We start from the raw sequence: 111565 nt of genomic DNA, 5'->3' as shown, positions 1-111565 counted from the left end.
GTGGCAGGACCTTGCCGACGGTACCGGGCTGAGCCTGGCCTTCGTCACCGCCGCCCTGCTGGGCCAGCATGCCCTGCCCGCTGCTGCTGCCGATCGGGTATGCGAAAAACTCGGCCTGGACCAGGACGCCAACCGCCTGCTGCAGAGCATTCCCCTGCGGGGCAGCATCGCCGGGGGCATCCCCACCGACCCGACCGTCTACCGCTTCTATGAAATGCTCCAGGTCTACGGCTCGACCCTCAAAGCCCTGGTGCATGAGCAGTTTGGCGACGGCATCATCAGCGCCATCAACTTCAAGCTGGACATCAAGAAGGTCGAAGACCCGGAAGGTGGTTCCCGCGCGGTGATCACCCTGGATGGCAAGTACCTGCCAACCAAACCGTTCTGATCCACCATGCCTAGTCGCCGCCGCTGCAGGCGGCGCCGGGTCGCAACGAGGCACCGGGCCTTACCGATAAACCGCGGCGCCCGGTTTGCCCCGTCCTGCGCACCGAATCGCAGCCTATGGCAGCGGTTACAGGTCCGCAGTGATATTTAGTTTTTAAATAACACTGCGGACTTTCTGATTTGCCCCGACTGTCCCCCTCGCCGCCTAATCAGCCCCTGTTCCTTGAAGGTCTGGTTATGGAAAACGTTCGTGCAAGTTCCCGTCCCGCGCTCTGGCTGATGGTCAGCGTGGTCCTGGTGGCCCTCAACCTGCGGCCGTCGATGGCCGCCGTCGGCCCTCTGCTGTCGGGCATCCGTGGCGATGTCCCGCTGAGTTTCAGCCTGGCGTCGCTGCTGACCATGTTGCCGGTCATGGCCATGGGCCTGGCGATGTTCTTCGGCATGGCCATCAGTCAGCGCCTGGGCGAACACCGCACGGTGGTCCTGTCCTTGCTGATCATCGGGCTGGCCACGGTCTCGCGGTTGTTCATGGGCTCGGCGGCGGAGCTGATTCTCAGCGCCGTGCTGGCCGGTGTCGGCATCGCCCTGATCCAGGCGCTGATGCCGGCCCTGATCAAGTCGCGTTTTGCCGATAACGTCTCGCTGTTCATGGGCCTGTATGTCACCTCGATCATGGGCGGCGCGGCCATCGCGGCATCCTTCGCCCCACTGGTGATGAACCACAGCGGCAGTTGGCGCCTGGCCCTGGCGATCTGGGCCGGCCTGGCCCTGCTGGCCCTGGTGTTCTGGTCCGCCCAGCGCCGTTCACTGCCTAGCCTGCCGGCCGCCGGCGGCGGGCGTGAGTCCTTCAGCGGCAATCGCCGGGCCTGGCTGCTGGCGGTGTTCTTCGGTCTTGGCACCGCGTCCTACACCTGCGTGCTGGCGTGGCTGGCGCCCTACTACGTGGAGAACGGCTGGAGCGAACAGAACGCCGGCCTGCTGCTGGGCTTTCTCACCGCCATGGAAGTGATTTCCGGGCTGGTCACCCCGGCCATCGCCAACCGCAGCCAGGATCGGCGCCGAGTGCTGGTGGCCCTGCTGGTGCTGATCATCGCCGGCTTTTGCGGCCTGATCCTCAGCCCGCAATACCTGAGCCTGCTCTGGCCGTGCCTGCTGGGCCTGGGCATTGGCGGACTGTTTCCCATGAGCCTGATCGTGTCCCTGGACCACTTGCCCGACCCGCGCCGGGCCGGCGGCCTGACCGCCTTCGTGCAGGGCATCGGCTACCTGATCGCCGGCCTGTCACCGCTGCTGGCGGGGATGATCCGCGACCAGTTGGGCAGTTTCGAATGGGCCTGGTGGTCACTGACGGCAGTGATGGGGGTGATGATCCTCATGGTGCTGCGCTTCGACCCTCGGCATTACGCCCGGCACATCCGCTGAGCATCGGCCCGGGAGGCCTGCATGAACCCTGTGAGTTTCACCCAAGCCAACCTCGGCATGCTGCTCTGGGCAGCGCTGATCGCCGCCTCGTTCTTCGCGGCCGCCCAGGTCAGCCAGGCCATCGATCCGGTGCTGCTGACCGCCCTGCGCCTGTTGTTCTCGGCACTGATGTTCGTGCCCCTGCTGTGGTTCCAGGGCGCTGCGGCGCCGACCCGGGCCGGATTGGGCGCCCACGCGGTATTGGGCCTGCTGCTGGCGCTGTACTTTGGCTCGCTGTTCGAAGCCCTGCGCTACACCTCGGCGGTCAACACCGGCACCCTGTTCACCCTGGTGCCGCTGCTGACCCTGGCGTTCGAAGGCTGGCTGTTGCCCGGCGGCAGCCAGCAACGCCGCCTGCTGCCGATGCTGGTGGCCGGCGCCGGGGCCTTGCTGTTGGTGCTCAAGGGGGGCGCGCCGGGGCAGTTGCCCTCCCTGCATGCCATGGCGGTCTATGCCCTGGGCTGCCTGGCCATGGCGGCCTATTCGCCCCTCAGCCAGCGCTTCAAGGCTCGCAGCCTGCAAGGCCGCAGCCCGGCCGCCATGACGTTCTGGAACATGCTCTTCGGGGCGCTGTTCCTGTTTGCCGCCAGCCTGGTCAGCGGCGGCTGGCGCAGCGCCGCCCTGCTCGGCAGCAACGACCTGCTGTGGCTGCTGTACCTGGCCCTGTTCGCAACCCTAGCGACCTTCTGGTTGTTGCACCGGGCCATAGGCGTCATCGCCCCTTCCACGGTGATTTCCTACATCTACCTGAGCACCCTGTTCCTCACCCTGTTCCACTGGTTGTGGCTGGGCCAGCGTCCGCTCCTGGGAGAAGGGCTCGGTGCTCTGCTGGTGGCCCTGGGCATGTTCGGTCTGGTGCGCGGCAGCCGTCCCGGGGCAGCCATGGCCTGAAATGACCCTGAGACAGGGGACATTATTCTGCGAGAAACTGCGCAGGTCGTGTTATCGGAATTTAATGTCCGGATGCTGTCCGCGAATCCCCACCCCGGGCATTTGATTAGGACGATCGTTCCGCTAGCATCGACCCGGTTTGTGCGCCACCGGCGCCAGGTGCTCAGCGGGATGGAACAGATGCTCATCAGCAACGTGCTCAGAAAACTCGACATGCAGGACCTGATGGTCTTTATCGCGGTGTACGAGCAAAGCAGTGTCACCGGGGTATCGGAAACCCTGTGCGTCAGTCAGTCGACTGTCAGCTACTGCCTGAAGAAACTGCGCAACGGCTTCGAGGACGAGCTGTTCATCAATACCCGCACCGGCATGCGCCCGACCTACAAGGCCACCAGCATGTACAGCCACGTGCTGAAGATCCTGGAAAGCATCAATCTGTGCCACAGCGGCGTACCGGCCTTCGATCCGACCCGCCAGGCCGTGACCTTCAACCTCTGCGCCCCGGAATACTTCGAGCTGCTGATCCTGCCGCGCCTGCTCAAGGGGTTCGACTACGCCGACCTGCCGGTGACGGTCAATGTGCAGAAGCTTGAGAGCGACATTCCTGCCGAGGAGCTGCGTGACGGCAGCATTGACTTGGTGATCTGCTTTGGTCCGAACTTCCATCGCAGCCATGCCGACTTCAAGTCGCAGATGCTGCTGGAGGACGATCTGGTGTGCGTCTTCGACAAGCGCGCCACACCGCCCAAGGAGCCGCGTTTCAGCCTGCAATCGTTCATCGAACGGCGCCACGTTTTTCCTACGCCCTGGACGTCGGACAGCAACATGGTGGATGGCTGGCTGGCCCGCCAGGCGCACAAGCGGCAGATCGTCGCCCGCTCCAACAGCTACAGCGCAGCGCTGAAAATGATCACCGGCACCGACTTCATCCTGACCCTGCCTCGACGCATCCAGGCCTTGCTGGCCAACGAAGCGGTATTCAACCATTGCGAGGCCCCCAGCGGCCTGCCGGGGTTCACCCTGGACATGCAATGGAACCAGAACACCGATCAGGACAGCGCGCAGACCTGGTTCCGCGAACAGGTGGTCAAGGTCTGCGCCGAACCGGGCCTGCTTTAGGCCCTGCCCCCATCAGAGACCGACAGTCGCCTTGCTGTAGGACGCGCGGTCGATGTCGATAATCTCCACGCACAACTGCACCGCCAGCTCAGCCGGCCAGGGCGCCAGGTCCTGCAGCAGGGCCAGCAGGCTGTCGGACAATTGCTTCTTGATCTCCGGCGAGCGGCCGCTGAGCAGGGCCAACTTGACGTGGACAAAGGCCCGCTCACCCAGGCCGGTACCCACCCGGAACGACTCGACCTTCACTGCCCGGCTCTTGATATCGAACTCATCGGCAAACTGCCCGGAGGCCACCAGCCCGTGATTGAGCCGCAGCAGCGCCTTGTCGACGTCCAGCTGGGGCAGGTTGGCGGTGTATTCCATATGCAGGTGCGGCATGGCAGAACTCCTGGTCTGTCAGGGGGAAAAGGCGCTCCATACTACACAAGGCACGACCTAGCGCTTGCATTATCCGCTGGCCTCATTGCCCCGCCGTCGCTGCCCGCTCGCGCAGGGCCAGGGTTTCCCAGGCGGCCACGAGCACCATCACCAAGGTGGTCAGGCTGCCCAGGGCCAGAGCAGAAAACAGCTGATTCCAGGCGGCCGGCAACAACAGCAACAGCACCGCGAGCCCGGCCAGGTGCGACAGCGGCGGCAACAGCCGATCGTTCATCACCCACTTGAACAGGGCGCAGCCCAAGAGGAACAGCCAGGGACCACCGACTATCACCAGTACCCCGGCCGGGCTGGCGTGCTCCGGGTGCATCAGCACCAGCTCATCGGCCACGGCACTGACAATGATCCCCGCCACGATCAGCAGGTGCAGATAGGTGTAGGCGATGCGCGCCTGACGCCCCGGGTCGTCGGAATGAGCGATACGGTGGTGGGCACGCTCGGCGCCACTGTCGAAATACACCCACCACATGGCGATGCTGCCCAGCACCGCCACCACGAACCCCAGCAGCCCCTGGGCGCTGGTGGCCAGCTCGGCGAAGGTGGCACCGGTCACCAGCAGCGATTCTCCCAGGGCGATGATCACGAACAGGCCGCAGCGCTCGGCCATGTGATTGCCTTCCACATTCCAGTCGGCCAGGGTCGAACGCCCCAGCCCCGGCACCCAGAAATACAGCGACGGCGACAGTACTTCGATGGTCAGGGCCAGCCCCCACAAGGCCAGCCGCTGCGGGCCCTCCAGCAGGCCGCCGGTGATCCAGAAAACCCCCGAGAACATCAGCCACAACAGGATGCGCTGGAAGTTGCGGGTCATGTTTACCGGCTCGCCGCGCACTGCCCACAGGGAATAGGCGGTGCGGCCCACCTGCATGAACACATAGGCGCCGGCAAACAGCAGGCCGCGCTCACCGAAGGCCTGGGGAATCGACGACGACAGCAGCAACCCCGCCACCATCAGCACGAACAGCCCGAGGCGGATCGGCAGGGTTTCCGGGTCCAGCCAGTTGGTGATCCACGACGTGAAGATCCACACCCACCACACCGCCACCATCAGCAACGCCACCTGCAGCGCCCCGCCCAGGGACAGATGGGCCAGCAGGGAATGGGACAACTGGGTCACGGCGAACACGAACACCAGGTCGAAGAACAGCTCGACCATGCCAACCTTGCCGCTGTCGTGGCTGCCACGCCCACGCAACAGGGAACGGGAACGACTCATGGGCACACTCCACCGATCAATGTTTCAACAGACGATCCACACAGCAAAGCAGCCGCCTGTGCCTATGCCAAGCTGGCGGCCTCCGTTCACTGCGCCGCTGTAGCCGCTGCCGCAGGCTACGACCCAGTCCGCAGGACGGGCAAGGCCGCCCACCCGATCCGCCAGGCAGACCGCATGGGCCGGTTTCGGGCCCGCTGCGCGGTCCATCGCAGCCTGCGGCAGCGGCTACAAAGCACGATTAGCTCGCGAGGGGCTCCCGCTCGCTCATGAAGGCTTCCAGCCGTGAGCGCAGCCAGCGCTCGGCGGGGTCGGTATCGACATGGCTGAGCCAGACCATGGACAGGTCCAGGGTTGGGGTCTTGAACGGAAACGGCTCGCAGTACAGCTGCCCCGAGGCGGCCATGGCCGCAGCGGCGTAGTCGGGCAGGCTGGCAATCAGCTTGGTCCCGGCCAGCAGGGCCGGCAAAGAACTGTACTGCGGCACCGACAGCACGACCTGACGGGTGCGGCCGATCTCCGCCAGCCACTCATCGGCGAAGCCGGCGACATTGGCGGTGTGGGATACCAGCACATGCGGCCGCGCACAGTACTCATCGAGGGTCAGCGGCGTGTCGCTGGCGTCGGCCCGCAGCAAGCAGGGCTGGATATGCCGCAACAGCTTGCGCTTGGCATTGGCCGGCAGGCCCCGGGTCTGGCTGATGCCGACGGTGATGTCGCCGGAGGCCAGCAAGTCGGGAATCCGCCAGTAGTCCACGTGCTGCACCACGACCACCACCTGCGGTGCTTCCTGGCGCAGGGCTCGCAGCAAAGGCGGCAGCAGGCCGAACTCGACGTCGTCGGACAGGCCGATACGGAAGGTCATGGTGCTGCTGGCGGGATCGAAATCGTGGGTCAGGCTCAGGGCCGAGGACAGCGCGTCAAGGGCCGGCGACAGGTGCTGGATAAGCTGCTCAGCACGCGCCGTGGGCTCCATGCGATGGCCGACACGGATGAACAGCGGATCGTTGAACATCGCCCGCAAACGGTTGAGGGCGGAGCTGATGGTGGGCTGGCCGAGAAACAGCTTCTCCGCTACCCGGGTGACATTGCGTTCCAGCATCAACGCCTCGAACACCACCATCAGGTTGATGTCGGCCTTGCGCAATTCATTGCGATTCATCGGTGCTCCCCCGGTCCCCAGACGGAGGTCAGTGTAGAAAGGCCTGTGGGCCGGCGTCCAGGTAAACACCCGAGGCCTGCGGCCGGTGCTTCAGTCGAAGGTGAAGTTGAACTGGGCGCTGCTGTTGGCTGCCCCCTCAGTGATCGGCCCCGTGCGAATGTACTGGGCGCGAAAGCTGAAGCTGGCGCTATCGCTGCCCAACAGGCGCTCCATGGCGTATTGAGTGCCATTGCAATGAATGCGCGGAATCTGCTCATTGAACATAACGATGCCGACGCCCTTGGCGACGGACCGCACCTGATCCTGAGCCGATTGAGTCAGCCCCAGGATCCCTGTCGGGTCGCAGCGCGAGGCGGGTTCGGCGCTGAACGCGACCTTCGGCAGGCTGTTGAACGAGCAGTCGTTGACCTCAAGCCTGGCCACGGCCGAGGGCGGCGAAGTCGAGCCCAGCGTGGGAAAGTCATTGGCCGAGGGACTGCCCAGACGCAGCGTAACGTTGCGGGTGACCACCTGGCACTTGGCGGCGAACTTGACGCCTTCGGCGCCCAGCAGATCCTGTTCGCTGAGCAACAGTTGTTTCGAACACCGATCCCGGTTGTCCTGCTGCGGCAGCTCCAGCAAGTGTTGCCCGACCTGGGCCACGCCCGCGTCCAGGTCCAGCGCGTACATCGCCACCTGGACACCGGCTAGGCTGTTGACCTGCAGCGATCCCTTGGGTAACTCATTGGCGGGTCGGGTCAGAATCAGCGAATACACGTAGTTTATGAAGTCTTTTTTCAGCTCGCCGTTTGAGCTCTCCACCCTGTATTTTTTTAGTACCAAGGGATAGAAACTACCCGTCAGTATCTGCGCGTCCGAGCCTGAAGGATAGGCCGTCACTTTAAAACTGATGCCATCGATATTGGTCGGAACGATGCCATCGAGAAACCTGATCCCCGGCAAATGCGCACCTAAAACCAATTCATGCGGCTCCTTGGTTACAGACTTCTCAGTGGTGGTGTATTCAATGATCGGGTTCACATGACGCTGTTTCAACACGGACCCCACCGGCGTGCTCCGGGTCAGTGGTGTGATCTCGACCCAATCCTGGGCAGAGCCGCCATAACTACTAAACACGCACCCTTTGGCATTGCCCTCATCGGTAACGGCGTACACCGGCGCGCTCGCCTGCACGCCCAACAGCATCAGGATGATCGCGCGTATCAACAGAACGCGCCGGCGCCCATCGGTGAGGAGCCTGGACCATGGATCACTCATCGGTCATTGCCTCTTTTTCCAAGCCGGCCCCTGGTGCACGCTGCGGTGCCCCGGGAGCCGGTCAATCGATAGTGAATAGGTGGCAAGTGCCCGGCATGCCAGGGGCAGCCGGGCCGAGGTCTTGCCGACGCTCCTTAGTCCATCAGGCCTTTGGAAACCCGGGCCGAAGAGTTGGTGCCGTGGTTGACGCCGATCTGGTTACCGTAAGTCTGGAAGTAGGCCCAGACGGTATCGACCTTGCCGGTGGATTTCGAGCCTTGGATCCGCCCCTCGTTAACACCCACCAGCCCACCCAGGGTGGCACGCCAGCCGCCACTGACGCGGCCACGGGATTCGGAGTTGACGATCCGCGACTGGTTGTCGCCGACCAGGCCCCCGACCTTGCTGTGCCAGGTTCCATGGACATTGCCGGTCGCCACGGCACGCTCGATCACGTGGTCGTAGTAATCGGCGTTGAAGCCCACCAACCCACCCACGGAGCTGTAGGTATCGCCAAAGACCTTGCCGTGAGCCGCAACCGAGACCAGGTCACCATCGTTGTAGCCGACCAGACCGCCGATATTGCTCTTGGCGTAGCCCTCCACCGCACCATGCGCCTTGGCATCGTAGATCAGGCCACCGATGTTGCTACCGACCAGACCGCCGACGTTGGCCTTCACACCTCCTTTGACATCGCCCTTGGCCTCGATGTAACCGCGGATGGTGCTGTCGTCACTTTTTCCGACCAGGCCACCCAGGTTCGTGCCGAAGCGGTCAATCACATCGCCAGTCGCCTTGACGTTGCTCACCACGCTCTGGTTCTGCTGCGAGCCGATCAACCCACCAGCGGACTCGCTGCCCACCCCGTAAACGTTACCGCTGGCACTGGAACCGCTGATGGTGCCAGAGCGGTTGAACCCGACCAGGCCGCCAATATGGCTCTCCAGCGCGCCGTACACGTTCATCGAGGAACTGGAGCCGGTAATGGTGCCGTTCTGGTTGTTGCCCACCAGCCCGCCCAGGTTCAGTCCCTTATAGAGTGGATTGTAAGTACCGATGGTGCCCTTGCTCGACGAGTTGGAAATCACTGCGCCATTGTTGATCCCAACCAGTCCTCCGGCGCCGCCCATGGCCTGTTTATACATCTTGGTGGTGATATCGACATCACTGGCACTGCCGCTGATGAGACCGACTCTGCCATTGCCGAAGCGGTTTTCCCCGGCCACGCCGCCGATGGCCGTGGTCAGGCTGCCGCCGTACAACGAACCGGCTACCGAAGAGTCGCTGATCGAGCCGCCGTAGTTGCCCCCCACCAAGCCGCCGACCTTGTTGCGCTGGTCGCTATTGGCAGAGACCTGCATATCGCGGGCACTGACCCGTTCGATGCTGCCACTGTTGCGCCCCACCAGACCGCCAATTTCACTGAAACCGTTCTTGCTGTTTCGCCCGTGGACGGTGATCGAGGCCAGCTTCAGATCGCTGATGGTGCCGGAGGACTGGCCGAACAATCCGGCGTACAGGCCCGAACTGTTGATGGTGAAGCCACTGATGGTATTGCCCAGGCCGTTCAAGGAGCCGGTGAACACCTGATCACCGCCAATCGAGTTGATGCTCCCCGAGCCCTTGATCTGATTGCCCAGGACATAGTGGTCATCGAGCTTGTTGCCGATGGCCTGCAACTGCTGGCTGTTCTGGATCACTTTGTGCTGCTTGCCATTGGCGTCAAACCCGGCGTTCTCTCCAGACAAGGTCACCAGGCCCTTGTTGCCCACGACCAGTTGCTCGCCATGCTTGACCACCAGGCTGTTGTTGACGCCGGTGAGGCTCACGTGACTGTCGAGACGGACCGACTTGGCGGCGTTCAATTCCAGGCGCGAGTTGTCACCCGTGGCGTTGATCCGTTGATTGACCTTGACGTCCTTGGCGGAGGTCAGGGTCAGTTGGTTGCCGCTTTTCCACTCCACCGCAGCGTCCACCGCCACATCGCCATTACGGCTGCGCAGATGAACGTTGGTGTTGTTCAAGTTCTGGGAGAGCGTGCTTTCGACCAGGGCCGGATTGCCGGGCTCACCCGTGGAACCCACCTTGACCTCGTTGGACTCAACGATCCAGGCGCCGGTACGACCGTTCCTGGAGCGGGTATCGACTTCGGCGTTGAGTTCGACCCGAGTGACCGCGCCCGAAGTTTGAACCGTACCGCCGTTACCGTCGGTGGCTGAGGCCTTGGCCGTCAATTTCCCACCCACATTGACCACGCCACGCTCACCACCGTCCAGAACAATGCGCCCATCCTTGTTGGACAGGGTATTGGCCTCGATCACGCCCTGGTTGTTGACCACTGCCTGAGTCAGCGCATTGGCGCTCTTGGCCAGCATCATCACCTGACCGCCATCGGCCTTGATCAGCGCGGTGTTCTGCACCAATGCATCGGCGGCGGCCCCCTTGACCTCTAGGTTGATCAGATTGTCGCTACCCAGGCTCAGGGTGAAATCGTTACCGGCGCCCAGGGCCACGGCGCCCTGATTGGCGACGATTTCGCCATTGTTGCGCACCCGCGCGCCCAGCAGCGCCACGTAGCCGCCGTCGGCCGCGGTGATCTTGCCGTCGTTGATCACTTCAACCGCCGATTTTCCGGTGAACTGATAGCGACCGTTATTGAAGTCATCGTCACTGATGCCACGGGTCGAGGCCACCAGGCCACCCACGTTGACCTGGGCGCCCTGACCGATCAGCACCCCGTTGGGGTTGATCAGAAACACCTGGCCGTTGGCATTCAGCATGCCCTGGATATTACTGCCCCTTAAGCCGGTCACCCGGTTCAGGGCGATGGACTCGCGCCCGGGTTGGTTGAAGGTCACCGACTTATCGGCACCGATGCTGAACTCGTTCCAGTTGGTCACCAACTTGTCACTGTGTTGCTGGATCACCATGTTGTTACCCGTGACGTTGTAGTCAGCACTACCGCTAACCGTAACGTTTCCCTGGGGCAACGCCATCGCCGGCGTCAGTCCTCCCAGGGCAAGCAAGCCGGCTGCCATCACCAGCAACCCCTTGCGCCCACCACTGCGACGCCGGCGCCGCGCGCCCTCGCACGTCACGCTCCAGCGACCTTGGGCCTGGTTCCATACCAACGCATAAATCTTATTCACAATGACTCCTTATTGACGTTTAAACGCTCTGCTGTTTTTCGCAGAACGGCACTACTTCCAAAGCACACGCAGGCCTTCAGAAAAACTGTGTCGCGCTGACCCAGATCCGTGGGGTGCGCTCGGGACCGTCCCCGGCCTTCTGGTTATCCAGGGGCCAGGCACTGGTCAGGTTAAGTTGCCGCTGATCGCCGCTCCAGCGTGCCCCCAGCCCCGCCGCTTGCAGGCGCTGGGTATTGATTTCGCTCGTCCAGGGCAGGCGGTTGACCTGCACATAGCCCTTGTCGGCAAACAGGCTGAGCTGCCAGCCGGGTGCCAGGGCGTAGCTCAGCTCCAGGCCGGCCTGCCAGCCCTGGTCGCCAATACCGGCGCTCAGGGGATAGGCGCGCACGCCGTAGGGGCCGCCCAGCCCCATCTTTTCCGAGCTGTCGAGGTTGGCCGAGGTCCACTGGGCATTGACTTGGGCATAGAGCTGGAAGCGGTTGCCCAGGCGCTGCAGCCGCGCGACCTGCAGGTTGGTCTTGGCGAAGCCGCCGCCGGTAGCGGCGCTATAGCGATCCAGGCGCTGCTCAAAGGCATCATCGAAGGTCAGGCGGCCCGAGCCGTAGGACAGGCTGAACTGGTTGTAGCCACCGCCGAGAAACCGGTCCTGACGGTTGCCGCCCAGGCTCAGGGTCCACAACTCGATGTGCTTGCGCTTGCTCAGCTCAAACAGGTCGATGTCGTCGCGCAGTTGCTTGTTCTCGTACTGCAGTTGCGCACTCAGGTCGAAGGTCCGCCCGCGCAGGATCGGCTGAGCGAGGAACAGGCTCTGGACACTGGCCTGGCCATTGATCTGCAGCTTCTTCAAACGCTTTCTGTTGAGCTCGTAGCTCATGTGCGAATAGGCCGCGCCGACCCGGGTCGACCAGGGCCCGAGGGGCAGCTGATAGGCGCTGCGCCAGTAGCGCTGGTCGCGGTCACTGCCCAACAGGCGCACATTGAGCTGGTCCCCCAGGCCCAGGGGGTTGTTGAGGTTGAAGCTGCCCCCCAGGCGGAACTCGCCGGTGTGGTAGCCGCCGAAGTTGTCCGCCTCCAGGCTGCCACTGGCCCAGGGACCGGGCTGTGCCTCCACCAGCAGATCGCTGGTGCCGGGGGCCTGTCCCGCACGCAACGTGCCCTTGACCCGGACCCCGGGCAGATCGTTAAGCAGCAGCAGGCTGCGCTCAAGGTCCGCGCTGTTGACCGCCGCGCCATCGTCCAGTGCGGCCAGCGGCCCACGGAGCACGCCATCCCGGGCACGGGACTGGTTGCTCAGCTCGACCCGGCCATAGCGACCTTCCATGACCTCGATGCGCACCACGCCGCCATCGATTTCCTGAGCCGGCAAGAAGGCCCGGGCCAGCAGGTAGCCCTGTTGCTGGTAATGGGCGGTGATGCGCTGCGCCGCGTCACGCAAACCGTCAAGGTCGAGTTCCCGCCCGCGCAGATCGTCCAGCAGCGGCTGCAGGTCCTGATCGCTGAACACTTGATTGCCCTCGATGACGAAAGCCTTGACCTGCAAGCGCACCCCAGAAGCATCCGCAGCCGATGTCGACCGCTCGGCCTTGGGCACATCCAGTTGCACGTCATCGGTGGGCGGCGGCAGCGCCGGCTGGGTGGCTTCGATATCCCGAATGGCCTGTCCGGCGCTGGGCACCTGAACCCGCATCTGGGCCTGCGCCAGCACAGGCAACAACAGCGCCAGCAACATCACCGGCCGCCGCGCCAACGACACTCGCGCCCGCTCCGGACCTCGCCCCTTGCCCACACCAACCGACAGTCCGGCTGGCGCACCACTACAGCTGTACTTGCACACTTCCACTCAGCGTCTCCCCGCTGTCTAAAACCACTTGGTATCGAATTTCTGCCGCGCCGCCGCTCAACACCGGCGCGGCGGACAAAGGCAGGCGCGCCGAGCCGAACGGCTCGACGGTGATGCCCTGCACAGTCATGGGTTGGTGCGGCTCGCCCACATCCACCCGAGCCAGGGCCACGTAGTACGGCGTTGGATTGCTCACGCTGAGCACCGCTGTTCCATCCGCCTGCGCCGCCTTCTGCAGGCTCCAGCGCAGCTGGTGCGCCGCCTCGTCGGCGCGACCCGGCAGGCCCTTGGGGCGATACAGCAGCTTCATGCGCAGGCGGTAGCTCAGGCTCAGCTGGTTGCTGCTCAAAGGCCGCAGGGACGGCACTTCCAGAAAGTTGAGCCAGAACACCGACTCGCGATCGGCAGGCAGCGGCTCACCGCTGTAACGCAGCGACAGGACGGAGCTCTGCTGCGGATCAAGCCGCGACAGCGGGGGCGAAAGCACGAATGGCACCGCCAGCCGGCTCGGATCGACCGAGGCATCGCCCTTGTCCAGCCAGGTCTGCAGCAGCAGCGGCGCCGTCCCGAGATTGCCGACCCGGATGCTCAAGGCCGCCAGCCCCTGGGGATAGATAAAGCGCGTGCCGACAATCGACAGATCGGCGCGCACGCCCTGACTGAACAGCAGCACCGCCGCCAACAGGCACACGCAACGCACCACACCAGCAAGACGGCTACTCAAGATGCAGGCTCCGTGGTGATGGCGCTCTGCTGCGCCCAGCGGTGACACGGCAAGTCGAGCAGAAGCGAATCGTTGCCCGGCTGCGCCGCGGGCGCCGGCAATACATAGTCGATCAGGCACTGCTCGCCAGGTCCTTCGCCCCACTGCACACGGATGCGGCCCCGGTCCTTCTCGCTGCGCAGCACCAGGCGACTGCCCTGCCCCACCGCCCCCAGCTCCTCGCCGCTGTCGGCGTCCAGGGCACTGGCGGCAAAGGGCAGCGGCGCGCCATCGGCCTGCCGGCTGTCGATCAGAAACGCCCGGGCCTTGCGGGTCGGGTAGGACAGCCTGACCACGGCCCCCGCCCGGGGCGCGACATTGCGCGAACTGACCTGCAGTTCGACATCCTCATCCATGCCGCTGGGGTCCAGGTCCACGGTATTGAGCTGATAGGGCGCCAGGCTCGGCAGCACCGCATAACCTTGTCCGTCCACCTGCGTACCGGCGTAACCGACACTGGCGCCCCTGGCATGGGGGGCATGCACCAGGGCAGCGGTTTCACTCAGGGTCTGGGACAGGGTCAGGCCCCCGGAATGCAGGAGCATGCCGCCGGAGGCACCCAGCGACTGGGCCCGATAGTCACGGCCCTGGGACAGACTCGAACTCAGGGTCACCTGCGGCAGGTAGTAGCTCAGGTTGGCGTTGGTCGAGGTTTCCCGCGGCTGGGCATCATGGGACACCGAGACGCCATAGGACGCCGTGTCGTGCTCGCCCAGTGAACCGGAAATGCCGCTGGAGTAACGGGCACCGGAATTCTGGTCGTGACTGGCAAAGGCATTGGCCAGGGTGGAACGCCCGGCGACGCCCCCCAGGGGCAGCGACAGACTGAGGCTCCACAAGGTGTTCTCACTGCGGGTGCGACGCCCCGAGAACTGGCTCGAACCCTGGGTACGCTGGACGCTTAGGGCATAGCTGAGGCCGCGCCACTGGTGGTTGTAGCCCATGGCGTAGTTGCGGGCCTGACCGCGGCTGTTCCAGTAGTTGAGGGAGGAGCCGTTGAGGTAAAAGTTACCGCCGATGCCATCCACCCGCTGGTTGATCGTCACATCCAGCCGATCGCGGACCCGGGCGAAGTCTTCGAAGCGCGCGCCTCGGTTGACGAAGTCCTCAAGGTCGATGGCGTCCCGCAGGCTCAGGTAGCCCCGGGTGGAATAGCGATAAGCCAGCAACGAGAACTGGGTGCCGCTGTCATGCAGGTTCTTGCTGTAGGAAAGACGCAGGCTGGTGCCCTGCAGATTGCCATTGCGCGGCACCTGGGTGCGGGACTGGGTCAGGTCGAGACCGAAACCACCGAGCTCGGTGTTCAGCGCCGCGCCGATCAGGCCGGCCATGTAGCTGCCGGTGAGCGAGGCGCCGGCATAACCGGTGACCCGGTTGTCCAGCCCGCGTTGCAGGGTGCCCTGGGCCACATACTGGTGCAGGCCACGCCCTCCGGCCCTGATCACCTGACCGCCGGTCAGGCTGTAGCGGGTGACGCCGGGACGCAGGTGGCGGGCCATGGTGGCAAAGGGCACGGTAAAACGCTGGGTACGGCCATCGGCCTCGGTGACCGTCACCTCCAGGTCACCACCAAAGCTGGCGGCCTGCAGGTCGGCAATCTCGAAGGGGCCTGGGGCAACGGTGGTTTCATACACCAGGTAACCACGCTGCTGCACCGTGACCTTGGCGTTGGTATTGGCCGTGCCGCGCACCACCGGGGCGAAATAGCGCTGGGTGGTGGGCAGCATGCGTTCATCGCTGAACAACTTGACCCCGCGAAACGACACCGAATCGAACAGCTCGGAATCGGTCACGCTCTCCCCCACCAGTAATTGCGAACGCCAGTCGGTCAGGTCGGTCTGGCCGTAGATGTAGCCCCGCTGATAATCGCTGCCGCTGTCGGGCGACCAGGACAAGGTGCCACTGTGACGCAGGCGCAGGTTTCCCAGGTTCAGGCCCATGCTCAATCCGGCATAACCGTTGGTACTGCGCTGGCCACGGCTCTGGGAGCTGAACAGGTTGGTGCTGTAGTTCAGCCGGGCAGCGTTGATGCCCGAGTCCCAACTGGCCGGATCGACATAGCTGGAGGCGACTTCAGGCAGCACGAACAGCTGTGGAACCGAGAGCTCAAGCTGCTGTTCGGCCATGTTGACCCTGGTGGTGACGTGGGGGATGTAACTGGCAAGGTCCCCGCAGAACAGGCCATCGCCTTGCAGCGGATGGCTGGCAGGCGCCAGCGCAGCGTCGGCTTTGTGCAGGTCGATGCCCAGTTGCGTGAGCAACTCGCGGTCGTAGCAGGGCTGGCTGCCCTGGGGGTCAGCGCTTTCGCGCAATTCGATCTCGATCAGCCCGCGCCAGGCGCCACTGACCCGCACATCCAGCAGGTACTTGCCCGGCACCACGTAACCCGCGCGCTCGAAGCGCTGCGTGTCGATGAGGGTTCCCGGCCCCTTGAACAACATCTGGGTATCGAAGAACACCGGGCTGTTCTGCGGCGTGTCGCCGGACACCTCCGACAGCACGGCTTGATCAGCGGTCGTCGGCTGGCCAGCCACAGGAGCCGCCAGCCCCAGCAGCCCGGCCAGCACCGACAGTGCTCGCAAGAGCCGGGCCGGACCATCGCCAGGACAGACTCGCGCAAGCACAGGAAAACCCAGCCAAAAGGGCCGCACACTGAACATAATCGATACCAATGCACTCAGCGTTTAATAACCAGGGCCAAGAGCGGAGTTGAATTAACAGGGCAACTAGAGAAGGTTCTTTTCAAGCGGCACCCTGCCACCGAAGTCATTGACTACTTCAAAGCGCACAGCCGCATTGCGTGGCGCTCTTTCAGCACTTGCCGGCCAGGCGAAGGACTCCCGACCAAAAGGCGCGACCATCCCGGCCCCCAGGTCGACGGTGCGTCCTTGCACTTGCACCTCGACCTTGCTGAAAGACAGGTAGTAAGGCGTTGGATTGGATACCTGGATGACCGGACCTGCGGCCTGGTCTTTGGCCACTCCCGCGGGCTCAAACTTCCAACTGAGTTTTCCCACCGCCGAGTTGACATCGACCTTCAAGTCCGCAGGGCGAAAGAACAACTTGATCCGATGACGGAAGGTAAAGGCCAATCGGTTTTCATCCTGTTTCTGTTGTGGCGGAACTTCCAGAATGTTCAGCCAGTACAGTGACTCACGATCAGCGGGCAACGGTTCTTTCGAATAACCAATACGCAGTACCGCCGCGGCATTGGGCTCCAGGCGACTGAGTGCCGGTGTAAGTTGAAAGGGCACTTTCATTTCTTCCGGCGCCTTACTGGCATCACCATCATCAATCCAGGCCTGAACCAATATCGGCATACCGCCTGGATTATTCATTCTCAGTGTCACATCACGCGCACTCGCCGGATAAACCACACGAGTGCCATGAATGACTATTTCCGCATTGACTACCGAAGAGAACAAACTCAGGAAGAGGGCGCCGATAACGAACGTTTTAAATACATGCGCTTTCGGCGCCATGAGCAACTCCTTATGTAACTGACAGATGTCAGTTGTACGTCACATCGAAGTTGATATTGGAGTCGGCGCGACCTTCGACGATCGTGTCGCTGACCGCCACATAAGAGGCCTTGAACTTCAGCACGGCCTTGTTACCGATAACTTCGGCAACCTGCTGATTGTTGTTTTCCGACAGGTCGATTTTCCCCGGCGTGGCGCCGTTGTTGTGAATCTGGATCTGCACGCCCGAGGCCGAACCGGAACCGCTGTCGATCAGACGCAGGTTGCCGGTGGCGTTATCGATGAAGCCATCCTTGTGGAAGCTGACGGCGGCTTTGGAGCCGTCGGTGCAGCCGCCGCCACTGAGGTTGATGTTGAATTCCTTGAACTCGGAAGCCGTGCCGACGCCACCGGTGAAAACCGAAGGCAGGACGTTGCCGAACTTGACCGTGCCGGTGTTCGCTCCGGATTCGTTGGCATCGACCTGAACCTTGCAACTGACACTGGAGATCAGGCCTTCGAACTTCACGTTGCCGGAGTTGAGACCGGTTTCTGCGTAGCTCAATGCCGGAGTCAGTGCCGCAAGCAGCAACCCGGAGGTCGCCATGGATGCAAAAGATTTAAGTTTCATCTGATTCCCTATTATTAAAAACCGTCTAAGAGCACAGTATTCAAAACAACTTCGCCCTCCCGAGACGTACAGCCTTGCTGAACTTCGAGCCAACGAGACATGAGTTGAACACCACAACAACCTCGACCAACCGCTCTCGCCCACAATAAAATGCATATTGACAACAGGCATCTGCATTCCATCCAGAGCGGACATTACGATACCGACTGCCCTCTTCTTTTAGAATAACGACCAATCCTCACGTAACGAGGAGCACTCTCTAAATGAACAAGATTTTTCTCGGAAACTTGTACTACTTAAAAACCACTAAACACACTAAAAACAGCCAATAAATAAGACACTTCTTATATAGAGCCCCATAGACTGCAAACACGCGATATACGACAGAGATTCAGCGCTGTAACCAACTGATCAAGTGACGGTCGGCCGGTTCCGGACCCAAGTGCTGGGCAAGCCCCGAACATCCGCCCAACGAAAAACGCCCGGTGCATTGCACCGGGCGTTTGGCCAGAGCTCTCGACAACGCAGCCTGTGCTGCAAGCGCTCACAACGCGTTTGAGCGCCCCGAAACTGGGTGCGCAACTGCGGCCATGGGGCGCACCGGACGCGGGTCTTCCTGGCCCTGACGCAAGCGCAAGGCCGCCAGTGCCGCCACCAGTAGCACCAGGGCAATGGCCTTGAGGCCGTTCATGGCATCGCCGGTGCTCATCTCGATCGCCCCCATCACCGAGGGGCCGACAAAACCGCCCAACAGTCCGCAGGAGTTCACAAAGCCCAGGCCTCCCGCCAGGGCCGCACCTTTGAGCCGTGACGCCGGGTACAGGAAGATGATCGACTGCACCACAAAGAACATCAGCGCCGCCACGCAGAACCCCAGCAGGCTGAACACCGGCCCGGAAAAGGCCGCAATCAGCAGCCCGGCCGCCATCGTCAGCAAGCCGCAGACCAGCAAGCGCCGGGCCCGCTGCGCGCTGGTGGCCAGCCGTGGCAGGCTGATCGCCCCCAGCGCCGCGACGATCCACGGCAAGGAGGTCAGCAGGCCGACGCTCATCAGGCTCAGGCTGCCGTACTTGCCGATGATGCTGGGGAGGAAAAAGATCACGGTGTAGATGGTGATCTGGTGGCAGAAGTAGACAAAGATCGCCAGCAGGATCTGCGGCGTAAAGCACTGCCGGAACGAATGCCCGCCCTGCCCTGCCCCCTCATCGGCTTCGTCGGCCAGGCGCTGCTCGATGCCCCGGGCCTCCTCGGCGCTCAACCAGGGCGCGCGGCTTGGACGGTCCGGCAGGCGCCGCCAGACCACCCAGGCGAAGAACACCGCCGGCAGCCCTTCGAGCAGGAACATCCACTGCCAGCCATGCCAGCCCAGCAAGCCGTCCATCTTCATCAGCGCGGCGCCCAGCGGACCGCCGATGATATTGGCCAGGCACACCCCCAGCAGGAAATAGCCGGTAGCCCGGGCCCGTTGCCGGCGGTCGAACCAGTAGGTCAGGTACAGCATGACCCCGGGAAACAGGCCGGCTTCGGCGATCCCCAGCAGCAGGCGCAGTACATAGAAGGAGGTCTCGCCCTGGACGAAGGCCATGGCGGCGGAGATCAGCCCCCACGTGACCATGATCCGGGCAATCCAGAAGCGCGCGCCGACCTTGTGCATGATCAGGTTGCTGGGCACCTCGGACAGCGCATAGGTGAGGAAGAACAACCCGGCACCCAGGCCATAGGCGGCGGCGGAAATCCCCAGGTCCACATCCAGTTGATGCTTGGCCAGGGCGATGTTGGTGCGGTCGAGAAAGCTCAGGACATAGGCCGCGATCAACAGCGGCATGAGTTTGAGAAACATCAGGCGGGTCAGCTGTTGCGGGTCCCGGGGCGCTGCAGTGGTTGCAGTGTTCATGGGGCATATCCCTTTGTAGTTGTTATGCGGGATCGTCAGCGGGCCTGGAGCCAGGGCCGCTGACACGGACCGTCAAGGGTCAGAACGCGACGTGCTCACGCCCCTTGAGCCCGAGCAGGGCCCGGGCTTCATCCGGGGTCGCCACACGACCGCCCAGGGCTTCGATGACCGTGCGAATGCGCCGCACCTGATCGGCGTTGCTGGCCGCCAGTTTGCCGGGGCCATCCCACAGCGAGTCCTCCAGGCCGACCCGGGCATGGCTGCCCATGGCCAGGCCCATGGTGGCCAGGGGAATCTGGTTGCGCCCGGCGCCGAGGATCGACCAGTGATAGGCATCGCCAAACAGCCGGTCGGCGGTGCGACGCATGTGCGCCAGGTCCTCGGGATGACCACCGATGCCGCCCCGCAGGCCGAACACCGACTGGATGAACAGCGGCGCCTTGAGCAGGCCGCGCTCAAGGAAATGCGCCGCGGTATACAGGTGGCCGATGTCGTAGCACTCGATCTCGAAGCGGGTGCGATTCTCGGCACAGGCGCTGAGGATATGGGCGATATCGCGGAAGGTATTGCGGAAGATCCGGTCGTCGCTCTCCTCCAGGTACGGCCGCTCCCAGTCGTGCTTGAACTCGGTGAAGCGGTTGAGCATTTCGTACAGGCCGAAGTTCATCGAGCCCATGTTCAACGAGGCCAGCTCTGGCTTGAATTCCAGCACCGGCTGCAGGCGCTCCTCGACGCCCATCGTGGGGGCACCACCGGTGGTGAGGTTGATCACCACGTCGCAGGCCCCCTTGATCTGCGGCAGGAAGCGCCGGAACAGCTCGGGGTCCTGGCTCGGCCGCCCGTCCTCCGGGTCTCGGGCATGCAGGTGCACGATGGCCGCACCGGCTTGGGCCGCAGCGATGGCCTCGGCGGCGATTTCTGCGGCGGTGATCGGCAGGTGCGGCGACATGGACGGGGTATGAATCGCCCCGGTGACAGCACAAGTGATGATGACAGGCGTTTTTTCAGACATGACGGTACTCCGACTTTTATTCTTGATGAAAAAAATCCCTGGGTGTCGCTGATGGAATTCACCGCTGACGACCTTCAGCGGTGCGGATCGCGGGCGCGGCTAGAGGTACTCGACGTTGCCGTCGACGCTGATCGCCTGGCCGGTGATGTTGCGAGCCGCTGGCGAGCAGAGAAACAGCGCCATGGCGGCCACGTCCTCGGCGCTGACCATGCGCTTGAGGGAGATCTTGTTCAGGTACTCCTGGCGCATTTCGGCCACCGGCACTCCGGTCTGTTCGGCCCGGGCCTGAATCACCGCGTCCATGCGCGGCCCCTGGACTATCCCCGGCAACAGCGCATTGACCCGGATATCGCTGGCCCCAAGCTCGGCCGCCAGAGACTTCATCAACCCGACAATGGCCCACTTGGTGGCCGCATACGGCGTACGCCAGGCATATCCCAGGCGCCCGGCCACCGAGGCGATGTGCAGCAGATGGGCGTTGTCCGAAGCCTTGAGCAACGGCACTGCGTGGTGGGCAAAACGGTACTGCGCGGTCAGGTTGATATCGATGGTGCGCTGCCAGTCGGCGTCGCTGACGGCATCGATGCCGGCCGTGGGCCCGGCAATACCAGCGTTGTTGACCAGCACATCAAGCCCGCCGAAGCGCTCCACCTGAAGCTCGAACAGCGCGTGGATCTGTGCCGGATCAGCGACATCGGTGCGGGTCGCCAGCGCCTCGGGGTAGCGATCCCGGAACGCCGCCAGGGCCGCCTCACTGACATCGCAGACGTGCACCTGGGCGCCGGCTTCGAGATAGGCCCTGGCCAGCACTTCACCGATGCCCGCCGCGCCGCCGGAAATCATCACCCGCAAGCCCGGGTAAGGCTGTAAACGCTGCAAGATGCTCATGCCCGACCTCCTTTGAGCGCCGCCGCACCAGGCTTCTTGGCCAACAGCCGGCCCAGGGAATCCGCCGCTTGCATGATGTCGTCGGTGACGGCCGCTCGCACTCCCGGACCATCGCCGGTGGCCAGGGCTTCGACGATGCGATTGTGGGCTTCCATGGAACGTTGCAGGTGGGCCTGGTCCGGTGCCACCAGGGCAAAACACGGCCCCATGTGCAGCCAGAAGTTCTCCACCGCGGCCATGGTCAGCTCGGCTCGGGCCACGGCATAGATACGTCGGTGAAAGGCGAAGTTGGTCCACAGGTAACGGGACACATCCACCTCATCGGCAGCCTTTTGCATCTGCCGGCACAGATCGGTGATCTCCTGCAGATCGCTCTCTTGCAGATGCTGCAGGGCCTTTTCCGCCAGCAGCCCTTCCAGGGCCACCCGTGCATCACGGATCTCCCGCAGACGCTCCAGCGTCATCATTCGCACTCGCAGGCGGGAAGTTTCCGTGACCTCAAAGGCGTTTTCCGCGCTCAAGCGCTGCAGGGCTTCGCGCACCGGCATGGGGCTGGAACCCAGGGCTTCGGCCAGGCCACGAATGGTCAACTTCTGGCCGGGCTGAAAACGCCCACTCATCAAGGCTTCGCGAATCTGCCGGTACACCTGCTCCTGCAAGGTATCGCGAGAAACCTGACGCAGCGTGGGAAGGGGGATTGGGCCTTGGGATATAGGACCTTCAGACATGGCATCTACCTGTGTTGTGGTTCTTGTGCCCGACAATATGTGATCACAAATCAAATATGTCAAACCTCAGGATTTGATCCACAACCCGTCATGAAGGGCAAATTAACCGTTAAAACATTTAATAAATTCCGCACTGCGGAACAATATTCCGTATTGACCACAATATTCATTGATGACAGGATTATTTTCGCCAAGTGATTCAAATAGCGGAATAAAGCTATCCGTGACTGGGATGTTCTGCTGGTCACCCTCAACGCCATGCCGCGCCCACCGACCTCTCGCTGCCCTTCACCCCGGAGACTGCTGCAATGAGTTGCGAAACAGCCCTGCCAATCGTCGAAAGCGCATTACACGGAAACATCCTGGTGCTGACCCTCAACAACCCGCCGGTCAACGCCCTGGGGGTGGAGATCCGCCGCGGACTGCTGGCGGCCATCGACAGCGCCAACGACAACCCGGCGGTCAAAGCCATACTGCTGGTCGGTGCAGAACGACACTTCTGTGGCGGCGCCGACATTCGCGAATTTGGCCAGACGCCCCAGGCTCCGGCGCTGCCGGAGGTGGTCAAGCGGATCGAGGACAGCAGCAAACCGGTGCTGGCGGCGATCCAGGGAGTGGCCCTCGGAGGAGGCCTGGAAGTCGCCCTCGCCGCCCATTACCGCCTGGCCACCGGCAGCGCCCGGCTCGGCCTGCCAGAGGTGTTGCTGGGCTTGCTTCCCGGGGCCGGCGGCACCCAGCGTCTGCCACGCCTGATCGGTGCCAAAGCGGCTCTGGAACTGATGCTCAGCGGGCGCCATCTGAGCGCCAAGGAGGCCCTGGATCTGGGTTTGGTGGACCGTCTGGGGGACAGCGATGACGCCCTGGCCGAAGGCCTGGCCTACATGCGCCAGTTGCTGGCACAGGGCGCCACTGTCCGACGCACCCGGGATGCTCAGGCCCTGAGCGAGCCAGCCGCCCAGCGCCAAGCGATAGATGCCGCCCGCCAGCAGGCCACGCAGAAATTCCGAGGCCTGCTGTCGCCGTTGCACATCATCCAGGCCGTGGAAGCGGCCCTCGATCAATCCTTCGAAGACGGCCTGCGCGAAGAACGCCGACTGTTTCTGGAGTGCCTCGACAGCCCGCAGCGTGCCGGGCTGGTGCATGCTTTTTTTGCTGAACGGGAAGTGCTCAAGGCCCCCGAGACCCGCGCGGCAGCACCCCGGGCCATTGCCCGGGTGGGGGTGGTGGGCGGTGGCACCATGGGCGCCGGCATCGCCGTAACGGTCCTCGACGCGGGGCTGGAAGTGACCATGATCGAACGCGACCAGGACGCCCTGAATCGCGGCCGCGGCAATGTCGAGAAGGTCTACGACACCCTGATCGACAAAGGTCGCCTGACCCAGGCCGACAAAGCCGCGACCCTGGCCCGTTTCCGCGCCAGCACCGACTACCAGGACCTGGCCCAGGCCGATCTGGTGATCGAAGCCGTGTTCGAGGACATGGCGGCCAAGCTCGCGGTGTTCGCCGAACTGGATCGCGTATGCAAGGCCGGCGCCGTACTCGCCAGCAACACCTCCTACCTGGACATCAACGCCATCGCCCAGAGCGTCTCGCGACCTGCCGACGTAATCGGCCTGCACTTCTTCTCCCCAGCCAACATCATGAAGTTGCTGGAGATCGTGGTGCCGGCCAAGGTCGCCGCGGAGGTCGTCGCCACGGCCTTCGAGCTGGCGAAACAGTTGCGCAAGGTGCCGGTACGCGCCGGCGTCTGTGATGGATTTATCGGCAATCGCATCCTCGCGGTCTATCGCCAGGCCGCTGACTACATGATGGAAGACGGCGCCTCGCCCTATCAGATCGACCAGGCCCTGCGCGATTTCGGCTTCCCCATGGGCCCCTTCCAGGTGGCGGACCTGGCCGGTGGCGACATCGGCTGGGCGACCCGCCAGCGCAAGGCCGCCACCCGTGATCCCCGGGCCCGCTATGTACAGATCGCCGACCGCCTCTGCGAGCGCGGCTGGTTCGGGCAGAAAACCGGTCGCGGCTACTACCTCTATGCCCAGGGCCCGCGCAGCGCCAGCCAGGACCCGGAAGTCCTGGCGATCATCGACGCCGAGCGGGCCCGGGTCGGCATCACGCCCCGGGCCTTCAGCAACGCGGAAATCCTGCGGCGCTACATGGCGGCCATGATCAACGAGGGCGCCAACGTGGTGCATGAAGGCATCGCCCTGCGGCCCCTGGACGTGGACATCACCCTTATCCACGGCTACGGCTTTCCGCGCTATCGCGGGGGCCCGCTCAAGTACGCCGACCAGTACGGCCTGCCCCAGGTCCTGGCGGATATCCGCGAGTTTGCCGAAGAAGATCCGCTGTTCTGGACAGCCTCACCCTTGCTGGTGCAGCTGGTAGAGCGCGGCGAGAACTTTGACAGCCTCAATCACAGCCACTGACCAAGGAGCACGTCCCATGCGCGAAGCCGTCATTGTCTCCACTGCCCGCACGCCCCTGACCAAGGCCCATCGAGGTGAATTCAACATCACCCCCGGCCCCACCCTCGCCGCCTTCGCGGTACGCGCCGCGGTCGAGCGGGCCGCCATCGATCCGGGGCTGATCGAAGATGCCATCCTCGGCTGCGGCTACGGCGAAGGCACCACCGGGCGCAACGTCGCGCGCCTGGCAGTGGTCCGCGCCGGCTTGCCCATCAGCATCGCCGGCACCACGGTCAACCGCTTCTGCGCCTCCGGGCTGCAGGCCATTGCCATGGCGGCGGGACGCATCGTGGTGGACGGTGCCCCAGCGATCATCGCCGGCGGCGTGGAGAGCATTTCCCAGATCCGTGGCCGCGGCGCCAGCGACGACCCGGACCTCGACCCCTGGCTCCTGCAGCACAAGCCGGAACTGTTCCTGCCGATGATCGAAACCGCCGACATCGTTGCCGCGCGCTATGGCATCAGTCGCGAGGCCCAGGACCGCTTCTCGGTGGAGAGCCAGCGCAAGACCGAAGCGGCACAACTGGCCGGCCGCTACCGCGAGGAAATCATCCCCTGCAGCACCACCATGGCGCTGACCGATAAACAGAGCGGCGTGGTCAGCCAGCTGCAGGTCACGGTGGAGGCCGACACCTGCAACCGTCGCGGCACCACTTACGAAGCCCTGGCCAAACTGCAGCCGGTGCAAGGCCCTGAGCGTTTCATCAGCGCCGGCAACGCCTCGCAACTGTCCGACGGCGCCTCGGCTTGCGTATTGATGGAGGCCCGGGAAGCGTCCCGCGCCAACCTGACCCCGTTGGGGGTGTTTCGCGGCATGGCGGTGGCTGGCTGCGAGCCCGACGAAATGGGCATCGGCCCGGTGTTCGCGGTGCCCAAGCTGTTGGCCCGACATGGCCTCAAGGTCGAGGACATCGGCCTCTGGGAAATCAACGAAGCCTTCGCCTCCCAGGCGCTCTACTGTCAGCAGCGGCTGGGCATTGCCGACGAATGCCTGAACGTCAACGGCGGTGCCATCGCCCTGGGTCACCCGTTCGGCATGACCGGCGCGCGCCTGGCCGGCCATGTGCTGCTTGAGGGGCGCCGTCGGGGCGTGAAGTACGCCGTGGTCAGCATGTGCATCGCCGGCGGCATGGGCGCCGCCGCGCTGTTCGAAATCTATTGAGGACCTCGCCATGGACCTGAGTTTCACTCCAGAGGAAGAAGCCTTCCGCGACCAGGTGCGACGCTTTCTTGCCGAACACCTGCCCACTGGCCTGAGTGACAAGGTGGCCGCAGGCGAGCGTCTGTCCAAGGCCGACATGGAGCAATGGCATGCGCTGCTCAATGCCCGGGGCTGGCTGGCCAACCACTGGCCCCAAGCCTTTGGCGGACCGGGCTGGAGCCCCGTGGAAAAGTTCATCTTCGAACTGGAGTGCGGACTGGCCAATGCGCCGCGCATCGTGCCCTTTGGCGTCAATATGCTGGGGCCAGTGCTGATCAAGTACGGCACCCCACAGCAGCAGGACTATTGGCTGCCACGGATTCTCGACGGCCGCCACTGGTGGTGCCAGGGCTATTCGGAACCCGGTGCCGGCTCGGACCTGGCCGCGGTGAAAACCAGCGCCGTGCGCGACGGCGATCACTATGTGGTCAACGGCCAGAAGACCTGGACCACCCTCGGCCAGCACGCCAACATGATTTTCTGCCTGGTACGCACCGACCGTGAAGCCAAGCCCCAGGAAGGCATCAGCTTCCTGCTGATCGACATGGCCAGCCCCGGGGTCGAGGTACGGCCGATCATCACCCTGGAGGGCGATCACGAAATCAACGAAGTCTTCTTCACCGACGTGCGGGTGCCGGTAGCCAATCGGGTGGGCGAGGAAAACAAGGGCTGGACCTGCGCCAAGTACCTCTTGACCTACGAGCGCACCAATATCGCCGGGGTGGGTTTGTCCATGGCTGCGCTGCAACGGGTCAAGCAGTTGGCCGCGCAGCGCACCCGCAACGGCCAACCGCTGCTGCAGGACCCGCAGTTCGCCGCCCGCCTGGCCCGGGTCGAGATCGACCTGGCCAATATGCAGACCACCAACCTGCGGGTGATCGCCGCCGTGGCCGGGGGTGGGGCTCCCGGTGCAGAAAGTTCGATGCTGAAGATCTGCGGCACGCAAATCCGTCAGGAACTGACCGCGCTGCTGCGCCGGGCCATGGGCCCCGAAGCCCGGCTCATACTGGATGACGCCACCCCCGAAGCGCTGGACGCGGGCCCCGGATTCGCGGCCAATGCCGCGGCGCAGTACTTCAACAATCGCAAGCTGTCGATCTTCGGCGGCTCCAATGAAATCCAGAAAAACATCATCTCGAAAATGATTCTCGGGCTCTGAGGGCGCGCACATGAACTTCGAACACAGCGCAGAACGGCGCATGCTCGCCGACAGCTTGAATCGCTTCATCACCCAGCAATACAACCTGGAAAAGCGCCAACAGAGCCTGCAGTCCGGGCTGGGTTTCAACCCCGATATCTGGCGCCAGCTGGCGGACCTGGGAGTCATCGGTGCCCTGTTCAGTGAGGCCGACGGCGGCTTCGGTGGCGGCGGCTTCGACCTGGCCCTGGTCTTCGAGGCAATAGGCCGCGGACTGCTGGTGGAACCTCTGCTGGGCAGTGCGGTACTGGCCGGCGGGGCCATCGCCAGCGCCGGCACCGAAGAACAGAAAATGCACCTGGGGCCCATCATCGACGGCAGCCTGATCGCCGCCCTGGCCCATGAAGAACCCGGCAACCACTATGCAACCCACCGGGTCGCCTGCCGCGCCGAGGCGGACCCTGCCGGCTGGCGTCTGGACGGTATCAAGAGCATGGTCCTCAACGGCCGCCAGGCCGGGTTGCTGGTGGTCGCGGCACGCACGGCCGGAGCCCTGGACGATAGCCAGGGCATCTCGCTGTTCCTGGTGCCGGCGGACACCCCGGGCCTGGAGATCCTGGCCTGCCCGACCCTCGATAGCGGCCCCGTCGCGCAAGTGCGCCTGCACCATGCAAAAGTGCCGGCACAGGCCTTGCTGGGGCCCTTGCATCAGGGCCACGCGATCCTCGAACGGGCCATCGGCCGGGGCCTGTTGGCGCTCTGCGCGGAAGCCCTTGGCGCCATGGAAGTGGCCAAGCTGGCGACCCTGGACTACCTGCGTACCCGGCAACAATTTGGCCGTCCTATCGGTAGCTTCCAGGCGCTGCAACATCGCCTGGCGGTGTTGTTGCTGGAGATCGAGCAGGCGCGTTCGGCGGTGATCAACGCCGCTGCCGCCCTGGACGCCGACCGCCTGACCCGCGAACGCAGCCTGTCGGCGGCCAAGGTCAGCATTGGTCGCATCGGCGCCCTGGTGGCCGAGGAATGCATCCAGCTGCATGGCGGTATCGGCATGACCTGGGAGCTGCCACTGGCCCATTACGCCAAGCGGTTGGTGATGATCGACCACCAGTTGGGGGACGAGGATCATCACCTGCAACGCTACATCGCACTCGGCCAAGTACCGACCCCATGAGTCTCTCGGGCAGACAACCACAGGCCCAGGCCAAACACGCCGCCCCCCAAGCGATGGCGACGAGCCCTGACTCTATCGTTGAACACTAACGACATGGCGAGCACGCCACCGAGGACCGAGGTCCGCGCCGTGGCCTGCACCCAGGGTGGTGGCACGAGGTTCTATATCGCCAGTGACGACCTGCTGGATGCAGAGGATTGACTGCTGGTCAGCGCCAAGGGCGTATTCAAGCGTGGCCGCCTGCGTCACGACAGCCGCTGAGGCGTTACGGCGCAGACGGCAGATCGACCGGACCGTGATCGCCTGACGAGACAGGTGCCTGCCTGGCGTAACAGCGTTCCGAGAGGGAATCGTCGATTTCAATTCAAGCGGTTCCGGGATAACATTTTTCCCTTGTTTCCAAGAACCCGCTGTGTGGTCAACTGGCATTGCGCCCGGCACCAGCCCCTACCGGAAGACCCCATGCACGACCCGAACGACGCCCCGGAACCAGCGCCCAAAGACCGCAAGTTCGTCGAAGCCCTGGCCCGTGGCCTGGAAGTACTGCGGGCCTTTACCCACGGTCACGCGGTACGCGGCAACCAGGACATCGCCCGCATCACCGGCCTGCCCAAACCCACGGTGTCGCGCCTGACCTACACCCTGACGCAGTTGGGCTACCTCAAGTACAACCAGGACCTGGAGAAGTACCAGCTGGATTCGGCGGTACTGGCCCTGGGTTACGCCTACTCCGCCAGCCTGCGAGTTCGCCAGTTGGGCAAACCCTTCATGGACGAGTTCTCCCGGCGCACCAACACCACGGTCAGCCTGACCTGCCGCGATCGCCTGTCGATGATTCACGTGGACAGCAGCCGCCCGCCGGAGGTCGCCAGTCTGCGCATGGAACCCGGACTGCGCCTGCCCCTGGCCACCAGTGCCGCGGGGCGGGCCTACCTGGCGGCCACGCCGAAAATCGAGCGTGACCATCTGCTGCGGGAAGTGGCGAAAAAAGTCGGAGATGAATGGCCGGCCCTGGAAAAGTCCCTGGAGGACTCCTTCCGTGAATACGAAGCCTTTGGCTTCTGCCTGTCATTGGGAGAATGGGACCGCAACGTCAATGGCGCCGGCGTGCCGCTGCGCCTGGCCGACGGCAGCATCATGGCCCTGACCTGCGGCGCCCCGAGCTTTCAGCTGTCCAGCGAAAAACTCGAAAGCTCCCTGGCCCACCAGTTGGTGATGCTGGCCCGGGATCTGGAAAGCCTCGGCGTCTGAAGCACACGCCAGGGCAGATTTTCGGCTTCTGCAACGAGCCGGGGTACATCGGGTACACCATGAATGACCATGAAGCCCCCGAGACCGGCCCCGTTATCAGCGGGGCCGTCCCATCCGTTACTCGTCACCCCACCTATCGTGGCCAGCAATTACCTGGCTATTGCCGAAGGCTGCAGATTGACGAATGTCACCCAAGCCCAGGCCCGCCAACCGAGCATTCCGGTTGCCGGTGAGTTCGCCGCTGGCGAATGTTGGGTTATCGAAGGCGACCGGCACCGCGGTGCCAACCAATGCCGCCATACGTTCGCGAGCCTGATGCTGTGGAGTTAGGTTCCTGCCGAGTGGGTGGCGCGCCAGCTAGACCATGCCGACTAGAGCGGCCCTGCATGCCGCATCTTTTGCCCTAAAAATGCCCTGACAACTGCCACAGAAACGAAAAAGCCCCCGTAATCTTCAATGATTACGAGGGCTAGTCTTGTTCAATAATGGCGGAGAGATAGGGATTCGAACCCTAGGTACCGGTGAAGGTACAACGGATTTCGAATCCGTCCCATTCGGCCACTCTGGCATCTCTCCAACGGCGCGCATCATAACAGCACCTTTGCCGGATGCGAAGCCCCCGAGCAAATTTTTTCCGTGCTATCAGATGCTTGCGTCGATTACAGCGGCACGCCCAGGCGCTGGGCGACTTCTTCGTAGGCTTCGATGACATCACCGAGGCCCTGGCGGAAGCGGTCCTTGTCCATCTTCTTCTTGGTGTCCTTGTCCCACAGACGGCAGCCGTCCGGGCTGAACTCGTCGCCCAGGACGATGGAGCCGTCGCTGAACACGCCGAACTCCAGCTTGAAGTCCACCAGCAGCAGGCCAGCGTCATCAAACAGCTTGCTCAGGACTTCGTTGACCTTGAGCGACAGCTCTTTCATGCGCGCCAGTTGCTCGGCGGTACCCCAGCCGAACGCCACAACGTGAGATTCGTTGATGAACGGGTCGCCCTTGGCGTCGTCCTTCAGGAACAGCTCGAACGTGTAAGGGTTGAGCTTCATGCCCTCTTCCACACCCAGGCGCTTGACCAGGCTGCCGGCTGCGTAGTTACGCACCACGCACTCCACCGGGATCATGTCGAGCTTCTTCACCAGGCACTCGTTGTCGCCCAGCAGCTTGTCGAACTGGGTCGGCACGCCGGCGGCTTCGAGTTTCTGCATGATGAAGGCGTTGAACTTGTTGTTCACCATACCCTTGCGGTCCAACTGCTCGATGCGCTTGCCGTCGAACGCCGAGGTGTCGTTGCGAAACAGCAGGATCAAGCGGTCAGCGTCATCGGTCTTGTAAACCGACTTGGCTTTGCCGCGGTAGAGTTCTTCACGTTTTTCCATGATGGGCTCCGCTTGCTACGTAGGTGGGCTAGGCGATGTGGCGCCAGTCGAGCCCTGAATCTTGATCGGCCAATTGCAGCCAGTCCGGATCGCACCCGAGGGTGTCGACAAAACATTGCCGGGCCAGCTGCGGCAGGTTGTTCTTGCTGCTCAGATGAGCAAGGACCAGATGCTGCAGGTCCTGCCATCCCAATTCGGCCACCAGGCTTGCGGCCTGATGGTTGTTCAAATGCCCTTGGTCACCGCCGACCCGCTGCTTGAGAAAGTACGGGTAATAACCGCGCGCCAACAGGTCCCGGCAATGGTTGGCCTCGATCATCAAGGCATCCAGGCCACGGTAGCCTTCCAGTACGCCGGTACAGTAGGAACCCAGGTCGGTCAGCAGGCCAAAACGCCGCTGACCGTCGCTGAAGACAAACTGTGTAGGTTCCTGGGCGTCGTGGGCGACGGCAATCACGTCAATGCACAAGGCACCAATCTGCAGTTGCTCGCCACCGCGGACAAAACCTGCAGCCTCCACCGGCTTGCGCATCCCGCGCAAAGTGCCCTGGCTGAGGTAGACCGGTAAATTGTAGCGCCGAGACAGCAAACCCACGCCATGCACGTGGTCGGCATGTTCGTGGGTCACCAGGATGGCGCTCAACTGCGAGGGATGAACTCCCAGGCGCAGCAGGCGCCGCTCGGTTTCCCGCAAGGAGAAACCACAATCCACCAGGATGTAAGTGTCAGCACTGGCGATCAGCGTGCCATTCCCTTGGCTACCACTGCCGAGAACGGCGAAACGCATCTGATCAGCCCAGGTTGTCCTGAATCGCGCCCAACACCTTGCGCGCCACATCGGCCGGCGCCACGGTGTTGATGTTCTTCTCGACGGTCACTTGGACGTTGTCACCCACCTTGCTCAGGCGCACCTGGTAGCGCTCGGCGCGGGCTTCGATCTCTTCCTTGGCCGGCTTGCTGCCGAACAACTTGCCGAAGAAGCCCGGCTCGTCGTTCTTCTTCTCGGCTTTTTCCGCCAGGTTGATGTAGTACAGGCCCAGGCTGCGGTTGATGTCCTCAACCCGCCATTCGCCCTGCTCCAGGGCGCGGCCCACGCTGGACCAGGCACGATCGAGGTCGGCGCCCAGGTTCAGCACCGGGTTGCCGCTGCCGTCTTCGCTGAGGCTGACCCGGCTCGGGGTATCGAAATCGCGAGCAGCCAGCAGGGACACCGAACCGCCCTTCTCGGAGGTACGGCTCATGCTGGCCAGCATGTCATCCACCAGCGCGGCGTCCAGGCCGGTGTTGACCGAACGGTTGGTGAACTCCACATCGGCTGTGCTGCCGGCGGGACGCTCGGCACTGACCACGTAGACTTCACTGGTATTGCGCTGCACACCCGGTTCGATGCGCACCCGCACACGAGTTTCACTGTCGGCGGCGACGCCGGCGCTGCTCAGGCGCTTGGCCACGGCAGCGGAAAGCTCGTCGGAACGCTGCCAGCGGGTGCTGAACTCGCCGGTTTGCGGGCGTTGCTGATCCAGGCGGAAACCGTTGTCCTGGAAGAACTGCACTGCCACTGGCCAGACTTCGGCCGGCGGATGCTGGGCCATGACCCAACGGGAGTCGCCGCTTTTCTGCAGGGTGTAGTCGCTGGCATCGGCAATGGCCGACAGCGGCTGCGGACGAGGTACCTGGTACTCGCCCTTGACGTTGTCGTCGGCCACGTTGCGCGGGATTGGCAGCAACGGATCCAGACGCTTGGCGGTCTGGACATCCGGCGGCAGTTGCATTGGTGCTGTTTGTTGCGCTTGCAGGTAATCGCTACCCCGGTCACGGAAGTAGCCTTCCGGGCCCCAGATCCAACCGCAGCCACTGGTGCTGGAGATAATCAAGGCAAGTGCGGAAAGTCCGGCCATTCGCTTCATGCGTTGTACTTCCTCAATTAAACCAAGACGCCGGACTGGCGCATGGCCTGCCGCAGCGGTTCGTGACAGGCGGCACTGAGCCAGGTGAGCGGCAGACGGATACCGTCCGGCATCAAGCCCATTTCGTGCAGGGCCCATTTCACGGGAATAGGGTTGGATTCGATGAACAGTGTCTTGTTCAGCGGCATCAGGGTTTCGTGGATCTCGCGGGCCTTGGCGGCGTCGCCGGCCATGGCCGCGGCGCACATCTGGCTCATAGCCCGAGGCGCGACGTTGGCGGTCACCGAGATATTGCCCTTGCCGCCCAGCAGGATCAGTTCAACGGCAGTGGCGTCATCGCCGGAGTACACCAGGAAATCGTCGGGCACGCCGGCCAGGATGGCCTTGGCACGCTGCAGGTCGCCGGTGGCTTCCTTGATGCCGATGATGTTTTTCACGGAGGACAGACGGATCACGGTCTCGGCCTGCATGTCGCATGCGGTACGGCCTGGAACGTTGTAGAGGATCTGCGGGATGTCCACGGCCTCGGCAATGGCGCGGAAATGCTGGTACAGGCCTTCCTGGGTCGGCTTGTTGTAATACGGGGTCACCAGCAGGCAGGCATCGGCGCCGGCGATCTTCGCATTGGTGGTCAGTTCGATCGCTTCACGCGTCGAGTTGGCGCCGGTACCGGCAATCACCGGGATACGCCCTGCAACCTGGGCCACCACCCGACGAATCACTTCGATGTGCTCGTTGACATCCAGTGTGGCCGATTCACCTGTGGTGCCGACCGCCACGATGGCGTTGGTGCCCTCTTGCAGGTGGAAGTCCACCAGTTTGCTCAGGCTGTCCCAGTCGAGATTTCCCTGTGCATCCATGGGTGTGACCAGTGCCACCATACTGCCCGCAATCATGCAACCGCTCCTGCCGGAAAAAGAGAGCGGTAATGGTACTGGCGCCAAGTTCCTTGCACAAGCGAAGTCCCTTGCCGTGAGCATTCCCCTGAGCGATGGTTTTCGCTACCCTTCAGGCTTTGATCGCTACTGATAAGCATGTAAACCGGGTTATCGCCTGCCTGTTGGATCTGCAAAGCCCCATTCCCGCGTTGCCAGACTGTGTTCCGAGCGTTTCGGGGCCCGTCGCCGGCTTGTGGTTCAAGGCCCTGAAGTTCAGCTTGCAACGCTTGCCTGCTACTGGCTTGTCAAAAAGTACCGACCGCTCATCGCTTTAGGAATGCTGCATGTCCACCCCCACAGTTCGCGAACAATTCCTTGTCATCAGTGCCCTCGGCGCCAACCCCATGGAGCTGACCAACGTCCTGTGCCGCGCCAGCCATGAAAACCGTTGTGCCGTGGTGACTTCGCGTCTGACCCGACACGGCGAGTGCAGCGCCCTGGTGCTGGAGATTTCCGGCAGTTGGGACGCCCTGGCGCGCCTGGAAAGCAGCCTGCCGTCCCTTGCCAAGAAGCACGCCTTCACGGTCAACGTGGTGCGCAGCGCCGCTCTGGAAAGCCGTCCCCAGGCCTTGCCTTATGTCGCCTACGTCAGCGCGGCCTACCGCTCTGACATCGTCAATGAGCTGTGCCAGTTCTTCATCGACCATCATGTCGAACTGGAAAACCTCACCTGCGATACCTACCAGGCTCCGCAAACCGGCGGCACCATGCTCAATGCCACCTTCACCGTGACACTGCCCGCCGGCACCCAGATCAGCTGGTTGCGCGACCAGTTCCTGGATTTTGCCGATGCCATGAACCTCGATGCGCTGATCGAACCCTGGCGCCCACAGAACCCCATGTAAGGAAGCTCCCATGGCTGTTGCTATCGACCAACCCGTCGCTGATTTCCAGGCCCCTGCCACCAGCGGCCAGACCGTCAGTCTGTCCGGCCTCAAGGGCAAGCAAGTGGTGATCTACTTCTACCCCAAGGACAGCACCCCAGGCTGCACCACCGAGGGCCAGGGCTTTCGTGATCAATACGCCGCCTTCCAGGCCGCCAACACCGAGGTCTTCGGCATCTCCCGCGACAGCCTGAAGTCCCACGAGAACTTCAAGTGCAAGCAGGAGTTCCCCTTCGAGCTGATCAGCGACAAGGACGAAGCCGTCTGCCAGCTGTTCGACGTGATCAAGTTGAAGAAGCTCTATGGCAAGGAATACCTGGGCGTGGACCGCAGCACTTTCCTGATCGACAAGGACGGCGTCCTGCGCCAGGAATGGCGCGGGGTCAAGGTTCCGGGCCATGTCGACGCCGTACTGGCAGCAGCCCAGGCACTGAACAAGGCCTGAAACCAACGGGGCGGCTGAATCAGCCGCCCCGCGTTATCTAGAGTAAAGGCGCCACCACCGGGTCCTTCCTCGGCCAGGCATCCAGCACAGCCTTGAACAGCGTGGCCAGGGGAATCGCAAAGAAAATCCCCCAGAAGCCCCACAGCCCGCCAAACAGCAGCACCGCACAGATGATTGCTACCGGGTGCAGGTTCACCGCACCGGAGAACAGCAGCGGCACCAGCACGTTGCCATCCAGGGCCTGGATGATCCCGTAGACCGCCATCAGGTAGATGAACTGGTCGCTCCAGCCCCACTGGAACAGGGCGATCAGCGCCACCGGCACAGTGACCACAACGGCGCCGACATAGGGCACCACCACCGAAATCCCTACCAGCAGGGCCAGCAGGGCCGCGTAGTTAAGCCCCAGGGCGACGAAGGCGATGTAGGTCACACCACCGCAAATAACGATCTCGATGACCTTGCCGCGGATGTAGTTGGCGATCTGCCGGTTCATTTCGTGGGCAACCCGGGTGATCAGGGTCCGCTCCTGAGGCAGGTAGCCGATAACCCAACGGCTGATCATCGCCCGATCCTTGAGGAAGAAGAACACCAGGATCGGCACCAGCACCAGGTAGATCATGATGTTCACCAGCAAGGGCAGGCTGGACAGGGAGAACGTCAGCGCCCATTGACCGAACTTGCCGATCTCGCCCCGAGCCACTTCGATGGCCTGCAGCACCTGCTCGTCCGACACCAGGTGCGGATAGCGCTCGGGCAACAGCAGCAACAGTGACTGCCACTTGGCGAGCATCCCCGGCAATTCGTTGAACAGGGTGACGAACTGGTGCCAGAGCAAAGGTACCACCACCAGGATGAACACCAGCAGCAGGCCCATGAACAACGCGAACACCAACCCCACCGCCGCCCCACCGGGCAGGCGCAGGCGCTCCAGACTGACCACCAGCCCCTGCATCAGGTAAGCCAGGACCATGCCCGCCAGTACTGGCGCCAGCATCCCACCCAAGGTCAGCACAGCGGTAAAGGCCAGGAACAGCAGCACAGCGAGCACCACCGCCTCTTCATCCGAGAAGTAGCGCTGTATCCAGTCACGTAGCACTTTGAACATCAATGATCCTTAGATGAAAGCGGTGAACGGCCGTCAGGCCTTTTTCAGCCAGTAACGATAGACCCCGGCCTCGTCCTCTTCGCGCAACAGGGTATGACCGGCCAGGCGAGCGAAGGTGCGGAAGTCACGCTGGGACCCGGCATCGGTGGCAATGACTTTGAGCACCGCGCCACTGGCCAGGCGATTGAGTTCCATCTTGGCCTTGAGCAGTGGCAGTGGGCAGTTCAGTCCACTGGCATCGAGCTCGGCGTCATGGGCGACAACATCGGTCATTGGCTTACTCCGATCATCAATTCAAGGCGCCTAGAATACCCTGCAAGGCAAAGCCGTCGGCAATAAAGAAGCCTGAAACCAGAGCGCTGCAGCGCCGTGATAGAAGCTCGATGAGGTAGACGTCGGAATTTACCCGAAAGCACTTTTTTATCCGCAGAGTTTTCACTGGCTTTATCTGGTCCCCGGACCAGCGGGCAGCTACAGTAGAGCCTTTGTCGAATAAGGCTTTGTGCATGAATTTATTGCGCCCTACCCTGCTGACGCTCGCTTGCCTGCTCGCCTCACCGGGCTTCGCCGACGACCTGCCGTCACTTGGTGATGCCAGTTCATCCATTGTCTCTCCACAACAGGAACACCAGCTGGGCCGTGCCTGGCTGGCGTTGCTACGCAGCCAGGTCTCGCAACTCAACGACCCGCAACTCAAGGACTATGTCGAAACCAGCGTCTACAAACTGGTGGAGACCAGCCAGGTCAACGACCGCCGCCTTGAGTTCATCCTGATCAACAGCCCGCAGCTCAACGCCTTCGCCGCCCCCGGCGGGATAGTCGGGGTCAACGGTGGCCTGTTTCTCAATGCCCAGACCGAGGGAGAGTACGCCTCGGTGATGGCTCACGAACTGGCGCACCTTTCCCAACGCCACTTTGCCCGCGGGGTTGAAGCCCAGCGGCGCATGCAGGTGCCAATGATGGCCGCCTTGCTGGCCGGGATCGTGATCGCTGCCGCTGGCGCCGGGGATGCGGGGATCGCCACCATCGCCGGCACCCAGGCCGCGGCCATCCAGGAACAGCGGCGCTTTTCCCGGCAAAACGAACAGGAAGCCGACCGCATCGGCATTCTCAATCTGGAGAAAGCCGGCTACGACCCACGCTCGATGCCCACCATGTTCGAACGTTTGATGCGCCAATACCGCTTCGATGCCAAGCCTCCGGAATTCCTCCTGACGCACCCGGTCACCGAATCGCGCATCGCCGACACCCGCAACCGCGCAGAACAGGCCAAACTCGGAGGCACCGAAGACAGCCTGCGCTATCAACTGATCCGTGCGCGAGTGCAGTTGAATTACGAAGAATCTCCTGGTCTGGCCGCCAAGCGCTTTCGCGCCCAGCTCGATGAAAACCCGAAGAACGACATTGCCCGTTACGGTCTGGCCATCGCCCAGATCAAGGGCAGCCAGTGGAACGAGGCTCGGGAAAACCTCAAGCCGCTGCTGGCCAAATCCCCCAACGATGTCACCTACAACCTGGCCCAGATCGAATTGGACATGGCCAACAACCGCCTGCCGGATGCGCAAGCTCGTGTGGAGCGGATGCTCAACCTGTACCCGGGCAACTACCCGCTGAATCAGATCCGGGTGGACCTGCTGCTCAAGCAGAACCGCCCCGCGGATGCGGAAAAGGCCCTGGAAGGCTTGCTGAAAAGCCGTCCGGACGATCCGGATGTCTGGTATCTGGTGGCGGAAACCCGCGGCCTGTCGGGCAATATCATTGGCCTGCACCAGGCCCGAGCCGAGTACTTCGCCCTGGTCGGCGACTACCGCCAAGCCATTCAGCAACTGGACTTCGCCAAACGGCGGGCCGGCAGCAACTTCCCACTGTCGTCGAGAATCGACGCTCGTCAGCGGGAGATGATGGACCAGGAGCAGATGGTCAAAGACATGATGCGCTGATGTTTCCAGGCGCCATAAAAAAGCCCGCCTCTTACGAGGCGGGCTTTTTACTGCGCGAGCACGGCGTCAGACGTATTACTCGGCCAGTTTGAAGGTAATGAAACTGGCTCGCCCCTGACGCAGTACGCGCATGGACACCGAACGGTTCTTCGGCAGCGCCTTGGCGATTTCGGTGAACTCCTTGGCGGTGGTAATCGCCTGGTTGTTCAGGTGGGTGATCACGTCGCCCGGCTGCAGGCCGATCAACGCCGCTGGGCCATCCTGAACTTCCTTGATGACTACGCCACCCTTGAGGTCAAAAGCCTTTCTCTGCTCATCATTGAGCTCTACAACGGCTACGCCGAGACGGTTACTGCTGCGCTCGACGCCGGACTTGGGCAGCATGCTCAGATCCTTGTCTTCTTCAGGAATGGCGCCCACGGTGAGCTCAACATTCTTGCGCTTGCCTTCACGGATCACTTCCAGGTTGGCCTTGGCTCCGGCCTTCAACGCCCCGACCAGATGCGGCAGGTCCGCGGACATGACAATAGGTTGACCATTAAGGCTGAGAATCACGTCCCCCACTTGCAGGCCGCCCTTGGCCGCTGGGCCTCCGTCCTGAACCTGCGCGACCAGTGCACCGGCAGGTTTTTCCAGACCAAAGGATTCTGCCAGGTCTTTATTGACCTCCTGAATCACTACGCCCAGCCAGCCACGACTGACCTTGCCACCGGTTTTCAGCTGATTGGAAACGTCCATGGCCACGTCGATAGGGATCGCGAAGGACACCCCCATGAAGCCACCGGAACGGGTGTAGATCTGCGAGTTGATGCCCACCACTTCCCCCGCCAGGTTGAACAGCGGGCCACCGGAGTTACCCGGGTTGATCGGCACGTCGGTCTGAATGAAGGGAACGTAGTTTTCGTTTGGCAGACTGCGACCAATGGCACTGACGATGCCCTGGGTCACGGTGTGGTCGAAACCAAATGGCGAACCGATGGCCACGACCCATTGCCCGGCTTTCAGGTCCTGGGATTTACCCAGCTTCAGCACAGGCAGGTCCTTGCCATCAATCTTCAACAGTGCCACGTCGGAACGCGGATCGGTGCCTATCAGCTTGGCTTTCAATTCACTGCGGTCGGCCAGACGCACGAGAATCTCGTCCGCATCGGCGATCACGTGATTGTTGGTGAGGATGTAGCCATCCGGGGAAATGATGAAACCCGAGCCCAGGGACTGGGCTTCACGCTGGCGGTCCCCTCGCGGAGAGCGCTGCTGAGGCATGCCACGCTCGAAGAACTCCCGCAACATTGGCGGCAGGCCTTCCAGTTCGGGCATCTGTGCCGAGTTGGAAAACCGCCGATCAGGCAGCTTCTGCGTTGTACTGATATTCACCACAGCAGGCGAGGCCTGCTCGACCAGTTGGGTGAAATCAGGCAACTCGGCTGCCTGGGCAGACACGGCCTGCCCCAGCACCAGCACGGTGGCAAGAATGGTGAAGTAAGACTTCAAGCGTGGTATCGACATACGGCTCCCGTTACGACGAGCGTGGTTAAGCGATATGGAGCAAGTCGCACCGAAAATACAGGGGCGGTACTTTTGCTCCAGGAACGACAAATAAGGTCAGAACCGAGGGGTTCTGACCTATAAAAAAACTCTGGGGATTTTGCAAATGAAATTGCTCACCAAACATTTCATCTTCTCAATTGTGGAGTAGGCATTACCGACCTCTTACACAACCAACAAAGGCTCATTGCTTGGCGGTGGCATCGGAACGCATAGACAGCGCAATACGTTCAGCAGTGCCAATGGGGATTTCCCCGACCACGGTGACCATCATTTCGCCTTCAGGCGTGGTCAAGCGACGTGATACGGCAACAGTCGGACCGAGCTGGGTGCGGGTATCGGTAACCGTCGCACCATTGAGTGGCTCGAGGAACACCGAGAACCGCGCCAAACCGTCGTCATACAGCAAGCTGTTGACCAGGGTCTTGGTTTGCGGATCCTTGCGGGCGGAGCTACTGGTCAGCTCGAAACCTGGAGGTAGCCAGTCGGAATGCCAGGTTTGCGCAGTCTTGATGGCCGAAGCCTTGTCGCTGTCCAGGCTCACGGGTTTGCAGTCAGCACCCGCTTGCAACTCGGCATCTTCAGGGACATCTGCAGTATCCAGACGAGTGAACTGGAAGCGCTCCAATAGTTGTCCCTTGTCGTTCAACAACAGGGATTTGAGCGGCAGGCCGGTTTCCCGATCCAGATGCAACTCAAAGCCATAACGATGTTGATCTCTGGGCGTAACCGAAACGATCACTGCCTGACGCCCAGCCACACGTGACTTGCCGATAACGGCAAGGTCATACCAATTCTTGAGCTTTTGCGGGTCCAGCGCACGGGCCGCAGAGTCCGGAGCATCGCCCAACCCTGCCATCAACGTACCGCTTACGCACTGGGTGCGACCATCGATACGCACCACCTCTTGAGCAGATCCATCGAGCTGAACCAAACGCTCACGGACCTCTCCACCCTGGACGCGATGCCAGATGTTATGGGTAGAAAAACTACCGTTACGCTCGTAAACGAAAGTGCCCTGAAAGCTTTGCTGCTGTTCCGCTTGCCCAAGACGCTGCAACCAGCCCTGGGCTTCATCGGCGTGGGCTGGAACCACAAACCAGCCACTAAGCAGAAGCGAGAGTAGAGGTATGGCGCGCATGATCCTCCTTAGCGGTTTTCCAGGCTTGCCGCACGGGCATAAGGCAGTGCGCTTTCAGTGCCTTTGAGTGCAGCTTGCTGAGCATGCTGACGCAGATAGCTTGGCAGACGCTGATCGTGCCAGCCTGGCTGCCCTTGCAATACACCATTAGCCATGGGGCCAGTGGCTTCCGAGCTTTCATTGTAGCCGGCCAGTACAGCAGGGCCCTTAATTTGTGGAGTCGCCAGGGTAGGTTGAGCGGCTTGCTGAGCCAGTTCAACGCCTGCGATCTCATCTTGGTTGTACAGGCGCACACCGGCCAGTACCGCCACAGTCACCGATGCAGCTACCGCCAGACGGCCCAGACTGCGCCAAGGTCCACGGGACGCTTTGGCTGGTACGGCCTCATCAGCCAGAGCTGCCGAAACAGCAGCGGCGATGTCCAGACGTGGAAGCAGCAACTCCTTGTGCATAGCTGCCCGGGCGATTTGATAACGAGCCCAAGTCTCACGGGTTTCTACTTCGTCGACGGCATTCAACACCCGACGCAATTCCAGTTCGTCCGCTTCGTTATCCATCACCGCGGACAGCGATTCCTGCAGGGCTTCACGACTCATGGCGGTTCCTCTCTTGGCTGTCGCCGCTGTCTCAGGTTTCCTGCAACAACGGCTGCAGGGCTTTATCGATGGCTTCCCGAGCGCGGAAAATCCGGGAGCGCACGGTACCCACCGGACACTGCATGACGCTGGCAATGTCCTCGTAACTCAGACCATCGAATTCACGTAAAGTTAAGGCTGTACGCAAATCTTCAGGCAATTGCTGAATGGTTCGATGGACGGTGCCCTCGATCTCATCCCGCAGCAATGCACGTTCCGGCGATTCGAGATCCTTCAGGCCATGATCGCCGTCATAGAACTCCGCATCCTCAGAACTCACATCGCTATCCGGCGGCCGGCGGCCGCGTGAAACCAGATAGTTTTTCGCCGTGTTGATGGCGATACGGTACAGCCACGTATAGAACGCGCTGTCCCCCCGAAAATTACCTAGTGCACGGTAAGCCTTGATAAAGGCTTCTTGTGCGACATCCTGGGCTTCATGGGTGTCGTGCACGAAACGCACGATCAACCCGAGAATTTTGTGCTGGTACTTCAGCACGAGCAGATCGAACGCTCGCTTGTCGCCACGCTGAACGCGCTCGACCAGCTGCTGATCCTCTTCCTGGGTTAGCATGAACACTCCTCGATAAGCTCGGAGGAGGCTTGCATCACTAATCGATCAGGCTTGCAAACATAGACTCGGGCTTTTCGCAAAAGTTCTCCCCCTCCAAGCAAGTTTCCTGCGGGCTCTGATCCGGCACGCACGAAAAACGCAGCGCGGGCAAGGCCGGCTGCGCGAATAATCCTGTCGTCGATTTCTGTCACCAAGGGACAGATTGCAAACCCTGGCCAGAACCGACGCTGTCCCTTCTTTCAGGCAACCTTCTATTGAGTTTGGGGCCTTGGCAAAAGTTCCCAATCTTTATAGCTGCGCCGAACGAAGATTGTGTAACGGTGAAGAGAAAAACAGCCCTACTTCTTCGATCAACCCGCGCGGCAGCTTGAACGCCGCGAGTAGAGGCTGGTCGAGAGCAACGCTTTTGCTCAGCGAAGTCGCACAACGCCATGAAGGCGCGACTATTGTGCCGATCCCCCCCTCTATATACTAGTGGGCTGTGTGGCTGCTTTGACTCGCCGATTCAGGCGTCTGGCGCCAACCCCATATTGGGTCGCTTTGAGCGGAATCCTTCAAATGAGCCAACAGTTTCAACACGATGTTCTGGTGATTGGCAGCGGCGCCGCCGGCTTGAGCCTGGCCCTGACACTGCCCCGCCACTTGCGTATCGCCGTCCTGAGCAAAGGCGATCTGGCCAACGGCTCGACCTACTGGGCCCAAGGCGGCGTCGCTGCCGTTCTGGACGATACCGATACCGTCGAATCCCATGTCGATGACACCCTCAACGCCGGTGGCGGCCTGTGCCACGAAGATGCCGTGCGATTTACCGTGGAACACAGCCGTGAGGCCATCCAGTGGTTGATCGACCAGGGGGTTCCCTTTACCCGTGATGAAGACGCCAGCAGCGATGACAATGGCTTCGAGTTCCACCTGACCCGTGAAGGCGGTCACAGCCACCGACGGATCATCCATGCCGCAGACGCCACCGGCGCAGCCATTTTCAAGACACTGCTGGCCCAGGCCCGACAACACCCCAATATCGAACTGCTGGAGCAGCGGGTTGCCGTTGACCTGATCACCGAAAAACGCCTGGGCCTGGAAGGTGATCGCTGCCTGGGCGCCTACGTACTCAACCGCGGCACGGGTGAAGTGGACACCTTCGGCGCCCGCTTCGTGATCCTCGCCTCCGGCGGTGCAGCCAAGGTCTACCTCTATACCAGCAACCCCGACAGTGCCTGTGGCGATGGCATCGCCATGGCGTGGCGCTCGGGTTGCCGGGTGGCCAACCTGGAGTTCAACCAGTTCCACCCCACCTGCCTGTATCACCCACTGGCCAAGAGCTTCCTGATCACCGAGGCCCTGCGCGGTGAAGGCGCCCACCTCAAGCTGCCCAACGGCGAACGCTTCATGCAGCGCTTCGACCCTCGGGCTGAACTGGCTCCCCGGGATATCGTCGCCCGGGCCATTGACCACGAAATGAAGCGCCTGGGGATCGACTGCGTCTACCTGGATATCAGCCACAAACCGGAAGCCTTCATCAAAACCCACTTCCCCACCGTGTATGAACGCTGCCTGGAATTTTCCATCGATATCACCCGGCAGCCGATCCCAGTGGTGCCGGCCGCCCACTACACCTGCGGCGGCGTAATGGTCGATCAACAAGGGCGCACCGATGTGCCAGGCCTGTATGCCATTGGCGAAACCAGTTTCACTGGCCTCCACGGAGCCAACCGCATGGCCAGCAACTCGTTGCTGGAGTGTTTCGTCTACGCCCGCTCGGCAGCGGCCGACATTCTCCAGCAGCTGCCTCAGATCTCGATTCCCATCGCCCTGCCGGCCTGGGATGCCAGCCAGGTCACCGACTCTGACGAAGACGTGATCATTGCGCACAACTGGGACGAACTGCGGCGATTCATGTGGGACTACGTCGGTATCGTGCGGACCAACAAACGCCTGCAACGGGCTCAACACCGGGTTCGCCTGCTACTGGACGAAATCGACGAGTTCTACAGCAACTACCGAGTAAGCAGAGACCTGATTGAGTTGAGGAACCTTGCTCAAGTAGCGGAACTGATGATCAGGTCTGCCATGGAACGTAAGGAATCTCGGGGTCTGCACTACACGCTGGACTATCCAGGGATGCTGCCAGAGGCGAAGGATACGATCCTTACACCGACCTAATGAGGCACGTTAGGAGCCCATAGCGTAGCACCGTAGGACCCGATTTTGTAACAGCTTTGACGCACATTTGTCCCAACGCTGGGGTCCTTATCGCCTGCCCGCAAGGGTCCTTATTGTGCGCCTGAGCGAGCGTGCGAGGCCTACGGGGGTAAGCGCGCAGGTTAGCTATGACAGGTGGTCTCACAGAAATTTGTGTCATTTTCGTTAGGTGCTGCGCCTTAACGTACACGGGAGTCACTGAAACGGGCCACGGTGGAACCCTCAACGACCGAGTCAACGTGCATACGGTCAGGCATGGCGAAACGGTCACGGGCGTCACGGTGGTCAGTGTTGCGGTTAATGGTGCCGGTTGCTTGGTTCAGGTTGACTTTAGACATGTGGGAATCTCCTTTAGGGAATCAACAGGGTCCTCATCTGGTGAGGGGTTTTAATCCCAGTCCCTAAAGTGAGCCTTACGGCCAGCCCTCAGCGGGACCCATTACGGCCTCAAGCGGGAGCTGACAGTAGAAGCTGGTCACGTTGGCGAACTCGCCATGCTCCTCAAGGATTGCCTCAAGGGCAGCACGACACATTGCGTTGAGCTGTGCGCCGTCATGGTCACGGTCAAGCATGAAACTTTTGCGCAGGCTGTAGCCCTCGACACAGCCAGTCACGCGCCCGGTCTTGGCGTTGAGGTAGACCCCTTTAGGGAAGAACCCTCCACGGCCTGGGGTGTTGCGTGCGTTCTGGCGATTGGTGCAGGCCCGTAGGTTGCTGGCCTTGTTGTTGCCTGGGTCACCGTCCTTATGGTCGATGTACAGGCCTTGGGGATCAGTGCCGGTGGTCAGTGCATACACGACCCGGTGAACTGCCAGCCCTTGGAATGACCAATAGCCATCAGGGCGCTGTGTGCCCACGGGTTGACCTTCAAGGGTCGCAAGGCCCGAAGGGCTCAGGGAGTCGGCCTTGTAGGAAGCGGAAAGGGTCTTAACGTCGATCTGAATGTTTTGCATGTGGTGGTACTCCTTGTGGTCTCTTGGTTGGTGGTTCTCCTGGGTGACCCGTGGTGTGGGTCTTATAGGTGCGTGTAGTTGCTCAGTGATCCCCTAAAGGTTGCTCAGTGACGTTGGTCAGTATGTGGTCGGTAGACCCAGGCTTTAAGCCCAGAGGGTCTAAAGGTCTCTCTCTGAGATGGGATTGCTTATCAGCAAATAATCCACATCACAAAAGGTCTCTTAGAGGGTCTTTAGTCTTGTGTCCTCATTGAGTCAGCGCCTCTTAGAGGTCGGTCCATAGGGTTCTTCATCTTGTGTCCGCATTAAATGAGGAACGCATCAGCTCCCAGGTCCAGGCGTAGCTGTGCCATCTGGTCAGGTGCCGATTGAATGGCCGAGATGGTCTCGCGCTGGTGACCTTCAAGGCCTCCCATAGCAGCCCTCAGCCACTTAGGCCGGGACCTCATAAGCGGTTGCAAGGCGACCTCAAGGGCGCTGAGATAGCGGCGAGCCATCCGGGAGGACAGGCCCAGATGTGCCCCAATGGTCTCTGTAGAGAACACCTCAAGGGACTCAAGCAATTCATAGAGGGTCTTAACGGGGAGCTGCTTGGTTCCGCCGTGGTCCAGCTTTGCGACTCCTGAAAGAATGTCTTCAGACCATCGGTCATACCGGTCCTGAAAATCCAGATGACTACAGAAAGGATTCTCAATGATTGTCGGAACGGTTCCTCGCTTGGGTTTCTCAGGGACAAGACGCAGGCTTGTAAGATAGTCGGCCCGGTCGAAGTCATCGGCCAAGGTGTGGAGTGGAACGGGTGTGAGGTGGATCATGGTGGTGGTCTCCTATAGTTCTCCTTATCGACGGGCAGCGTTGAGCCTCCCGTGGTGCAGGGTGATTGGTGATGCCCTCTTGTCGGGGGAGGTGTTTTAATCCGAGGTGTCTAAACGAGCCCACCTTGAGACCCATTGAGGGAATCGCAGCGGGAGACGTTAGGAGGAAACTGTGTTGTCCGTGTTCTTGTGAGGGTATCTGTTCCTAAGTATCAGAACGTGGCCCACACAGGCAGCCAGTTACTTGGCGACAGGCGCCTATCTCTCAATGGGTGAGGGGTTTTGATCCGAGGTGTCAACTCGTAGCCTTAGTGAGGGTTTCTACGCGCACAGTCAGGCGGTCAGCAGAGGAAACTGTTCGGGCCTTCCCGCGTTAGTGAGGGTTTACTCAGGGCTATGCGGCAGGCTAAGGCTATAATTTACAGGGAGCCCAGCAGGCCCTCATAAACGATGTAGCCCAGCAGTTAAGCCAGGGTTCTATCAATACCGTGTCGCCATGCAATTTGTGCAGACCCACACATCAGCTCACTCCTTACATTTTGTAGAGCTGCGCGCTAAGTGAGTTTTGAAGGATTCAATAAAGACCGCCGCGCCGTTTGGTCGTCTATAGCGCTACCTATGGAGACCGTCAGAAAATAACAAAGCCCGGTGTGACCCACGGCGCTCCAATTTGTTGAATCGCTCTTTATTATCTGGCTTAGTGGTAGCGGCGCGTTCTGAGCGCCCGGTCGCTGAGTCACGCACGCCCGAACCTAAGCAAGGAGCATTCGCATGGAATGGCAACCGGTTTTGAGAGAATTGCATCTATACGGTGGCGGACGCATTCTGAATGGGATGGATCAAAAAGCTGATCTTCGGCCCAGTGCAATGAATGGAAAGTCCGCAACATTAACTATAAAAAGCTATGGTAGTTTTTATGCTGATGTTAAAGCTTTAGGATTCCAGATAGTCGGATGTGATTTTTTTCACACAGAAGAGCAAGCGAAAAGTTTCGTACCTCCCGAGTGGAGGTCAATTAATCCCGCAGCCTCTCCAACGTGGATATGCACAGACCAAGGTCATAATTGGTCCTTCATAGCCAATGCCGCATTTCTAAAAAAAAATGGACTATTTTACGATATAGCTTCTCGAATTTCCCATCAAATAAGAGCATGTGAATGGAGATTGAGGCAGTTATCGGAAGCATATTCAGATCAACTGAACGGAAGATTACACTCGAAATCTTTTAAACCCAACGAACGCTTTCTTGATGGTCATACCTCGTTATGTTACTTGGCCCTACAGTCGTTTCTGGTAGATTCTTGCACTTTAAGAGATTATCTTTCAGAGTTCTACTCAGAGGCAACAATAAGAAAAAATGATCCGGCCGCTCCCAAAATCACCGCTTTAAGTGGCCTATTAAAGATCTGGCGATCTCAGCCACCTCAGGATAAAGCGGGCAAGGAGTTGAAAGCCTCATCGTCGCCCGACAATTGGCTCTACGAACTCGGCGCATACCGAGACTTAGTCGTCCATGTCGCCCCTTTAGCAAATGCTGCGAAGACCCTACTGGCCTTCACGAGGACAATAGACTTTCATGGCCAGCAGTTGCCAGCCATACAGCTACCAATTCCATTAAAACCTGCTCAAGTAACTAAAAATCGAACTACTGGACAATACTTTGAAGACCCCAACGTAGACTTTGCTCGCGGCTTGAACTTTATTGAGAATATGGACTCCTCAAGAGACGCACTCGAATACGCTCATATTTCTATGCAGCAGCTTGGCGCACTTTGCAATTCAATTTCGAGCATCTCCCCCTTTGCACCTGAGGTTCCGATCATCACACCAATAGACTTAAAGATCACAAAAACCCCATAAGCTTACTGCAATAAATCGAACGTTTTTTATTACCTTGGTGAATGATAGAGCATTGAGAGACAACCAACTTAAGGTTACCCTCAATGCCCTTCCTTCCTGGCGAACCTCTTCAAATCCGTTAAGGTCCAGCTTCCAGGCTTCCTACGATTCTCATCAGTGATGGCTCTCATACGTAAGGCTTCTGCATCAAGCTCTGATAGAACTTCAAGGACCTCCTTAACCAAGGGGTCCTCTTCAGGTCCTCTTAGGGTCAGGTTGTACCACTGATACAGGAGCCGTGTGGCATCAATTGCAGCCTCATAGCGAACACCTAAAAGATAGGTCTCCTGGGCAGTGTCGCGATGCTTTTTTTATAATCCGTCCAGACCCAGCCTGAACCCTCCTGATAGTCAGGACACTTAATACACTAACCGTAATAGCAACACTCATTGAGGGCTTCCAAGTGCGTCAGTGATGGGCCTCACAGCTCCCACGATATTTCGTAATTTAAGTCGTGACGGACCTTAAAGGTGGTAGTCCGAGGTCCAGCTAAACCGCTGCTCAGGAAAAGAGTTTGTATAAACCGAATAAGCCGAGGGCTACGAAGATATAGAAGGCTATCTGCACACCCTTTTTGGTGACCTTGCGATTAATGACGCCAAGCTCATCGAAAAAGTACGAAACAAACGCATTTGAGTCTACGTCCATCTCGTCGCCGGTCTCCCAAAAAGCAGCGATAGCCTCTCCGTGTTTAATTCGCGCAAGGTTCGAAGTTCGCTCGTTGCTGTCGTCTAAATTTACCTGGTCTTGAATGAAACATTGCCAAGCCATAATTCGAGCTGTTTTTTCACCAAGAGAGGGAATTCGATCCACTAATATCGCGCGCGCCTGTAGTTCGCTGTTGACCTTAGCAATTCCGTATAGATCAAGATTTCTCATAGCTGACTCCATTCAAATTTCAGCAATATCATAAGGCCATACGGAACGCGTTCACCAGAGCTTCAGCCATACGGCCCACCTCAACGGCACTCCCTGCCCCATACAGGTCATAACTGATAGACCCTGAAGCGTGCCCCAAGATGGACTCAGCGGTTCCCACAGGCACCTCAGCGGCCTTCAAGGCACCGGCCAGCGAGTGACGCAACGAGTGGAAGGTTAGGGTCCGATCAGCGTTCAAGCTCAAGACATCCCTAAGGGCGCCATTAAGCACGCTGGAGTATTGACCAGCCCCCAACGTGAACAGTCGGGAGTCGGAGCTATCTACAAACTCACGGAAGGCCTGGAGGTCGAAGCCGTAAGCGCCATCGGTCAACGGGATGACCCTCAAAGCTTTCTTGGTCTTGGCCGTCTTGCCATCGTTCCTATTGATGTCTATGACCCACACGCCCCCAACTTGCTTAACGTCAGCCTTGGTCAACTGCCTCAGTTCCTCAATACGCGCCCCGGTGATGACCCCAAGTGACAACGCCCAACGCTGCCATGCGTCCGCTGGTAGTGAGTTAGCGTGAGTCATTAGGGCCTTTAGTTGAACCGTAGAGAACGCCTCACGCGAGCTGTCAGCATCCTTGGAAAGCTTCAGCCCCTTGTCAAAACTCTTGTCGAGGTAGCCGTTATTCACAGCCCAATCCATCACCGTTGATAGCCGGGTCATCAGCTTGTTCACAGTGGACCCTTTACGGCCTTTAAGGAGCTTGTCCCGAAGGTTCTTCATGTCCTCACGAGTGTGCCCCCTCATGTCCAAGTCGCCAAGGATCACGCCGATAGCCTCACACGATGACTTCACGTCACGCATGGTGCTGGCCTCAATGCTGTCCTTGCGTTCCTCCATGTACAGCGCAGAGAGGGACTTGAAGGGCAGACTTGGGGAAGCGTTTACAGATATAGGCAGGGAGAGAGCCAAAGGCACGCCACAAGACTCATCATTGAGGTCCTTAACGATCTCGACCAATTTCCCTGAACGGCCACGCATACGTTCCTGTGAGGCCTCAATGATCTCAAGTGCCTTACTCACTGCCCGTTGCTGGTTAACGCTGAGGGGCAGCTTTGCGGAGGCCATACGCAACGCCAAATGATGCTCATCGTTGATCATCTCGTAAGCGACCAGAGAGCTGTCACCGTGCGCCATCGTCAAGTTGTACTCTGCGATGTCTATAAGACGCTCACGGAGTTCGTCCCATGACGCCTCAGGGTTGTCTAAGTGGTAAGCCTTGAGGGTCGAGAGGATGTCGTCGGAGATGGTCATTGCGGAGGCCTTGTCGGTAGTCCTGAGTGACAGCGTGAAGAAGCCCTTAACGGTTCCTTGGGGGCGAAGGCGAAGGTAATAGCGACCAGAACGGCGATAGTGGTACGGCTTGGCGAGCGCAGTTTGTAACAGGTTTGTCCCACTTTGGGAGCGGTGGTTGGCGGTCATCGGCTGAAACCCCTGTATCCATTGGGTTTAGCCTCATAGGGTCGAGTTCTACAGCAACTACAAGGTCAGCCGTGACTTGATCGAGTTGCGCAACCTGGCCCAGGTGGCCGAATTGATGATTCTCTCGGCCATGGAGCGCAAGGAAAGCCGCGGCCTGCACTACACCCTCGACTATCCGCAGCTGCTGCCCGAAGCTCGCGACACTATTCTGCTGCCGCCCACCTACTCCGGCCGAACTTGAGCCGCACCCGCAGACGCCGATGCTCATCGGCGGTCTGCGCGTCCCTCGGCACACAAAGGGAGCGCACCCAGCGCTCGCCCTGCAGACGGAAGCGCAATACCACGATCAGCGGCAATGCCAGGCTGTCAGGCCGCAACTGCACCCCCTGCCAACCCGTGGCCGGACTCCACAGCTGCCAACCCTCTGATGAATGCCGCAAGCGGCTGAATGCTCGGGAATGAGTCAACAAAATCTGTCGAGGCAGCACCCAGCCGCCGTGCAACAGGCACAGCAGGATGCCCAGCACCTTGGCCAAAGACGGGATATCCAGCAGGAAAATAGCGACCAGAGCGAATGCCTGGGCCAGCAGGTAGGCCGCCAGCAGTTGCCGTGAAGCACGCCAGCGGCACTCGAACAGCCTACTTGGGCTGGACACGGTCCAGAATCATGCGAACCATGCGCTGCAGCTCAGGATCCTCGGACTCGCTGCGTTCCATGAACCAGCCGAACATGTCCTGATCCTCACACTCCAGCAACTTGCGGTAGCACTCGCGATCGGTCTCATTGAGATGCGGGTACACCTCCCTGACGAACGGCACCAGCAATACGTCCAGCTCAAGCATGCCGCGACGGCTGTGCCAGTAGAGGCGATTCAGTTCAACATCTTCAACCATGGAGCGCTCCTCAAATAGAGCGCAAGTATACAGCCCGGGGAACACGAGAACAGTCGGCTTTGGTCGGTCACCACCTGTCCTTTGTGAACTATCCATTTCAGGGGCGCCCCCTTATGATGTGCCCCAGACTTTTTACCCTGCGATGAACCATGGCTGACTCCGCTTTTTTCTGCCCCCTGTCCCACGAAGGCGTCCTCGCCGTCCGCGGCCCTGATGCCAGCAAATTCCTTCAGGGTCAGTTGACCTGCAACCTCAATTACCTCAGCGACAGCCAGTCCAGCCTGGGCGCCCGTTGCAACCAGAAAGGCCGCATGCAGTCCAGTTTCCGCATCCTCCTGGAAGGTGACGGCTGCCTGCTGGCCATGGCCAGCGAACTGCTTGAGCCGCAACTGGCGGACCTGAAGAAGTACGCAGTCTTCTCCAAGGCCAAGCTCACCGATGAAAGCGCCAACTGGGTGCGCTTCGGCCTCAGCCATGCCGACTCCAGCCTGAGCGGCCTGGGCCTTGAACTGCCCCAGGACGACGGCGCCGTAGTCCGCGCCGACGACCTGATTGCCGTGCGCGCCTCAAGCCACCGCGTCGAACTCTGGGTCCCAGCGGAACGCGCCGAGAGCCTGAGCCAGCAACTGGCTGCGCAACTGCCCCAGGGAGAGCTCAATCAGTGGCTGTTAGGCCAGATCCGCGCGGGCCTCGGCCAGGTCATGGCGCAGACCCGTGAACTGTTCATTCCACAGATGCTCAACCTCCAGGCCGTGGGCGGCGTCAGTTTCAAGAAAGGCTGCTACACCGGTCAGGAAATCGTCGCCCGCATGCAATACCTGGGCAAGCTCAAGCGCCGCCTCTACCGACTCGCATTGCCCAGCGGCGAACTCCCCATACCAGGCACCCCGCTGTTCTCCCCGACCCACAACAGCTCCATCGGTGAAGTGGTCCTGGCCGCCCAGGCACAAGACCAGGTGGAACTGCTGGCCGTGTTGCAGGCCGAAGCGGCAGAAGATGGCAACCTGCACCTGGGCGCACTCGAAGGGCCCGGTCTGCAATTGCTTGACCTGCCGTACCAGCTGGACCGCGATCGCGAAATCCAGCGCTGACCGACTCCCCCTTTCCTGCAACACCCTAGAGAACTGAAATGACTGAGCTGGCGCAAAAGGTCCAACAGGATTTGGTGGAGGCCATCGACAACGATGACCTGGTTCTGCCAACCCTACCGGAGGTGGCCATGCAGATTCGCCGGGCCGCCGAAGACCCGGAAATCAGCGTCAGCACCCTGAGCAAAGTGATAGGCCGCGACACCGCGTTGTCGGCGCGACTGATCAAGGTGGTCAACAGCCCCCTGTTGCGGGCGGCACAGGAAGTCACCGACCTGCATACCGCCATCACCCGCCTGGGCGTCAACTACAGCAGCAACCTGGCCATCGGCCTGGTGATGGAGCAGATCTTCAATGCCCGCTCCGAGGTGGTTGCACAGAAAATGCACGATGTGTGGCGCCGCAGCCTGGAAGTGGCCGGGGTCAGCTATGCCCTGTGCCGCCGCTACTCCCAGCTCAAGCCCGACCAGGCAGCCCTTGGCGGACTGGTACACCAGATCGGCGTGCTGCCGATCCTGACCTACGCCGAAGACCACTACGAACTGCTTTCCGACCCGGTCAGCCTCAATCACGTGATCGAACGCATTCACCCGTTGCTGGGGGACAAGCTGCTTCGGGTCTGGGAGTTCCCCGAGCAACTGGTGGAGATCCCCGGGCACTACCTGGAATTCAACCGCCAGACCAGCGGGATCGACTACGTCGATCTGGTCCAGGTGGCGACCCTGTACTGCCACAAAGACACAGATCACTCCCTCTCGCGCATTGACGCCTTCAGCGTGCCGGCGTTCAAGAAGCTGGGGATCGACCCGGAAAACCAGGCCATGTGCAACGAGCTGCAAGAATCCCGCTCAATGCTCTACTGATCCTAACCCCGCGATAAAACTCACCCGCACCTTGAGCCCCGAAGGCTGGCCATCGTGCAGGCTGATCTGTGCCAGATGGGCGCGACAGATTTCCCCCACGATTGCCAGCCCCAACCCCGAACCGGCCACCTGCTGATTACGCCGGTAAAAACGTTCGAAGACCCGGTCGCGATCCTCCAGGGGAATACCCGGCCCGTCGTCCTCCACCTCCAGCACCCCCGGCGCCGATACCCGCAACACCACATTGCCGCCCGACGGCGTGTGGGCCAGGGCGTTGTCCACCAGGTTGCTCAGCAGTTCATTGAGCAGGGTTGGCTCGCCCTTGAGCCACACCGGCTCGTCGGCTTCCAGGGCCAGGGCCACCCCCCTGGCATGGGCCAGAGGCGCCATGGCCATGCCCAGTTCCCGGGCCAGCTGGCTGAGATCGAGCAACTGTGCGCCGCCCTCGGCGATCGCCCGGGCGCCATTTTCCACCCGGGCCAGGGACAGCAACTGATTGGCCAGGTGGGTCAAGCGATCGGTGCCCTGAGCCGCGCTTTCCAAGGTCGTGCGCCAAGTGTCCGGCTCGCTGGAACGCAGCCCCAGCTCCAGACGGGCCTTGAGTGCTGCCAGCGGTGTTCGCAACTCATGGGCGGCCTCGGCAATAAACTGTGCCTGGCGCTCGAACTGCCCCCGCAGGCGTTCGGTGAAATGGTTCAAGGCCCGCACCAGGGGCCACAACTCACGCTGTACCGAAACCAGCGGCAGCGGCCGCAAGTCATCGGGCTGGCGCTCCTCCACCGCACCGCGCAAACGTTCCAGCGGACGCAAGGCGGCACTCACCGCAAACCACACCAGCAGCAACGCCCCCATGGCCAGCATTCCCAGGCGCAGCAAGGTGTCGGCCATCAGGCTGCGGGCCATGGCGACCCGCGCCTCGTCGGTCTCCGCCACGCGAATTTCCGCCATGCCGTTCATGTTCGGCTCGCTGACCGCCTTGAGCAGGCTCACCACCCGCACGTTCTGGCCCTGATAGGTGGCATCGTAGAAACGCGCCAGGGCCGGATAGTCATCGGTACGCGGAGTACCTGGCGGCGGACCAGGCAGGTTTTCATAACCGGAGATCAGTTGCTGGTGAATATCGTTGACCTGGTAATAGATGCGCCCGGCACTGTCGTAGGCAAAGGTGTCCAGGGCCACATAGGGCACATTGGCGCTGAGGCTGCCGTCACGCTGGGACAACCCGGCGGCAATGGTCCGCGCCGAGGCCAGCAGGGTGCGGTCATAGGCGGTGTCGGCGGCCTCACGGCCGTTCCAGTAGGCACTCAAGCCGCTGGCCAGCATCAGCACCACCAGCAGCAGCGCCAGGTTCCACAGCAACCGCCAGCGCAGGCTGCTGGGCCTATGCATCGCGGCTTTCCAACAGATAACCCAAGCCGCGGAACGTCACGATGGCCACTGCATGGCCATCGAGCTTCTTGCGCAGGCGGTGGACGTAAATCTCGATGGCATCCGGGCTGGCCTCCTCATCCAGGCCGAACACCTGGGAGGCCAATTGCTCCTTGCTCATCACCCGGCCGGGACGGGCAATCAATGCCTCGAGCACGGCCTGCTCGCGGGACGTCAGGGTCAGCAGTTCTTCGCCCAGGGTGAAGCGCCGGGTATCCAGGTCATAGGCCAGCACTCCGCAACGCTGCTGGCGCTCGCCCCCCAGCACGCTACGGCGCAACAGCGCCTTGACCCGGGCTTCGAGCTCGGTCAGTTCGAACGGCTTGGCCAGGTAATCGTCGGCCCCCAGGTTCAGACCGTGGACCCGATCCTTGACGTCGCTGCGGGCAGTGAGCATCAGCACCGGCAGGTTCTTGCCCCGGGCCCGCAGGCGCGCCAGCACCTCGAAACCGTCCAGGCGCGGCAGGCCGACATCGAGGATCGCCATGGCGTATTCCTCACTGCCCAGAGCCAGGTCGGCGGCCACGCCATCGTGCAGCACATCCACGGTCAGGCCGGTGCTCTTGAGCGCCTGGGCGACACTTTCGGCCAGTTGCAGATGGTCTTCGACGAGCAGGACTCGCATGTTTTCTTACCTCGTTCCGGGGGGATCGACGCCGCTCTTTGGCGCGGAGTGTACCGCTGCATTCGCCGCTGTGAAGCCCGAAAACCGTGAAAGTACGTTGAAAGGTTAGCGAAAGGTTGGCCCTTTAGAGTCCGGCTACGGACAGTCTCGACTGCCCTGGCCCCGATGGCCGCTGATACGCAAAACGCCTCGAAGCGTTTTCGTCAAAATAAGAACAATAACGGAGTACCCCTGGATGCCGTCCACGCGCCCTCACGCCGTCACACCTGTATTTTTTTCCCGTCTGACCCCGACTGCCCTGGCCAGCGCCGCGGCCCTCGCCGGTGTCGCGCCCTTAAGCCAGGCCGCCTTCTTCGAAGACAGCAGCGCCACCTTCGAAACCCGCAACATGTATTTCAATCGCGACTTTCGCGACGGCACCAGCGCCCAGCAATCCAAGCGCGATGAATGGGCCCAGGGTTTCATGCTCAACCTGCAGTCGGGCTACACCGAAGGCACCGTGGGTTTCGGCCTGGACGCCCTGGGCATGCTCGGGGTCAAGCTCGACTCCAGCCCCGACCGCACCGGCACCGGCCTGCTGCCGACCCACGATGACGGACGCGCCGCCGACCAGTACTCCAAGCTCGGCCTGACCGGCAAAGTGAAGATCTCCGCCACCGAACTGAAAATCGGCAGCCTGATCCCCGAACTGCCGATCCTCAAGCCCAACGACGGGCGCATCCTGCCGCAGACCTTCGAAGGCGGCCTGCTGACCTCCAAGGAAATCAAGAACCTGACCTTCACCGGCGGGCGCCTGGACAAGGCCAAGGACCGCGACGACAGCAACTACGAGGACATCCGCCTCAACAACAAGAACAGCCGCTTCGCCGGCACCGTGGCCGGCAAGCACTTCAATTTCGGCGGCCTGGACTACAAGTTCACCGACAAGATCACCGGCAGCTACCACTTCGCCCAACTGGACGATGTCTACAACCAGCACTTCCTCGGCCTGGTAGCGTCCCAGCCCATGGGACCGGGCACCTTCGGCACCGACCTGCGCCTGGCCATCAGCGACGACCAGGGCCAGGCCCGGGGCGGCAAGATCGACAACAAATCCCTCAACGGCCTGGTGAGCTATGCCCTGAACGGACATAAACTCAGCGCCGGCTACCAGCACATGTCCGGCGACAGCGCCTTCCCCTATGTCGATGGCAGCGACCCGTACCTGGTGAACTTCGTGCAGATCAACGACTTCGCCGGGGCCGAGGAACGCTCCTGGCAGGCCCGCTATGACTACGACTTCGCCAAGCTGGGGATTCCCGGCCTGAGCTTCATGACCCGCTACCTCAGCGGCGACAACGTCGCCCTGAAAAACGGCGACACCGGCAAAGAGTGGGAACGCAACACCGAGGTCAAATACGTGGTGCAAAGCGGCACCTTCAAGGACGTCGCCGTGCGCCTGCGCAACGCCACCTACCGTTCCAACTATTCGGCACGCGATGCCGATGAAGTACGCCTGCTGGTGAGCTACAGCGTGGCCCTGTGGTAAGCCACCCGTATCTCGCTGCATCGTAGGCGCCGGCAAGCCGGCTCCTGCGGAAAAAGGGTCGGGGATGACCCGGACATACCGATAACAACAACTCCTGTGGAGACGTTCATGGACCTTTCACTGCGCAAACTAGCCCTCGCCGCCGGCTGCATGCTGTTCGCCGGCCAACTGCTGGCCGCGACCGCCGAGCCCAAGCGCCCGGAATGCATCGCCCCGGCCTCCCCCGGCGGCGGTTTCGACCTGACCTGCAAGCTGGTGCAAAGCGCCCTGGTCAACGAAAAACTCCTCACCAAGCCGATGCGCGTCACCTACATGCCTGGCGGTGTCGGTGCCGTGGCCTACAACGCCGTGGTGGCCCAGCGTCCCGCCGACGCCGGAACCCTGGTGGCCTGGTCCAGCGGCTCGCTGCTGAACCTGGCCCAGGGCAAGTTCGGCCGTTTCGATGAAAGCGCGGTGCGCTGGCTGGCAGCGGTCGGCACCAGCTACGGCGCTATCGCGGTGAAAAGCGACTCGCCCTACAAGACCCTCGACGATCTGGTCCAGGCTCTTAAGAAAGATCCAAGCAAAGTGGTGATAGGTTCCGGCGGCACCGTGGGCAGCCAGGACTGGATGCAGACCGCGCTGATCGCCAAGGCCGCCGGGATCAACCCCCGGGACCTGCGCTACGTCGCCCTGGAAGGCGGTGGTGAAATCGCCACCGCCCTGCTGGGCGGACACATCCAGGTGGGCAGCACCGACATCTCCGACTCCATGCCCCATATCCAGGCCGGCGACATGCGCCTGCTGGCGGTGTTCTCCGAACAGCGTCTGGACGAGCCGGAAATGAAAGACATCCCCACCGCCAAGGAGCAGGGCTACGACATCGTCTGGCCGGTGGTACGCGGTTTCTACCTCGGGCCGAAAGTCACCGACGAGGAATACGCCTGGTGGAAAAACGCCTTCGACCAGCTCCTGGTCTCCGAAGAGTTCGCCAAGCTGCGTGACCAGCGCGAGCTGTTCCCCTTCGCCCTGACCGGCCCCGAGTTGGACACCTATGTGAAGAAACAGGTGGCCGACTACAAGACCCTGGCCAAAGAGTTCGGCCTGATCCAGTGACCGTCCCTTGCTGAAGGCGCGACCCTCGCGCATCGAGGGCCGCGCCCAGGAGTTAGCCATGCTCGTTCAACGTCTCTTCGCTGCGGTGTTGCTGCTGGCCTGTGCCGGCCTGACACTGATGGCCTGGCCGTATCAGGCGGCCTTTTCCTATGAACCCGTGGGCCCGCGGGCCTTCCCTTTGCTGATGCTCGGTCTGATGGGGCTGGCCCTGCTGTACATGCTGTTTCGCCCGACACCCATCAAGCACAGCGAAGATGAACCGCCCCTGGACCGGCAAACCCTGACCAAGATCACGATCTGCGTGACCTTGCTGCTGGTGTTCGCCGGAACCTTCGAACCCCTGGGCTTCATCGTCGCCAGCATCCTCATCGGCGTACCCATGGCACGGCTCTACGGCGGCCGCTGGCTGCCTAGCCTGGTGATCATCAGCCTGCTCAGTGTCGGCCTCTACTGGTTGTTCGACCGGGTCATGGACGTACCACTGCCCCTCGGCCTGCTCGACGTTCTGGAGAATTGATATGGATACCCTCAGTTATCTGGGCCAGGGCTTCGGCGTTGCGCTGACCCCTTACAACCTGGTCACCGCCCTGTCCGGCACCCTGATCGGCACCGTGGTCGGCCTGCTCCCGGGCCTGGGCCCGATCAATGGCGTGGCCCTGTTGATCCCCATTGCCTTCGCCCTGGGCCTGCCGCCGGAATCGGCGCTGATCCTGTTGGCGGCGGTGTACCTGGGTTGCGAATACGGCGGCCGCATCAGTTCGATCCTGCTGAACATTCCGGGCGAAGCCTCCACCGTGATGACCACCCTGGACGGTTACCCCATGGCCCGCAAAGGCCTGGCGGGCGTGGCCCTGTCACTCTCGGCCTGGAGCTCGTTCATCGGCGCCTTCATCGCCACCTGCGGCATGGTGCTGTTCGCCCCGCTGCTGGCCAAATGGGCGATCGCCTTCGGCCCGGCGGAATACTTCGTACTGATGGTGTTCGCCATCGTCTGCCTGGGCGGCATGGCCGGCGATCGGCCGCTAAAGACCTTCATTGCGGCGCTGATCGGCCTGTTCCTGTCGGCGGTGGGCATTGACGCCAACAGCGGTGTGTACCGCTTCACCGGGGACAACATTCACCTCACCGACGGCATCCAGTTCGTGGTGCTGGTGCTGGGCCTGTTCTCCATCAGCGAGATTCTGTTGCTGCTAGAGAAGACCCATCGCGGCCAGGAAGCGGTGAAAGCCACCGGACGCATGATGTTCAACTTCAAGGAAGCGGCCTCGGTGTTCGTGGTGAACATCCGCTGCGGCCTGCTGGGCTTCATCATGGGCGTACTGCCCGGTGCCGGCGCGACCCTGGCCAGCGCCGTGGCCTACATGACCGAGAAACGCATCGCCGGCGCCAGCGGCACCTTCGGCGAAGGCGACAAGCGCGGCCTGGCCGCCCCGGAAACCGCCATCGGCGCCTCGGCCTGCGGCGCCCTGGTGCCGATGCTGACCCTCGGCGTTCCCGGCTCTGGCACCACGGCGGTGATGATCGGCGCCCTGTCGCTGTACAACATCACGCCCGGCCCACTGCTGTTTCAGCAGCAGCCGGACATTGTCTGGGGCCTGATCGCCTCGCTGTTCGTCGCCAACATCATGCTGGTGATCCTCAACATCCCGATGATCCGCCTCTTCACCCGCATCCTCGCCGTGCCGAACTGGGCCCTGGTGCCGGTGATCGCGATCATTACCGGGATTGGCGTCTACGCAGTGCACGCCACCACCTTCGACCTGTTCCTGATGGTGGGCATCGGCATCTTCGGCTACATCCTGCGCAAGCTGGACTTCCCGTTGTCGCCGGTGCTGCTGGGCTTCATCCTCGGCGGCTTGATGGAGCAGAACCTGCGCCGGGCGCTGTCGATCTCCAATGGCGCGATGGAGATCCTCTGGTCGAGCCCGATCACGGTCGGGGTCTGGGTGTTGACCCTCATCATGCTGTTCATGCCGCTGCTGCGCATCTGGCGCAAGCGCTCGGCCCAGCAACGTGCCGTGGCCGATGTCTGAAGCCCGCTTCAGACAATGGTGGGGCACGCCCCTGGTGGGCCTGGCTGGCGGTTATCTCGCCAGCCAGATCGGCTGGCCATTGCCCTGGATGGTCGGCTCGTTGCTGGCGATCATCCTGGTGCGCTGCCTGACGCCCTGGCAATTGGCGGAAATCCCCGGCGGCCGCAAATGCGGGCAATGGGTGGTCGGCATCGGCATTGGCCTGCACTTCACGCCGCAGGTGATGGAACAGGTCATGAGTCACTTTGGACTGATCTTCTTCGGCGCCCTGGTGACCAGCCTGTCCAGCGTGGTCGGGGTGTGGTTGCTGCGGCGCACCGGAGAAGACCGGGCCACCGCGTTTTTCTCCAGCATGCCCGGCGGCTCCGGGGAGATGGTCAATCTCGGCGCGCGCAATGGCGCGGTGCTCAGCCGCGTGGCGGCTGGGCAGAGCCTGCGGGTGCTGGCCGTGGTGCTCTGTGTTCCGGCGGCCTTCAAATATCTGCTGGGGGAAGGCACCCCCGCCCTGCATGCCACCAGCGTGGACTGGCAGTGGCTGGCCCTGCTGTTTCCCGCGGGCGCGCTGCTGGCCTGGGTCTGGCAGCGTCTGCACCAACCCAACCCCTGGCTGTTCGGCCCCTTGCTGCTCAGCGCTACGGTGAGCATCGCCTGGGACCTGCACATCGGCCTGCCCGAGGGCGGCAGTCAGGTGGGCCAATGGCTGATCGGCAGCGGCCTGGGCTGTCACTTCAATCGGCAGTTCTTCCGCCGAGCGCCCTCGTTCATGGGGCGGACCTTGATCGGCACCGCCCTGAGCATGCTGATCGCCGGCCTTGCGGCCCTGGGCCTGAGTGTGTTGACCCACTTGGATCTACGTTCGCTGACATTGGGCATGATGCCCGGCGGTATCGCGGAAATGAGCCTGACGGCCGAGACCCTGCAACTGTCGGTGCCACTGGTGACCGCGATGCAGGTGATGAGGTTGTTGTTCGTGCTGTTTCTCGCCGAGCCCCTGTTCCGCCACTGGAACAAAGGCCCCCTGTAGCCGCTGCCGCGGGGGGCGACAAGGTCCACAGCCTTCAGTGGCCGAACCACCGCCGCGGCCCTACGGGCCGTTCGCAGCCTGCGGCAGCGGCTACAGATATGCCTTGGTTCAAGTCGCAGGTGGTTTTGCCACCAAGCAGCCCCCATCGAGCAATAGTTACAACGGCGGCAGGCGCCACTCGATGGGCGTCTCGCCATTCTGCTCAAGGTATTTGTTGGTGCGGCTGAAATGCCCGCAACCGAGGAAGCCGCGGTAGGCCGACAGCGGTGAAGGATGCACCGAGGTCAGTACCAGATGCTTGGTGGCGTCGATCAGTTTCTGCTTGCTCTGGGCGTGGGCACCCCACAACAGGAACACCAGGTGCGGCTGGTGCTCGCTGACCACTTCGATGATCCGATCGGTAAAGAACTGCCAGCCCTTGCCTGCATGGGATGCCGCGTTGGCCCGCTCCACGGTCATGGTGGTGTTGAGCATCAGCACGCCCTGGTCGGCCCAGCTTTGCAGGTAGCCGTGGTTGGGAATGTCGATGTTGAGGTCACGCTTGAGCTCTTTATAGATGTTCACCAGCGAGGGCGGCGCTGGCACCCCGGGCTGTACCGAGAAGCACAAGCCATGGGCCTGGCCCGGTCCGTGGTACGGGTCCTGGCCGAGGATCACCACCTTGACCTTGTCCAGCGGGGTTGAGTTCAAGGCATTGAAGATCATCGGACCCGGCGGATAGATTTCCTTGCCGGCGGCATGTTCCTGGCGCAGGAATTCGCGAAGTTCGCTCATGTAGGGCTGCTCGAATTCGGCACGCAGCGCCTCCTTCCAGCTCGGTTCGAGTTTGATACGATCGTCAGCAGTCATGGCCATGCCCGTGAAAAAAACAATGGCCGCACCCTAGGAAAGCCGACTTCGCTTGTCAATTGATCTGACACGGAACCTGCACTTTCCCTACCAGCGATCATACTGAGCGCTTCTATTTCCCCTCGAGGTCACGATGAACCTGCACGTCGAAGAACTCACCGGCACCGATGGCGCACGCATCGCCATTGCCACCCTGGACGCGGAAAAATCCCTGAATGCCCTGTCGCTGCCCATGATCCAGCAGTTGAGCGAGCGTCTCGATGCTTGGGCCAAGGACGCGCAAGTGGTCTGTGTGCTGCTGCGGGGTAACGGCGCCAAGGCCTTCTGTGCCGGCGGCGAGGTACGCAGCCTGGCCCAGGCTTGCCTCGATCACCCCGGCGAAGTACCGACCTTGGCCGGGCATTTCTTTGCCGCGGAATACCGTCTCGACTATCGCTTGCACACCTATCCCAAACCCTTGATCTGCTGGGGCCACGGTTATGTGCTGGGCGGTGGCATGGGCCTGCTGCAAGGTGCCGGGATTCGTATCGTCACCCCCAGCAGTCGCCTGGCAATGCCGGAAATCAGCATCGGCCTGTATCCCGACGTCGGCGCCAGCTGGTTCCTCTCGCGCATGCCCGGCAAGCTCGGCTTGTTCCTGGGGTTGACCGGCGCCCACATGAATGGCCGCGATGCCCTGGACCTGAACCTCGCCGACCGCTTCCTGCTGGACGAACAACAGGAAGCACTGATCGAGGGGCTGTTGCAGTTGAACTGGCAGGAACAGACGCCAAGGCAACTCAACAGCTTGCTCAAGGCCTTGCAGCAGGAAGCCTCGGCTCAACTGCCCGAAGCCCAATGGCTGCCGCGTCGGCAGCAGATCGACGCCTGGCTGGACGTCAGTGACGTGGCCTGTGCCTGGCGTGCCATCAGCCAGTTGCAGAACCACAGCGATGCCCTCTACAGCCGAGCGGCCAAGACGCTGGTCGAGGGCTGCCCGCTGACCGCGCACCTGGTATGGGAGCAGATCCACCGTGCTCGCTACCTGTCCCTGGCCGAGGTATTCCAGATGGAATACACCCTGAGCCTGAACTGCTGCCGGCACCCGGAATTCGCCGAAGGGGTGCGCGCCCGCCTGATCGACAAGGATCATCAGCCCCATTGGCATTGGTCGGATATCAACAGCGTGCCCGAGGCGGTGGTGCAAGCGCATTTCCACAAGGCCTGGGAAGGCCGTCATCCCCTGGCGGACCTGACGGATTACTAAAAAGCCTGCAGCCGCCGACAGCGGCTACAGGCTTTTGGCCCACTCGGGATCAATGGCCGCGACCGCCTCGCCCATGGTCGCCCCGGTCACGATCGCCTCGGCCACGATCACCACGTCCGCCGTGACCGCCCCATTCCCGATGGCCACCATTGTTGCCCCAATTGTTGTTGCCCCAGTTGCTGTGGCGATCGTGCCCGCCCCAGCCCTGGTTCGGATACGGCCGGTACACCGCCCGGGGTGGCTGGTAGTAGCGCGGAGCCGGTTGGTAGTAACGCGGAGCCGACTGGTAATAACGGGGTGCCGGCTGGTAGTAACGCGGTGCGTAGTAACTACGGCCAGTGGAGTAATAGGAAGAACCACCACCGTAGTAATAGGCAGGCGTGGGAGAACTGTAGACTTCGGAGCTGTAATAGCTTGAACCTCCACCGTAATAAGGGACGCACGCGCTAAGACTCAAACCCAGTAATGCAACAAGCAGAAGTCGACGATACATGGCGGCCTCCTGGACCGCGAAGAAGCCACACCAGCGACGCTGGCAGGCGGCAGTCGACAACAGGCCGACTGACGAAATATCTGACCGCGAAAACCCCTTCTGGTGCGATTTTGGCAACACGTTGATACAAGTCCTTCGACCGCCGGTAACCGCCCTGTCAGGACGACTCAGGGCCGCATTTCCGACGCCGGAAAAACACCATGCCGCGTGTCGATTCCGAGACAACTCAGTGCGCTGATGAACGAGTTATTTCCGCGCCGTGCCACTAGAATGCGTCATCGGGCCACTATCACGGAATTGCCATGCCGCTTCGTTCTCCCTTGTATTCGCAACGTTCGCTGGTACTGGTCCTGATCACCTTGCTGGGCAGCGGCTTCCTCGCCACTTCCCTGCTCAGCTACTACGCCTCCCGGGACTCGATCCGCGACAACATCGTCAACACCGAGCTGCCCCTGACCTCCGACACCGTGTACTCGGAAATCCAGAAGGACCTGGTACGGCCGGTCCTGATCTCCTCGATGATGGCCCGCGACACCTTCATGCGTGACTGGGTGGTGGCCGGCGAACGCGACCCTACCCAGATGACCCGTTACCTCAACGAGGTCATGACCCACTATGGCGCCTACACCGCGTTCTTCGTCTCCAACACCAGCCTCACCTACTACCAGGCCAAGGGCGTGCTGAAGCAGGTCAAGGTCGATGAGCCCCGGGACGCCTGGTACTTTCGCGTACGCGACATGGCCACGCCCTATGAAATCAACGTCGACCCGGACCTGGCCAACCAGGACAAGCTGACCTTCTTCATCAACTACAAGGTCTACGACTATCAGGAGCGCTTCATCGGTGCGGCCGGAGTGGGCTTGACGGTGGACGCGGTGATCAAGCTGATCGACAAGTACCAGCAGCGCTACCAGCGCAGTGTGTACTTCGTCGACACCTTCGGCCGCATCGTCCTCACCGGCGCCGACGGTGGGCCCCAGGGCGCCCGCAGCGGCCAGTCCCTGCATGACCTGGACAGCCTCAAGGAACTGATGACCCAACTGCCCAAGCCCCACAGCGGCAGCTACGAATACTCGACCCAGGGCCAGGGGCACTTTCTCAATGTGCGTTTCATTCCCGAACTGAACTGGTACCTGTTCGTCGACAAGCGCGAAGACGGCGCCCTCAACAGCATCCGTCAGTCGCTGTACCTGAACCTGCTGATCTGCCTGGTGGTCACCAGCATCGTGCTGATCCTGCTCAGCGGCGTGGTGCGTCGCTACCGGCGCAAGATCGAGGCCCAGGCCACCCTCGACAGCCTCACCCGCCTGCCCAATCGTCGCGGCTTCGATCTGCTGGCAGCCCAGGCTCTGCAGGAAGCGCGGCGGGACATGACGCCACTGTGCGCCCTGCTGCTGGACCTGGATCACTTCAAGCGCCTCAACGACACCTACGGCCATCTGGCCGGGGACCTGGTGCTCAGCGGTTTTGCCCGTGACCTGCAGGACTGCCTACGCCAGTCCGACATCGTCTGCCGCTGGGGCGGCGAGGAGTTCATTGTCCTGCTCAAGGACACCCAGAGCAGCGCCGCCCTGGTCATTGCCGAGAAGATCCGCCAGCAGACCGAACAACAGCGCTACTACTATGAAGGGCAGCCTCTGCAACTGACCGTCAGTATCGGCTTGACCGCTCTGCAATCGGCAGACACCCTGCACAGCCTGCTGTCCCGTGCCGACCATGCGATGTACCGCGCCAAGCAGAGCGGACGCAATCGAACCTGTGTGGAAATGCCCCACTCCAGCCATGAATGAACCTGACCTTTGCCCGGCCTGCGGTGCCCGCAACGACTGCACCCTGGCCGACCCGCGTACTGCGGACCATGCCTGCTGGTGCTACAGCGTGAGCATCGACCCGGCAATCATCGAAGCCTTGCCGCCAGAGCTGCGCGACCGCTCCTGCCTGTGTCCCCGTTGTGCCGGGGTCGAAGCGCAGTTGCGCGCCGGCGCCCTGCCGCGCTCCTGAACCTCCTCACCTTGCCCCCAACCGCCGATCACCATGCGCATTGACCGTTTCCTCAGCAACCTGCCCCGCTTCAACCGTCAGCAGGTGCGCCTGCTGCTGGTGCAACGCCGCATCCGCATCGACGGGCAGCCGGTAAGCGACCCCAAGGCCGAGGTCCGTGAGTTCAGTCGCGTGGAACTGGATGAGGAAGTGCTCCAGGTCGGCAAGCCGGCGCGTTATTTCATGCTGCACAAGCCCATGGGCTGTGTCAGCGCCACCCGCGACCCGGAGCACAGGACCGTGCTGGAACTGATCCACGAGCCGGATCCCCAGGACCTGCACATCGCCGGGCGCCTGGATTACAACACCACCGGGCTGATGCTGATCACCAACGACGGCAGCTGGTCGCGACGCTTGACCCAGCCGCAGACCAAGCTGCCCAAGCTCTACTACGTGGAAACCGAGCAGGAGATTGGCCCCGAGTACATCGAGACCTTCGCCCAGGGTCTGTATTTCGCCTTCGAGGACCTCACCACCCTGCCTGCGCAATTGCAGATCCTCGGCCCCCATAGCGCCAGGCTGAGCATCGTCGAGGGGCGCTATCACCAGGTCAAACGGATGTTCGGCCACTTCAACAACAAGGTGGTGCGCCTGCACCGCGAACGCATGGGACCACTGGAACTGGATGAATGCCTTGCCCCAGGCCAATACCGCCCCCTCAGTGCAGACGAAATCCGCCTGATCTGACGCCGCGTCCCACTGAATGACCGCTGGGCAGAAGCTGTCGAACAATTTGTCCAACGCACTTGCAGGTTCCCGGTTGCCCTGCTTGAATCAGTCCGTCGGCCGAAATGTGACCGATGAGTCACCAACAGACATCTAAGAAACCTTTTGCCGGCCTGAGCCCTGCCTGCTCTGCATTCAACCCGGTAAATCGCCCGCCTATAACAATACCCGTCGACCTGCATTACCGGATCGACATGGGCTCCGATTCCAGGCGTATGCCTACCTGTCACATTGCCCGTGCACACTCAACGTTGCGCGCATACCCGCTTGCCAGGAGTCTTATGACATGAGGCCAGAAATCGCTGTGCTGGATATACAGGGTCAGTATCGGGTTTACACGGAGTTCTATCGCGCAGATGCCGCAGACAAGACCATCATTCTGGTCAACGGCTCGATGGCCACCACTGCGTCCTTTGCCCAGACCGTGAAGAATCTGTACCCGCAGTTCAACGTGGTGCTCTACGACCAGCCCTACGCGGGCCGGTCCAAGGCCCACAACAAGCACGAACGGATGCTCACCAAGGAAGTGGAAGGGCAGATCCTGCTGGAGTTGATCGAGCACTTCGCCGCCGAGCATGTGCTGTCGTTCTCGTGGGGCGGCGCCGCGGCTTTGCAGGCCTTGTCCCAACGTCCTCGACGCATCGAGAAGGCGGTGATCAGCTCGTTCTCTCCGGTGCTCAACGAACCCATGCGCGACTACCTGGAGCGCGGTGTCGACTACCTCGGCAGCCTCGACCGCCATCGCGTCGGCCACCTGGTCAACGACACCATCGGCAAACACCTGCCATCGCTGTTCAAGCGCTTCAACTATCGCCATGTCAGCAGCCTGGCGGAGCATGAGTACGGGCAGATGCACTTCCACATCAGCCATGTGCTCAACGGTGATCGCCAGTGCTACTTGCGAGCGGCGAAGAACATCCAGGTGCCGGTGCTGTTTCTCAACGGTGAGTGGGACGAGTACACCTCAGCCAACGACGCCAAGCTGTTCGCCGACCATGTACAGCACGCAAGCTTCAGCACCATCCAGGCCACCGGGCATTTTCTCGACATGGAACACAAGGCCGCCTGCCGCGACAGTCGCCAGGCACTCCTGGGCTTCCTCAAGCCAGCCCAGTACGACAACCGCTCGCGTCCACACTATGTTCATGATCAGCATGCACGGGCCATCTGAAACCCCGTCGCCACAGGCCGTCACCCCGCCTTGAAAAACCCTGTTTTTCCTGGCGGGTGGGGCACCTGTGGCGACCTCAACCGACACGCAAGCACAAGTCAGATAAAGAAAAACTTCAAATCCCCGGCCACTTCTGGTACAAAGTCAGCCGTTCGAGCGGGTGTCGTATAATGGCATTACTCCAGCTTCCCAAGCTGATAACGAGGGTTCGATTCCCTTCACCCGCTCCACTTCCCCAATCTGCGGGCTCCCGCAGATATCTGTAGAAGCTTCTCAAGTCGTTGATTCAAACGATCTCTTCTCCTCCCAGCAGCAAACCTAGCGAACCAAGCCCAAGCCTCGTGCAGATCATTGGAGCGCCGCTGTTTCAGCATCGACCTGTGCCAACGGCCCATCAGCCGGGTGCGTGGCACAACTGATCGGGATTGGCCAAAAAAGCGGCATAGCCATCCGCAACGACGCAGGTTCGGCCCGTCTCATGGGACCACAGCACCACGACCGGCTCACCGGCGTCGCCCAACACCGCGTAATCGAAGCAGTAATAGTCGCCCGTCCCAAATTGAGCGAACGGCAACAGGCTGGAGCAGTCGAGCTCGATGCCGGAGAAAGTGTCTTGCCAAGCCCGCCAGCCTTGCTCGAAATGGCGGACTATCGACTCCCAGGTCTTGCGGGGATCACGCGCATCAAAGACAGGAAACACTTCCAGCCCCCCCAGCGCCTTGCCGTTGTGCTCCAGCAGCCAGTCCACGAATGACCTGGGCAAGGTTCGCCCTAATGCCGTCTCGGCAGCATGAATGGCCTCTATTGTCGTGCCTATCACTCGCGCTTTGCCCAAGGTGCCTCGCTTAGGGTACAGACCCAGGTTCGGGGGATTCGGTTGGCCCTTACAGACGATCACCCACCGCTATCGGTTGGCTTGGTGTCGATGACGACGCTGATCGTTTGAGGCGTGGCGCACGATAATGCATAACCCACACTGAGTGAAAATCGCCGTGACCGGGTCAGAGGAAAAACCTCAGCCACGTCTTTTGCATCATCCGCCCGACATCACGGCTGCACACGACCCTCAAGGAAACGCTGCATGACCCAGAATATTTACGACGATCCGACCTTTTTCCAGGGCTACAGCCAGATGGGCCGCTCCCTCGGCGGCCTCGATGCGGCACCGGAATGGCCAGCCCTGCAAGCTCTGCTGCCCACCATGAACGGTCTCAAGGTGCTGGACCTGGGCTGCGGTTATGGCTGGTAAGGACTTGCGCGGGCTGTTCACCCAGGTCCATGCCGCCCTGGTACCCGGGGCACGCCTGGTGTTCTCCATCGAGCACCCGATCTTCATGGCCCCGCGCAACCCGGGTTGGCAGGTGGATGACCAGGGCCGCAAATCCTGGCCGCTGGACAGCTACCAGCAAGAAGGCGAACGGGTGACCCATTGGCTGGCGGAGGGCGTGATCAAGCAGCACCGGACCCTGGGCACTCTGCTCAACACCCTGATCGACACAGGGTTCAGCATTCGCCATGTCGAGGAGTGGGGACCGAGCGCCCAGCAAGTGCTGGAGCAACCGGCTCTGGAAGAAGAGCGCGAGCGACCGATGATGTTGCTGGTGGCCGCCCAGCGCTGAGGCGGCCGCCGTTGCGCGGCCACCTCGGCAGGCTTGTCTTGCATGCTAGACGCCCTGCTGCAACGGAAAACGCCGGGCCCCGCTGTGAGCGAGGAATTTTTCCTGGGCCATGGGCCGGGCCAGGAAATAGCCCTGGGCTTCGTCGCAGCCAAAGGCTCGTAGCATCTGCAGGCATTTGAAACTCTCGATGCCCTCGGCCACGGTGCGATAGCCCAGCTCCCTGGCCAGGGCAATGACCGAACGGGTGATCTTCTGGTGCTGGGCGCTGCTCTCAAGGTCCGTGACCATGGATTTGTCGAGCTTCACCACATTGGCGGGAATCTGATGCAGGTAGGCGAAGTTGCTGTAGCCGGTACCGAAATCATCGATGGCCACGTCCATGCCCAGGCCGCGGATCTTGCTCAACTGATCCAGCACCTTGGGGTTGGAGCGCAGCCAGGCACCTTCAGTGATCTCCACCTCCAGGCGCCGGGGATCGATGCGGTGACGCTGGCAGGCCTCCCTGAGTACATCGGCAATGTCCTGGTCCTCGAAATCCTGGGGGGACAGGTTGATCGACAGGCGCTGTACATCGCTGGAACTCCAACTGTGCAGCCTGTCCAGCACCGCGTTGATCACCCAATGGGTCACCCGGTGGATCAAGGCGTTGCGCTCCATGACCGGAATGAATTCCGCCGGGGAAATCGGTCCCAGCCAAGGGTGATCCCAGCGGATCAGTGCCTCGGCGCTGACCTGGGCACCATCGGGCAGGGCGAAGCGCGGCTGGAACATCAGGTAGATCTGTCCGCTGTCGAGGGCTTCGCTGATGTCCGACGCCAGATTGAAGGCACGTCGATAGGCCTGGTCCCGCACCACGTCATAGGGCGCCCAGGTGCTGCGCTTCAAGGTCGCCAGCTCCAGGGCGAACATGGCTTTGCGCAGCACGTCCGGCACCGCGTCGCGGTCCGTGGAGAACTCCACGGTGCCTGCACATACCGCGGGAATCATCGGCAGCTCAAGGCCCGGCGGCTGGCGCCGCAAACGCCGAACCAGCCCTTCGAGAAAACGTTCGATGCCCGGCGCTGCCGGTAGCAGAAAGCCAAAACGCTTGACCGAGACGTGATACACCCGGACATGCCGCCCCAGGTAGGTGAGCAGTTGCTGGGCCAGGAAGCGCACGATGATTTCAAACGGAGCCATGCCCATGGCCAGGGTCAGCTCGTGAGCCACGGTCATGTCCACCGCATCCACCAGCACCAGCACGCGCTTTTCACCAGGATGCTGTTCCGCCAGGTCGTACAGATCGCTCTGGAATTGCTCCCGATTGGGCAGGCTGCTGACCGGATCGCGACGGGTCTGGCGCTGACGGTGCTCGATCTGCTCCATCACCAGGCACGCCAGGTCCCGCAGTTGCTGGCGCTCGACGGCATTCAAGCGCTGGGGCTGTTTATCGATGACGCACAAACTGCCGATGGCGTGGCCGGTGGATGTGATCAGCGGCGCGCCGGCATAAAAGCCGATGCATGGATCTTCGGTGACCAGGGGGTTGGCATGAAAGCGCACATCCCGGCGGGCGTTTTCCACTTCAAACACATCGCCGGACTTGATGGTGTAGGCACAGAACGATTGATCGATGGGGGTCTGCTCGGCGACGAAACCCACCCGCGACATGAACCACTGGCGATCCCGATCCACCAGGGTGATCAGGGCCGTGGGTACCTTGAAGTACTGCGCCGCCAGGCGACAAATACGATCAAAACGCTCACAACGGGCCGTGTCCAGCAGTTCCAGGGCATACAGAGCAGCCAGGCGCTGCTCCTCGACCAACGCCTTATCGGGCATACCGCGCCTCAGGCAGGATCAACACACTCATCAGAAAACCTATCTCAGCAGCGCAGGGGGAAAACACCACCTGGAAACGGGTTGAGCCCAAAATGGTGGCATTACGACATCCATCGACAGCATGACGCAGTGACTAGTGCTTGCCAATTCCATCCGTCGGACGAACGGTATTGCCCGGAACAATACATCGCGACCTTGAAAAGACCGTTCCAGAGCGCTCGCGCCCCATGACAAAGAGACCTTGCCGGCCATTGCGTCCTGCTCGAACCCCTCTCTGCAAACCCTGGCAGATCGGCAGGCGCGTACCTTGCGAAGACAAAAAAAGCGATCCGCAGATCGCTTTCTTTGCTATTGCATCATCAGGCCAGTTCCAGAGTCCCGACCTTCTTGCCCCCTTGTCACTACCCTGCTCCTGCCGGGCGTCCGAATCTTTTAACAGCCTGCGACTGTCTGCTGGCTGAACCTGCCGGCGGCAAGCGTGACAATTCATGACAGTCCCTTGCCAAGCATGAGCAAAGCCGGAACCATGCGCCGCCCTGCCCATGGATGGAGCCGTACCATGAAAAAACTCGTATTCCTGCTATTCCTCGGCCTGCTGGTGGTGCTCAACGTCGGCTACTACACCGAGCTGGAAGAAGCCGAGACCCACACCCGCTGGTTTATCAAGCAGTCCCCGACGCTGCGCCTGGAGTTCTTCAATATCCACGCCAATGACGGCGACTACCGGCGCGTGGAAAAGCTCACTCCCGAGCACCGGCAGATGATCATCGACTACTGCAAGTACCGTTTGGGCATCGATACCCAGGTCACCACCCAGGCCGACGTGGAACGTTGCGCCAAGCTCTGAGCCCTCCCTTCCAGCACGCCAACCCCGGGTCTTTGGTACTCGTCTCATGGCAACCGGGCCAGCCCCCGGCTAGGGTCGCTACAACTCTCCTGCCCCAGGGGAGCCCTGCGCCCGTCCTTGGTCCAGGGGTGCTATGGTGGTCGGCTGCCCTGCGTGCCAGGGCTCATTGGAGGAGTGCGACGCTGAACGCCTGGTCGTGAAGCTTGAGGAGGTCACTGAATAGATATGTGCAACGCCAAAGATATTTATACCGCGGGTTGGATTCTGGTGGTCATGTCCGGTCTGGTGTCCCTGGTGATCCAGGTCTACCTGGGCTATTTCAAGATCGATGACATGGTCAAGTACCTGGCCCGCTGCCGGGTCATCGCCATTCGCATGCCACTGCTGGGCAAAGACCCTCTCAGCCGTCTGTGCATGCTGGTGTGCATCGGCGGGATGTTCGCCATGCCCCACCTCTTTCTGCGCAATGGCGGCATGGATGTACGGGACTACAAGAACTTCCCCCTGGGCCTGAAATGGCTGATCAATCTGTTCCAGCTGTCAGCCCTGGCCGCGGCCATCGCCTTCCTGGTGTTGTGGTGGGTCAGCCGTCACCTTTGACCGGCAACGGTCTTCATTGCGGGGCGCCACGCAACGGCGCCCCGTCTCCCCAGAGCCAGCAGCCCTTCAACCGGTCGCTGTCTGCTGATGAAAATCCTCACGGGTCATTTCGAAAAACCGGCTTGGCAGGCCTTCGAATTCGCCGTCGTGAGTGAAACGAAAACCCAGCTTGCGAGCCACCGCCAACGAGGCGCCATTGTCGATGTGAGCATCAGCGACAATCCGCTCGACCTCCGGGTCGGCAAAGGCGTGCTCGACAATGCGCCTGGCGGCCTCAGAGGCCACCCCCCGGCCCCAGGCCCGCCGCACCAGACGCCAGCCCATCTCCAGTTCCGGGCCCACGGCGTCGAAAGGAATGAACGAGACCCAGCCCAGTAAATCGTCCGGGGCCTCCTTGGCGAAGATCGCCCAATAACCGCATCGCTCACCAAAGTCCTGGGTCATGCGCGACTGCAAGAAATCCCGGTGCCATTGCCCACCGTCCCAGATTCCCGGAGTGAAGCGCGTGACTTCAGGGTCCAGGTCCATGCGCAAGCAGGCCTCGAAGTGTTCGAGCGTGCGTGGGCGCAATATCAAGTTGGGGGTTTCGAAGTGCAGATTCATCCGTGATCTCCTGGGTTGATGGTCGACCATGAAACAGCGGCTGGCGGAAAAAGAAAACAGCCCGCCGCAAGAAAATATGTCGCTCCGCACAGCAAACCCGATCAAGCCCCCTCACTTCGTATACAGCCACGCATACACTTTTCGACACCATTGTTCAGAACTATCTGATTGAATGATAATAATTATCTAATGAGAATCGCTTCCAAATAAAACGGAGGCTCTATCTCAATGTCCAGTCCCGCCCGCCCACAACCCTGGAAGTTGTGGTCCACCTCTCTCGGTCTGATGGCCCTCAGCGAAGCCAGCCTGGGAGCCGCTGCTGAAGACGCCAAGCGTCACACCGAGGCGACACCTGTCACCCTGGCCCCAACCCATGTGCAAGGGGTGCATCAGCCCGGCTACAAGCGTGAGGCCTCGGACTCGGTGAAGTTCACCGCGCCCCTGCGGGAAACGCCGAAGTCGGTGACCATCATCACCGACACCCTGATGCAGGAACGTGCCGTGTCGACCCTGACCGATGCCTTGCGCACGACCCCGGGCATCACCTTCGGCGCCGGGGAAGGCGGAACGCCGCTGGGGGATCGCCCCTTCATCCGCGGCTTCGAGGCCAGCACCGACATCATGATCGACGGCATCCGCGACGTCGGCCGGATGAACCATGAAGTGTTCAACTACGAGCAGATCGAAATCGTCAAAGGCCCGGGTTCGGCCTACTCGGGACGCGGCTCCACCGGCGGCACCATCAACCTGATCAGCAAAGTACCGCAGCAGGAGGACTTCAGCGCTGGCAGCCTGACCCTGGGCACCGATCATCAGCGGCGCAGCACCCTCGACCTCAACCAGTACCTGCCCGAACAGAACATGGCCCTGCGCCTGAACGCCATGAAGCATGAAGCCGATACCCCCGGGCGCGATCATGTGCAGGTGTCGCGCTGGGGCGTGGCACCGAGCGTGACCTTCGGCCTGAACACCGACACCCGCGCCACCTTGAGCTACTACCACCTGCAGACCGACGACATGCCCGACCAGGGCATCCCGGTGTCGGAAATCTCCGGCAAGCCGATCAAGGTCGACCGCGACAACTTCTATGGCTTCACCCAGCGCGACTTCCGCAAGACCTCGGCAGACCTTGCGACCTTGCAACTGGAACATGACTTCAACGACCACCTGACCCTGCGCAACACCACCCGCCAGGGCCGCAGCATGCAGGACTACGTCATGAGCCGGCCGATATCCACGGCGGCGCAGGAACAGGCGAACACCGTGCAACGTGCGGCTCGCGGGCGCAACGTGGTCAACGAATCGCTGATCAACCAGACCGACATCTTCGGCACATTCGACACCGGCTCCATCGGCCACAGCTACAGCGCGGGCCTGGAGTTCTCGCGCGAACGGATCGACGTCAAGAATCGTTATGCAAGCCCCAAGAGCAGCAACCTGGGCCACCTCAATCACCCCAATCCCAAAGACCCATTCGCCCCGGTGCTACGAGGCGACGGCCAACACACGGTCACCCAACACAACAACCGCGCCGTCTATGTGATGGACACCCTGGCCCTGCACGAGCAATGGGACCTGAACCTGGGGGTGCGCTATGACGCCTATCACGTCAGGGACCCCAGCCAGAGCAACCGCAGCAATATGTGGACCTACCAAAGCGGTATCGTCTTCAAGCCCCTGCCCTACGGCAGCATCTACCTGTCCTACGGCACCTCGTTCAACCCTTCGGGCGAAACCGCCGGGCAGTCGGGCGGCGCCGATGGCGCAGCAGGCGGCCGGCTCAGCAACCTGGACCCGGAAAAGAGCCGCAGCCTCGAACTGGGCACCAAATGGGACCTGCTCAACGAACGCCTGGCCCTGACCGCAGCGGTGTTCAAGACCGAGAAGACCAACGCCCGAACCTACGACCCGATCAGCAACGAAGTGACCCTGGATGGCGATGTCGAAGTGAAAGGTTTTGAAGTCGGGGCTACCGGCCACCTGACCGATCAATGGGAGGTGATGGCGGGCTACACCTACCTGGATGCCAAGACGGTCAAGTACGCCTCAGGCAGGAACACCGACTTCAACGGCAACCAGATGAAATTCATCGCCCCCAACAGCGCCTCGCTGTGGAGCACCTACATGCTCACCGACCGCCTGAAAGTCGGTGCCGGCGCCAACTATGTGGGCGAGCGCTACACCAACGATGAAAACACCCGCAGCCTCGATGCCTACTGGCGCTACGACGCCATGCTGGCCTATCGGGTGAACAAGAACCTGGACCTGCAGTTCAACGTGCTCAACCTCACCGACAAGACCTACTACGACGCCTCCCACGTCGGCATGTTCGCCACTGTCGCGCCAGGGCGCTCTGCCGAGCTGGCGGCGAACGTCAGGTTCTGATGCTTTCGCCGGCAAGCTAGCTCCTACGTGTGGTTGGAGCTGGCTTGTCAGCGAACGCCTGCCTAGAGCAACCGCCGGATCTCCTCCAGCAACTCCCGTGGAATCTGCACCCCGTGCTCCAGGCTGCGCGCCCGCGCCTCGAACCTGCGTTGGGACGGCAACCGCGCTCCATCCCGGGCAATCCCCGCGAACAAAGCCTCCGCCCGCTCCAGCCCCGCCTGATACCCCTGCCCCAGAAACACCTGGGGATCGAACGCCAGCACCAGCTCGCCATGACAAGGCGTCGCCCCGACGCCTTCATCGAAGGCCATGGACTCCACACTGGTGAGGTCGCCAATCAGGGCCCCGGCCAACAACTCGATCATCGCCGCCAGGGCCGAGCCCTTGTGACCGCCAAAGGTCTGCATGGCACCGCGCAATGCAGCCTGGGCGTCAGTGGTGGGTTCGCCGTCGGCATCGATGGCCCAATGGCTGGGAATCGGCTTGCCCTGGCGTGCATGCAATTCGATATCGCCGCGGGCAATGGCGCTGGTGGCGAAGTCGAAGACAAAAGGATCGCCCCCCGGTCGCGGCCAGGCAAAGGCCAGGGGGTTGGTGCCGAACACCGGGTGCCGGCCTCCGGCCGGAGCCACCCAGCTATGACTGGGGTTCATCGCCAGGCCCACCAGCCCGGTGGCGGCAATCGCCTCGACCTCGGGCCACAGGGCGGAAAAGTGGAAACAGCGCTTGATCACCATGGCGGCGACCCCCTGGCTACGAGCCTTCTCCGCCAGGACCGGCAGGCCGGTGTGGAAGCCCAGCAAGGAGTAGCCGTAATGAGCATCCACTTCCAGCACCCCAGGCGACACATGTCGCAGGCTGGGCTCGGCCCGGGGGTCGATCTTGCCTTCGCGCACCGAGCGCACGCAGCCCAGCAGGCGATACACCCCGTGGGAATGGCATTCGTCACGCTGGCCCTGGGTAATGACCTCGGCGATCGCCCGACTGTGAGCGTCGGACAGGCCGTGTCGGCTGAGCACCTGGTAGGACAGGCTGCGGACTTCGTCCAATGACAGGGTGATGTATTCAGACATGGTGGAACCTCTATGAGCGGTGAGTGAAAGCTCCTGTGGGAGAGTGTGTTGTGGGGCTGATCGGCCCCTGGCCATCGATCAGTTGCGGCACGTGCAACCGATTGCCGCTGGACAGTTCGGCAGGCAACAGCGCCTCGGGCAGATCCTGGTAGGACACCGGGCGCAGAAAGCGCTGGATCGCCAGGCTGCCCACCGAGGTGCTGCGGCTGTCGGAGGTGGCCGGGAACGGACCGCCATGAACCATGGCGTGGGCCACTTCGACCCCAGTGCCGAATCCGTTGACCAGCAGGCGTCCGGCCTTGCGCTCCAACAGCGGCAGCAGCGTGCGGACCTGGGGGTGATCGCCATCGCTCAGGTGCAGCGCAATGGTCAACTGGCCCTCCAGGCTCTGCAGCACCTGTTGCAAGGCGGCAAAGTCCGGGCACCTAACGATCAACGAGGCCGGGCCAAAGACCTCTTCCCGCAATTGAGCGCAGCCCATGAAGGCCTCGGCCGAGGTGGCGAACAACGCGCCTCGGGCCTGAGTGCCCTGCCCCGCCAAGCCCTGGGCCAAGGTCTGCACCTGGGCATGGGCCGCCAGGGCGGCAACGCCCTGGCAGTAACTGCGGTGAATGCCTGGGGTAAGCATGGTCTGCGCTGCCTGTGTGGCTAGGGCAGCGGCAGCGGCGCTTTCAAAGCGCTGCAATGCCGGGCCTTCCAGGGCCAGGATCAAGCCCGGGTTGGTACAGAACTGCCCGGCACCCTGGGTCAGCGAGGCAACGAACGCCGGGGCAATCTGCTCCGCCCGCGCCTCCAGGGCTTGGGGCAACAACAGCACCGGATTGATGGAGCTCATCTCGGCATACACGGGAATCGGCTCAGGACGTAATGCGGCGATCTGCATCAGCGCGACCCCGCCCGTGCGCGAGCCGGTAAACCCCACTGCCTTGATCCGCGGGTCCGCCACCAGTCCCTGGCCGATGGCCCGACCGCTGTCGAACAGCAGCGAAAACACCCCCTCGGGCAATCCCAGGCTCTGCGCGGCCCGGGCAATGGCCTGCCCCACCAACTCTGATGTACCGGGGTGCGCCGAGTGGGCCTTGACGATCACCGGACAACCCGCCGCCAGGGCCGAGGCGGTGTCGCCGCCGGCCACGGAAAACGCCAGGGGAAAGTTCGACGCGCCAAACACCGCCACCGGGCCCAGGCCGATATGCCGCAGGCGCAACTCGACCCTGGGCAGAGGCTGACGCTCAGGTTGCGCCGGGTCGATCCTGACCCCGAGAAAACCACCGTCACGGACTACCTGGGCAAACAGGCGCAATTGGCCGACGGTGCGCCCCCGCTCACCTTCCAGGCGAGCCCGGGGCAAGCCGGTTTCCAAGTGACAGCGCTCAATCAGCTCCTCGCCCAAGCCCAGAACATGGCTGGCAATGCTCTCCAGAAAGGCCGCCCGCTGTGCAAGCGGCAACTGGCGATAAGGATCGAACGCCGCCTCCGCCAGGGCACAGGCACGCTCAAGTTCAGCGGCCGAGGCGCCACCGAAAGCCGGTTGCAACACCTCGCCACTGGCGGCGGCCAGCCCATGAATCGAGCCCTGGCCGCCAAGCACGGCGGTGTGACCTATCAGCATCTGTCCGGTAACAGTCATGGATAACCTCGTCTGCATGAAAGTGGTCATGGTCATTCCACCTCATCGCCGTCCAGCACCAGCTTGGCACTGGGCACTCCGGTGTTGGCGCCCCAGTAGTAGATGCACAGGGCCATGAGGGTGACGGTGAGGGTGTCGTAGGGATGAGTCAGGGCGCCGATGCCGCCGAAGCTGCCCAGGTAGGAAATGACAATGGTCAGCCCATAGAAAGCGATCAGCCACAGCGATGAGCGCACCTGCTCGCCCAGGCTCAGGTGGTCGGTGGGCACCAGGCGTTTGCACAGCAGGTAGATCACGAACATCAGGATCTGCAGCCCCAGCAGCCAGGACACCGTGCCCCAGCCGGACCAGTAGACGATCAATGCCGCGATCACGAACGACACCGGGCCCAGCACTGCAAAGGCGCGGACCCGAAACGGCCGCGCCAGTTGCGGTGCACTCTTGCGCAACGCCGCGACGCTGATGGGGGCCACCGCATAACTGAGCACCAGGGCCGCTGACACCACGTTGATCAGCGCTTCCCACGAGGGGAACGGCAGGGTCCAGAACACCGACAGGCCGAAGGTCAGCCACAGCGCCGGACGCGGGATGCCGGACTCTTCATCGATGCGGGTGAAAACCTTGAAGAAGGTCCCGGTCCGGGCCCAGCCGTAGACCACCCGCGGCGTGGCGTTCATGTAGATGTTGCCGCAGCCACTGGGGGAGATCACTGCGTCGGCCACCACCAGGTAGGCCAGCCAGCCGACCCCGAGGGTCAGGGCAATGTCGCGGTACGGCAGAGAGAATTCCTTGCTGATGCCGCTCCAGCCGTTGGCCAGCATTTCCGTGGGAATGCTGCCCAGAAAGGCCAGTTGCAACAGGCCGTAGATCAAGGTCGAGAGCAGCACCGAGAGAATCAGCGCGATGGGAATGGTGCGTTGCGGATTACGCACTTCACTGGCCACGGAGATGATCGGCGTCAGCCCCAGGTAGGCGAAGATGATGCCCCCCGCCGAGACCGCCATCTCGATCCCCGACAGGCCGAACGGGGCAAAACCCTGGACATGGAAGTTGTCGGGCTTGAAGAAGGTGAACAGCACCGCGATCACCAGCAGCGGCACGATGAACTTGAACAGGCTGATGAAGTTGTTGGATTTGGCGAAGGTCTTGACGCTGTAGTAGTTGAGCCAGAAGAACAGGCACAACAGGGCAAACTGCACCAGCCAGCCGATGATGGTCGGGTTGCTGGAGCCTTCATGGGTCAACGCCGGGAACCAGGCCGCGGCGTACTGCCGGGCCGCCACCACTTCAATCGCCACTAGGCTGGAAAAGGCGATCAGGGTGATGAACCCCATCAAATAGCCCAGCAGCGGGCCATGGGAGAACACCGGGTAGCGCACCACCCCACCGGCCCGGGGCAGAGCGGCCCCCAGCTCGCAGTAAACGATGCCCAACAGCAGCACGGCGAACCCGCCCAGCAGCCAGGAAAAGATCCCCGCCGGCCCGGCAATCGCCGAAACGTGGCTGGCCGCGAACAGCCAGCCGGAACCGAAGATCGCACCCAGACCGATAAAGGTCAGGTCCACCAGAGAGAGTTGTTTCTTGAATTTGCCTTTGCCTGACATGGGGCTGCGCCTTTTTTGAGGTTATTGGAATAGGCAAGTCGAATGTCACGTCGGCGGACCCGCTCGACGCTTGCAGCACATGGGGTATTGCAGAAGCGGGTGCCCCCACCCAGGGCACCCGACCAAGTCCTGCAGGCCCGTTTCTACAGGCCGACGTCCGGCAGGCTCGGGCGCGTGGCCAGGGCCTTGGCGACCAGGGCTTTGACTTCGGCCAGGGTTTCACCCTGCAGCGCCAGACGCGGCGGCCGGGTGATGGACGAACCACGGCCCACCAGTTCTTCACAGAGCTTGATGCACTGCACCAGGTCCGGACGAGCGTCCAGGTGCAGCAGCGGCATGAACCAGCGGTACAGGGCCAGGGCCTCCTCGAAGCGTTTTTCCTTGGCCAGGCGGAACAGGGTCTCACCCTCCTTGGGGAAGGCCACGGACATGCCCGAGACCCAGCCCTCGGCCCCCACCGCCACGCTCTCGACCACCACATCGTCGAGACCGGCGAACAGCACGAAGCGATCGCCGACTGCGTTGCGCAGGTCGATGAAACGCCGGGTATCGCCGGAGGAATCCTTGAAGCAGACGATGTTCTCGCAGTCCTGCAGGGCGATCAGCACCTCGGGGGTGACGTCATTCTTGTAGATCGGCGGGTTGTTGTAGACCATCACCGGCAGGTCGGTACCGGTGGCCACCGCACGAAAATGCGCCGCGGTTTCATGAGGCTTGGCCGAGTACACCAGGGCCGGCATCACCATCACCCCATCGACCCCGACCCGAGCCGCTTCGCGCACCGTATGGCGGGCGAACTCGGTGGTGAATTCGGCCACCCCGGCGATCACCGGCACCCGACCGCCGGCGGCGTCCTTGGCGACTTCGATCACCGACAGTTTTTCCGCGGTACTCAAGGAGGTGTTCTCCCCCACGGTGCCGCACACCACCAGGCCGGATACGCCGTCGTCCACCAGGTTGCGCATGACCTTGTGGGTGGCCTGCAGGTCGAGGGAGAAATCGGCTTTGAATTGAGTGGTCACAGCGGGGAATACACCGCTCCATTGGATGGCTTTACGGCTCATGGTCTTGTCCTTGTTTGAGGTCGGCCGGGCCGACTGACGTTGAAAACCCAGACCAGAGTCGCCTTTTATCCCCCTTGCAGCTTGAGGCTTTTCGCCCCTGCAAGAGACGAAATCGGCACACTCGCCCCTCACCCCATTGCGGCTCCAGCGCCACAGCGGCCATGGCGAGACTGTGCTGATTTCGTCATCTGCCACAGCGAAAACCCACAAGCAACGCCGCCCCCGCCAAGGCCACTCTGTAGCTCTTTCCCGTCAGGTGCCGCCATGAAAAAAATAACCGTGATCGACTCACACACCGCAGGTGAACCCACTCGCCTGGTGATCGACGGCTTTCCCGAGCTGGGCCGTGGCTCCATGGCCGAGCGCCTGCAGACCCTGCGCAGCCAGCACGATCACTGGCGCCGCGCCTGCGTCCTCGAACCCCGGGGCAGCGACGTGCTGGTCGGGGCCCTGCTCTGCGAGCCGCAGGCCAGGGATGCCTGTGCCGGCGTGATCTTTTTCAACAACAGCGGCTACCTGGGCATGTGCGGCCACGGCACCATCGGCCTGGTGCGTTCGCTGTACCACCTGGGACGCATCGACTACGGCGTGCACCGCATCGAAACCCCGGTGGGCACGGTGGAGGCCACCTTGCACGACGACCTGTCGGTGAGCGTGCGCAATGTCCCCGCCTATCGCTACCGCACCCAGGTGGCGCTGCAAGTGCCGGGGCACGGCACGGTGCATGGCGATATCGCCTGGGGCGGCAACTGGTTCTTCCTGATCAGCGATCACGGCCAGGACATTGCCCTGGACAATGTCGAAGCCCTGACCCAATTCACCTGGCGCGTGCGCGAGGCCCTGGAAGCCGCCGGGGTGACCGGGGCCGAGGGCGAAGTCATCGACCACATCGAACTGTTCGCCGACGACCCACAGGCCGACAGCCGCAACTTCGTGCTCTGTCCCGGCAAGGCCTACGACCGCTCCCCCTGCGGCACCGGCACCAGCGCCAAGCTGGCCTGCCTGGCGGCGGACGGCAAGCTCGCTCCGGGCCAGACCTGGCGCCAGGCCAGCGTCATCGGCAGCCAGTTCAGCGCCCACTACGAGCAGGCCGGCGAGCGGATCATTCCCACCCTGCGTGGCAGCGCCCACATCAGCGCCGAAGCGACCCTGCTGCTCGATGACAGCGACCCGTTCGCCTGGGGCATCGGCTCGTGAATGCCCAGGGCGAGGCCGACGTGATCGTGGTCGGCGCCGGCATCATCGGTGCCGCCTGCGCCCATGAACTGGCCGGCCGCGGCTTGCGGGTGCAGGTGCTGGACGACGCCCGTGGCGGCGCCACCGGGGCCGGCATGGGCCATCTGGTGGCCATGGACGACAACCCGGCGGAGCTGGCCCTGAGTCATTACTCCATCGGCCTGTGGCGGCAGTTGCGCGAACGTCTGCCCGAGGCCTGCGCCTATCGCAACTGTGGCACCCTGTGGCTGGCCGCCGACCGCGAGGAAATGGACCTGGCGCGAGCCAAGCAGCAGACCCTGGCAGACCACGGCGTCACCGGCCAACTGCTCGACGGCTCGCAGCTGGCGGCGCTGGAGCCGATGCTGCGCCAAGGCCTGGGCGGCGCCCTGAAGATCCCCGGAGACGGCATTCTCTACGCCCCGGCCACCGCCCACTGGCTGCTCAGCAGCCATCCACTGATCCAGCGCCAGTTCGGCCATGTGCGTAGGGTGGCCGGCGATCAGCTGGAGCTGGACGACGGCCGGGTCCTGCGCGCCCCCCGGGTGCTGCTGGCCAACGGTTTCGCCGCCCGGGAACTGCTGCCGGCCCTGCCCCTGCGACCGAAAAAGGGCCACCTGCTGATCACCGACCGCTACCCGCAACAGGTCCAGCATCAACTGGTCGAACTGGGCTACGCCGCCAGTGCCCACGCCAGTGACGGCACCTCGGTGGCCTTCAACGTCCAGCCGCGTCCGACCGGCCAGTTGCTGATCGGCTCGTCCCGACAGTTCGACACCCTCGATCCACAGGTCGAACCGGTCGTGCTGGCGCCCATGCTGCAACGGGCAGTGGAATACCTGCCGGAGCTGGCAACGCTCAACGGCATCCGCGCCTGGACCGGCTTTCGCGCCGCCACCCCGGACGGCCTGCCGATCCTGGGTGAACACCCGCAACAACCGGGCCTGTGGCTGGCCGTTGGCCATGAAGGCCTGGGCGTGACGACCGCCCCCGGCAGCGCGCGGCTGCTGGTGGACCTGATGCTCTGCGAATGCCCGGCAATCGACCCGCGCCCCTATCTGCCCGGACGCTTCGCCGCCCTGACTGGAGAATGCCCGTGATCATCTACCTGGATCAGCAAGCGCTGGAGGTCCGCTCCGGCCTCACGGTGGCCACTGCCGTAGCCAACAGCGGCGTGCCCTATACCCGCACCGCCTGCAGCGGTGCTCCACGAGCGCCGTTCTGTGGCATGGGCATCTGCCAGGAATGTCGGATGACCATCGACGGTCGCCGTCAACTGGCCTGCCAGACCCTGTGCCGGGATGGCATGCAAGTGGAGCGCAGCCAATGAGCGCCCAACGCCTGCACTGCCAGATCGTCATAGTCGGCAGCGGCCCGGCGGGGCTCGCCGCCGCCCAGGCCGCCAGCCACAGCGCCACCTCGATCCTGATGATCGACGACAACCCGCGGCCCGGCGGACAGATCTGGCGCAATGGCCCCGGGCACCCGCCCACCGCCCTCCAGACCGAGCGTTTCAAGATCCTGCAGCACCCGGCGCTGCGCTACCTCAGCGCCACCCGTATCATCGCCGCCCTGGGCCCGCAACGCCTGTTGCTGGAGGACGCGCAACAGGCCTGGCAGGTGGACTTTGAACAGCTGATCCTGTGCTGCGGTGCCCAGGAGTTGCTGCTGCCCTTTCCCGGCTGGACCCTGCCCGGGGTCACCGGTGCCGGTGGCCTGCAGGCCCTGCTGAAGAATGGCCTGCAGGTGAATGGAAAAACCCTGGTGATCGCCGGCAGCGGCCCCTTGCTGCTGGCCAGCGCCGCCACCGCGCGCCAGGCCGGCGCCCGCGTGGTGCGGGTGCTGGAACAGGCCACCGCAGCCTCCGTGCTGGGTTTCGCCGGCCAACTGTGGCGCTGGCCAAGCAAGCTGGCCCAGGCCCTGAAGCTGGCTACCCCGGCCTACCGTTGCAACGCCCATGTGGTGGAGGCCCTGGGGGACCGGCACCTGCAAGGAGTACGCATCCGCCAGGGCCGGCGCAGCGAGGAAATCCCCTGCGACTACCTGGCCTGCGGCTTCGGCCTGGTGCCCAATACCCGTCTGGCCAGCCATCTGGGCTGTCATCTGGAACACGGCGCCATTGCGGTCGACCAGCAGCAGCGCAGCAGCCTGCCCCAGGTCCTTGCCGCCGGAGAATGCACCGGCATCGGTGGCAGCGAACTGGCCCTGATCGAAGGCGAGATTGCCGGCTGCGTGGCCAGCGGCCAGGGCGCCCGCGCCGCCGGCCTGATCCGCCAGCGCCAGCACTGGCAGGCCTTTGCCAGGCAGTTGCAGCGTCACTTCGAGCTGCAACCGCAGATCCTCGAACTGGCCCGACCCGAGACACTGCTGTGCCGTTGCGAAGATGTGCCCTACGCTGCGGTGGCGGCAGCAGCCGATTGGCCCAGCGCCAAGTTGCACAGCCGGTGCGGCATGGGGGCCTGCCAGGGCCGGGTCTGCGCCAGCGCCGCCCAGCGCCTGTTCAACTGGCCCATGGTGGCCCCGCGAACGCCGCTGGTGCCGGCCCGGCTCGCCACCCTGATGCTCGACGAGACCTGCCACGACGCCGCAGACTGAGCCCCTGAAACCGCCCTGGCCGGGAACACCCGGCCAGCTTGCACAGCCCTTTTGTACCCCCTGGCTTTATCGACACAGATCCATCCCCCAAGCCCCCTAGAGAGAGGCCGACGATGATCGATAGCGCACAGCTCCACCACTTGCCCAGGGCCATCGCCGCCCAATCCCTCGGGGACATCAACAGCCTGCTGGCCAGCATGGCCCCGATCACGCCCCTGCTGGACTGCATTCCCAGCGCAGTGTTCTTCATCAAGGACCTGCAGGCCCGCTACCTGATCGCCAACCTGACCCTGGCCCAGCGCTGCGGCTTCAAGAACATCCGGCCATTGCTCGGCAAGACCTCCGCCGAAGTCTTTCCGGCGGTGCTCGGCCCGGTCTACACCGAGCAGGACCAGCGCGTGCTGCGCCAGGGCATCACCATCAAGGGCCAACTGGAATTGCATCTGTACGGCAGCCGTGAACCCGGCTGGTGCCTGACCCACAAACTGCCGCTGTATGGACACGACCGACAGATCATCGGCATGGCCGGCATCTCCCTGGACCTGCAGGCAGCCCGTGACACCCATCCGGCCTACGAGCGTTTGGCGGCCGTGGACCGGCATATCCGCGAGCACTACAGCGAAGCCATCCGCCTGCAGGATCTGACCCGCATCGCCAACCTGTCCACGGCGCAGCTGGAACGCTACTGCAAGCGCATCTTCCACCTCACGCCCCGGCAGATGATCCACAAGGCACGCCTGGAACACGCCTCACGGCTGCTGCTGACCCAGGAGCCGATCACCGAGGTGGCGCTGCAATGCGGCTACACCGATCACAGCGCCTTCAGCCGGCAGTTCAAGTCCCTGACCGGACTCAGCCCACGGCAGTTCCGGCTCAACGCCACGACGTAGCCAGGACTTACGCCTGGCAGAAGGTGCAGTAGTCGAACAAGCCCGTGAAGCCGACCTTGCGGTAGATCGACAGGCCGTCGAGAGAGGCCTCGAGCACACAGATTTTCGCGCCCTGGGCCTGGATCAGGCGCAGCACCGAGTGGATCAGCGCCGTGGCATAGCCCCGCCCCTGGCACTCCCGCAAAGTGCCGATATCATCCAGCCGCGCCACCCCCGGCCCCAGGGACAGCGTCAGGGCACTGACCGGACGCTGGTCGACATACAAAGTGAAATGGCGCAGGGCCCTGCCGGCCAGCAACGCCGCCCGGTGCCGCTCCAGGTACAGCTCAATGCCTCCGCCATCGGGCTCGAACGCGCTCTGCACCGGTAGCCCCCAATCCTCCAGATGCTCATCGGTGCAATGCACATCCGCCAGTGGCGCCAGTCCCTCCTGCACTTCGTAGGTCGCCAGATCCAGCACCATGCAAGTGGTCTTGTCCGCGGCCATCAGGTGCTGCTGTTGCAACTGCAGACTGACCCGCGACACCTGCGCCTGAGGGATCACCACACAGAACGGCATGCCGGTGCGCTGCAGGAACGCCACGCCCTCGGCCAGTTGCTGGCTGTTGTCGCCAGGCCGGTCCTTCATCATCAAAAGATTCAGGCTGCTGGCTTCAAGCCCGGTGCAATAGGCGCTCAGATCGGCGCCGAAGCGCCGATGGAACTGCGAGATGGAAACGAAGAAATAGTCTTCCGCCTGGTGATACAGATCGATGATCGACGCGCTGGGCACCTGCACCATCTGCTACCTCCTTGAGCCTCGCGACGCGCCATGCGCCGCCTGACCCGGGCCACGTTAAGCCCACAGGCCCAGCGGCTCCAGCACAATCCTGTTTTATTGTGCGAAGGGATGCTCTGAGGTGTAAGCAAAAAGCGGAGCGCCTTGCTCATGTGGCGAGTTCCGCCGCCACATGAGCTGCAACAGTGCAGTTCTCAGCGCACGGAAGGCCTATTCGTAATAACCCACAGTCTTCTTCAAGTGATCCGCATACTCGTAGATTTCGTCGACGGAACTGATCGGATGACGTGTCTCGACTTTGTCCTGGTCGAAAATGCCGATGTACTTCTGGGCTCGATTGAAATGCAAACGGCAGATGGGCTTGCGATTGTTATCGTCGAGCAAAATACCGAAGTAGCTCTGGGTATCGCGCTGGACAATACGCTTGGCATCAACCACTGAACGCACCACCGCCCGCACAATGTGATACGCCTCCAGCTCCTCCAGCGTAGTGAAGATCTTTTCCTCAGATCCGTCCGTCTCAGTGGTCTCCTGCACATCGTTGATAGGTGCCGAGTGCTGATTAATGACCACCTGGCTGGAGCCACTCATTGCCGACTTGAGACGATCATTGATCTGGTCATTGAGAAACTGACCGAGCGCCTTGCGGGTCAATTCATAAAACTGCTCCCGCACTTTTTGAGTGATCACACCTTCATAGACGCGGGACGCAAAAACCTTCACCAAGTCGTCGTCGGGTTTGCTCACCTGAGACGCAATGACCTTCTTGATCTGGCTGACGTACTTCAACTCCCCCGCCGCACTAAGAACCGATTCAACGTCAAACGCCGACTTGGTCAACTTGATCAATTCAGGGACGGAGTATTCGTCGATATCCAGCAGATCAAGTTCAAGGAAGGGCTTTTCATCCATCTTGTTCGGCGCATCCAGATCGGTGAAGAACTTGTAGACCTGACCATTAGTAAGAATGGAAATACGCGCACTGGTGACATGAAAATAACGAAACAACTGAGAAGCATGATTGATGTGCAGCGGCTCACCGATTTTCTTGCACTCGATGAGTATCTGCACCTCGCCATCCTTGATGATCGCGTAATCGATCTTCTCGCCCTTCTTGGTTCCAACATCACAGACGAATTCAGGGGTCACCTCCATGGGATCGAAGACGTCATAACCCAGAACCGTATTGATAAAGGGCATGACGAAAGCGTTCTTCGTTGCCTCTTCAGTTTGAATGGCTGCGCCTTGCAAACGCACCTTGGCAGCAAGACTGGTTAGTTTTTCGAAAAATTCCATGAGCGACCTCTGACTGATACCGATCCGTGAGTTAGCGTGCTGGCACTTTGACCGCCAGTAGATACTAGACACAAACCGTCACCAAGACAGACATCCACATCAAGTGAGGCGCACTTCAGTCACGGGCAGCACTAAACCGCAGACGACATCCAACGATGCATCAGCAAGTCTCATAAACAGACAGAGGTGCGGGAGGAACGCTGAACAGCCGCTTTGCGCTCCTCCAACGATCAGGAGTGGCTGATCATCACTCAACCATCCATACGCTCGGTGTGACGTCCGGCCTGGATGGCCTTGGCCATTTGCAGGTGGTTCTCCAGCTTGGGCAGGGTTTCCTCGGCGAAGGCCTTGAGTTGCGGCACGTTACTGGTTTGCGCCTGTTGCTGGATCTGTCGGATCGCCGCTTCAGTGGCCTTGATCTGGTTGGCGGCATAGGCGCGGTCGAAATCCGTCCCCTCGGGTAGCTGCGGCATCAAGCGCTTGGCCTGGTCCATGACCTGCTCTCGGGGGGCCACCGGCAGGTCCAGTTGCCTGGCGATTTTGGCCAGGTGCTGGTTGGCCGTGGTGCGATCGTTGATCACCTGAATGGTGTATTCCTTTACCGCCCTGGACGAGGTGTGCTGATGCGCCAGGCGGCTGGCTTCGATATCGGCCATGCCCTTGGCCGAGGCGTCGTCGATAAAGGCCGCGGGGGACTGGGCCAGGGCGTTGCTGGCGCCAAGGCCGAGCAACAGGGCCAGGCCGGCACGACCGAGGATGGTGGCCATGGGGTTCATGCTGGGAGTCTCCTCTTGCAAGTCAGTACGGCGGGAGCCACAGCACCCGCCTGCATAGGGAAAACCCGAAGCCGCAAAGGTTTAGAAAAATCGCCGGTGGAACGACGAATGGCGAGTCGTTCAGGCCAGAAGCAGAGCCTCGCCCCTGGCCAGGACCTCAGGCGCTGGAGCGGCTTTTGCGCTCGCGCTTGACCGCGTACATCGCCTCATCGGCGTGCTTGAACAGCTGCTTTTCTTCCAGGCCATGTTCGGGGTACAGGCCAATGCCGATACTCGGCAGGATATTCAACGAATGGCCATCCAGGCGCAGCGGCTCGTTGAGCGCGCGGCGAATCTTCTCGGCGACATGCTGGGCATCGTCGCTGTGCTGCACGCTCTCCAGCAGCACCACGAACTCATCGCCGCCCATGCGTGCCACGGTGTCGGTTTCCCGTACGCAGCCTTTGAGGCGATTGGCCACCGCTTGCAGCAGCATGTCGCCCACAGCATGCCCGCAGGTGTCGTTGACCTCCTTGAACTTGTCCAGGTCGACATACAGCAAGGCCATGCGTCCCGAGTCGCGCCGGGCCCGAGCCAGGGCTGAACGCAAGCGCTCGCGCAGCAGCTCGCGGTTAGGCAGGTGGGTCAGTTGATCGTACTCAGCCATGTAATGCAGGCGCGCATGCAATTGCGCCCGTTCGATGGCCGCGGCGAGCTGGGCGCTGACGTACTGCAGCAATTCCAGCTCTGCTTCCCCGTAGCCCTGGGCACCGGGTGCACTTTTGACCATGAGCACGCCGATGGTGCCCTTCTGCGAATTCAGTGGCACGCCCAACCAGCAGCGAGGACCTTGAACGACGGCGAACTGGTTCCACAAATCCCGGCTCAACGGACACTCCGGCGCCAGCAGCAAGGACTGGCCGTGCCGCAGCACCTGCGCGCAGAAACGCCCGATCAGGGTCCCGGGCAGTTCCGGGCTGCTTTCGCAGTCATCGACGTGATAAGGAAAGTTCAGGCTATCGCTGCGCTCGTCGTACAGCGCCAGAACGAAATTGAGCGCCGGCAGCCACTCACCGATGATCCGATGCACATGCTTGAACAGCACCAGCAGGTCCTCGGTGGCGTGGGCCGCTTCGGAAATGGCATACAACGCCGCCTGTTTCGATTCGGCCTGTTTGCGCTCGGTAATGTCCCGGGCCACGGCGATGCGCAACTGGTCCACTTCCGACCAGCGCGCCGACCAGAGGATGTGCGCCACCCGCCCGTCCTTGCGCAGGTAACGGTTCTCGAAATTGGGCTTGGGCACGCCCCCCATGATTTCCCGGGCGGCCTGCAGGGTGCGCTCACGATCGGCCGGGTGCACCAGCTCGATCATCGGCCGGCCGATCAGCTCGTCGGCGGTGTAGCCGAAGACCCGCTCGCAGGCGGCACTGACAAATACGAAACGACCCTGGCTATCTACGGCGCACACGACGTCCAGAAGCAGATCGATGAAACTCGCCAGAGGCGCGGAGTTCTTGGTTGCCATCAGAGAAAGCTACTACCCATGAAAAATGCACTGAGTACCCATCCCTTGAGCCCGGTCAGCCAGTGACGAACACCGGCTGAACACCACCCTCGCACTCCGCGAGCGGCGTTATGCCTTGTTGCCGATCAGCCCCGGCACCGCATGCAGCAGGGCATTGATCGCGAAACCGATGAACATCACCCCGCAGACCCGGGTGATCGCCAGCTCGTGACGCTGATACCAACTGCGTACCTGCCGCGCACCCACCACGCCGATGAGAATAGCGTAAGCGCCGAGGCCGCCCAGGAAGCTCAGGGCAATCAGGCCGGGAAGCATGGACCAACTGAGCAGCTCCGCACGACTGGACAGCAGAGCGGTGAACGTCGCCACCGCCACCGGATAAGCCTTGGGGTTGGTCAGGCCGAAGATGATCCCGTGCCAGAACGGATTGCGCGCTGCACCCTGAGGCTCATCGCCATTGCCACCACGACTGCGGATCGCCCGCAGCCCCAGCCAGAACAGGTACAGACCGCTGAGCACCCCGAGAATGTTGAAGGCGTCGCTGCCGATTTCCCGGGCGCCGACAATGGCGATCAGTGCCGTACTGCACCAGACCACATCCCCCAGCAAGTGCCCGCAGAGAAACCCTGCGCCAGCCTGTCGACCACGGGAAGCGCCAATACCGAAGACCGCCAGGACCCCGGGCCCGGGGGTGATCGCGTAAATGAAACCCGAGGCGATAACAGCCAGCAACAGCGATGAGGTCATCAGCAAGACTCCAGAACGGATGCACCTCACGGCAACGCCAGGCACAGAACGAATCTGGCGGATTCTGCACGATCAAGGCACCTTGCCACCAGCGGCTTTCGTCAGCTGCTTCCCGGTAGCGGCGCCTCAGTCGGCGGGGTAAAAGCGCATTCCTGCGTAAGGATGTTCGCGACAGGCCCGTAATCGCGAAGCCAAGTCACCGACATGAGCCTCCAGTCGATGCCCATCGGGATCGAGAAAATAAAACGACGCGCCCTCGCTGCGGTTGTCGCGCCACTCCGGCACTCGCGCCTCACGCAGGCGCTGAATCAGCGCTGCAAAATCTGCAGCGCCGACGCCAAAGGCGTAATGGGTGTAATCGGCAACTGCCGGTGCCTGCCGTTGCGGGTCCAGGGACAGGCACAGCCACAGTCCCGGCAGTGACAGGTAGGCTCCCGTATCCCAGGTGGCCTCCAGACGCAGTTGCAACAGCGAGTGATAGAAGGCCAGGCTGCGGGGCAAGTCGCTAACCGCCAGGGTCAGGTGATTGAGGCCGGTGAGCATCGATTACTGTCCTTTCAGGGCTTTGCTCAGTGCATAGCGCTGGCCGTCATAATGCAGGGTCGCCACCGTGTTCCTGGGCGGCAGATCACGGCTTTCACAGCCATCACGGCCCTTGAAATGCTTGGTGCTGACTTCACGGGTACGCACGATCAGATCGGCGTAACCGTTGCGCTGGCCACTGCCGACTTCCAGGGTCCGGTGCAGGGTCCGGGAGCGGCCCTCGCACTCACTGCCCCAGCCAAACTCGCCGTGGCTCTCATCCATCACCAATCCTTCCAGCAGCGGCAGGACTTCCTTGTCTTCATGTCGATACAGGGTCAGCACGCTTTTCTCGTAGGGCATGGCACTGGAGCTGTGGTGATAGAGAACCCGCAGGCCAAAGGCTCGCTGCTCTTTATTCAAACGGTAGCGCCCGGTGTCGATCTGCAGCCCCTGCAGGGCCACGGCATCGGAGAACAGAGCAGAATCCTTGTAGTTGCTGGCCAGGGTCCAACCGGAGTCGATGTCCTGCAGCGATACGTCCAGGCTGTAGCTGCTGACGTCGCCAGTCTGGCTCCCGGGCATGGGCGTCGCCCGGGCACTGATGCTCAGCTCCGGCTCCGCGGGCCAGGGCTTGCAGACATAGAACTCTCCGGGAACCCCCGTCGTGTTGTCGCACCCCGCCTGCGCCGCCGTGACACCCCCCAACCCGGCACAAAGGGCCAGGCCCAGGCCGCATGATTCAAGCCACTTCATCAAAACTCCCTCAGATACCGCTGTAGCCATTGGGCAGCACGTAACGCTGGCCGTCGTAATGCAGAGTGATGAGCACCGGCTTGGCGGTCACGGACTTGGACTGGCACTCCTCCCCGACTTTTTCGCTCCGGGTACTGACGCTGACCGAACGCACGATCAGGTCGGCATAACCATGGCTGCGGGTCTTGGCGATCTCCAGGGTACGCGTGGTTTCAGTGCCCTCGCCGGCGCACTGGCCATCCCATTCGCCGTTGTAGGAATGGGCCAGGAACTTCTCCAGCACCGGGCGCAGGGTGCTGCCTTCGCGCACATATAGGCTGAGCCAGATCTGATTGAAAGGGTTGACCCGGGACGAGCCCTCGAACCCGGCCCGAACCCCGAAGGCCCGCACTTGTGGCGCCAGTTGGAAGCGCCCGGTGTCGAGCTTCACGCTTTCCAGGCGGAAGGCGTCGGAGACGAAAGCCACAGGCTGCCTGTAACTGGCCAGGGGCTTGCCGCTGTTGCGGTCCAGCACCGCCAGTTGCAGGTTGTAGGTGCCGTCACCGTCGCCGGTGTCGCTGGGGTCCGGAACCTGTTCCGACAGCAGGCTGATGCTCTGGTCGTCAAAGGCCGGCCAGTCCTTGCACAGGGAAAAGCCCGGAACCTCGGCGTTGCGTGGCGGCGGCAGGCACTGGGCCGCGACGGATGTGGTGCCGGCCAGCAGCGCCAGGCTGCCCAGAAGCGGGATCAAAGAAGAGCGACGGAACATTCACGACTCCTTGTGACAGGCGGATACAGCGCGATTTCAGGTCGCACTATCCTCTGCCCCGTCGACGCTTTCAACGCTGGGAGCACGCGCGTGGGAGTGGCCTTGCCTTGTAACAACTGCAGGCCTGACGAATGGCCGGACCTGGGCTAGGGTATGACGAGGTAATATGTTGTATTACACATCACTACAACGAGACTGCCATGTCCATCATGTCCCTACGCTTGCCCGATGAACTTGCTGAAACTCTGGCCCTGCTGGCAAAAGCCACCGGACGCAGCAAGTCGTTTCTCGCCGTGGACGCCCTGCGTGAATACCTGGCGCGGGAAGCCTGGCAAATCGAGGAAATCCAGAAGGCCCTGAACGAGGCCGACGCAGGTGACTTCGCCAGTGCCGAAGAAGTGGCGGCCATCGCCGGCAAGTGGACCAACAATGCGCATTGAATGGCTACGCAGCGCCCTGAACAACCTGGACGCTGAGGCCCGTCATATCGCCCAGGACGATCCCCGGGCCGCCGGGGAATTTGTCAGGGCGCTGTTGATCGGTATCGAGCAACTGGCCCGGTTCCCCTCAAGTGGCCGCGAAGGCCGCCTGCCCGGCACCCGGGAATGGGTAGTGCCGGGCTGGCCTTACCTGATTCCCTACCGGGTGCGCGGGGACCGGCTACAGATTCTGCGAATTTTCCATACCCGCCGTCAGCCCCCGGCACGTTGGTGAACGCTTCACTTGTAGGAGCTGGCTTGCCAGCGAAACGGACCTACCCGTTCCTCAAAACGCGCTACGGAAAATCTCTTCGATCTGCCGTTGCTCCGCCGGACGCGGGTTGGTCAGGCCGCAGGCGTCTTTCAGGGCATTGGCCGCCAGCAGTGGAATGTCCTGCAACTTGGCGCCCAGTTCCCGCAAACCGGCGGGGATTTCCACGTCCCGAGCCAAAGCGCGAATCGCCGCGATTGCCGCCTGGGCCCCCTCCTCCGGGCTGAAGCCTCGAATATCCGCACCCAGGGCGTGGGCCACATCGGTCAGGCGCTCGGCACAGACGCTGGCGTTGAAGCTCTGCACATGGGGCAACAGCACTGCGTTGCATACGCCATGGGGCAGATCATAGAAGCCACCCAACTGGTGAGCCATGGCATGCACGAAGCCCAGGGAAGCGTTGTTGAAGGCCATGCCGGCGAGGAACTGCGCATACGCCATGTTCTCCCGGGCCAGCAAATCGCTGCCGTCGTGCACCGCCTGGCGCAAGTTCGCGCTGATCATGCTGATGGCTTTGAGCGCACAGGCATCGGTGATCGGGTTGGCGGCGGTGGACACATAGGCCTCCACCGCGTGGGTCAGGGCGTCCATGCCGGTGGCGGCGGTCAACCCCTTGGGCATCGCCACCATCAGCGCCGGATCGTTGACCGACAGCAGTGGCGTGACGTTGCGGTCGACGATGGCCATTTTCACGTGGCGCGACTCGTCGGTGATGATGCAGAAGCGGGTCATCTCGCTGGCGGTGCCAGCGGTGGTGTTGATGGCAATCAACGGCAGTTGTGGCTTGCTCGACTGGTCGACCCCTTCGTAGTCGCCAATGTGTCCGCCGTTGGTTGCACACAGGGCAATGCCCTTGGCGCAGTCATGGGGCGAGCCGCCGCCCAGGGAGATGACGAAATCACACTGCGACTGCTGCAACTGCGCCAGCCCTTGCTCGACGTTGGCGATGCTCGGATTGGGCTTGGCGCCATCGAAGATCACCGAATCGATGTCCTGCATGGCCAACTTCTCGGCGATCATGCCCGCCACCCCGGCCTTGGCCAGGCCGACGTCAGTGACGATCAGCGCCTTGCGAAACCCATAATTGCGAATGGCGCTCATGGCCTCGTCCAGGCAATTGATGCCCATGATGTTGACGGCTGGGATGAAGAAGGTGCTGCTCATGAGGAAGTCTCCAGGCGAATGCCCAATGCGGGGTGTCGATTTATGTCTGCCCGACAGGATCGACTCATCGGTCACGGGCGATCTTGATCTGGCTCAAGGGTCGGTCGTGATAAAGTCGGCGCCCTGATGACCTTCTGCCTTGAGACCAATGACCGCGATGACGGATTTCCAGGAATTTGACGCCGAACTTGAAGACTGGAACGCCCTGGGCACGAGCACACCGTTCAATGGCCTGCTGATCGGCAACGGTGCCAGCCGTGCCGTCTGGGAAGACTTTGCCTACGACTCGCTGTTCGAAAACGCTCGCACAGTGGAAGAAAAGCCCCTGAGCCAGTCCGAGCTCAGCGTCTTCGAAGCCCTGCAGACCCGCAGCTTCGAACAGGTACTGGGCGCGTTGAAAACCACCAGCCGGGTCAACAAGGCCCTGGCGGTCAGCTCGGCGGCGCCGCGCAACCGCTACTACGCCATCAAGGAAGCCCTGATCAACACCGTGCATGCGGTACACATCCCCTGGCGCCTGGTACAGCCGCAAAGCCTGGCGGCGATCAACCAGGAACTGCGACGCTATCCCACGGTGTTCACCAGCAACTACGACCTGCTCAACTACTGGGCGGTGCAGCACGACAACCAAGGCATCGATGACCTGTTTCACGGCGCCGATCCGGCCTTCGCACTGGGCACCACCTCCAGCGCCGCTACTCGCTTGCTCTACCTCCACGGCGGCCTGCACCTGGTGCGCAACCTGGACGGCAGCGCGCGCAAGCTGAGTTCCACCGAAGGCACCCTGCTGGGCAGCTTCGCCATCAACAACACCCTCAAGACCCTGGATGACGTGCCGCTGTTCGTCAGCGAAGGGCCCCTGGCGGACAAGCTCAAGACCATCCGCAGCTCGGACTACCTGTCGTTCTGCTACCAGCAACTGCTAGACCACAGCGGCGCCCTGTGCATCTTCGGCCACAACCTGGGGCCCCAGGACCAGCACCTGGTGCAGGCGATCCGCCAGTCGGCCGTCACGACCCTGGCGATCTCCATCTACCCGCGCAGCGCGGCGTTCATCCAGCACCAGAAGCGCCACTACGCCAAGCTGTTCGAAGGGTTGGAGTTGAACCTGCGCTTCTTCGATTCCAAGACCCACGCCCTGGGCAACCCGGCCCTGTCGGTGCCCGTGGAACGCTGATTGCGCCGGGCTTGGGCGTCCTTGGGATCGTTGCGGGCCTGCGGCCCGTTCGCAGCCTGCGGCAGCGGCTACAGGGCTCATTCTTCGTTGCTGTGTACCACCACTAGCAGCTGCGCCTGCTCGTCGCCCAGGGAGCGGATGCGATGGGGCTTCTGGGCATTGAAGTGCAGCGCGTCGCCACGGTTGAGAATCACCCGCTCGTTCATGAAGTCCACTTCCACCTGGCCTTCATGGACAAACAGGAACTCCTCCCCCAGGTGTTCCTTGAAGGTCTTGTCACTGAACTCTTTGGCCGGGTAGATGATGAACGGCAGCAGGTTGCGCTCGCTGACCTGATGGGCCAGCACCGCGTATCCCGGCGTCTGGTCGTTGGCTGCCAATGACTGGCGCTCATCGCTGCGCACCAGGCTGTAGCTGTCCAGGCTGATGCTGTCCTCGGCGAACAGCTCCTCGACCTTGACGTTCAACGCCTTGGCCAGCTTCAAGGCGGCGGCGATCGACGGGGTGTTCAACCCGCGCTCGACTTTCGACAGGTAGCTCTTGGTCATCCCGGATTTTTCGGCCAGGGCCTCCAGGGTCACGCCAAGTTTTTTTCTCAGTAATTTCAAACGGATAGACATGTGGAGCGATTAATCCATCTAGAAAACAACGATTGGCGCTTGCCAATGACACAAAGTGTCATATAGCCTCTTTAGTGTCATCAGCATTCACCCAACGACCTTGCAAGTAACAGGTGAAGTGCAGACCCGACGTCCATTGCACCCTCACCAAGGACCCCGATATGGCCAAGACATTAGCACTGCCCAAGGACCAACTGATCAAGCAAGCCCTGACCCAGATGCAAAACACCCTGGCGGATAATACGTGGACCGACCGGCAAAAGCTGGCCCTGACCTGCCGCATTCTGTTCGAGAACGGTCACGACTCGGGCCTCGCCGGGCAGATCACCGCCCGCGGTCCACAGCCAGGCACCTACTACACCCAGCAACTGGGCCTGGGTTTCGATGAAATCAGCGCCAGCAACCTGCTGCTGGTCAACGAAGACCTGGAAGTCCTCGAAGGCCACGGCATGCCCAACCCGGCCAACCGCTTCCACAGCTGGGTGTACCGCGCCCGGCCGGACGTGAACTGCATCATCCACACCCACCCGACCCACGTTGCCGCGCTGTCGATGCTGGAAGTGCCGCTGGAGGTATCGCACATGGACCTCTGCCCGCTGTACGAGGACTGTGCCTTTCTCGAAGCCTGGCCCGGGGTGCCGGTGGGCAACGAAGAAGGCGAAATCATCTCCGCGGCCCTGGGCGACAAACGCGCGATCCTGCTTTCCCACCACGGTCAGCTGTCCACCGGGGCCAGCATCGAGGAAGCCTGCGTCATCGCCCAACTGATCGAGCGCGCAGCCAAGCTGCAACTGCTGGCCATGGCGGCCGGCACCATCAAGCCGATCCTTCCGGAGCTGGGTCGTGAAGCCCACGATTGGATTTCCAAGCCCAAGCGCCACGGCGCGGCCTTCAACTACTACGCGCGGCAGAACCTGAAAAAACACGCCGACTGCCTGAACTGATCCACCCCTTATGCCTTGCTAGGAGTTGCACCATGTCCACACCCGATATCCACGGCATCATCGGCTACACCGTCACCCCCTTCGGCGCTAACGGCGAAGGCCTGGACCTGGACGCCCTCGGGCGTTCCATCGACCGCATGATCGACGCCGGCGTCCACGCCATCGCGCCCCTGGGCAGCACCGGCGAAGGCGCCTACCTCAGCGACGCGGAATGGGACCAGGTCGCCGAGTTCAGCATCCGCCACGTCGCCAAGCGCGTGCCGACCATCGTCAGCGTCTCCGACCTGACCACCGCCAAGGCCATCCGCCGCGCGCGCTTTGCCGAAGCCCAGGGCGCCGACGTGGTGATGGTGCTGCCCACCTCCTACTGGAAACTCAGCGAAGCCGAGATCCTCACCCACTACCAGGCCATCGGCGCCAGCATCGGCGTGCCGATCATGCTCTACAACAACCCGGCCACCAGCGGCACCGACATGTCGGTGGAGCTGATCCTGAAGATTTTCCACACCGTGGAGAACGTCACCCTGGTCAAGGAAAGCACCGGCGACATCCAGCGCATGCACAAGCTGCACCTGCTGGGTGAAGGCCAGGTGCCGTTCTACAACGGCTGCAACCCCCTGGCCCTGGAAGCCTTCGCTGCCGGTGCCCGCGGCTGGTGCACGGCGGCGGCGAACCTGATCCCCCAGCTCAATCTCGATCTGTACCAGGCCGTGCTGGAGCATGACCTGCAACGGGCCCGGGAGCTGTTCTACCGCCAGTTGCCGCTTCTGGATTTCATCCTCAAGGGTGGCTTGCCGGCCACGGTCAAGGCCGGGCTGGAACTGGCCGGACTGAACGCCGGCGAGCCGCGCCGGCCGGTGTTTGCCCTGAACGAGGGCGCACGCCAACAGTTGCAGGCGCTGCTGCAGACCCTGGGTTGAAGCCCTGACAAAAAAGCCCGGGCGGCTGACACCGTCCGGGCTTTGGCATGGGCCGCGCTCACGCGTGGCTCAGTGACTGTTCTGCACCACAGGGGCCTGGGCCTTGAACTGCGGGTCCTGCAACATCTGCGCGATGAAGTCGTCGGTGATGCGCTGCACATGCTGGTATTGGCCACCATCGGGATTGGCCCAGCCGCGCCAGGAGCGGGTCTGATTGCTGACCCGATACTTGGCCAGCGGCTGGTCACCACGGCTGACATGGAACATCACCTGGCTGTCCCAGGTGGCCCGGCCCGGCACGATAAACAAGGTCATCGCACTGAGCAGCCCCATGGGAATGTTCTGCCAGCCAAAGTAATCACTGTTGGCCATTACGATCACGTTGTAGCCATCGACACTGAACCCCGACTGCACCTGCTCGAAGGTGCCGCGACGACGCAGGTTGTCACGGATCAGGCCGGCGGGGATGGCTCCCATGACACTGACGCTGATCGCCGGCAACCGCTGCTGATAATCCACCTCGGCCGGCTTGAGACTATGGCTGGTCTGGCAACCGCCAAGCCCCAGCATCAGCACCAGCAACAACCACAACCGACTGCGCATTACAGATCCCCCGACAGCATGGCCTTGAGCATCGACGCCTTGGTCCCCTGCTCCTTGACGATCAACGACGTGACGTCTTCCATCTTCTCTAGATCGACCCGCTGCAGGCTCGGCACCTGCGGGTACTTGGCGCGTACCAGGGCGGCGTCGCGCTCCAGGTGGTCACTGTGCAGAAACACGCACTTGGCCCCTGCCGCCGACAGGCAGCCGGCGCGGAAATCACCGACGTAATAGGCCTTGCCGGCTTCCAGTTCCAAGGGGATGGAGAAGTCTTCGCGGCTCCAGGCGGTGGCGTTACCGCGGTCGAAGTGCAGGTTGTAGATCTCGTAGCGCCCGGGTTTGAGCGGCATCACGAACAGGCTGCCGATGCCGTGCCAGGTCTCGCGCACATCCCGTGGCGTGCGGCCGTAGATCTGGTTGTACAAGCGTGCCGAGGCGAATCCCTCACCGCCTCGTGGGCGAATCAGCAGCATCTGTTCGTTGGCGGTGTGCACCGCCTTCGGCCAGATGCCCACCACGCCCACCACATAGGCCACCCCCGACTGCGAATCCGGGCGCATGCTCTCGGCGATTTTCGTGGAAGGCAGGCTGTAGCAACCGCTCAGCGCCAGCAGCGCAGCGAGTAATACGAGAGGGCGAATCATGAGGTCGCAGATCCCTTGGACAATGATCGATTACGTCACCCAAGGTGCCTGGCATGCCGAGCGCCCGGTGACGGGCGCGGAGGATAAAGCAAGTAATATCATTTCGCCATAATTCGGTCGCCAAACGGCTGGCGTCCGCCAGGGGCTCGAACCAAAGCTTGCCGCCATCACGGGCGACAAGCTTCAGCTGGGCAAATGGCGGCGCAGCCGTGCGGCCTTGCCCCTGATCAGGCCGAGCGGCCTCAGGCATTACCGAACCGGGTTCAAACGGCTGTCAGATCCTTGATGTTGTGGCTCGGACCGTTGGCCTTGACGCTGGCGATGCCCTTGTCCCGGGCCGCTTCCGATGAATAGGCTTCACTGCTGCCGATGATCTGGTGATTGGCCGCCTTCAGCGTGAAATAGGGCTGGCCGTCCTTGGTGCTCTTGCGCTCGTAGCGCTCCTCCAGGGGACTGTTGGCCTGCACCGAGGCAATACCGTTCTCCGCGGCCGCGCGAGTGGTGTATTGCTCGCTGGTGAGAATGGTCTCGGCGTTGGCCGCCTTGAGCACGAAACGAAATTGACCGTTGCTGCTTTTCTTCAACTCATACCATCCGGACATGCTGTTGTTCCTTGCGTTGATTGATGGGCGTTGCGCCTTGAAAGTAAAGACTCTTTGCGCGATTCAGCCATTGCCCCGATGACTGAAAAATCGGTTTTCCACTCGCGCAAGCCCCAGGTGTTCGCGCAGGGTGTGTCCCGTGTAACGCTGGCGAAACAGGCCCCGGCGTTGCAGCTGCGGGGTGATCAATTGCACGAAATCCTCGATGGCTCCCGGCAAATGGGTAAACAGCACATTGAAGCCATCGGCGGCGTACTCCTCGTACCAGGTCGCCAGTTCATCGACGATCTGCCCTGGCGAGCCGTTCCCAGCACGGTTCAAGGCCTGATTGATCCGGAAAAACAGGCACCTGCTGACCAATCATTCGCAAAGTGACAAATAGCAATAATTCTCGATATCATTCGCGACCTTGTGCTCACCGCGTCGTCAAGAAGGATATCCATGTCTCGCTCCAAGACCGACTCTGCGTCGGCGGACTCTGTTCGCGGGTTCTATGCGGACATCCTGCATTTCCTGCGTAAACGCACGGACAACGCCAGCGACGCGGCGGACATGACCCAGGACGTGTTCACCCAATGGCTCGATTACCGTGATCGGGCCCAGGTCGAGCAGCCCCGGGCCTTCCTGTTCCAGATGGCGCGCAATCTGTTGCGCGATCATTGGCGGCGCCAGCAAGTGCGCTCCAAGGTGCACCACGAGGCCCGCCACGAGGAAAATTTCGACAGCGAGCCCCTGGCCGACGAACAGCACGAGCCGCTGCCCGCCGCCCAGCGCCTGCAACGCCTGGAACAATTGAAAGAAGTCCTCGCCCAACTCTCGCCGCGCCGCCGCGAAGCCCTTATGCTGCACCGCTTAGAAGGGCTGAGCCAGGCGCAGATCGCCGAACGCATGGGGATTTCCGTGAGCATGGTGGAGAAACACATCGCCTTTGCCCTGCTGCACTGCAAGCAGCACCTACAACGAGAAAATGGCAAGGAGCAGCCTGAATGACCCGCTTTCCCGGCACCCGCGACGACCTCGACAGCGAGCAGATCGATGCCCAGGCCGCCAGCTGGTTCGCCCGTAACCGCAATGATCCGGACCGTGCCACGCGCAAGGCCTTCGAGAGCTGGGTCAGTGAACCGGCCCATGCCCGGGCCTACGCCGAATTCGAGGAGCTGTGGGACGACCTGGCGCAGCTGCAACAACTGAGCCGCCCGGTGCCACTTCCCCGGCGCAAGGCGCCGCTCTGGCGCCCGGCCCTGGCAGTGGCCGCTGCTCTGCTGTGCGCGGTACTGGCGGCCAACCTGGGCACGCCCCAGGCCCCCTACCGGCAGCAGATCGCAGCCCAGGAACAGGGAGCGCGAGCCTTCAAGCTGCCGGACGGCAGCACTTTGTACGTCAATGCCAATACCCAGGTGAGCGTCGATTTCAGCGCCCATCAGCGCAACATCTACTTGCAGGCGGGCCAGCTGTACCTGGAAGTCGCCGCCGACAAGGAGCGTCCACTGTGGGTGCACAGCGGCGAGGCCAAGGTACGGGTGGTGGGCACCGCTTTCGACGTGCGGCGCGGCCAGCGCCAACTGGTGGTCAGCGTGGCCCACGGCCAGGTGGCCTTCAGCCCGGACGGCAAGCCCGGGGAGCTGACCCTGCTGGGCGCTCGGCAACAGGCCACCTATGACCTGCAAAAAGGCACCTTGCGCCAACAGACCCTGGACCGCGACGAGGTAGCCGACTGGCGCAGCGGGCGCCTGGCCTTTCGCAACCGCGACCTGGCCAGTCTGGTGGACGAGTTGAACCTGTACCGCCAGCAACCGGTACAACTGGCCGAGGGCCCGCTGGGTGCCTACAAGGTTTCCGGCAACCTCGACGTCAACGATCCGGATGCCCTGGTCAAGGCTCTACCGGCCCTGATCCCGGTGAAAACCCGGGTCCAGGCCAACGGTCAGCTGAAGATCGAAGCCCGCTAATTTTTTATATGAGAATATTTTGCATTCGCATATGAGGTTTTTTTTCACTGCCGCGTCTTCCTCCTGTCTGCGATCTGTCCGCAGCGCCTTTTTGGCCTTTAAGCCGCTCTGGGGGAAGTCATGTTTCGCGCGTTCTTGCCTGTTCCGTTAGTCCGTACCCGCCCGACCCTGCTCGCCGCCTGCCTGGCATTCAGCCTGCAGGCCCATGCCGGGCCGCTGCATTTCCAGTTGCCGGCGCAACCTCTGGCCGCCTCCCTGAGCCAGATCGCCCAGCAGGCGAAAATCCAGCTGCTGTTCGATGAACAACTGCTGCGCAATGCCAAGGCCCCGGCCCTGCAAGGCGACTACAGCCCGGAAGAGGCGATCCGCGCCCTGCTGCAGAACGGCCAGTTCAATCTGATGAAGGTCGACAACACCTACATCGTGCGCCCTGCCGAGACCAGCCTCAGCAGCGGTTCGGCCCTGCAGTTGGGGGCCATGAGCGTGATCGGCAACGGCACCGAAGTGGACGCCGCCAGTGTTGGCCGCTCGACCTTGAACCAGGCGGAAATCGATCGCCACCAGGCCACCAACGTGGTCAGCCTGATCGACACCCTGCCCGGCGTAAGCCTGGGCGGCTCGCTGAAACCCGGCGGCCAGACCATCAACATCTGGGGCCTGGGGGACGCCGAAGACGTGCCGATGAGCGTCGATGGCGCCACCAAGAGCGGCTTCGAACGCTACCAGCAGGGTTCGGTGTTCATCGAGCCGGAACTGATCAAGCGCCTGGAGGTGGAAAAGGGCCCGCACTCCCCCGAGACCGGCAATGGCGGTTTCGGCGGCACCGTGCACATGGAGACCAAGGACGCACCCGACCTGCTGCAAGACGGGCGCAACAGCGGCGCCATGCTCAAGTACGGCTACAGCAGCAACAGCCACGAACAGGCCTACACCGGCGCGGTGTACGGCCGCACCGATGATCAGCGCTTCGATGCCCTGGCCTACTGGACCAAGCGCGACGGCGATGACATGAAAATAGCCAGCGCCCAGCCCGACCCGAAGAATGCCTACCCGATCAACCCCAAGCGCCTGCCCAACACCGCCCAGGACATGCAAGGCGAGCTGTTCAAGCTGAACATGCAACTGACTGACGAGCATCGCCTGGGCTTCAGTTACATGCGTTCCAACAGCGACATCTGGGCGCCCTTCTCGGCCAAGAGCTACCCGACGCCGCCGAGCCAGAGCGACATCAACAAGTACGGTTATGACGGCGCCACCCGCCGCTTCCTGGCCCAGCGCAATACCATCGACACCACCTGGATCGCCAAGTACCAGTACACCCCCGTAGACAATCCGTGGATCGACTTCGAGGCCAAGTACTCCGACTCCACCACCGACCAGACCGACGAGCGCGGACCGAACGCCTACTTCCAGCCGACATCCGGTGGCCGCAAGATCACCGTGGGCTATGACGACAAGATCCTGGCCCTGAAAAATACCAGCCGCTTCAGCACCGGCCCGCTGGAACACGCGCTGACCAATGGCATCCAGATCCGCAAGCACACCCGCGAAGTCGACATGTGGATGCCGGGCAAGACCTATGAAGTGCCCAAGTACAACTACGGCCACTACCAGCCGGGCTTCATGCCCCACGGCAAGGTCGACAACAATGCCTTCTACATCCAGGACGCCATCACCCTGGGGAATTTCACTCTGACCCCGTCCCTGCGCTACGACCATGTGCGCAACCGCGGCCAGAAGAACGACGCACCGTTCTACAACAGCCCCGACCCGGTGGCGGGCCATGATTACGGCGACAAGACCTACACCGGCTGGTCGCCTCGGCTGTCGGCGTTCTGGACGGTAACCCCGCAATTCGCCCTGTTCGCCGACTACAGCAAGACCTGGCGTGCACCGGTGATCGACGAGCAGTACGAGGTCCAATCGGCCGCCTCCACCCGCTCCGCCACCAGCCGCGACCTCGACCCGGAACGCATCACCGCGTTGCGCGCCGGTAACATCACCAGCTTCTCCGACGTGTTCACCCAGGCCGACCGCGTGCAGGTGCGTACCACGCTGTTCCACAACACCATCAAAGACGAAATCATGAAGAACCTCGGGATCGGCTGCCCCGAGCAACTCACCAGCGGCAAGAACATCGGCCAGGTGTGCAACCAGCCGACCATCGGCGTCTACCGCAATATCGGCGACCTGACCATCAAGGGCTTCGAGGTGGAAAGCTTCTACGACTCGACCTACCTGTTTGGCTCGCTGTCGTACTCGTGGATCACCGGCAAGCATGAAGCTGCCTACACCAACCCCTGGGGCCCGAATGTCTGGGCCCGGGACATTCCGCCACGCAAGTGGGTGGCCAGCCTGGGGGTGAAGATTCCACAGTGGGATGCGCAAGTGGGCTGGCAGGGCCAGTGGGTGCGCCAGACTGACCGGGTACCCAGCGACATCTATGCCGGCGGCCCGGCCAGCGTCTTGGGCGACTCCGCCTGGGACCAGTACAAGAACGACCGCTACAACGTGCACGGCCTGTTCGCCAACTGGAAACCCCAGCAGCCTTACCTCAAGGGCACCGAAGTCAACTTCACCCTGGACAACATGTTCAACCGTGACTATCGCCCACCGCTGAGCGGCGAGAACGCCTCCAGCCTGGGACGCAACGCCAAGATCAGCGTGACCCGCTTCTTCTGACGGCCGCTGGCTGCGGTGCATCGGACGCACCGCAGCAGGCCAGCCGTTGGCCATCACGGATGTATTGCAAGCCTTTAGCCAAGCCCTGCCGCCCGCTCCTGCCGGGCTAAGATCGACTCCCCCCTGAAAACCGCTGAAATGCCTTTGGGCGCTTTCAGTCGACTTCCCATTGATTGTGTACGACATCTGTCGTACAACCGAGAAAGCATCATGGACAGAGGCTTCAGGAAGGTCAGGCGTGACCTGATCAATGCACTACAGAATGGCGACTATCTGCATGCCGCGCGCGGCTCGATCGAGGTCAAGAACCTGCTGGCCACGGGCGAAGTCTCGGCCGATCAACTGATCGAGGTCATCAGCGCCTGCAAGGGCCCGGACCACAGTTGCAGCGCACATCACAGCGTCCCGGGCATCGCGGTCCACGTGCTGAAAAAGGCCGGCTGGTACATCAAGTTCTACTTTATCGAGCCAGATGTGTGGTTCATCAGCGTTCACCGATGAGGGCAACCCATGAAACTCTTTCTGCAAGGCGACCGGGGCAAGGCGCTCTGCGAGCATTGCCAACAGGTGGTCGGCATCACCTACCTACGGCGCGACGTCCCCTTCAGCGACGGTAACGGCCTGGCCCGGGACATCCTGGTGGGGGTCTGCGACCAGTGCGCCACCACCGTAGCCATTCCGCCCCAGTCGACGCCGGCGATCAAGGACGCGCGCCAGCACCCGTTGACCTCCATCGAGGCGCGGCTGCCCGCGGTCTATCTGGATGTTCTGGATGCCGCCATGCACTCGGTGATCCAGGACGCCGGGGTGCAGATGCGCAAACTGTTCTTCAGCTACTACTTCAGCGCCCGGGTCGCCCCGTGCCTGGAACGGGTGCATAGCACTTTCACCGCCTACCTGGCCGAACAGGCCGAGGCCCGCCAGCTGCCGGCGGTCCATTCAATGAAACGCCTGTCGCTGAAGGTCAACCATTATGTGGCCGAGGATCTCGCGCGCCTGCTGCAGGCGACGCGGATGACCCAGACCGAGCTGCTCAAATCGCTGATCGCGCAAATGCGCCTGGATGTGCTCGAAGGCGGCAACCCGGGGGTGATCGCCGACCTGCGCCAGCTGGCACGCCTGGGGCTCTAGCCCTCAGCCTTTGCCGCGGCCCGCAACCCGGCCCGCCCGCAGGAAATCGCCCCAACGGCGCACCAGGTAGTTGTGCTCGTCCATCACCGAGTTCCACACGGCGATGTGCCCCATGCGCTGCGGGTAGGAACCGCCGTCGCGAGTCTCGCCGATATCGATCAGCGGCGCGCCATCGCTGCCCGGCAACTCTTCCCGGGCCGGCTTGCCGGCGTACCAATAATCCCATTCGGCGCTGCTCAGGTGATCGCGGGTACGCGCCGGGTTGCCGATGTAGTAGCCCTGGCGCGCCATCACCGCTCCGGGCCAGCCCGACAGCCACCAATTGAGATAGGCGTAGGCCGCGTCCAGCACCGCGCCCTGGGCATGGCGCGACAACGACAGGCCGCCGAACCAGGCGCGGTAGCCCTCGCGCGGCACCGCCAGACGGTATTTGACCCCGGCGCGGTGCAAGCGCATCAGGGTCGGCGACCACAGGCTCTGGATATCGATGCGCGGGCTGAGCATCAGTTGCGCGGCTTCTTCGTCGTCCGACCAGAACGCCGCGAAATGCCCTTCGCGCTGCTTGCGTACCAGGATCTGCGCCAGCCGGTCGATCTCCTCGATGCTCAGGTTGCCGATGTCCTTGAACGACTCCAGGCCACAGCCCTGCACCGCCAGCGCAGCGTCCAGAGCGCCGATCGCGGCGTCGCTCTGCAAGGCGATGCGCCCGCTCCAGGCCGGTTCCAGCAGCCAGCCCCAGCTCTCGTTGGCGCTGGAAAACCCCGCCGGCAGGCGCTCCGGGCGGTAGGCGAAACTGTCGGCGTTGTGGGTCAGCGGCAGCATGCTGATGCGCTCGCTGACCGTGCTGCCCAGGCTGCCGTCGTGCTGCACATAGAGCCGTTCGCTGGGCACGCTGCCACTGCCCAGGCGATCGCTGGGCGACAAGCGTCCGCGCTTGGGCAGGTCGTTGATCTCGTGCCACAGGGCAATGCGCCGGGTATCGATGGGCTGGATCGCCTGGGCCGGCCAGACGAAATCGACGTTGTGAAACCACTGGTCATAGAGGTCGTAGCTGTCCGGCTGCATCACCGCGATGCGCTGGGCCTGTTCCACATCGTGCACCTGATACACCAGGCGAATGCCCAGGTCCTGCTCGGCGCGCAGCCGCAGGGATTCGAGCAGGGTCACCGAGGTGCCCAGTACCCGCAGGGTGACCGGTTGCGTCGCCGCCATCAGGCACTCTCCCCGGCGAGCGGAGCGAAGCTGCGGGCAAACACCTCGAAAGAACGACGCAGTTGCTCGGGCTCCAGCCCGCGCAGGATAAACACCAGCCGCGAGCGATGATCGGCACTGGGCCAGCGCGGCAGATGCACGGGAGCGTGCAGGCAATGCTGCACGCCATGAATGACGATGGGGGCCTGGCTGGCGTTGATATTGAGCAATCCTTTCACCCGCAGAATTCGTTCGCCGTGGCATCTTAGCAGCATCGACAACCAGACCCCGAAGCCCACCCAATCCAGCGCTTGTTCGAACTCCAGGCTGCACACTTGCGCCGCGCCATGCTGTGGCGCAGTCGCTTTGAGTGGCCGCTGCAATTGCCAGCGCACTACTTCCCGCTCGGCCGTCGCACCGCGCAGGCCTTCCCCCAGCAACAACTGGTCACCACTCTGGATCTGCTGGGTCAACAACAGCGGCGCCCCGGGATTGAGCCGCTGCAAATACTCGCGCAACGCCGCCTGGGTCGCCTCGTCGACACAATCGGTCTTGCTCAGCAGCAAGCGATCCGCGGCCGCCACCTGGGCCAGCCACTCCGGGTGCAGGCGCTCCTGCAACGCCGCGTGGCTGGCATCCACCAGGGTCACCAGCAGGCCGATGTGCACCCGCCCGCGCAATTGCGGGTCGTTGTTCACCGTGGCCAGGATCGGTGCCGGGTCGGCCAGCCCGGTGGTTTCCAGCAGCACCCGGCGAAAGGCCGGGACCTCGCCCCGGCTGCGCCGCGCCAGGAGCGCCAGCAGCGCCTCTTTCAACTCGCCGCGAACCGAACAGCAGACACAGCCGCTGGGCAGCAGCACGGTGTCCGGCGCCACCTCCTGCACCAGCAAATGATCGATGCCGATATCGCCGAACTCGTTGATCAGCAACGCCGTGTCGCCCAGGCTCTGGTCCTGCAACAGGCGGTTGAGCAAGGTGGTCTTGCCACTGCCGAGAAACCCAGTGATGACGTTCAGCGGCATGCTCATGGCTGTTGCTCCAGGTGTTTGAGAAGCACGGGGTCGAGAGGATCGAGGGGCCGGCCGAGCATGGATTCAGCCAGGCTCCACAGCTGCTCCAGGCCGCTGGCCAACTCCTGGCGGCCAGTGGCGCCGAGCAGCAAGTAGGCCGAGCCCTGGAAGTCCTCGACCTTGAGCCGCAACGGCGCCAGCACCCGATTGATCGCGGCGATTCTGCGCAAGCGTTCGCGACGCCGGGGCAGTTGATCCCCCAGCGGATCGCTCCAGTGCACGTCTTCGCCCAGCAGCCCGCATAAGCCGCACATGCTCAGTCCTCCTTCATGGCATGACATCCCCGGAGTTCGGGCCCAGGGTCTGGCCAACGAACAGGTTGCCCCCCGGCTCGCTGGCCAGCAGCACCGCCGTGGGCGCCACCTCATCGGCGAGGCCGAAACGCCCGAGGGGCAATTCGGCGGCCTTGGCGGTTTTCCAGGCGCTGCTGATGCCGGCCACCAGCGGCGTCTCGATCGGCCCCGGGGCGATGGCGTTGACCAGCACGTTGTCCTTGGCCACTTCCAGGGCCAGGGACTTGGTGAAACCGATGACGCCGGCCTTCGCCGCCGCGTAGTGGGTCAGCTCGGCGCCGCCCTTGATCCCCAGTTGCGAGGCGACGTTGATGATCCGCCCCCAACGCTGCGCCAGCATGTGAGGCAAGGCCCGCTGGCTGGCGACGAAGACGCTGGTCAGATCGACCCGCAGCATGTCGTTCCACATCTCGATGGAGAGGTCGACGCAACGGGCCTGGGTCAGCATGCCGGCGTTGTTCACCAGGATATCGATGCCGCCGAAATGCTCGACGCAGGCATCGACCCCGGCCTGGGCGCCTTCGACGCTGCCGACATCGGCCAGGCATTCGACGACTTCAGCGCCCAGTTCGCGGCAGGCTTGAACACTCTCGGCCAGGCGCGCGGGGTCGCGGTCGGCCAGCAGCAGGCGAGCGCCGGCGACGGCATAAGCCCGAGCGATAGCGGCGCCGATGCCGCTGCCGGCACCAGTGATCACGGCGCGGCGGTTGTGCAGGTGTTGCATGTGCAGCACTCCTGAAAAAGCTCAGCCCCTGGACGCCCCCGAAGGGGCGCGGCTGAATTGAAGACGTAGAAGGTTTGGCGGTAGAGCGATGAGCAGCCTCGGCGGCAGCTACAGGTCGCAACCGCAGCTCAATCCGGCCAGCGCACCGTCAGGCCGCCATCGATGACGATGCTCTGCCCGGTCAGGTAGCTGGACTCGTCGCTGGTGAGAAAGCGCACCAGCGACGCCACTTCATCGGCCCGCCCGACCCGCCCCAGGGGAATCGCCCGGGCCGCCTTGGCCAGGCCTTCCGGGCCCAGGGAGTTCTGGCTGTCCAGCGACTGCGGGGTCTCGATCAACCCCGGGATCACCGCGTTGCAGCGAATGCCCCGGGCCGCCAGTTCCACCGCCAGCGAGCGGCACAGCCCCGGCACCCCGGCCTTGGCCGCGGCGTAGTGGGCGTGGTCCTGCCAGCCATAGACGCCGCCGGCAATCGAGGAAATCGCCACGAGGGCACCGCCCTCCTCCATGTGTTTGACCGCCGCGCGGAAGGTGCGCATGACCCCGGTCAGGTCGACATCGAGCATGGCGTTCCAGGCTTGGTCGGTCATCTCCAGCAACGGCGCACGGCGCAGCAGGCCGGCATTGGCCACGGCGTAATCGAGGCGGCCAAAGTGCGCCACGGCCTGCTCGGCCAGGGCGTCCACCGAGACGCTGTCGGTCACGTCCAGGGGCCGCATCAGGCAGTGCCCGCCCGCCTCGGCCACGAGCTCGCGGGTGGCTTGCGGGTCATGGGGGTCGGCGGGGAAATAACCGCCCACCACCGCCACACCGGCCCGTGCATAGGCCACGGCCAGGGCCTGACCGATGCCGCTGGCGGCACCGGTGATCAAGGCGACTTTTTGAGTCATGGATCACTTTCCTTATTGAACGGTTTCAGGACGCACATGGCGCGCGGCGAACATCAGCGCACCGGAGAGAAAGCAAGGCAACGCGCCGAAATACAGCGCAGAGGTCTGCCAGTCGCCACCGGCGGACAGCACCTGGGTGGCGCCGAAACCCGCCACCACCGCGCCGATCGGGCCCATGGCGTGGATGATCGCGCCGCCGGTGGCGCGGATGCTGGTGGGAAAACTCTCGCTGATGAAGAACAGCGCCGCCGAGTACGGGCCAATCAGGAAGAACAGGCCCAGGCTGTAGAGGCCCACCACCATCGGCAGGTTGCTCGGGCCGTAGAGCATGCCGGCGAACGACAGGCCGCCGAGCATCCAGCCCAGGCCGATGACATTGCGCCGGCCGATCTTGTCGCCCATCCAGCCGTGGCTCAGGTAGCCGCAATAGCCCACCAGGTTGGACAGCACCAGGATGATCAGCGAGTTCTCGAAGGAGATGTGGTGCACGCTGACGATCACCGATGTGCCCAGCACGCTGAACACCTGGATCGCCGCCCAGTTGAGCAGGATCGCCGCGCCGATCACCAGGGTCGCGCGCCGCGCCGGGCCACGAAAGGCCGCGGCCAGGCCGGCCTTGCTGTGCTCGTCGTAGTCCACGCCGTAAGTCAGCGCCACCGCCTGCGCCTCGCTGACCGAACCGCTTTTGCGCAGTTGGCTGATGCGCTGGTGGATCTGGAACTGCGGGCTCTCCTTGAGCTTGCGCGCCATCACCGCGATGACGATGGCCGGGATCGCGGCAAAGATGAAGCAGCCTTGCCAGCCGATGATCGGCAGCAGCACCGCGGTCAACCCCGCGGCGATCAGCGCCCCCACCGGCCAGCCACCCTGCACCAGGCTGTAGATGAAGCCCCGGCGCTTGGCCAGCTTCGGATCATCGGAGGCCGCGTACAGCTCGCTGAGGTAGGTGGCGTTCACCGTTTCCTCGGCGTAACCCAGGCCGCCCAGGGAGCGGATCAGGATCAGCGGCGACTTGCCCCAGGCACCGCCGATGGCGGTCAGCGCCGAGCAGATGGCCGAGCCGCTGACGGTGAAAATGATGCCCATGCGCCGCCCCAGCTTGTCCACCAGCGGCCCGATGGCCAGGGCCACCACCGCGGTGCCCACCGCCACCCAGGTGGCGATCTCGGCCTGCTCGACCTCGCCCCAGCCGAAGTGCCGGCCGATCTCCGGCAGCAAGGTGCCAAACAGAATGAAGTCATACACCGCGAAGACCCAGGCGAAGAAGGCGATCCAGGTGGCGAAGCGCACCTGGTCCGGGGTCAGTTGCTGGGGTTTCCAGCCAGTCAGGTCGAGCTTGTTATAGATAGACATCAATCACGCCTCGATGAAGTGGCCGGGATCAGCGGTTGCGCGGGTGGCGGCGGATAAAGTCGTCGGCGATCTCGTCGAAGGTGACGAAACGCACGCCGGCGTGGCTCTGGATGTGTTCGATCAGGCGTTCGAGCATCAACAGCACTTGCGGGCGGCCGGAGACGTCGGGGTGGATGGTCATGGTGAACACCGCGTGTTCGTGCTCGCGGTAGACCCAGTCGAACTGGTCGCGCCACATTTCTTCCAGGTGCCGCGGGTTGACGAAGCCGTGGCTGTTGGGCGCCTTCTTGATGAACATCATTGGCGGCAGGTCGTCCAGGTACCAGTTGGCCGGGATCTCCACCAGGTCGGTTTCCTGGCCGCGCACCAGAGGTTTCATCCAGGTGTCGGGGTGCTGGCTGTAGTCGATCTTGGTCCAGCTGTCGCCGACCCGCACGTAGTAGGGATGGAAGTCGTTGTGCATCAGGC

At 62.3% G+C, this 111565-nt stretch carries 108 protein-coding genes, 2 tRNA genes and 3 pseudogenes (2 of these 113 cut by a window edge); 48 read left to right on the top strand and 65 right to left on the bottom strand.

Annotation, left to right across the window (positions count from 1 at the left end; genetic code table 11):
* From cynS to KHO49_RS08450, 4 genes are all read left to right on the top strand, one after another.
* Positions 1–388, top strand: the 3' portion of a protein-coding gene (gene cynS / locus KHO49_RS08465) for a cyanase (protein ID WP_213664890.1). 83 nt of this gene lie to the left of the window's left edge; 388 of the gene's 471 nt are visible here — the last part of the coding sequence; its start codon lies off the left edge, out of view; it ends in the stop codon at positions 386–388.
* A 236-nt stretch (positions 389–624) separates the two neighbouring features.
* Positions 625–1809, top strand: a complete 1185-nt coding sequence (locus KHO49_RS08460) for a cyanate transporter (protein ID WP_110651916.1) — start codon at positions 625–627, stop codon at positions 1807–1809.
* A 21-nt stretch (positions 1810–1830) separates the two neighbouring features.
* The gene (locus KHO49_RS08455; protein ID WP_213664889.1) at positions 1831–2739 is read left to right on the top strand and encodes a DMT family transporter; all 909 of its coding nucleotides are present in this window, start codon (positions 1831–1833) and stop codon (positions 2737–2739) included.
* 180 nt (positions 2740–2919) lie between these two features.
* Positions 2920–3858, top strand: a complete 939-nt coding sequence (locus KHO49_RS08450; RefSeq protein ID WP_102879086.1) for a LysR family transcriptional regulator — start codon at positions 2920–2922, stop codon at positions 3856–3858.
* A 12-nt stretch (positions 3859–3870) separates the two neighbouring features.
* On the opposite strand, the gene KHO49_RS08445 is transcribed toward KHO49_RS08450, so the two are convergent.
* The 14 genes from KHO49_RS08445 to KHO49_RS08380 form a co-directional block, all read right to left on the bottom strand.
* Positions 3871–4236: a 5-carboxymethyl-2-hydroxymuconate Delta-isomerase gene (locus KHO49_RS08445; RefSeq protein WP_110651914.1), complete on the bottom strand. Its 366-nt coding sequence runs from the start codon at positions 4234–4236 to the stop codon at positions 3871–3873.
* Positions 4237–4318: 82 nt separating this feature from the next.
* Positions 4319–5509: a low temperature requirement protein A gene (locus KHO49_RS08440; RefSeq protein ID WP_213664888.1), complete on the bottom strand. Its 1191-nt coding sequence runs from the start codon at positions 5507–5509 to the stop codon at positions 4319–4321.
* Positions 5510–5747: 238 nt separating this feature from the next.
* Positions 5748–6668, bottom strand: a complete 921-nt coding sequence (locus KHO49_RS08435) for a LysR substrate-binding domain-containing protein (protein ID WP_110595086.1) — start codon at positions 6666–6668, stop codon at positions 5748–5750.
* A 90-nt stretch (positions 6669–6758) separates the two neighbouring features.
* The gene (locus KHO49_RS08430; protein ID WP_213664887.1) at positions 6759–7925 is read right to left on the bottom strand and encodes a fimbrial protein; all 1167 of its coding nucleotides are present in this window, start codon (positions 7923–7925) and stop codon (positions 6759–6761) included.
* Positions 7926–8059: 134 nt separating this feature from the next.
* Positions 8060–11053, bottom strand: coding sequence for a two-partner secretion domain-containing protein (locus tag KHO49_RS31360; RefSeq protein ID WP_213664886.1), 2994 nt, complete (start codon positions 11051–11053; stop codon positions 8060–8062).
* Between the two features lie 76 nt (positions 11054–11129).
* Complete coding sequence (locus KHO49_RS08420) at positions 11130–12782, bottom strand: ShlB/FhaC/HecB family hemolysin secretion/activation protein (protein WP_213665262.1); 1653 nt, start codon at positions 12780–12782, stop codon at positions 11130–11132.
* 85 nt (positions 12783–12867) lie between these two features.
* Positions 12868–13617 carry a fimbria/pilus periplasmic chaperone gene (locus KHO49_RS08415; RefSeq protein WP_249735491.1) on the bottom strand — a complete coding sequence of 250 codons (750 nt, stop codon included), beginning with the start codon at positions 13615–13617 and terminating at the stop codon, positions 12868–12870.
* Positions 13614–16238 carry a fimbria/pilus outer membrane usher protein gene (locus KHO49_RS08410; protein ID WP_337994635.1) on the bottom strand — a complete coding sequence of 875 codons (2625 nt, stop codon included), beginning with the start codon at positions 16236–16238 and terminating at the stop codon, positions 13614–13616. The genes KHO49_RS08415 and KHO49_RS08410 overlap by 4 nt, the downstream gene beginning before the upstream one ends.
* Positions 16239–16382: 144 nt before the next feature.
* Entirely contained in the window at positions 16383–17138 is a 756-nt protein-coding gene (locus KHO49_RS08405; protein ID WP_102878731.1) for a fimbrial biogenesis chaperone, read from the bottom strand.
* Between the two features lie 28 nt (positions 17139–17166).
* Positions 17167–17748: a fimbrial protein gene (locus tag KHO49_RS08400; RefSeq protein WP_170001334.1), complete on the bottom strand. Its 582-nt coding sequence runs from the start codon at positions 17746–17748 to the stop codon at positions 17167–17169.
* Positions 17749–18292: 544 nt separating this feature from the next.
* Positions 18293–19642 carry an MFS transporter gene (locus KHO49_RS08395; protein WP_249735487.1) on the bottom strand — a complete coding sequence of 450 codons (1350 nt, stop codon included), beginning with the start codon at positions 19640–19642 and terminating at the stop codon, positions 18293–18295.
* Between the two features lie 79 nt (positions 19643–19721).
* Positions 19722–20654, bottom strand: coding sequence for a 3,5-dioxohexanoate:acetyl-CoA acetone transferase (gene kce, locus KHO49_RS08390; protein WP_123393414.1), 933 nt, complete (start codon positions 20652–20654; stop codon positions 19722–19724).
* A 99-nt stretch (positions 20655–20753) separates the two neighbouring features.
* Positions 20754–21542 carry an SDR family oxidoreductase gene (locus KHO49_RS08385; protein ID WP_213664885.1) on the bottom strand — a complete coding sequence of 263 codons (789 nt, stop codon included), beginning with the start codon at positions 21540–21542 and terminating at the stop codon, positions 20754–20756.
* Positions 21539–22255 carry a GntR family transcriptional regulator gene (locus KHO49_RS08380; protein ID WP_213665259.1) on the bottom strand — a complete coding sequence of 239 codons (717 nt, stop codon included), beginning with the start codon at positions 22253–22255 and terminating at the stop codon, positions 21539–21541. Before KHO49_RS08380 ends, KHO49_RS08385 begins: the two co-directional genes overlap by 4 nt.
* Positions 22256–22578: 323 nt before the next feature.
* Here KHO49_RS08380 and KHO49_RS08375 point away from each other — a divergent pair, with 323 nt between their 5' ends.
* From KHO49_RS08375 to KHO49_RS08355, 6 genes are all read left to right on the top strand, one after another.
* Positions 22579–24699: a 3-hydroxyacyl-CoA dehydrogenase NAD-binding domain-containing protein gene (locus tag KHO49_RS08375; protein ID WP_213664884.1), complete on the top strand. Its 2121-nt coding sequence runs from the start codon at positions 22579–22581 to the stop codon at positions 24697–24699.
* 16 nt (positions 24700–24715) lie between these two features.
* A complete protein-coding gene (locus KHO49_RS08370; protein ID WP_213664883.1) occupies positions 24716–25900 on the top strand; it encodes an acetyl-CoA C-acyltransferase in 1185 nt (394 codons plus the stop codon).
* A 10-nt stretch (positions 25901–25910) separates the two neighbouring features.
* Positions 25911–27098 carry an acyl-CoA dehydrogenase family protein gene (locus KHO49_RS08365; RefSeq protein WP_213664882.1) on the top strand — a complete coding sequence of 396 codons (1188 nt, stop codon included), beginning with the start codon at positions 25911–25913 and terminating at the stop codon, positions 27096–27098.
* A gap of 10 nt (positions 27099–27108) precedes the next feature.
* Positions 27109–28251, top strand: coding sequence for an acyl-CoA dehydrogenase family protein (locus KHO49_RS08360; protein WP_213664881.1), 1143 nt, complete (start codon positions 27109–27111; stop codon positions 28249–28251).
* A 78-nt stretch (positions 28252–28329) separates the two neighbouring features.
* Positions 28330–28452 carry a hypothetical protein gene (locus KHO49_RS31260; protein WP_283776949.1) on the top strand — a complete coding sequence of 41 codons (123 nt, stop codon included), beginning with the start codon at positions 28330–28332 and terminating at the stop codon, positions 28450–28452.
* 261 nt (positions 28453–28713) lie between these two features.
* On the top strand, positions 28714–29502 hold the full coding sequence (locus tag KHO49_RS08355; protein ID WP_102861610.1) for an IclR family transcriptional regulator: 789 nt from the start codon (positions 28714–28716) through the stop codon (positions 29500–29502).
* Between the two features lie 117 nt (positions 29503–29619).
* Here KHO49_RS08355 and KHO49_RS08350 read toward each other — a convergent pair whose 3' ends face one another.
* The 6 genes from KHO49_RS08350 to dapA form a co-directional block, all read right to left on the bottom strand.
* Positions 29620–29802: a hypothetical protein gene (locus KHO49_RS08350; protein WP_213664880.1), complete on the bottom strand. Its 183-nt coding sequence runs from the start codon at positions 29800–29802 to the stop codon at positions 29620–29622.
* 186 nt (positions 29803–29988) lie between these two features.
* A tRNA-Ser gene (locus KHO49_RS08345) sits at positions 29989–30078 on the bottom strand.
* A gap of 83 nt (positions 30079–30161) precedes the next feature.
* Positions 30162–30875, bottom strand: a complete 714-nt coding sequence (purC, locus tag KHO49_RS08340) for a phosphoribosylaminoimidazolesuccinocarboxamide synthase (protein ID WP_011059799.1) — start codon at positions 30873–30875, stop codon at positions 30162–30164.
* 28 nt (positions 30876–30903) lie between these two features.
* Positions 30904–31662 carry an MBL fold metallo-hydrolase gene (locus KHO49_RS08335; protein WP_102878722.1) on the bottom strand — a complete coding sequence of 253 codons (759 nt, stop codon included), beginning with the start codon at positions 31660–31662 and terminating at the stop codon, positions 30904–30906.
* Positions 31663–31666: 4 nt separating this feature from the next.
* Positions 31667–32782, bottom strand: coding sequence for an NlpB/DapX family lipoprotein (gene bamC, locus KHO49_RS08330; RefSeq protein WP_102861607.1), 1116 nt, complete (start codon positions 32780–32782; stop codon positions 31667–31669).
* Between the two features lie 17 nt (positions 32783–32799).
* Positions 32800–33678, bottom strand: a complete 879-nt coding sequence (dapA, locus tag KHO49_RS08325; protein ID WP_102878721.1) for a 4-hydroxy-tetrahydrodipicolinate synthase — start codon at positions 33676–33678, stop codon at positions 32800–32802.
* 326 nt (positions 33679–34004) lie between these two features.
* Between dapA and KHO49_RS08320 the strand changes: the two genes are divergently transcribed.
* The gene (locus tag KHO49_RS08320; RefSeq protein WP_102861605.1) at positions 34005–34565 is read left to right on the top strand and encodes a glycine cleavage system transcriptional repressor; all 561 of its coding nucleotides are present in this window, start codon (positions 34005–34007) and stop codon (positions 34563–34565) included.
* A gap of 10 nt (positions 34566–34575) precedes the next feature.
* Positions 34576–35049, top strand: coding sequence for a peroxiredoxin (locus KHO49_RS08315; RefSeq protein WP_102861604.1), 474 nt, complete (start codon positions 34576–34578; stop codon positions 35047–35049).
* A gap of 37 nt (positions 35050–35086) precedes the next feature.
* On the opposite strand, the gene KHO49_RS08310 is transcribed toward KHO49_RS08315, so the two are convergent.
* On the bottom strand, positions 35087–36157 hold the full coding sequence (locus KHO49_RS08310; RefSeq protein ID WP_102861603.1) for an AI-2E family transporter: 1071 nt from the start codon (positions 36155–36157) through the stop codon (positions 35087–35089).
* 33 nt (positions 36158–36190) lie between these two features.
* Entirely contained in the window at positions 36191–36430 is a 240-nt protein-coding gene (locus tag KHO49_RS08305; protein ID WP_011059792.1) for a sulfurtransferase TusA family protein, read from the bottom strand.
* Positions 36431–36663: 233 nt separating this feature from the next.
* On the opposite strand from KHO49_RS08305, the gene KHO49_RS08300 reads away from it, so the two are divergent.
* Positions 36664–38097, top strand: coding sequence for a M48 family metalloprotease (locus tag KHO49_RS08300; protein ID WP_102878719.1), 1434 nt, complete (start codon positions 36664–36666; stop codon positions 38095–38097).
* Between the two features lie 75 nt (positions 38098–38172).
* Here the strand turns inward: KHO49_RS08300 and KHO49_RS08295 are convergent, their stop codons facing one another.
* The 4 genes from KHO49_RS08295 to rpoE form a co-directional block, all read right to left on the bottom strand.
* Positions 38173–39603, bottom strand: a complete 1431-nt coding sequence (locus tag KHO49_RS08295) for a DegQ family serine endoprotease (protein ID WP_102861601.1) — start codon at positions 39601–39603, stop codon at positions 38173–38175.
* 223 nt (positions 39604–39826) lie between these two features.
* The gene (locus KHO49_RS08290) at positions 39827–40783 is read right to left on the bottom strand and encodes a MucB/RseB C-terminal domain-containing protein (RefSeq protein ID WP_213664879.1); all 957 of its coding nucleotides are present in this window, start codon (positions 40781–40783) and stop codon (positions 39827–39829) included.
* An 8-nt stretch (positions 40784–40791) separates the two neighbouring features.
* Positions 40792–41379, bottom strand: coding sequence for a sigma-E factor negative regulatory protein (locus KHO49_RS08285; RefSeq protein ID WP_102861599.1), 588 nt, complete (start codon positions 41377–41379; stop codon positions 40792–40794).
* A gap of 31 nt (positions 41380–41410) precedes the next feature.
* Entirely contained in the window at positions 41411–41992 is a 582-nt protein-coding gene (gene rpoE, locus KHO49_RS08280) for an RNA polymerase sigma factor RpoE/AlgU (protein ID WP_007930230.1), read from the bottom strand.
* Between the two features lie 558 nt (positions 41993–42550).
* On the opposite strand from rpoE, the gene nadB reads away from it, so the two are divergent.
* On the top strand, positions 42551–44155 hold the full coding sequence (nadB, locus tag KHO49_RS08275; protein ID WP_213664878.1) for an L-aspartate oxidase: 1605 nt from the start codon (positions 42551–42553) through the stop codon (positions 44153–44155).
* 218 nt (positions 44156–44373) lie between these two features.
* On the opposite strand, the gene KHO49_RS08270 is transcribed toward nadB, so the two are convergent.
* The 3 genes from KHO49_RS08270 to KHO49_RS08260 all read right to left on the bottom strand — a co-directional run bounded on the left by KHO49_RS08270 (position 44374) and on the right by KHO49_RS08260 (position 45962).
* A complete protein-coding gene (locus KHO49_RS08270) occupies positions 44374–44532 on the bottom strand; it encodes a hypothetical protein (RefSeq protein WP_175555095.1) in 159 nt (52 codons plus the stop codon).
* A 75-nt stretch (positions 44533–44607) separates the two neighbouring features.
* Entirely contained in the window at positions 44608–45147 is a 540-nt protein-coding gene (locus tag KHO49_RS08265; protein ID WP_169907986.1) for an HNH endonuclease, read from the bottom strand.
* A 305-nt stretch (positions 45148–45452) separates the two neighbouring features.
* Complete coding sequence (locus KHO49_RS08260) at positions 45453–45962, bottom strand: hypothetical protein (RefSeq protein ID WP_175555096.1); 510 nt, start codon at positions 45960–45962, stop codon at positions 45453–45455.
* Between the two features lie 771 nt (positions 45963–46733).
* On the opposite strand from KHO49_RS08260, the gene KHO49_RS08255 reads away from it, so the two are divergent.
* The gene (locus KHO49_RS08255) at positions 46734–47822 is read left to right on the top strand and encodes a hypothetical protein (protein WP_213664877.1); all 1089 of its coding nucleotides are present in this window, start codon (positions 46734–46736) and stop codon (positions 47820–47822) included.
* Between the two features lie 540 nt (positions 47823–48362).
* On the opposite strand, the gene KHO49_RS08250 is transcribed toward KHO49_RS08255, so the two are convergent.
* Positions 48363–48740 (bottom strand): hypothetical protein, encoded by a 378-nt coding sequence (locus KHO49_RS08250; protein ID WP_175555098.1) that lies wholly within the window; start codon positions 48738–48740, stop codon positions 48363–48365.
* A 28-nt stretch (positions 48741–48768) separates the two neighbouring features.
* Positions 48769–50211: a tyrosine-type recombinase/integrase gene (locus KHO49_RS08245; protein WP_213664876.1), complete on the bottom strand. Its 1443-nt coding sequence runs from the start codon at positions 50209–50211 to the stop codon at positions 48769–48771.
* A 43-nt stretch (positions 50212–50254) separates the two neighbouring features.
* Between KHO49_RS08245 and KHO49_RS08240 the strand changes: the two are divergent.
* Positions 50255–50452: pseudogene (locus KHO49_RS08240) on the top strand (L-aspartate oxidase); the annotation flags it as partial.
* Here the strand turns inward: KHO49_RS08240 and KHO49_RS08235 are convergent.
* The gene (locus tag KHO49_RS08235) at positions 50415–50867 is read right to left on the bottom strand and encodes a protein YgfX (RefSeq protein WP_110595071.1); all 453 of its coding nucleotides are present in this window, start codon (positions 50865–50867) and stop codon (positions 50415–50417) included. The pseudogene KHO49_RS08240 and the gene KHO49_RS08235 overlap by 38 nt on opposite strands.
* Entirely contained in the window at positions 50851–51105 is a 255-nt protein-coding gene (locus KHO49_RS08230) for an FAD assembly factor SdhE (RefSeq protein WP_011059785.1), read from the bottom strand. Before KHO49_RS08230 ends, KHO49_RS08235 begins: the two co-directional genes overlap by 17 nt.
* Positions 51106–51254: 149 nt before the next feature.
* Here KHO49_RS08230 and ygfZ point away from each other — a divergent pair, with 149 nt between their 5' ends.
* Together ygfZ and KHO49_RS08220 are read left to right on the top strand one after the other, a co-directional pair.
* Positions 51255–52196: a CAF17-like 4Fe-4S cluster assembly/insertion protein YgfZ gene (ygfZ, locus tag KHO49_RS08225; RefSeq protein WP_213664875.1), complete on the top strand. Its 942-nt coding sequence runs from the start codon at positions 51255–51257 to the stop codon at positions 52194–52196.
* A gap of 38 nt (positions 52197–52234) precedes the next feature.
* Positions 52235–53056 (top strand): HDOD domain-containing protein, encoded by an 822-nt coding sequence (locus KHO49_RS08220; RefSeq protein ID WP_213664874.1) that lies wholly within the window; start codon positions 52235–52237, stop codon positions 53054–53056.
* Here the strand turns inward: KHO49_RS08220 and tctE are convergent.
* Together tctE and tctD are read right to left on the bottom strand one after the other, a co-directional pair.
* Entirely contained in the window at positions 53042–54445 is a 1404-nt protein-coding gene (gene tctE / locus KHO49_RS08215) for a two-component system sensor histidine kinase TctE (protein ID WP_102878713.1), read from the bottom strand. The two genes, KHO49_RS08220 and tctE, sit on opposite strands and share 15 nt — an antisense overlap.
* Entirely contained in the window at positions 54438–55109 is a 672-nt protein-coding gene (tctD, locus tag KHO49_RS08210) for a two-component system response regulator TctD (protein WP_102861593.1), read from the bottom strand. The genes tctE and tctD overlap by 8 nt, the downstream gene beginning before the upstream one ends.
* Positions 55110–55344: 235 nt before the next feature.
* On the opposite strand from tctD, the gene KHO49_RS08205 reads away from it, so the two are divergent.
* The 5 genes from KHO49_RS08205 to KHO49_RS08185 all read left to right on the top strand — a co-directional run bounded on the left by KHO49_RS08205 (position 55345) and on the right by KHO49_RS08185 (position 60789).
* Complete coding sequence (locus tag KHO49_RS08205) at positions 55345–56637, top strand: OprD family porin (RefSeq protein WP_110595068.1); 1293 nt, start codon at positions 55345–55347, stop codon at positions 56635–56637.
* Positions 56638–56745: 108 nt separating this feature from the next.
* A complete protein-coding gene (locus tag KHO49_RS08200; protein ID WP_213664873.1) occupies positions 56746–57732 on the top strand; it encodes a Bug family tripartite tricarboxylate transporter substrate binding protein in 987 nt (328 codons plus the stop codon).
* Positions 57733–57790: 58 nt separating this feature from the next.
* Entirely contained in the window at positions 57791–58249 is a 459-nt protein-coding gene (locus KHO49_RS08195) for a tripartite tricarboxylate transporter TctB family protein (RefSeq protein WP_213664872.1), read from the top strand.
* Position 58250: 1 nt separating this feature from the next.
* A complete protein-coding gene (locus tag KHO49_RS08190; protein WP_213664871.1) occupies positions 58251–59765 on the top strand; it encodes a tripartite tricarboxylate transporter permease in 1515 nt (504 codons plus the stop codon).
* Complete coding sequence (locus KHO49_RS08185; RefSeq protein WP_170004612.1) at positions 59758–60789, top strand: AbrB family transcriptional regulator; 1032 nt, start codon at positions 59758–59760, stop codon at positions 60787–60789. The genes KHO49_RS08190 and KHO49_RS08185 overlap by 8 nt, the downstream gene beginning before the upstream one ends.
* Before the next feature lie 156 nt (positions 60790–60945).
* Here the strand turns inward: KHO49_RS08185 and ung are convergent, their stop codons facing one another.
* Entirely contained in the window at positions 60946–61638 is a 693-nt protein-coding gene (gene ung / locus KHO49_RS08180) for a uracil-DNA glycosylase (protein WP_102861587.1), read from the bottom strand.
* A gap of 133 nt (positions 61639–61771) precedes the next feature.
* On the opposite strand from ung, the gene dspII reads away from it, so the two are divergent.
* Positions 61772–62884, top strand: coding sequence for an enoyl-CoA hydratase/isomerase DspII (dspII, locus tag KHO49_RS08175; protein ID WP_213664870.1), 1113 nt, complete (start codon positions 61772–61774; stop codon positions 62882–62884).
* A gap of 49 nt (positions 62885–62933) precedes the next feature.
* On the opposite strand, the gene KHO49_RS08170 is transcribed toward dspII, so the two are convergent.
* On the bottom strand, positions 62934–63377 hold the full coding sequence (locus tag KHO49_RS08170) for a hypothetical protein (protein WP_102878709.1): 444 nt from the start codon (positions 63375–63377) through the stop codon (positions 62934–62936).
* Positions 63378–63679: 302 nt separating this feature from the next.
* Between KHO49_RS08170 and KHO49_RS08165 the strand changes: the two genes are divergently transcribed.
* The 5 genes from KHO49_RS08165 (at position 63680) to KHO49_RS08145 (ending at position 67544) form a co-directional block, all read left to right on the top strand.
* Complete coding sequence (locus tag KHO49_RS08165) at positions 63680–65167, top strand: sensor domain-containing diguanylate cyclase (protein ID WP_110595064.1); 1488 nt, start codon at positions 63680–63682, stop codon at positions 65165–65167.
* Positions 65160–65378, top strand: coding sequence for a cysteine-rich CWC family protein (locus KHO49_RS08160; protein WP_110651892.1), 219 nt, complete (start codon positions 65160–65162; stop codon positions 65376–65378). The genes KHO49_RS08165 and KHO49_RS08160 overlap by 8 nt, the downstream gene beginning before the upstream one ends.
* Before the next feature lie 33 nt (positions 65379–65411).
* A complete protein-coding gene (locus tag KHO49_RS08155) occupies positions 65412–66104 on the top strand; it encodes a 16S rRNA pseudouridine(516) synthase (protein ID WP_102878706.1) in 693 nt (230 codons plus the stop codon).
* 325 nt (positions 66105–66429) lie between these two features.
* Positions 66430–67314: an alpha/beta fold hydrolase gene (locus tag KHO49_RS08150; RefSeq protein ID WP_102861581.1), complete on the top strand. Its 885-nt coding sequence runs from the start codon at positions 66430–66432 to the stop codon at positions 67312–67314.
* Positions 67315–67470: 156 nt separating this feature from the next.
* Positions 67471–67544: transfer RNA gene (locus KHO49_RS08145), tRNA-Gly, on the top strand.
* A gap of 164 nt (positions 67545–67708) precedes the next feature.
* Here KHO49_RS08145 and KHO49_RS08140 read toward each other — a convergent pair.
* On the bottom strand, positions 67709–68134 hold the full coding sequence (locus tag KHO49_RS08140; protein ID WP_258010234.1) for an SMI1/KNR4 family protein: 426 nt from the start codon (positions 68132–68134) through the stop codon (positions 67709–67711).
* 261 nt (positions 68135–68395) lie between these two features.
* Here KHO49_RS08140 and KHO49_RS08135 point away from each other — a divergent pair.
* Positions 68396–68933 (top strand): annotated as a pseudogene (locus tag KHO49_RS08135) (SAM-dependent methyltransferase).
* Positions 68934–68978: 45 nt separating this feature from the next.
* Here KHO49_RS08135 and KHO49_RS08130 read toward each other — a convergent pair.
* The gene (locus KHO49_RS08130) at positions 68979–70754 is read right to left on the bottom strand and encodes a putative bifunctional diguanylate cyclase/phosphodiesterase (protein ID WP_102878704.1); all 1776 of its coding nucleotides are present in this window, start codon (positions 70752–70754) and stop codon (positions 68979–68981) included.
* 559 nt (positions 70755–71313) lie between these two features.
* Here KHO49_RS08130 and KHO49_RS08125 point away from each other — a divergent pair.
* Complete coding sequence (locus tag KHO49_RS08125) at positions 71314–71601, top strand: hypothetical protein (RefSeq protein ID WP_102878703.1); 288 nt, start codon at positions 71314–71316, stop codon at positions 71599–71601.
* A 225-nt stretch (positions 71602–71826) separates the two neighbouring features.
* Positions 71827–72201, top strand: coding sequence for a hypothetical protein (locus tag KHO49_RS08120; RefSeq protein ID WP_102878702.1), 375 nt, complete (start codon positions 71827–71829; stop codon positions 72199–72201).
* Positions 72202–72267: 66 nt separating this feature from the next.
* On the opposite strand, the gene KHO49_RS08115 is transcribed toward KHO49_RS08120, so the two are convergent.
* Positions 72268–72804: a GNAT family N-acetyltransferase gene (locus KHO49_RS08115; protein WP_102878701.1), complete on the bottom strand. Its 537-nt coding sequence runs from the start codon at positions 72802–72804 to the stop codon at positions 72268–72270.
* 228 nt (positions 72805–73032) lie between these two features.
* Between KHO49_RS08115 and KHO49_RS08110 the strand changes: the two genes are divergently transcribed.
* Entirely contained in the window at positions 73033–75189 is a 2157-nt protein-coding gene (locus KHO49_RS08110; protein WP_213664869.1) for a TonB-dependent receptor, read from the top strand.
* 62 nt (positions 75190–75251) lie between these two features.
* Here the strand turns inward: KHO49_RS08110 and KHO49_RS08105 are convergent, their stop codons facing one another.
* From KHO49_RS08105 to KHO49_RS08090, 4 genes are all read right to left on the bottom strand, one after another.
* Positions 75252–76262, bottom strand: a complete 1011-nt coding sequence (locus KHO49_RS08105) for an Ldh family oxidoreductase (protein WP_102878699.1) — start codon at positions 76260–76262, stop codon at positions 75252–75254.
* A 10-nt stretch (positions 76263–76272) separates the two neighbouring features.
* Positions 76273–77892: an aldehyde dehydrogenase (NADP(+)) gene (locus KHO49_RS08100; protein ID WP_110651888.1), complete on the bottom strand. Its 1620-nt coding sequence runs from the start codon at positions 77890–77892 to the stop codon at positions 76273–76275.
* 32 nt (positions 77893–77924) lie between these two features.
* On the bottom strand, positions 77925–79496 hold the full coding sequence (locus tag KHO49_RS08095; RefSeq protein ID WP_102878697.1) for an APC family permease: 1572 nt from the start codon (positions 79494–79496) through the stop codon (positions 77925–77927).
* A gap of 143 nt (positions 79497–79639) precedes the next feature.
* Complete coding sequence (locus KHO49_RS08090) at positions 79640–80560, bottom strand: dihydrodipicolinate synthase family protein (protein ID WP_102878696.1); 921 nt, start codon at positions 80558–80560, stop codon at positions 79640–79642.
* A 264-nt stretch (positions 80561–80824) separates the two neighbouring features.
* On the opposite strand from KHO49_RS08090, the gene KHO49_RS08085 reads away from it, so the two are divergent.
* The 5 genes from KHO49_RS08085 (at position 80825) to KHO49_RS08065 (ending at position 85260) form a co-directional block, all read left to right on the top strand.
* The gene (locus tag KHO49_RS08085) at positions 80825–81757 is read left to right on the top strand and encodes a 4-hydroxyproline epimerase (RefSeq protein WP_213664868.1); all 933 of its coding nucleotides are present in this window, start codon (positions 80825–80827) and stop codon (positions 81755–81757) included.
* Positions 81754–82875, top strand: coding sequence for an NAD(P)/FAD-dependent oxidoreductase (locus KHO49_RS08080; RefSeq protein ID WP_213664867.1), 1122 nt, complete (start codon positions 81754–81756; stop codon positions 82873–82875). The genes KHO49_RS08085 and KHO49_RS08080 overlap by 4 nt, the downstream gene beginning before the upstream one ends.
* Positions 82872–83105, top strand: a complete 234-nt coding sequence (locus KHO49_RS08075) for a (2Fe-2S)-binding protein (protein ID WP_502937858.1) — start codon at positions 82872–82874, stop codon at positions 83103–83105. Before KHO49_RS08080 ends, KHO49_RS08075 begins: the two co-directional genes overlap by 4 nt.
* Positions 83102–84370 (top strand): NAD(P)/FAD-dependent oxidoreductase, encoded by a 1269-nt coding sequence (locus KHO49_RS08070; protein WP_213664865.1) that lies wholly within the window; start codon positions 83102–83104, stop codon positions 84368–84370. The genes KHO49_RS08075 and KHO49_RS08070 overlap by 4 nt, the downstream gene beginning before the upstream one ends.
* Before the next feature lie 113 nt (positions 84371–84483).
* Positions 84484–85260, top strand: coding sequence for an AraC family transcriptional regulator (locus KHO49_RS08065; protein WP_102861566.1), 777 nt, complete (start codon positions 84484–84486; stop codon positions 85258–85260).
* Positions 85261–85267: 7 nt separating this feature from the next.
* On the opposite strand, the gene KHO49_RS08060 is transcribed toward KHO49_RS08065, so the two are convergent.
* The 8 genes from KHO49_RS08060 to KHO49_RS08025 form a co-directional block, all read right to left on the bottom strand.
* On the bottom strand, positions 85268–86041 hold the full coding sequence (locus KHO49_RS08060) for a GNAT family N-acetyltransferase (protein ID WP_213664864.1): 774 nt from the start codon (positions 86039–86041) through the stop codon (positions 85268–85270).
* 207 nt (positions 86042–86248) lie between these two features.
* Positions 86249–87334, bottom strand: coding sequence for a type I restriction endonuclease (locus KHO49_RS08055; RefSeq protein WP_102861564.1), 1086 nt, complete (start codon positions 87332–87334; stop codon positions 86249–86251).
* Between the two features lie 251 nt (positions 87335–87585).
* Positions 87586–88110, bottom strand: a complete 525-nt coding sequence (locus KHO49_RS08050) for a DUF4142 domain-containing protein (RefSeq protein WP_213664863.1) — start codon at positions 88108–88110, stop codon at positions 87586–87588.
* A gap of 157 nt (positions 88111–88267) precedes the next feature.
* On the bottom strand, positions 88268–89617 hold the full coding sequence (locus KHO49_RS08045; RefSeq protein ID WP_102878690.1) for a sensor domain-containing protein: 1350 nt from the start codon (positions 89615–89617) through the stop codon (positions 88268–88270).
* A 108-nt stretch (positions 89618–89725) separates the two neighbouring features.
* Entirely contained in the window at positions 89726–90364 is a 639-nt protein-coding gene (locus KHO49_RS08040; RefSeq protein ID WP_102878689.1) for a LysE family translocator, read from the bottom strand.
* 126 nt (positions 90365–90490) lie between these two features.
* On the bottom strand, positions 90491–90907 hold the full coding sequence (gene fos / locus KHO49_RS08035; RefSeq protein ID WP_213664862.1) for a fosfomycin resistance glutathione transferase: 417 nt from the start codon (positions 90905–90907) through the stop codon (positions 90491–90493).
* Between the two features lie 3 nt (positions 90908–90910).
* Entirely contained in the window at positions 90911–91642 is a 732-nt protein-coding gene (locus KHO49_RS08030; RefSeq protein ID WP_213664861.1) for a PA3715 family protein, read from the bottom strand.
* Positions 91643–91652: 10 nt separating this feature from the next.
* The gene (locus KHO49_RS08025; RefSeq protein ID WP_213664860.1) at positions 91653–92390 is read right to left on the bottom strand and encodes a PA3715 family protein; all 738 of its coding nucleotides are present in this window, start codon (positions 92388–92390) and stop codon (positions 91653–91655) included.
* Between the two features lie 200 nt (positions 92391–92590).
* Here KHO49_RS08025 and KHO49_RS08020 point away from each other — a divergent pair, with 200 nt between their 5' ends.
* Together KHO49_RS08020 and KHO49_RS08015 are read left to right on the top strand one after the other, a co-directional pair.
* Positions 92591–92830 carry a CopG family ribbon-helix-helix protein gene (locus tag KHO49_RS08020; RefSeq protein WP_213664859.1) on the top strand — a complete coding sequence of 80 codons (240 nt, stop codon included), beginning with the start codon at positions 92591–92593 and terminating at the stop codon, positions 92828–92830.
* Positions 92820–93104 (top strand): type II toxin-antitoxin system RelE/ParE family toxin, encoded by a 285-nt coding sequence (locus KHO49_RS08015; RefSeq protein WP_213664858.1) that lies wholly within the window; start codon positions 92820–92822, stop codon positions 93102–93104. Before KHO49_RS08020 ends, KHO49_RS08015 begins: the two co-directional genes overlap by 11 nt.
* A 51-nt stretch (positions 93105–93155) precedes the next feature.
* Here the strand turns inward: KHO49_RS08015 and yiaY are convergent, their stop codons facing one another.
* Positions 93156–94304: an L-threonine dehydrogenase gene (yiaY, locus tag KHO49_RS08010; protein ID WP_102878685.1), complete on the bottom strand. Its 1149-nt coding sequence runs from the start codon at positions 94302–94304 to the stop codon at positions 93156–93158.
* A gap of 157 nt (positions 94305–94461) precedes the next feature.
* On the opposite strand from yiaY, the gene KHO49_RS08005 reads away from it, so the two are divergent.
* Positions 94462–95481, top strand: a complete 1020-nt coding sequence (locus KHO49_RS08005) for a DUF4917 family protein (protein ID WP_102861727.1) — start codon at positions 94462–94464, stop codon at positions 95479–95481.
* Between the two features lie 77 nt (positions 95482–95558).
* On the opposite strand, the gene KHO49_RS08000 is transcribed toward KHO49_RS08005, so the two are convergent.
* On the bottom strand, positions 95559–96101 hold the full coding sequence (locus KHO49_RS08000; protein WP_103742256.1) for a helix-turn-helix domain-containing protein: 543 nt from the start codon (positions 96099–96101) through the stop codon (positions 95559–95561).
* Between the two features lie 161 nt (positions 96102–96262).
* Here KHO49_RS08000 and KHO49_RS07995 point away from each other — a divergent pair, with 161 nt between their 5' ends.
* A complete protein-coding gene (locus KHO49_RS07995; RefSeq protein WP_102878683.1) occupies positions 96263–97045 on the top strand; it encodes an aldolase in 783 nt (260 codons plus the stop codon).
* 32 nt (positions 97046–97077) lie between these two features.
* Positions 97078–97965: a dihydrodipicolinate synthase family protein gene (locus tag KHO49_RS07990; RefSeq protein WP_213664857.1), complete on the top strand. Its 888-nt coding sequence runs from the start codon at positions 97078–97080 to the stop codon at positions 97963–97965.
* A gap of 69 nt (positions 97966–98034) precedes the next feature.
* Here KHO49_RS07990 and KHO49_RS07985 read toward each other — a convergent pair whose 3' ends face one another.
* The 4 genes and pseudogenes from KHO49_RS07985 to KHO49_RS07970 all read right to left on the bottom strand — a co-directional run.
* Positions 98035–98568: a hypothetical protein gene (locus KHO49_RS07985; protein ID WP_213664856.1), complete on the bottom strand. Its 534-nt coding sequence runs from the start codon at positions 98566–98568 to the stop codon at positions 98035–98037.
* The gene (locus tag KHO49_RS07980) at positions 98568–99212 is read right to left on the bottom strand and encodes a hypothetical protein (protein WP_213664855.1); all 645 of its coding nucleotides are present in this window, start codon (positions 99210–99212) and stop codon (positions 98568–98570) included. Before KHO49_RS07980 ends, KHO49_RS07985 begins: the two co-directional genes overlap by 1 nt.
* Before the next feature lie 263 nt (positions 99213–99475).
* Positions 99476–99814 (bottom strand): YegP family protein, encoded by a 339-nt coding sequence (locus KHO49_RS07975; RefSeq protein ID WP_102878679.1) that lies wholly within the window; start codon positions 99812–99814, stop codon positions 99476–99478.
* Positions 99815–99877: 63 nt separating this feature from the next.
* Positions 99878–100117: pseudogene (locus KHO49_RS07970) on the bottom strand (nitrilotriacetate monooxygenase); the annotation flags it as partial.
* A 138-nt stretch (positions 100118–100255) separates the two neighbouring features.
* Here KHO49_RS07970 and KHO49_RS07965 point away from each other — a divergent pair.
* From KHO49_RS07965 to KHO49_RS07945, 5 genes are all read left to right on the top strand, one after another.
* A complete protein-coding gene (locus KHO49_RS07965) occupies positions 100256–100804 on the top strand; it encodes an RNA polymerase sigma factor (RefSeq protein ID WP_213664854.1) in 549 nt (182 codons plus the stop codon).
* Positions 100801–101763 carry a FecR family protein gene (locus KHO49_RS07960; protein ID WP_213664853.1) on the top strand — a complete coding sequence of 321 codons (963 nt, stop codon included), beginning with the start codon at positions 100801–100803 and terminating at the stop codon, positions 101761–101763. The genes KHO49_RS07965 and KHO49_RS07960 overlap by 4 nt, the downstream gene beginning before the upstream one ends.
* Before the next feature lie 120 nt (positions 101764–101883).
* Positions 101884–104445, top strand: coding sequence for a TonB-dependent receptor (locus KHO49_RS07955; RefSeq protein ID WP_213664852.1), 2562 nt, complete (start codon positions 101884–101886; stop codon positions 104443–104445).
* 210 nt (positions 104446–104655) lie between these two features.
* The gene (locus tag KHO49_RS07950) at positions 104656–104946 is read left to right on the top strand and encodes a hypothetical protein (protein WP_249735484.1); all 291 of its coding nucleotides are present in this window, start codon (positions 104656–104658) and stop codon (positions 104944–104946) included.
* A 9-nt stretch (positions 104947–104955) separates the two neighbouring features.
* Positions 104956–105576, top strand: a complete 621-nt coding sequence (locus tag KHO49_RS07945; protein ID WP_213664850.1) for a hypothetical protein — start codon at positions 104956–104958, stop codon at positions 105574–105576.
* A 3-nt stretch (positions 105577–105579) separates the two neighbouring features.
* Here KHO49_RS07945 and KHO49_RS07940 read toward each other — a convergent pair whose 3' ends face one another.
* The 7 genes from KHO49_RS07940 to KHO49_RS07910 form a co-directional block, all read right to left on the bottom strand.
* Positions 105580–106788, bottom strand: a complete 1209-nt coding sequence (locus KHO49_RS07940) for an ABC transporter substrate-binding protein (protein WP_102878674.1) — start codon at positions 106786–106788, stop codon at positions 105580–105582.
* Complete coding sequence (locus tag KHO49_RS07935) at positions 106788–107795, bottom strand: CobW family GTP-binding protein (RefSeq protein WP_102878673.1); 1008 nt, start codon at positions 107793–107795, stop codon at positions 106788–106790. The genes KHO49_RS07940 and KHO49_RS07935 overlap by 1 nt, the downstream gene beginning before the upstream one ends.
* Entirely contained in the window at positions 107792–108091 is a 300-nt protein-coding gene (locus KHO49_RS07930; RefSeq protein WP_102878672.1) for a hypothetical protein, read from the bottom strand. Before KHO49_RS07930 ends, KHO49_RS07935 begins: the two co-directional genes overlap by 4 nt.
* A gap of 13 nt (positions 108092–108104) precedes the next feature.
* A complete protein-coding gene (locus KHO49_RS07925; protein ID WP_102878671.1) occupies positions 108105–108854 on the bottom strand; it encodes an SDR family NAD(P)-dependent oxidoreductase in 750 nt (249 codons plus the stop codon).
* A 128-nt stretch (positions 108855–108982) separates the two neighbouring features.
* Complete coding sequence (locus KHO49_RS07920) at positions 108983–109744, bottom strand: SDR family NAD(P)-dependent oxidoreductase (protein ID WP_110651873.1); 762 nt, start codon at positions 109742–109744, stop codon at positions 108983–108985.
* A gap of 12 nt (positions 109745–109756) precedes the next feature.
* Positions 109757–111097, bottom strand: coding sequence for an MFS transporter (locus tag KHO49_RS07915; protein ID WP_060837915.1), 1341 nt, complete (start codon positions 111095–111097; stop codon positions 109757–109759).
* 28 nt (positions 111098–111125) lie between these two features.
* Positions 111126–111565, bottom strand: the 3' end of a protein-coding gene (locus KHO49_RS07910; RefSeq protein ID WP_060837914.1) for a polysaccharide deacetylase family protein. The gene runs 442 nt beyond the window's last position; only the last 440 of its 882 coding nucleotides appear in the window; its start codon lies beyond the right edge, outside the window; the stop codon is at positions 111126–111128.

Source organism: Pseudomonas sp. RC4D1, from assembly GCF_018390395.1.
In the GTDB taxonomy this organism is placed as follows: Bacteria; Pseudomonadota; Gammaproteobacteria; order Pseudomonadales; family Pseudomonadaceae; genus Aquipseudomonas; species Aquipseudomonas danubii.
This window is presented reverse-complemented; position numbering and strand designations above follow the sequence as displayed.

What these genes read in the sequence shown, in the direction of transcription:
- KHO49_RS08460 (WP_110651916.1), top strand. Translation starts at nt 625, where the DNA reads ATGGAAAACGTTCGTGCAAGTTCCCGTCCCGCGCTCTGGCTGATGGTC.
- KHO49_RS08455 (WP_213664889.1), top strand. Translation starts at nt 1,831, where the DNA reads ATGAACCCTGTGAGTTTCACCCAAGCCAACCTCGGCATGCTGCTCTGG.
- KHO49_RS08450 (WP_102879086.1), top strand. Translation starts at nt 2,920, where the DNA reads ATGCTCATCAGCAACGTGCTCAGAAAACTCGACATGCAGGACCTGATG.
- KHO49_RS08445 (WP_110651914.1), bottom strand. Translation starts at nt 4,236, where the DNA reads ATGCCGCACCTGCATATGGAATACACCGCCAACCTGCCCCAGCTGGAC.
- KHO49_RS08440 (WP_213664888.1), bottom strand. Translation starts at nt 5,509, where the DNA reads ATGAGTCGTTCCCGTTCCCTGTTGCGTGGGCGTGGCAGCCACGACAGC.
- KHO49_RS08435 (WP_110595086.1), bottom strand. Translation starts at nt 6,668, where the DNA reads ATGAATCGCAATGAATTGCGCAAGGCCGACATCAACCTGATGGTGGTG.
- KHO49_RS08430 (WP_213664887.1), bottom strand. Translation starts at nt 7,925, where the DNA reads ATGAGTGATCCATGGTCCAGGCTCCTCACCGATGGGCGCCGGCGCGTT.
- KHO49_RS08420 (WP_213665262.1), bottom strand. Translation starts at nt 12,782, where the DNA reads ATGTTGCTGGCGCTGTTGTTGCCTGTGCTGGCGCAGGCCCAGATGCGG.
- KHO49_RS08405 (WP_102878731.1), bottom strand. Translation starts at nt 17,138, where the DNA reads ATGGCGCCGAAAGCGCATGTATTTAAAACGTTCGTTATCGGCGCCCTC.
- KHO49_RS08400 (WP_170001334.1), bottom strand. Translation starts at nt 17,748, where the DNA reads ATGAAACTTAAATCTTTTGCATCCATGGCGACCTCCGGGTTGCTGCTT.
- KHO49_RS08395 (WP_249735487.1), bottom strand. Translation starts at nt 19,642, where the DNA reads ATGAACACTGCAACCACTGCAGCGCCCCGGGACCCGCAACAGCTGACC.
- kce (WP_123393414.1), bottom strand. Translation starts at nt 20,654, where the DNA reads ATGTCTGAAAAAACGCCTGTCATCATCACTTGTGCTGTCACCGGGGCG.
- KHO49_RS08385 (WP_213664885.1), bottom strand. Translation starts at nt 21,542, where the DNA reads ATGAGCATCTTGCAGCGTTTACAGCCTTACCCGGGCTTGCGGGTGATG.
- KHO49_RS08375 (WP_213664884.1), top strand. Translation starts at nt 22,579, where the DNA reads ATGAGTTGCGAAACAGCCCTGCCAATCGTCGAAAGCGCATTACACGGA.
- KHO49_RS08370 (WP_213664883.1), top strand. Translation starts at nt 24,716, where the DNA reads ATGCGCGAAGCCGTCATTGTCTCCACTGCCCGCACGCCCCTGACCAAG.
- KHO49_RS08365 (WP_213664882.1), top strand. Translation starts at nt 25,911, where the DNA reads ATGGACCTGAGTTTCACTCCAGAGGAAGAAGCCTTCCGCGACCAGGTG.
- KHO49_RS08360 (WP_213664881.1), top strand. Translation starts at nt 27,109, where the DNA reads ATGAACTTCGAACACAGCGCAGAACGGCGCATGCTCGCCGACAGCTTG.
- KHO49_RS08355 (WP_102861610.1), top strand. Translation starts at nt 28,714, where the DNA reads ATGCACGACCCGAACGACGCCCCGGAACCAGCGCCCAAAGACCGCAAG.
- KHO49_RS08350 (WP_213664880.1), bottom strand. Translation starts at nt 29,802, where the DNA reads ATGGCGGCATTGGTTGGCACCGCGGTGCCGGTCGCCTTCGATAACCCA.
- purC (WP_011059799.1), bottom strand. Translation starts at nt 30,875, where the DNA reads ATGGAAAAACGTGAAGAACTCTACCGCGGCAAAGCCAAGTCGGTTTAC.
- KHO49_RS08335 (WP_102878722.1), bottom strand. Translation starts at nt 31,662, where the DNA reads ATGCGTTTCGCCGTTCTCGGCAGTGGTAGCCAAGGGAATGGCACGCTG.
- bamC (WP_102861607.1), bottom strand. Translation starts at nt 32,782, where the DNA reads ATGAAGCGAATGGCCGGACTTTCCGCACTTGCCTTGATTATCTCCAGC.
- dapA (WP_102878721.1), bottom strand. Translation starts at nt 33,678, where the DNA reads ATGATTGCGGGCAGTATGGTGGCACTGGTCACACCCATGGATGCACAG.
- KHO49_RS08320 (WP_102861605.1), top strand. Translation starts at nt 34,005, where the DNA reads ATGTCCACCCCCACAGTTCGCGAACAATTCCTTGTCATCAGTGCCCTC.
- KHO49_RS08315 (WP_102861604.1), top strand. Translation starts at nt 34,576, where the DNA reads ATGGCTGTTGCTATCGACCAACCCGTCGCTGATTTCCAGGCCCCTGCC.
- KHO49_RS08310 (WP_102861603.1), bottom strand. Translation starts at nt 36,157, where the DNA reads ATGTTCAAAGTGCTACGTGACTGGATACAGCGCTACTTCTCGGATGAA.
- KHO49_RS08305 (WP_011059792.1), bottom strand. Translation starts at nt 36,430, where the DNA reads ATGACCGATGTTGTCGCCCATGACGCCGAGCTCGATGCCAGTGGACTG.
- KHO49_RS08300 (WP_102878719.1), top strand. Translation starts at nt 36,664, where the DNA reads ATGAATTTATTGCGCCCTACCCTGCTGACGCTCGCTTGCCTGCTCGCC.
- KHO49_RS08295 (WP_102861601.1), bottom strand. Translation starts at nt 39,603, where the DNA reads ATGTCGATACCACGCTTGAAGTCTTACTTCACCATTCTTGCCACCGTG.
- KHO49_RS08290 (WP_213664879.1), bottom strand. Translation starts at nt 40,783, where the DNA reads ATGCGCGCCATACCTCTACTCTCGCTTCTGCTTAGTGGCTGGTTTGTG.
- KHO49_RS08285 (WP_102861599.1), bottom strand. Translation starts at nt 41,379, where the DNA reads ATGAGTCGTGAAGCCCTGCAGGAATCGCTGTCCGCGGTGATGGATAAC.
- rpoE (WP_007930230.1), bottom strand. Translation starts at nt 41,992, where the DNA reads ATGCTAACCCAGGAAGAGGATCAGCAGCTGGTCGAGCGCGTTCAGCGT.
- nadB (WP_213664878.1), top strand. Translation starts at nt 42,551, where the DNA reads ATGAGCCAACAGTTTCAACACGATGTTCTGGTGATTGGCAGCGGCGCC.
- KHO49_RS08270 (WP_175555095.1), bottom strand. Translation starts at nt 44,532, where the DNA reads ATGTCTAAAGTCAACCTGAACCAAGCAACCGGCACCATTAACCGCAAC.
- KHO49_RS08265 (WP_169907986.1), bottom strand. Translation starts at nt 45,147, where the DNA reads ATGCAAAACATTCAGATCGACGTTAAGACCCTTTCCGCTTCCTACAAG.
- KHO49_RS08260 (WP_175555096.1), bottom strand. Translation starts at nt 45,962, where the DNA reads ATGATCCACCTCACACCCGTTCCACTCCACACCTTGGCCGATGACTTC.
- KHO49_RS08255 (WP_213664877.1), top strand. Translation starts at nt 46,734, where the DNA reads ATGGAATGGCAACCGGTTTTGAGAGAATTGCATCTATACGGTGGCGGA.
- KHO49_RS08250 (WP_175555098.1), bottom strand. Translation starts at nt 48,740, where the DNA reads ATGAGAAATCTTGATCTATACGGAATTGCTAAGGTCAACAGCGAACTA.
- KHO49_RS08245 (WP_213664876.1), bottom strand. Translation starts at nt 50,211, where the DNA reads ATGACCGCCAACCACCGCTCCCAAAGTGGGACAAACCTGTTACAAACT.
- KHO49_RS08230 (WP_011059785.1), bottom strand. Translation starts at nt 51,105, where the DNA reads ATGGTTGAAGATGTTGAACTGAATCGCCTCTACTGGCACAGCCGTCGC.
- ygfZ (WP_213664875.1), top strand. Translation starts at nt 51,255, where the DNA reads ATGGCTGACTCCGCTTTTTTCTGCCCCCTGTCCCACGAAGGCGTCCTC.
- KHO49_RS08220 (WP_213664874.1), top strand. Translation starts at nt 52,235, where the DNA reads ATGACTGAGCTGGCGCAAAAGGTCCAACAGGATTTGGTGGAGGCCATC.
- tctE (WP_102878713.1), bottom strand. Translation starts at nt 54,445, where the DNA reads ATGCATAGGCCCAGCAGCCTGCGCTGGCGGTTGCTGTGGAACCTGGCG.
- tctD (WP_102861593.1), bottom strand. Translation starts at nt 55,109, where the DNA reads ATGCGAGTCCTGCTCGTCGAAGACCATCTGCAACTGGCCGAAAGTGTC.
- KHO49_RS08205 (WP_110595068.1), top strand. Translation starts at nt 55,345, where the DNA reads ATGCCGTCCACGCGCCCTCACGCCGTCACACCTGTATTTTTTTCCCGT.
- KHO49_RS08200 (WP_213664873.1), top strand. Translation starts at nt 56,746, where the DNA reads ATGGACCTTTCACTGCGCAAACTAGCCCTCGCCGCCGGCTGCATGCTG.
- KHO49_RS08195 (WP_213664872.1), top strand. Translation starts at nt 57,791, where the DNA reads ATGCTCGTTCAACGTCTCTTCGCTGCGGTGTTGCTGCTGGCCTGTGCC.
- KHO49_RS08190 (WP_213664871.1), top strand. Translation starts at nt 58,251, where the DNA reads ATGGATACCCTCAGTTATCTGGGCCAGGGCTTCGGCGTTGCGCTGACC.
- KHO49_RS08185 (WP_170004612.1), top strand. Translation starts at nt 59,758, where the DNA reads ATGTCTGAAGCCCGCTTCAGACAATGGTGGGGCACGCCCCTGGTGGGC.
- ung (WP_102861587.1), bottom strand. Translation starts at nt 61,638, where the DNA reads ATGACTGCTGACGATCGTATCAAACTCGAACCGAGCTGGAAGGAGGCG.
- dspII (WP_213664870.1), top strand. Translation starts at nt 61,772, where the DNA reads ATGAACCTGCACGTCGAAGAACTCACCGGCACCGATGGCGCACGCATC.
- KHO49_RS08170 (WP_102878709.1), bottom strand. Translation starts at nt 63,377, where the DNA reads ATGTATCGTCGACTTCTGCTTGTTGCATTACTGGGTTTGAGTCTTAGC.
- KHO49_RS08165 (WP_110595064.1), top strand. Translation starts at nt 63,680, where the DNA reads ATGCCGCTTCGTTCTCCCTTGTATTCGCAACGTTCGCTGGTACTGGTC.
- KHO49_RS08160 (WP_110651892.1), top strand. Translation starts at nt 65,160, where the DNA reads ATGAATGAACCTGACCTTTGCCCGGCCTGCGGTGCCCGCAACGACTGC.
- KHO49_RS08155 (WP_102878706.1), top strand. Translation starts at nt 65,412, where the DNA reads ATGCGCATTGACCGTTTCCTCAGCAACCTGCCCCGCTTCAACCGTCAG.
- KHO49_RS08150 (WP_102861581.1), top strand. Translation starts at nt 66,430, where the DNA reads ATGAGGCCAGAAATCGCTGTGCTGGATATACAGGGTCAGTATCGGGTT.
- KHO49_RS08130 (WP_102878704.1), bottom strand. Translation starts at nt 70,754, where the DNA reads ATGCCCGATAAGGCGTTGGTCGAGGAGCAGCGCCTGGCTGCTCTGTAT.
- KHO49_RS08125 (WP_102878703.1), top strand. Translation starts at nt 71,314, where the DNA reads ATGAAAAAACTCGTATTCCTGCTATTCCTCGGCCTGCTGGTGGTGCTC.
- KHO49_RS08120 (WP_102878702.1), top strand. Translation starts at nt 71,827, where the DNA reads ATGTGCAACGCCAAAGATATTTATACCGCGGGTTGGATTCTGGTGGTC.
- KHO49_RS08115 (WP_102878701.1), bottom strand. Translation starts at nt 72,804, where the DNA reads ATGAATCTGCACTTCGAAACCCCCAACTTGATATTGCGCCCACGCACG.
- KHO49_RS08110 (WP_213664869.1), top strand. Translation starts at nt 73,033, where the DNA reads ATGTCCAGTCCCGCCCGCCCACAACCCTGGAAGTTGTGGTCCACCTCT.
- KHO49_RS08105 (WP_102878699.1), bottom strand. Translation starts at nt 76,262, where the DNA reads ATGTCTGAATACATCACCCTGTCATTGGACGAAGTCCGCAGCCTGTCC.
- KHO49_RS08100 (WP_110651888.1), bottom strand. Translation starts at nt 77,892, where the DNA reads ATGACTGTTACCGGACAGATGCTGATAGGTCACACCGCCGTGCTTGGC.
- KHO49_RS08095 (WP_102878697.1), bottom strand. Translation starts at nt 79,496, where the DNA reads ATGTCAGGCAAAGGCAAATTCAAGAAACAACTCTCTCTGGTGGACCTG.
- KHO49_RS08090 (WP_102878696.1), bottom strand. Translation starts at nt 80,560, where the DNA reads ATGAGCCGTAAAGCCATCCAATGGAGCGGTGTATTCCCCGCTGTGACC.
- KHO49_RS08085 (WP_213664868.1), top strand. Translation starts at nt 80,825, where the DNA reads ATGAAAAAAATAACCGTGATCGACTCACACACCGCAGGTGAACCCACT.
- KHO49_RS08070 (WP_213664865.1), top strand. Translation starts at nt 83,102, where the DNA reads ATGAGCGCCCAACGCCTGCACTGCCAGATCGTCATAGTCGGCAGCGGC.
- KHO49_RS08065 (WP_102861566.1), top strand. Translation starts at nt 84,484, where the DNA reads ATGATCGATAGCGCACAGCTCCACCACTTGCCCAGGGCCATCGCCGCC.
- KHO49_RS08060 (WP_213664864.1), bottom strand. Translation starts at nt 86,041, where the DNA reads ATGGTGCAGGTGCCCAGCGCGTCGATCATCGATCTGTATCACCAGGCG.
- KHO49_RS08055 (WP_102861564.1), bottom strand. Translation starts at nt 87,334, where the DNA reads ATGGAATTTTTCGAAAAACTAACCAGTCTTGCTGCCAAGGTGCGTTTG.
- KHO49_RS08050 (WP_213664863.1), bottom strand. Translation starts at nt 88,110, where the DNA reads ATGAACCCCATGGCCACCATCCTCGGTCGTGCCGGCCTGGCCCTGTTG.
- KHO49_RS08045 (WP_102878690.1), bottom strand. Translation starts at nt 89,617, where the DNA reads ATGGCAACCAAGAACTCCGCGCCTCTGGCGAGTTTCATCGATCTGCTT.
- KHO49_RS08040 (WP_102878689.1), bottom strand. Translation starts at nt 90,364, where the DNA reads ATGACCTCATCGCTGTTGCTGGCTGTTATCGCCTCGGGTTTCATTTAC.
- fos (WP_213664862.1), bottom strand. Translation starts at nt 90,907, where the DNA reads ATGCTCACCGGCCTCAATCACCTGACCCTGGCGGTTAGCGACTTGCCC.
- KHO49_RS08030 (WP_213664861.1), bottom strand. Translation starts at nt 91,642, where the DNA reads ATGAAGTGGCTTGAATCATGCGGCCTGGGCCTGGCCCTTTGTGCCGGG.
- KHO49_RS08025 (WP_213664860.1), bottom strand. Translation starts at nt 92,390, where the DNA reads ATGTTCCGTCGCTCTTCTTTGATCCCGCTTCTGGGCAGCCTGGCGCTG.
- KHO49_RS08020 (WP_213664859.1), top strand. Translation starts at nt 92,591, where the DNA reads ATGTCCATCATGTCCCTACGCTTGCCCGATGAACTTGCTGAAACTCTG.
- KHO49_RS08015 (WP_213664858.1), top strand. Translation starts at nt 92,820, where the DNA reads ATGCGCATTGAATGGCTACGCAGCGCCCTGAACAACCTGGACGCTGAG.
- yiaY (WP_102878685.1), bottom strand. Translation starts at nt 94,304, where the DNA reads ATGAGCAGCACCTTCTTCATCCCAGCCGTCAACATCATGGGCATCAAT.
- KHO49_RS08005 (WP_102861727.1), top strand. Translation starts at nt 94,462, where the DNA reads ATGACGGATTTCCAGGAATTTGACGCCGAACTTGAAGACTGGAACGCC.
- KHO49_RS08000 (WP_103742256.1), bottom strand. Translation starts at nt 96,101, where the DNA reads ATGTCTATCCGTTTGAAATTACTGAGAAAAAAACTTGGCGTGACCCTG.
- KHO49_RS07995 (WP_102878683.1), top strand. Translation starts at nt 96,263, where the DNA reads ATGGCCAAGACATTAGCACTGCCCAAGGACCAACTGATCAAGCAAGCC.
- KHO49_RS07990 (WP_213664857.1), top strand. Translation starts at nt 97,078, where the DNA reads ATGTCCACACCCGATATCCACGGCATCATCGGCTACACCGTCACCCCC.
- KHO49_RS07985 (WP_213664856.1), bottom strand. Translation starts at nt 98,568, where the DNA reads ATGCGCAGTCGGTTGTGGTTGTTGCTGGTGCTGATGCTGGGGCTTGGC.
- KHO49_RS07980 (WP_213664855.1), bottom strand. Translation starts at nt 99,212, where the DNA reads ATGATTCGCCCTCTCGTATTACTCGCTGCGCTGCTGGCGCTGAGCGGT.
- KHO49_RS07975 (WP_102878679.1), bottom strand. Translation starts at nt 99,814, where the DNA reads ATGTCCGGATGGTATGAGTTGAAGAAAAGCAGCAACGGTCAATTTCGT.
- KHO49_RS07965 (WP_213664854.1), top strand. Translation starts at nt 100,256, where the DNA reads ATGTCTCGCTCCAAGACCGACTCTGCGTCGGCGGACTCTGTTCGCGGG.
- KHO49_RS07960 (WP_213664853.1), top strand. Translation starts at nt 100,801, where the DNA reads ATGACCCGCTTTCCCGGCACCCGCGACGACCTCGACAGCGAGCAGATC.
- KHO49_RS07955 (WP_213664852.1), top strand. Translation starts at nt 101,884, where the DNA reads ATGTTTCGCGCGTTCTTGCCTGTTCCGTTAGTCCGTACCCGCCCGACC.
- KHO49_RS07950 (WP_249735484.1), top strand. Translation starts at nt 104,656, where the DNA reads ATGGACAGAGGCTTCAGGAAGGTCAGGCGTGACCTGATCAATGCACTA.
- KHO49_RS07945 (WP_213664850.1), top strand. Translation starts at nt 104,956, where the DNA reads ATGAAACTCTTTCTGCAAGGCGACCGGGGCAAGGCGCTCTGCGAGCAT.
- KHO49_RS07940 (WP_102878674.1), bottom strand. Translation starts at nt 106,788, where the DNA reads ATGGCGGCGACGCAACCGGTCACCCTGCGGGTACTGGGCACCTCGGTG.
- KHO49_RS07935 (WP_102878673.1), bottom strand. Translation starts at nt 107,795, where the DNA reads ATGAGCATGCCGCTGAACGTCATCACTGGGTTTCTCGGCAGTGGCAAG.
- KHO49_RS07930 (WP_102878672.1), bottom strand. Translation starts at nt 108,091, where the DNA reads ATGTGCGGCTTATGCGGGCTGCTGGGCGAAGACGTGCACTGGAGCGAT.
- KHO49_RS07925 (WP_102878671.1), bottom strand. Translation starts at nt 108,854, where the DNA reads ATGCAACACCTGCACAACCGCCGCGCCGTGATCACTGGTGCCGGCAGC.
- KHO49_RS07920 (WP_110651873.1), bottom strand. Translation starts at nt 109,744, where the DNA reads ATGACTCAAAAAGTCGCCTTGATCACCGGTGCCGCCAGCGGCATCGGT.
- KHO49_RS07915 (WP_060837915.1), bottom strand. Translation starts at nt 111,097, where the DNA reads ATGTCTATCTATAACAAGCTCGACCTGACTGGCTGGAAACCCCAGCAA.